A 101,772-nucleotide genomic window follows, 5' to 3' on the forward strand; every position below is an offset into this window, starting at 1 on the left:
GACTGGGACGCCTGATCGATTTCCGCAATACGATCATCATCATGACCTCGAACGTGGGATCGCGGGAGGTTATGCAACGCGGCAAAAGCGTAGGCTACAATACGACCCGCAAGCCGACGTCCGACGACCGGAACAGGGAGTCGCTCTACCGCAAGAACCTCGAACGGAACTTCGCCCCGGAATTCATCAACCGGATCGACGACATCGTAACGTTCGGAACCCTGACCGAAAAAGACGTCCTGCGGATCATCGACATCGAACTCGGCAGCCTGAACAGACGGATCGCCGACCAGGGTTACATGGTCGAAGTGAACAACGCGACCAAACGGTGTCTGGTACGCGAAGGGTACGACCCGCACTACGGAGTCCGCTCGCTGAAACGGGTGTTGCTCGACAAAGTGGAAGACCCGCTGGCCGAACTGATCATATCGGGCGAGGTGCACGAGGGCGACCGGATCACGGTCGACTGCAAAAACGGTCAGATCAAATTCACGGTGGTTCCCGGAAACGAAACGCGCACCATGGCCTCCTGAACCGGATAAACACCTTCTATCGAACTCACGAAGAGGCGGAAACCAATGGTTTCCGCCTCTTTTTTATGTCGTCCCCGGCGCTTCGGTTGCCAATCCGAAAGATTCGACCTACCTTTGCACTCCGCAAACCGCAACCGCATGAACCGTACCGCCACCCTCCGCAAGTGGATCCCGCAATACAAAGCCAACCTCGCGCTGGCCGGTCCGGTCGTGCTGTCTCAGATCGGTCAGGTCATCGTACAACTGTCGGACAACCTGATGGTCGCTCGGCTGGGCGCGCTGCCGCTGGCGGCGGTATCGTTCGGCGGAGCCGTCTTCACGATCTTCTTGTTCTGGGGCACCGGTCTGTCACTCGGCCTGACGCCGCTGACCGGCGAAGCCTATGCGCAGCGGAAAATCCGCACCACCGCAGGACTGCTGCAAAACGCGCTGGTACTCTACTCGCTGGTCGGTCTGCTGCTATTCGGCGTTCTGTGGATGCTGGGCGACCTGCTGGAATACATGGGACAATCGCCGGAGGTGGTGCGGCTGGCCGTTCCTTATTACCGTTACCTGGCATGGAGCATCATTCCCTATATGGTCTACCTCTCTTTCAAGCAGTTCCTGGAAGGAGTCGGAAATACGCGCACCGGCATGGCCGTCGTGCTGATCGCCAACGCAATCAACATCGTATTCAACTATTTGCTGATATTCGGCAAAGGCGGATTTCCGGAACTCGGAGCCGCCGGGGCGGGACTCTCCACGCTGATTTCACGGATCTGTATGCCGCTGTTCATGCTGGCCTACTTCCTGTGGAACCAGTCGGTGCGCCGCTATTTCGCCTTCTTTTCCCGTACCGTCCAAACGTGGAGAAACATCCGCCGACTGCTGTCGGTCGGACTGCCCATTTCGGTGCAGGTCGTGCTGGAAGTGATGGCTTTCGCCCTGTCGTCGATCATGATGGGCTGGATCGGCCCTTCGGAACTGGCCGCACACCAGATCGTACTGTCGGTCGGCACGATGGCCTACATGATGCAGGTCGGCATTTCGACGGCGACTACCATCCTGGTCAGTCATGCCTACGGTCGCAAAGACAGGCAAGGCATACGGCTCGCCGCCGCCGGTTCGTGTCATCTGGGGCTCGCTTTCGCGGTCGTCACGATGAGTTGCCTGATCCTGTTCCGATACCGGATCCCGATGCTGTTCACCGACGATGCGGCCGTCGTGGCCATTGCGGGCCAGCTTTTTATCTTCGCCGGGCTGTACCAACTGTCCGACAGTTTGCAGATCATCCTGGTAGGCGTATTGCGCGGTATGCAGGACGTAGCGGTACTGATGAGTTACTCGTTCGTCTCCTACCTGCTGATCAACCTGCCGGTCGGCTACCTGTGTGCCTTCACGCTCGGCATAGGGCCTTCGGGCCTGTGGATCGGGTTCATCTTCGGACTCAGTATCGCCGCATGGCTCTATTACCGCCGCTACCGCAAACTGTCCCGCCGGCAATCGCCCGGACACGGCGGCGACCGTCCGCTTACGGCTCCCGTTTAAGCGGAATCTCGTAACTCGCCCCTTCGACGGCGGCTTCCGCCGCTGCGAATATGCCGCGGGCCTCTTCTACGAGCAGGCTCTCATCCTTATACCGGGACGAAAAGTGTCCGATGAGCAACCGGCGCGCGCCGGCTTTCTCCGCGACCTGCGCAGCTTGCACCGTCGTCGAATGCCCGGTCTGTCGGGCCAACGCTTTATCCCCGGCGGCGAAAGTCGCTTCGTGATACAGCAGATCGACCCCCCCGACCAGCCCGGCCGCACGCGCCGAAGGCAGCGTATCGCTCAGGTAGGCGTAACTGCGCCCCCGGTAAGGCAAATAGGTAAGTTCACCGTTCGGAATCGTCTCGCCGCTGTCCAGCGCGACATCCTCGCCGCGTTTGGCGGCGACACACTGCGCGATCCCGAGCCCATACCGCGCGACCGCCTCTTTGCGGACATTCAGCGGCGGCGTCTTCTCCCGAAACAGGAATCCGGCGGCGGGCACCCGGTGACGCAGCGGCACCGAACGGACTTCGAGCACTTTGTTCTCGTAAATCAACTCGCTGCGGCGCGTCCGCACTTCGTTCCATCGGATTTCATACGGCAACTCCGTATCGAAATAACGCCGGTGGGCCGCCAGGATCTCGTCGAACGGCCGCGGCGCGAAAATCTGCAACGGCGTGCGGCGCCCCGTCAGCCCGAGCGTCGAAATCAGCCCGAAAAGCCCGTAAACATGATCGCCATGCAGATGCGAAATAAATACCGCATTTATTTTCAGCGGGTTGATCCCGCAGCTCATCAACCGGGCCTGGGTTCCCTCCCCGCAATCGACCAAAAAAAACTGCTCATGTACGTTCAGTACATGAGCAGAGGGATTCCGTCTCGGAGTCGGCAGAGCCGAACCGCTACCCAATATGGTAACCCGAAACGTCATAGTAATTCATATTATTCGGCCTTTTCAGCTTCTTTTTTCGGTTTGGCTTCGGCTGCGCTCTCTTCCATACGAGCTTTCAGTTCGGCCAGCGAAGAGATGTCGCCGAGAGTCGTCTTTTCGACCGACGCGTTGATCTTCTTCACGGATTCCTTCGCTGCGTCGTCGGCCTTACGGCGTTCGTTCTTTTCTGCCTGCGCCTCCTGTTTTTTCACCTCTTCGAAAATACGGGTGTGCGACAACAGAATCCGCTTGGTAGCTTTCGAGAATTCGAGCACCTTGAAATCGAGCGTTTCGCCCTCTTTGGCGGTCGTCCCGTCTTCCTTCACCAACTGCCTGGAACCGGCAAAACCTTCCACGTTGTCGCCCAGCGAAATAATGGCACCCTTTTCGGTCAGTTCGGAAACGGTTCCCTGGTGGATCGAATCGACGGCGAACTGCGCTTCGAACGCGTTCCACGGATTGTCCTCGAGCTGTTTGTGACCGAGGCTCAGACGACGGTTGTCCTTGTCGATTTCGAGAACGACCACTTCGATCTCAGCGCCGATCTGCGTAAATTCGGCCGGATGCTTGATCTTCTTCGTCCAACTCAGATCCGAAATGTGGATCAGGCCGTCGATACCTTCTTCGATCTCCACGAACACGCCGAAGTTGGTAAAGTTACGCACTTTGGCGGTATGTCTCGAACCGACGGCGTATTTCTTCTCGATATCGGCCCACGGATCGGGAGTAAGCTGCTTGATGCCGAGCGACATCTTGCGTTCTTCGCGGTCGAGCGTCAGGATAACGGCTTCCACTTCGTCGCCCACCTTCATAAATTCCTGAGCGGAACGCAGGTGTTGGCTCCACGACATTTCCGAAACGTGGATCAGACCTTCTACGCCCGGAGCAATTTCGATGAACGCGCCGTAATCGGCCATAACCACCACTTTGCCTTTTACCTTGTCGCCGACTTTCAGTTCGGTATCCAGGGCGTCCCACGGATGCGGAGAAAGCTGCTTCAGACCCAGAGCGATACGTTTTTTGGCATCGTCGAAGTCGAGGATCACGACATTGAGCTTTTCGTCCAGGTGAACGATCTCTTCGGGATGGTTCACGCGGCCCCAACTCAGATCGGTAATGTGGATCAGACCGTCTACGCCGCCCAGGTCGATGAATACGCCGTAGGAAGTGATGTTCTTGACGGTACCTTCGAGAATCTGTCCTTTTTCGAGCTTGGACATGATCTCCTTCTTCTGCGCTTCGAGCTCGGCCTCGATCAGTGCTTTATGCGAAACAACCACGTTGCGGAACTCCTGGTTGATCTTCACGACCTTGAATTCCATCGTTTTATCCACATAGATATCGTAATCGCGGATCGGTTTCACGTCGATCTGCGAACCCGGCAGGAACGCTTCGATGCCGAATACGTCGACGATCATACCGCCCTTGGTGCGGCACTTGATGTAACCCTTGATCACTTCGTCTTTTTCGAGGGCCTCGTTCACGCGATCCCACGAACGCAACTGACGCGCCTTTTTGTGCGAAAGGAGCAATTGGCCTTTCTTATCCTCGGCGCTCTCTACGTAAACTTCCACTTTCTCGCCTACGGCCAGTTCGGGATTGTATCTGAATTCGCCGATCGGAATGATGCCTTCCGATTTATAACCGATGTTCACGACCACTTCGCGCTTGTTCAGACCGATCACGGTACCTTCGACCACTTCGCCGACCTGCACTTTCGAGAGCGTTTGGTCGTATTTGGCCTCGATGTTTTCCTTAGAGTCGTTGTAAACCCCCAGATCGTGTTCGTAAGCATCCCAATCGAACGAGTCGAGATTTACGGGAGCGGCTGCCACCGGTTGAGCGGCTTTTTTCTTTTCCTGATTTTCGTTGTTAGCTGTCATTTGTGTGTTTTGCAAATTAATACGTTAGACATTATTTATAGAGCTTTGACAACAAAGCGGTGCAAAGATAATAAATTATGAAGGATTCACAATAAAGAACGCCTTTGCGGCCCTAAAAAACCTTCTTTATTTGAATATTATTCCCGAAGTCCGTATCTTTATATACTTGTTTCACGCTTTACAACGTTTTATCTTTACTCAATCAAACATGATTATGAACGACACCGTAAAAATATTTTGCGAAAACACGGGCGCCAACCTATTCGTCAACCAGGGCACCAGCCTGCTGCAGGTCGCGCAGATGCTGTCGCTGGAAAAAGGGAACGACACCCCGCTGCTGGCGGCTTACGTCGACAACCGCCTCAAAGAACTCTCTTACCGGATCTATTCGCCGCTGACCGTCCGCTTTATCGACATCACGCATTTCGAAGGTATGCGCGTTTACCAGCGGACGCTCTTCTTCATTCTGGACAAAGCGGTATGCGACCTGTTCCCGGATCGGAAGCTCCACATCAAACATGCCGTGGCGAAGGGCTTTTACTGCGAGATAGAGGGCATGGAAGATATTCCGGAAACCGAAATAGGCCGGATCAAAGAGCGTATGCAGGACATCATCGGACAGAACATTCCGATCGTGCGTCAGCGCGTGACCTGCGAAGAGGCCGTGGAGACGTACCGCCAAATGGGACTCGAGGACAAGATCGCCCTACTCGTCACGCGTCCGCACCTGTACGTCACCCTCTATAAAATGGCCGACATCGTCGGTTATTTCTACGGGGGACTCGCCATTTCGACCGGATACATCCACCTGTTCGACCTGCACAAATACTATAAAGGGTTCCGGGTGGCCGTACCGGACCGCACCGCGCCGACGCAGCTCGAAAAAGAGGTGCCGCAGAGCAAAATGTTCAAGATTTTCAAGGAATACGCGCGCTGGGTCGATATCATCGGCGTCTCGAACATCGGGGCGCTCAACTCGAAGATTCTCGAAGGCAAAGGCGGCGAGCTGATCCGCATGGGCGAGGCCCTGCACGAAAAAAGCGTGGGTTACATCGCCGACCGGGTAGCCATACAGCACCAGAAAGGCGGGGCGAAGATCGTGCTGATCTCGGGTCCTTCGTCGAGCGGCAAGACGACTTTCTCGAAACGGCTCGGCATCCAGCTCAGCATCCTCGGTATGCACCCGGTGCTGATCTCGCTCGACGACTACTTCGTCGAACGCGAAAAAACCCCGCGCGACGAAAAGGGCGATTACGATTTCGAGGCCCTCGAAGCGGTCGACGTGGAACTGTTCAACGACCATCTGAACCGGCTGCTGAAAGGCGAAACGGTACGAATCCCGCGTTACAACTTCATCACCGGGAAACGGGAGTTCCACGAACAGCCGCTGCAAATGGAAGAGCGCTCGGTGCTCGTCATCGAAGGAATCCACGGCCTGAACCCGAAACTCACGCCGCACGTCGCCGCCGACATGAAGTTCAAAATTTACGTCTCGGCGCTCACGTCGATCGCCATGGACAACCTGAACCGCATCGCCACGACCGACAGCCGGCTGATCCGCCGCATCGTGCGGGATCACCGTACCCGCGGCAACAGCGCTACCGACACGTTGCGTCGCTGGGAAAGCGTCCGCCGCGGGGAAGACAAGCATATTTTTCCGAACCAGGAACAGGCCGACCTGATGTTCAACTCGTCGCTTTTCTATGAACTCTCCGTGTTGAAAGACTACGTGCGGCCGCTGCTGCGCGAAGTTCCGGACACGGTGCCCGAATTCGGCGAAGCGCATCGGTTGCTGAAATTCCTCGATCACTTCACCTCGATGGACCGATTCGAAGCGGAGATCCCGCCGACCTCCATCCTGCGCGAATTTATCGGCGGAAGCTGTTTCGAATACTAAAGAAAGACATATTCCCGGCGCAAGCGTAACATCCTGCCGGACAGCTTTCTGCGCGAACTTATCAAAAATTGTTCAAAATTTCCGGGGACGACGGAGGGGTTCCGCGCCGTAATTCGCTGCGGATTATTACCTTTGTCTCTCGTTTTACCACTGCAACGCTGAACGCATGTCACAAGACCCATTCATCAAACGCCATATCGGAACCGACGAACGCGGAGTGTCCGAGATGCTCCGCACGATCGGAGTCCGTAGCACCGAAGAGCTGATCGAACAGGTGATTCCGGACGCGATCCGACTGAAAAAACCGCTAAACCTGTCTCCGCAAGGAATGAGCGAATACCAATTCGCCGCCCATATCCGCGCGATTGCCGGCAAAAATAAGCTCTACCGCAGTCTGATCGGCATGGGCTATTACGGAACGGCTACGCCGGCCGTGATCCAACGGAACGTTTTCGAGAATCCGGCCTGGTATACCTCGTACACGCCTTATCAGGCCGAAATTTCGCAGGGACGGCTGGAAGCGCTGCTGAATTTCCAAACGGCGGTCATTTCGCTGACCGGCATGGAAGTCGGCAACTGTTCGCTGCTGGACGAAGCGACGGCCGCCGCCGAAGCGATGCTGATGATGTACGCCCTGCGTTCGCGCGAAGCGGTCCAACAGGGGCGCAACATTCTGTTCGTCGACGAAAACATCTTTCCGCAAACGTTCGACTTGCTGCTGACGCGCAGCGAACCGTTCGGCATCGAAATCGTCTGCGACAGCTACGACGGGTACGAGTTTTCCGGCCGCGAGTTCGGGGCGATCGTCCAATACCCGGCAGCGAACGGAGCGATCTGCGATTACGACGATTTCGCCGCAGCAGCACACAGCCGGGGCGTCCTGGTCGCCGCCGTGGCGGACATCCTGGCCCTGGCCCTGCTGAAAGCCCCCGGCGAATGGGGCGCGGACATCGCCGTGGGATCGACCCAACGGTTCGGCCTTCCGATGGGATTCGGAGGCCCGCACGCCGCTTTCCTGACTACGAAGGACGCCTATAAACGGAATATGCCGGGCCGCATCATCGGCGTATCGGTCGATCGGCTCGGCAACAAGGCGCTGCGCATGGCGCTGCAAACCCGCGAACAGCATATCAAGCGCGAACGGGCGACCTCCAATATCTGCACGGCACAGGCGTTGCTGGCCAGTATGGCCGGTTTCTTCGCCGTCTACCACGGGGCGGAAGGGATCCGCCGGATCGCGCTGCATACGCACGGCCATGCGGCGGCGGCGGCGGCGGCACTCGAAAAACTGGGATACGAAACGGCGGCTCGGAACTTCTTCGACACGATCGAAGTGGCGGCCGACGCCGATAAAATACGCACGGCGGCCCTCGAAAGGCAGATGAACTTTTTCTACCCGGACAAGGAACGCGTCCGGATCTCGTTCGACGAACTGTCGACGGCAGACGAAGTGAACGCGATCGTCGCCCTGTTCGCCAAAGCGGCGGGAAAAAGAGCGCCGGTCGTAAAGAAAATCGCCGAAACGGCCGATTTTCCGAAAAACGTACTGCGATCGTCGCCCTACCTGACCGAACCGGTCTTCCAGCGCTACCGCAGCGAAACCGACATGATGCGCTACATCAAGAAACTGGAACGCCGCGACATTTCGCTGGCCGACGGCATGATCCCGCTCGGCTCGTGCACGATGAAGCTGAATCCGGCCGTAACGATGCTCCCGCTGAGCCTGGCCGGACTGGCCGACCTGCACCCGTTCGTCCCGGCCGACCAGGCGGAAGGTTACCGGGAGTTGATCGACGAACTGTCGAAAGACCTCGCGACGATCACCGGAATGGACGCCGTATCGCTTCAGCCGAATTCGGGCGCCAACGGCGAATATTCCGGCCTGATGGTAATCCGCGCCTACTACCAGAGCCGCGGACAGGGCTACCGCAACGTCGCGCTGATCCCCGCTTCGGCGCACGGCACCAACCCCGCTTCGGCCGCCATGGCCGGTATGCGAATCGTGACCGTGGCCTGCGACACGAACGGGAACATAGACATCGACGACCTGCGAGCCAAAGCAGGCCGATACGCCAGCGAACTCTGCTGCATCATGGTGACCTACCCGTCGACGCACGGAGTCTTCGAAAGCCGTATCCGCGAGATCGTGGACATCGTGCACGACAACGGCGGACAGGTCTATATGGACGGAGCGAATATGAACGCGCAGGTCGGGCTGACCAACCCCGGATACATCGGGGCCGACGTTTGCCACCTGAACCTGCACAAGACGTTCGCCATCCCGCACGGCGGCGGCGGCCCGGGCGTCGGACCGATCTGCGTCGCGCAGCATCTGGCCGAATTCCTGCCGAGCCATCCGCTGGTCGAAACGGGCGGCGAAAACGGAATCACTTCCGTTGCGGCAGCGCCGTTCGGCAGCGCCTCGATTCTGCCGATCACCTACGGCTATATCAAAATGCTTGGCGAAAGCGGCCTGCGACGCGCCACCGAAACGGCGATCGTGCAGGCGAATTACGTGGCATCCGCTTTGAAAGGAGAATACGAAGTGCTCTACACCGGAGAAACCGGACGGGTCGGGCACGAAGCGATCCTCGACCTGCGCCATTTCCGCAAAGATTACGGCACGGAATGCGCCGATATCGCACGCAGGCTGATGGACTACGGATTCCATGCGCCTACCCTTTCGTTCCCCGTCCCCGAAACGCTGATGGTGGAACCCACCGAAAGCGAACCGAAGGCCGAGTTGGATCGTTTCATGGAAGCGCTCGTACGGATCAAACGGGAGTGCGAAGAGATCCGCGACGGGAAGGCCGATGCGGACGACAACGTCGTGAAAATGGCGCCGCACACGGCAGCGGAAGGCTGTGCGGACGATTGGAGTCATCCTTACGGCCGCGAAAAGGCCTTTTATCCGCTGCGCCGGCTCCGCGAAAACAAATTTTTCCCGTATGTCAGCCGGATCGACGGCGGCTACGGGGATCGTAATCTTTGCTGTACCTGCGGCATCCTGTATGAAACCGAATAAATATTTACTTAAAAAAAGATAAAATGAAAATTGGAGAAAAAACATTCGTGGCTCTGAGCTACCAGCTGAAAGTCGACGGTCAGGTCGTTGAAACGGTCAAAGCCGAGAGCCCTTTGCAATTCGTATACGGAACCGGCTTCCTGCTGCCGGCATTCGAGGCGAACCTCGCCGGACTGGGCAAAGGCGATCCTTTCGCATTCCGCCTGGACGCCGCCAACGCTTACGGCGAAGTGATTCCGGACGCCGTGGTCGAACTGCCCAAAGAGGTCTTCATGGTCGACGGTAAAATCGAGGACGGTATGCTCGAAATCGGCAACCAGCTTCCGATGAGCGACAACCAGGGCAACCGGCTGGTCGGCGTCGTGAAAGCGGTCGGCAACGACAGCGTAACGATGGACTTCAACCACCCGATGGCCGGCAAAGCGCTGGAATTTTCGGGGACGATCGTCGAAGTGCGCGAAGCCACGCCGGAAGACATGATGACGGGGCATCCCGCCGGGGGATGCGACTGCGGATGCGGAGACGGTTGCGGAGACGGTTGCGATCACGAACAGGGGAACGGCGGCTGCGGCTGCGGTTGTCACTAAAAAAATCTTTCGAATTTACGGATACAATCCGTAACCGCATACAAAAGGCAGGCCCCTCACGGGGCCTGCCTTTTACATATTCCGACTCCGGCTAAACAGCTGTCCATTACGAGATAACCGCTCTTCAAGCAGAAGAGGAAGCGGCCTTGCGGGCACTTCCTCTTCTTTGCCCCGGCGACAGCCGGAAAACAGTCTTATTTCTTGTAAATCTTCGTATACCCGTAGATCGCCTCGTCGCCCAGTTCTTCTTCGATGCGGAGCAACTGATTGTACTTGGCCATCCGGTCGGAACGGCTCAGCGAACCGGTCTTGATCTGGCCCGAATTGGTAGCTACCGCGATATCCGCGATCGTTGCGTCCTCGGTTTCGCCCGAACGGTGAGACGTAACCGAAGTGTAACCGGCGCGGTGAGCCATTTCGATCGCATCGAGCGTTTCTGTCAGCGACCCGATCTGGTTCACTTTGATCAAAATCGAATTGCCGCAGCCCATCTCGATCCCTTTTTTCAGGAATTCCACATTCGTTACGAACAAATCGTCGCCGACCAACTGGCACTTGTCGCCGATCTTGTCGGTCAGCGCTTTCCAGCCGTCCCAGTCGTTTTCGCTCATACCGTCCTCGATCGAGTCGATCGGGTACTTCGAGATCAGCTGTTCGAGGTAAGCGACCTGTTCGGCAGAGGTGCGTTTTGCACCTTTGGCGCCTTCGAACTTGGTATAGTCGTAGATACCGTCTTTGTAAAATTCGGAAGAGGCGCAGTCCATACCGATAGCCACATCGCCGCCTTCGCACTTGCGGCCCGGCTTGTAACCGGCTTTCTTAATCGCCTCGATGATCGATTCCAGCGCGTCTTCGGTACCGTTCAGGGCCGGAGCGAAACCGCCCTCGTCGCCTACGGCCGTACTCAGTCCGCGGTCGTGCAACACTTTCTTCAGCGCGTGGAACACCTCGGCGCCCATGCGCAGCCCTTCCCGGAACGAAGCGGCTCCGACCGGACGGATCATAAATTCCTGGAACGCGATCGGAGCGTCCGAATGCGAACCGCCGTTGATGATATTCATCATCGGAACAGGTAGCGTCTTGGCGTTCGTTCCACCGATATAGCGGTACAGCGGCATACCGAGCAAATTGGCCGCGGCATGAGCGCAAGCCAGCGACACGCCGAGAATCGCATTGGCGCCGAGGTTGCTCTTGGTAGCGGTTCCGTCGAGCGCGATCATCGTTTTGTCGATGCCGACCTGATCGGTCACCTGCATACCGAGAATCTCCTTGGCGATGATTTCATTCACATTCTGAACGGCCTTCAGCACGCCTTTTCCGCCATAACGCCCCTTGTCGCCGTCGCGCAGTTCGAGCGCTTCGTTTTCGCCGGTAGAGGCTCCGGACGGAACGGCTGCACGGCCGACAGCCCCGCTTGCGGTAGTTACTTCCACTTCAATCGTCGGATTTCCTCTCGAGTCGAGGATTTCCCTTGCATGAACACTGATAATCTGTCCCATGACAATTTTCCTTAAATTAGTTTATAATCGGTTTATCTGTTTCGATCGCAACGCCGCCACCTAAGGGGCCCCTCGTATTTCCAACGCTTTTACCGGCGAATACCCGGCATCAGCAGAAATCGAAAACGCTTCAAAGATAGTGCATCGCGCCGGATTAAACAAGTTTTACAACGTGTCGTTTCCCTGAATCCGGTAAAAAATGCGTCGGAATATTGTCTGTTTTCCGGAGAATTTCGACCGGAAATCCGTACGACATCGGTTCCGACCGACCTCAATATTCCGCTTCCGGTCCAGCACAGGTACGAAACAGGCCGTGACTTAATCCCGCATCGTAAAGTCTTTTTTCGCCTCCGCCCGGTCGGCGCACGTTTCGCCGGTATCGAGCGCCAGCGGCTTTTTCCCTTCACAAACCGCGCCATAAAATCCAGGATCGCCTTCCGGAAATCGCACATCGGAATCTCGGCCATGTCGTGATCCACATTCCCGGCGGCGTAAAAACAAAAGGGCCCGCATCTTCCGGAAACCGCGCGGTCAGGTATTCGGCCCGAAGCAACCGACATCCCCGAACGTCGTCCGGCCGAACGGCACGTATCCCTCCGCATTTCGGCAGCCGTACCGGCATAAAACAAGAGCGGGGATTCTTGGAATCCCCGCTCTTCGTATGAAGCAACGTTTTATTAAGCCTTTTCTTCGGCAGGAGCCTCTTCCGCCGCTTTTTTAGCAGCGGGCTTTTTTGCGGCGGCCTTCTTTGCAGGCGCTTTCTTGACCTCTTCCGCAGGAGCCTCGGTATCGGTAGCGACCGTTTCCGCAGCGGCTTCGACCGGTTCGGCAGCTTTCTTAGCACCCGAACGGCTACGACGCGTTTTCGGTTTTTCAGCCACTTTCGCCTCCTTCGTGTAGGTTTCGTTGAAGTCTACCAGTTCGATGAAGCACATCTCGGCAGCATCCCCCAAGCGAAAACCGGTCTTCAGAATCCGGCAGTAACCGCCCGGACGGTCGGCGATCTTCGGAGCGATCTCGCGAAACAGCTCGGCAACGGCTTGCTTGTCCTTCAGGTAGCTGAAAACAACACGACGCGAATGAGTCGTATCCAGTTTGGATTTGGTAATCAACGGCTCGACGTACATTCTCAGAGCCTTTGCTTTGGCAACCGTCGTATTGATCCGTTTGTGACGGATCAGGGAGTTTGCCAAGTTGGCCAACAGCGCCTTGCGGTGCGCTGCCTGCCGGCCAAGGTGGTTAATTTTTTTGTTATGTCTCATAATTACGTGATCTTAAATTTTTGCTTCCAGGTTAAAAACCGATCCTCCTTCGCCGGGAGTCCGGATCAGACCCGTTACTGTCGCAGTTCCGGTTAATCCTTGTCCAGCTTGTAGATCGATACGTCCATACCGAAATGGAGATTCAGATTCGTCAGCAAATCGTCGAGCTCGGAGAGCGACTTTTTACCGAAGTTTCTGAATTTAAGCAAATCGTTCCGGTTGAAACGCACCAGATCTCCCACGGTTTCCACTTCGGCGGCCTTCAGGCAGTTGAGCGCACGCACCGAAAGATCCTGATCGGAAAGTTTGGTTTTCAACAGCTGACGCATGTGAAGCACATCTTCGTCAAATTCCTCCGTAGCACTGTTTTCCTCGAGGTTCAGTGTAATTTTTTCATCTGAGAAGAGCATGAAGTGATGAATCAATATTTTAGCAGCCTCTTTCAGTGCATCTTTCGGGTGAATGGAACCGTCCGTCGTAATCTCCAAGTTGAGTTTCTCGTAGTCGGTTTTCTGCTCTACACGGTAGTTTTCGACCGAATATTTTACATTCTTGATCGGTGTGTGGATCGAATCGATCGGAAGCAGACCGAACTCCGCGTCGGCGGGACGGTTCTCTTCGGCGGGCACGTATCCGCGCCCTTTGCCGATCGTCAACTCGATTTGCAGCTTTACGTCCGCATCGAGCCGGCAGATCACCAGATCGGGATTCAACACCTTAAAGTTCGTAAGAAAATTCGAAATATATCCGGCCGTGAGTTCGGTCTGGCCGGCTACGCTGACCCGCACCTTTTCACTGTCGGCACTTTCGACGGTTTTAATGAAACGTACCTGTTTGAGATTCAAAATGATCTCAAGCATTCCTTCCATAACACCGGGGATAGCAGCAAATTCATGGTCTACGCCGGCCACTTTCACCGTCGTGATCGCATACCCTTCCAGCGAAGAAAGAAGAATGCGGCGCAGTGCGTTGCCGACCGTCATCCCGAATCCCGGTTCCAGCGGACGAAATTCAAACCGTCCGAAAGAAGAGGTGGATTCGAGCATGATTACCTTTTCAGGTTTTTGAAATGCTAATATTGCCATAATTATTGCTCCTCGATTAAATTACTACTTAGAGTACAGTTCCACGATCAGTTGCTCGTTGACATTCTCCGGAATGTCGGCGCGTTCGGGCTTCGACAGAAACTTGCCCGTCATCTGAGCGCCTTCCCACTCCAGCCATGCGAAACGGCTGCGACGACCGCTGCCCAGAGCGTCCTGAATCACTTCCAACGATTTCGATTTCTCACGTACACCAACCGTATCCCCTTCTTTGAGCGAGTAGGACGGAATATTGACAACGTTGCCGTTCACCGTAATGTGGCGGTGCGACACCAACTGCCGGGCTGCGGCGCGCGTCGGGGCGATCCCCAGACGGTAAACCACATTATCCAGACGGCACTCGAGCAACTTCAGCAGGTTCTCACCGGTGATACCGCCCAGACGAGCCGCAGCTTCGTAAGTCCTGTAGAACTGTTTTTCCTGCACACCGTAAATCGCCTTAGCCTTCTGTTTTTCGAGCAACTGCGTACCGTATTCGGATACTTTCTTGCGTTTACGGGCAAGTCCGTGTTGTCCCGGGGGATAGTTCTTCTTCTCAAGCGCCTTATCCGTCCCGAAAATTGCCTCGCCGAACTTTCTGGCGATTTTTGTTTTTGGTCCTATATATCTTCCCATTGTTAGAAATTTTTCTTGTTTTTCAGAGTTTCCATCCAAAACGTTTCGATCCGTCCAGAGATCGCCGGAACACCGCTGTCGCAACAGCAAAGCCCCGGATATCCCTGAAACCGTCAATTACACGCGGCGACGGTTGGGGGGACGGCATCCGTTATGAGGCAGCGGAGTAACATCGATGATCTCGAGCACTTCGATACCAGCTCCATGGATGGTGCGAATGGCTGATTCACGACCTGCGCCGGGACCTTTCACATACACCTTCACTTTACGGAGTCCCATATCGTATGCAACTTTGGCACAATCCGTTGCCGCTGTCTGTGCTGCATAGGGGGTATTCTTTTTGGAACCTCTGAAACCCATTTTCCCGGCGGAACTCCAACTGATCACTTCGCCGGCTGCATTGGTCAGCGTAATGATTACGTTATTGAAAGTCGAGTGCACATGGGCCATACCTTGAGCGTCAACTTTGACAACCTTCTTTTTAACTGCTCCTGTTTTTTTAGCCATAACTCTCTGATATTACTTAGTTGCTTTTTTCTTGTTAGCTACGGTTTTCTTGCGTCCCTTGCGGGTGCGGGCATTGTTCTTCGTGCTCTGTCCGCGAACGGGAAGCCCCAAACGGTGACGGATCCCACGGTAGCAACCGATGTCCATCAGACGCTTGATGTTCAACTGAACCGACGAACGCAACTCTCCTTCGACTTTGTAACCTTCGCTGGCAATGACGTTACGGATGGCGGCAATATTCTCATCGCTCCAATCCTTCACCTTGAGGTCGTAACTGATCTGTGCTTTCTCAAGGATCGCGCGAGCGGTACTTCTTCCAATACCGTAGATATAGGTCAAGCCTATCTCGCCTCTTTTATTTTTGGGTAAATCTACACCGACAATACGTGCCATAAATGATAATCACTTTTAATTTTTTAACTAACCTTGGCGCATTTTCAACTTGGGATTCTTTTTGCAGATCACATAAAGGCGGCCTTTACGCTTCACGATCTTGCAATCCTCGCTTCTCTTTTTGATGGATGTTCTAACTTTCATTTTTCAGACATCTTAATGTGTGTGTTGTAAATCGCGACATTCCCTCCCGGGTCTGTCCTCTCATGTAGCCGGGCTACCTATTTGTAGCGGAACGAGATGCGCCCCTTCGTCAAATCGTAAGGAGACATCTCCACTTTCACTTTATCCCCCGGTAAGATCTTGATGTAGTGCATCCGCATCTTCCCGGAAATATGGGCGGTAATCACATGGCCGTTGTCGAGTTCCACCCGGAACATCGCATTGGACAACGCTTCGATAATGGTTCCGTCCTTTTCAATAGCAGCTTGTTTCGCCATAGAGCTTAGTTGTTAATTGCTTTTTCGATAATTCCGAAATCCGTCAGGACATCGGGCCCGTTCTCGGTAATCGCCACGGCAAACTCGAAATGAGCCGCCGGTTTGCGATCCCGCGTACGCACCGTCCAGCCGTCGCGTTCGAAAACGATATCACGTTTCCCCATGTTGATCATGGGTTCGATACAGATGACCATGCCCGCTTTCAGCAGCGGCCCCCGGCCTCTGGCTCCGTAATTGGGTACCTGAGGATCTTCGTGCATTTTGCGGCCGAGGCCGTGTCCCACCATCTCCCGTACCACGGAGTATCCGTGCTTTTCGGCATGTTCCTGCACAGCATTGCCGACATCGCCTACGCGATTGCCGGGTTTCGCCTGTGCGACCCCTTTATAAAGAGCCTCTTTGGTGACTCTGAGCAGACTCTCCGCTTCCGGAGCAATCTCCCCTACAGCAAACGTGTAGGCAGAATCACCACAAAACCCCTTCATAAATGTGCCACAATCCACCGAAAGAATATCGCCTTCTTTCAAAACGGTTTTCGAAGAGGGAATCCCGTGTACAACCTGTTCGTTGACCGACATGCAAAGCGTGTTCGGAAAACCGTTGTATCCGAGAAAACTGGGAACAGCCCCGTGGCTGCGGATAAAATCTTCGGCTATTTTATCCAACTCGAGGGTCGTCACGCCCGGCTTGATGTGCTTAGCCAGTTCAGCCAACGTAGCGCTCACGAGCAAGTTGTTCTCCCGGAGTAATTCGATCTCTTCGTGTGTCTTCAGATATATCATAAAACCAAATCCGCTTAAGCGCTTCTGCCCTTGATCCGTCCGGTCTTCATCAAACCGTCGTAGTGACGAAGGAGCAGGTAGCTTTCAATCTGCTGCAGGGTGTCGAGAATAACGCCCACCAGGATCAGCAGCGAGGTTCCGCCATAGAACAGCGCAAACTGATTGTTGATTCCGAGTTTCATCGCAAAAGCGGGCAGAATCGCCACGATCGCAAGGAAAACGGAACCCGGCAGCGTGATCCTCGTCATGATGGTATCGAGGTAATCGACCGTTTTCTTGCCGGGTTTCACGCCCGGGATAAAACCGCCGTTACGTTTCATGTCCTCCGCCATCATGTTGGGATTCACGGTAATTGCTGTATAGAAATAGGTAAATGCCACAACCAGTAATCCGAACACCAGATTGTACCAAAAACCCGAATAGTTGCTGAATGCCGTACCGATCGCACTGGTCGATTCGAACTTGCTGAACAGGGCGGGAATGAACATCAACGCCTGAGCGAAGATGATCGGCATCACGCCTGCCGCATTGATTTTCAGCGGAATGTACTGACGGACGCCACCATACTGTTTGTTGCCTACGATCCGTTTGGCATACTGCACCGGAATCTTGCGGACAGCCTGTACCAGAGCGATCGTAGCCGCGAAAACCAGGAACAACAGCGCCAGTTCGACGATCAGCATCACGAAACCACCGGTAGATTCCGTAAAACGGGTATTCAACTCGGCCATCAGCGCGTGCGGCAGCCGGGCGATGATTCCCACCATGATGATCAGCGACACGCCGTTTCCGATCCCCTTATCGGTAATCTTCTCGCCGAGCCACATCACGAACATCGTACCGGCAATCAGCACGATCGTCGCACTGACGGTGAACAATGCGCCGGAACCCAATACGAAAGCATAAGGTTGCAGCGTACCGTGCAAATTGGCCAGATAGGCCGGAGCCTGCAGCAACAGCACGATAATGGTCAGGTAGCGGGTCCACTGGTTGATTTTGCGGCGGCCGCTCTCCCCTTCTTTCTGCAGTTTCTGGAAGTAGGGAACTACGATTCCGAGCAACTGGATTACGATCGAAGCAGAGATATAGGGCATAATTCCGAGCGCGAAAATCGAGGCGTTGCTGAATGCTCCTCCGGAGAAGATATTCAGCAGCCCCAGCAATCCGTTGCCATCCACCTGACTCTGAAGGTCGTTCAGAGCAGCCGGATTGATACCCGGAATCACCACAAAACTACCGAAGCGATATACAAGAAGCAAAGAGAGCGTAAAGAGGATTCTCTTGCGCAGCTCTTCGATCTTGAATATATTCTTGATGGTCTCGATTAGTTTTTTCATTACTGAAAAGTTAGAGTTTTACAACCTTACCCTGCTGTGCTTCGATAGCAGCCGCAGCCGATTTTGAAAATGCATGCGCGGTAACTTCGAGCGCTACGGAAAGCGTTCCGTTGCCAAGGATTTTGACCCGGTCGTTTTTCGAAATGAAACCGGCTTCGATCAACGTTTCCACATCGATGCTCTTCAGGGAATTCTTGGTTGCCAGCTCTTCCAGAACACCGAGGTTAATCCCTTTGTATTCCACTCTTTTCAGGTTCGTAAAACCGTATTTGGGCAAGCGTCTCTGCAAAGGCATCTGGCCTCCTTCGAAACCTAATTTCGAAGAGTATCCCGAACGCGACTGAGCGCCGTTGCGTCCACGCGTCGCCGTTCCGCCATGTCCGGATCCCTGACCGCGGCCGATCCGTTTTTCTTTGCCGGTCGACCCTTCTGCGGGCTTTAAATTACTAAGATTCATCCGTTTTTCTGTTATTTACCGACCCGGAGCCGCCTCGTGGCCGCCCCTTCGCGGTGGATTAGAATAACTATTTTACTTCTTCAATTTTTACGAGGTGCTTCACTTTTGCGATCATGCCCAGTATGATAGCCGAATCATCGTGCTCAACGGTCTGATTGATCTTGCGAAGTCCCAGCGCATCGAGGTTCCTTTTCTGGAGTGCAGACGAACCGATGCGGCTTTTGATCTGTGTGATTTTCAATTTAGCCATTTCCTGACGAATTATCCGTTAAATACTGTGTCGAGTGATACGCCGCGCACTTGAGCCACGCTGTATGCATCGCGCAGTTCCAACAGTGCGGCAACGGTGGCTTTCACCAGGTTGTGCGGGTTCGACGAACCTTTGCTCTTCGCAAGCACGTTGCGGATACCGACGCTCTCAAGCACGGCACGCATGGCGCCTCCGGCGATTACGCCGGTACCGGGAGCGGCCGGACGGATCATCACCAGCGAACCGCTGTAACGGGCTTCCTGTTTGTGCGGGATCGTTCCGTGCAGCACGGGAATTTTAACAAGGTTTTTCTTCGCATCTTCAACCCCTTTGGCAATGGCGGAGGTCACTTCGCCGGCTTTGCCGAGGCCGTAGCCTACGACGCCGTTTTCGTTACCTACCACAACGATTGCCGAAAAGCTGAATGTGCGACCACCCTTGGTTACCTTGGTAACGCGCTGGATGCTTACGAGCCGGTCTTTCAGCTCGAGGTCGCTTGTTCTCACCTTTTTTATGTTCGTATTTGACATATCGCTTAGAATTTAAGACCACCCTCTCTGGCGGCGTCCGCTAACATTTTTACTCTACCGTGATACAGGTATCCGTTTCGGTCGAACGATACTTCGGTGATACCCTTCTGTACGCTGCGTTCGGCGGCCAATTTGCCGACCAGGGCAGCAACCTGCACCTTGTTCAGACCGGCCACTTTTTCTGCCACTTCCTTGTCCCGCGACGAGGCCGCTGCCAAAGTAACACCGTTCAGATCGTCGATAAGCTGTACCGAGATATGCCTGTTGCTTCTGAACACAGACATCCGAGGCTTCTGTGCCGTTCCGCTGACAATCTTGCGAATGCGCAGTTTGATGCGCGCTCTTCTTTCTACCTTATTCAATGACATAATTGTACGATTTTACTATTTAGCATTAGCAGATTTACCAGCCTTGCGACGGAGCTGCTCACCCACGAACTTAATACCTTTCCCTTTGTACGGTTCCGGTTTACGCAACGAGCGGATCTTCGCAGCCACCTGTCCGATGAGCTGTTTGTCGGCGCTTTTCAGCGTCACGATCGGGTTGCCTTTCTTCTCGGTAACGGCTTCCACCTTGACTTCGGGCGGGAGCATCACATAAATATCGTGCGAGTATCCGAGACTCAGTTCGAGAATCTGTCCTTTGGCTTCGGCTTTGAAACCGACGCCGACGAGTTCCTGCTTGATTTCGTATCCTTTCGAAACCCCCACAACCATGTTGTGGATCAACGCACGGTACAGACCGTGCATCGAGCGGTGACGGGGCTGATCGGTCGGACGGGTCACGTGCAACACGTTTCCTTCCACCTTCACGGTAATATCCGGATCAACCTGCTGGCTGAGTTGCCCCAGAGGTCCTTTCACACTCACCACGTTATCGGCGCCAACGGTAACCGTCACACCGGCGGGCAGGTCTACAGGTAATTTTCCAATTCTTGACATTTCTTCTTAATTCATTTGGTTTTCAAAAGTCCTTCCTCCGCGGGTTCGGGCCTCGCGGCATACGGACGACAAACTATCGCGTTTACCTCTTTTACAGATTAATAAACGTAGCACAGTACTTCACCGCCCACATTTTCCTGACGGGCTTTCTTGTCGGTCATAATGCCTTTGGAAGTCGATACGATAGCTATTCCCAGGCCGTTCAGCACACGGGGCATCTCTGCTGCGCTGGCGTAACGGCGCAAACCCGGACGGCTTACCCGCTTAAGGCCTTTGATCGCATTCACCTTGGTTTCCGGATGGTACTTCAAGGCAATTTTGATAACAGCGTGACCCTTCGCATCCTCCTCGAACTTATAGGCCAGGATATAGCCTTGTTCGAACAGGATCTTCGTGATCGCCTGTTTCATTTTTGAACCGGGAGCTTCAACCACCTTGTGGTTGGCTTTCACCGCGTTTCTGACTCGCGTCAGAAAATCCGAAATTGGATCTGTCATGTTATTAAAATTAGTTATTGTGTAAAAATTACAATTTACAGATTAAAAATCAGGCGCTAAAGGTACGAAAAAAATTCGTAATTCATCACCTAATTTTTAACCCGTAATCGTAAATATCTACCAGCTCGCTTTCTTCACGCCGGGAATCAGCCCCTGGGAAGCCATTTCGCGGAACTGGATACGGCTGATGCCGAACATTCGCATGTATCCTTTCGGGCGGCCGGTCAGTTTGCAACGGTTGTGCAGGCGGATCGGGTTCGAATTGCGCGGCAGCTTGGCCAGACCTTCGTAATCCCCGGCTTCTTTCAGCGCAGCCCGTTTGGCAGCGTAACGCTCTACCAGTTTGAGGCGTTTCACCTCGCGGGCTTTCATTGATTCTTTTGCCATATTGCTTAGTTCTTTTTAATGTTCTTAAACGGAAGACCGAACTGTTTAAGCAGCGCATAAGCCTCTTCGTCGGTAGCGGCGGACGTCACGAACGTGATCTCCATGCCCAGAATCTTCGTGATCTTGTCGATGTCGATTTCCGGGAAGATAATCTGTTCGGTGATTCCGAGCGTATAGTTGCCCTGACCATCGAATTTGTCGTTAATCCCCTTGAAGTCGCGAATACGCGGCAGCGCCACGGCAACCAGCCTTTCGAGAAATTCGTACATCTTGTTGTGACGCAGCGTCACGCGGGCGCCAATGGTCATTCCCTTACGGAGTTTGAAGTTCGAAATATCCTTTTTGGACTTAGTCGTAACCGCCTTCTGACCGGTGATTTTGCTCAGTTCGTCGAGCGCCGTTTCGATAATCTTCTTATCGGCGACAGCCTGGCCGAGGCCCTGGTTGATCACGATCTTCTCGAGCACGGGAACCTGCATTACGCTGCTGTAACCAAATTCCTTTACAAGCGCAGGCACCACCTGCTCCTTGTACATTTTTTTTAGTGTAGGAACGTAAGTCATTATTTAATCTCCTCCCCTGACTTTTTAGCGTAACGTACTAATTTACCTTCTGCGTCGGCTTTGCGCCCGACACGGGTCGCTTTGCCGCTTTTCGGGTCGATCGGCTGCAGGTTCGAAATATGGATCGGAGCCTCCTGCTTTACGATACCGCCCTGGGGATTCTTGGCGTTGGGTTTGGTGTGCTTGCTGATCATGTTCACACCTTCAACGATCGCGCGCTCGTCGTCGACAAGGATCTGAAGCACTTTTCCCTGCTGACCCTTGCTCTCGCCTGCGTTGACGATCACCGTGTCCCCTTTCTTAATATGCAATTTTACTGACATCTTGAAATCTTTTAAAAATTACAATACTTCGGGAGCAAGTGAAATGATCTTCATGTAAGAATCACGCAATTCGCGGGCAACCGGCCCGAAGATACGGGTTCCGCGCATTTCTCCCTGGTTATTCAGAAGCACCACGGCATTGTCGTCGAAACGGATGTAGGATCCGTTGGCGCGTCTGATCTCCTTCTTGGTTCTGACTACGACCGCTTTCGATACCGTACCTTTCTTCACGTCTCCGGAAGGGGTAGCGCTCTTGACGGTCACCACAATTTTATCGCCGATGGACGCGTAACGTTTTCCCGTTCCGCCCAGCACACGGATACAAAGGACTTCCTTCGCTCCGCTGTTATCAGCTACCGTTAGTCTGCTTTCCTGTTGTATCATGACTATTTAGCTCTTTCTATGATTTCTACTAATCTCCAACGCTTCGTCTTGCTGAGAGGTCTTGTTTCGGCAATCCGCACGGTGTCGCCGGGGTTGCAGGTGTTGGTTTCATCGTGAGCGACGAATTTCGACGTCTTGTTCACGAACTTACCGTAGATCGGATGTTTCTCCTTTCTCTTTATGGCAACCGTAACGGATTTATCCATCTTATTGCTGACAACCACCCCGATTCTTTCCTTTCTGAGATTTCTTTCCATGGGTAATTAACTTTTTACGTTTTGCTTTTCGGCAAGGATCGTCATCATGCGGGCAATATCCCTGCGTGCCTTTTTCAATGTGGTCGGGTTCTCTACCGGAGAAACCGAGTGGTTGAGCTTCTGGCGGAGCAGGTTCGCTTTTTCCGCATCGATTCTCTCCTCGATTTCAGCCACGGTAAGTTCTCTTATTTCAGAAGTTTTCATCTCTAAATCGAATTTTCAGTGTAATCTCTTCTTACTACAAATTTAGTGGTGATCGGAAGTTTCTGGGCGCCCAGACGGAGCGCCTCCTGCGCAACTTCCATCGGAACACCTTCCGCTTCGAACAGGATACGGCCCGGAGTAACCGGAGCGACGAATCCTTCGGGAGAACCTTTACCTTTACCCATACGTACCTCGGCAGGCTTCTTCGTGATGGGTTTATCGGGGAATATACGGATCCAGATCTGACCTTCACGTTTCATGCAGCGCACGATGGCCTGACGTGCGGCTTCTATCTGGCGACCGGTTATCCAAGTAGATTCCATAGCCTTGATGCCGAACGAGCCGAACGCAAGCTGAGCTCCGCGCTGTGCGTTGCCCTTCATGCGGCCCTTCTGCATTCTTCTGAATTTGGTTCTTTTTGGCTGTAACATGCTATTATCGCTTTAAGAAGTCCTACTTATTATTTTTTCTTTTTTTGTTATCGCGTCCGCCGCGCGGCTTGTCGCCGCGGTAACCGCCGCCCTGCTGGTTGCCGGCCGATGCCTGCGCATTGACTCCCGAGATCTGGAACAGGTCGCGCTTGTCATATACTTCACCGTTGCAGATCCACACCTTGATCCCCAGAAGACCCACTTTGGTCAGGGCTTCGGAGAGCGCGTAATCTACGTCGGCACGGAACGTGTGCAGCGGAATACGGCCTTCCTTATAGGTTTCGTTACGGGCCATTTCGGCTCCGCCCACGCGACCCGAGATCTGAATCTTGATCCCTTCGGCGCCCATACGCATCGTCGATGCGATGGCGGTTTTGATCGCCCGGCGGTACGAAATACGGCCTTCCAGTTGACGTGCGATGTTGTTACCGACGATCACGGCGTCGATTTCCGGACGTTTGACCTCGAAGATATTGATCTGGATCTCCTTGCCGGTCAACTTACGAAGTTCTTCTTTCAGCTTGTCGACCTCCTGGCCGCCCTTGCCGATAATAATGCCGGGGCGTGCCGTAGAAATCGTAACGGTTACGAGCTTCAGCGTACGTTCGATGATGATTTTCGAGATGCTTGCCTTAGCCAGACGGGCATTCAGATACTTGCGGATCTTAGCATCCTCGACGAGCTTGCTGGAAAAATCCTTCCCGCCGTACCAGTTGGAATCCCAACCGCGGATGATACCAAGTCGGTTTGCTATCGGATTAACTTTCTGTCCCATCTGCTTTAACTTTTTTATCTGCTTTAACTACCATTTTATCGACTACGACCGTAACGTGGTTCGAACGCTTCCGGATACGGTGTGCGCGGCCCTGAGGAGCCGGCTGGATCCGTTTGAGCATCTTGCCGCCGTCCACGAAAATCTCTTTCACGCACAACGTATTGTCTTCCAAACGCTGTCCTTCGTTTTTCTGTTCCCAGTTGGCGATCGCCGAACGCAACAGTTTTTCCAATCTGATCGAAGCTGCCTTCTTGCTGTAACGAAGGGTACCCAACGCTTTATTGATCTCCATGCCGCGGATCATGTCGGCGACGATGCGCATCTTCAGCGGCGAGGTCGGGCAGTCGCGGAGTACGGCAATCGCCGTCTGCTTCTTTTCGGCCTTCAATTTTTCGGCTCTTATGCTTTTTCTTGCACCCATTTTTACCTACTATTTTTTCTTATTACCTGAATGACCACGGAAGTTGCGAGTCGGAGCGAATTCGCCCAGCTTGTGTCCTACCATGTTCTCTGTTACATATACAGGAATAAACTTATTCCCGTTGTGCACGGCGATGGTCTGTCCGACGAAATCGGGCGAAATCATGCTTGCACGCGACCACGTCTTGATGACAGACTTCTTGCCTCCCTCGTTCTGAGCGATGACTCTCGCTTCCAGTTTGGGCTCGATGTATGGTCCTTTTTTTAATGATCGGCTCATTATGCTACTATTTTTAAATTATTTTTTCCTTCTGGATACGATGAACTTAGACGTAGTCTTCTTAGGATCGCGCGTCTTGTAACCCTTGGCGAGAAGACCTTTGCGTGAACGCGGGTGTCCTCCCGAAGAACGGCCTTCGCCACCACCCATCGGGTGATCGACCGGGTTCATGGATACACCGCGGTTGCGCGGACGGCGTCCGAGCCAACGTTTGCGGCCGGCTTTACCGTGCGATTCGAGGCTGTGGTCGGGATTCGACACGACGCCGATCGTTGCGCGGCAGGTTACGAGCACCATACGGGTTTCACCCGAAGGAAGCTTAATAATAGCGAATTTACCTTCACGAGCCAGAAGCTGTGCGTAGGTACCGGCACTACGAGCCATCACGGCTCCCTGTCCGGGGTAGAGTTCAATGTTGTGGATCACCGTACCCAGCGGAATATCCGCGAGGAACAGCGTGTTGCCCACTTCGGGGGCCACGCCGGCTCCGGTCGATACGGTCTGTCCCACCTGCAGTCCGTTCGGGGCGAGCATATAACGTTTTTCGCCGTCGGGATAGCAGAGCAGAGCGATGCGAGCGGAACGGTTCGGATCATATTCGATGGTCTTCACCTGGGCGCTCATGTTATCTTTGTCACGTTTGAAATCGACAATACGATACATCCGTTTGTGACCGCCTCCGATATAACGGACGGTCATTTTACCGCTGTTGTTGCGGCCGCCGGAACTTTTCAGAGGGCTGAGTAATGATTTTTCCGGTGTAGACGAAGTAATATCGTCAAAGGTACCGATCACTTTGTGGCGGGTACCCGGGGTCATGGGTTTAAACTTTCTTACTGCCATCTCTCTTAGATATTACTGTAAAAATCAATCTTGTCTCCGTCTTTCAGGGTGACGATCGCCTTCTTGAAATTGTTGGCGCGTCCGACCAAAAGTCCGTGCTTGGTGTAGCGGCTTTTGAGCTTGCCCATGTAATTCAGAGTATTTACATCCATAACAACCACATTGTACATCGCCTCGACGGCATCCTTGATCTGCAGTTTGTTAGCCCTCGGATCTACGATAAAACCGTAACGGTTCAGCTTTTCGCCCTGAGCCGCCATTCTCTCGGTTAAAATTGGCTTAATTAATATATCCATTGTGTCATGCTAATTTTTAGGACGGACGGTAGCCTATAATCCGAACATTTGATTAATTACATTCACGGAACCTTCGGCCAATACGATGTTGCCGGCGTTCATCACGTCGTACGTATTGATGTTCGACGCCAAAACCACCTTTACATTCTGCAGGTTACGGGCCGACAGCGCTACGTTCGCATTGGATTCGGGAAGAACCAGCAGAATTTTCTTGCCTTCGAGGTTCAGGTTCTTGGTAATGCCGATAAACTCTTTGGTCTTCGGAACTTCCATCGCGAAATCCTCCACGACCGTCAGGGCTTCGCCTTTGACCTTATAGGCAAGGGCACTTTTACGGGCGAGCTGTTTGAGTTTCTTGTTCAGCTTGAAGCTGTAATCGCGCGGAACCGGGCCGAATACGCGGCCGCCGCCTACGAACAGCGGAGACAGGATGCTGCCGGCGCGTGCGCCGCCGGTACCTTTCTGTTTCTTCAGTTTACGGGTCGAGCCGGCCACTTCGTTACGCTGTTTCGACTTGTGGGTTCCCTGACGCTGATTGGCCAGATACTGCTTGACATCGAGGTAGATCGCGTGGTTGTTGGGCTCAATACCGAAAATCTCATCTTTCAGGACGGCCTTTTTGCCGGTATCTTTCCCTGAAACGTTATAGATAGCTATTTCCATGTTAGTCTTCGATTAATAAGTACGAACCTTTTGCACCCGGAATCGAACCCTTCACCAGAAGCAGGTTGTTTTCGGGAAGTTTCTTAACGATACGCAGGTTGAGCACCGTAACGCGCTCTCCGCCGGTACGGCCCGGAAGGCGTTTGCCTTTGAACACGCGCGACGGATACGAAGAGGCACCCAGCGAACCCGGCTTGCGCTGACGGTTGTGCTGGCCGTGCGTCTGTCCGCCGACACCGGCGAACCCGTGACGTTTCACAACGCCCTGGAAGCCCTTGCCTTTGGAGATGCCCGTAACGTCCACCCAGTCGTTCTCTTCGAAAATATCCACGGTGATCACGTCGCCGAGGTTCAATTCGTTTTCGAAGCTGGTGAATTCGACCAGTTTCCGTTTCGGAGTGGTGTTGGCCTTTTTGAAATGGCCCAGTAAACTGTTGCTGGTGTGTTTTTCGGTCGTTTCGTCATAGGCAATCTGGACTGCCGAGTAACCATCTTTCTCGGGGGTCTTCAATTGCGTAACTACACAGGGACCAGCTTCGATTACGGTGCACGGTATGTTTTTACCGTCGGCACCGAACACGGAAGTCATTCCGATCTTTTTTCCAATTAGTCCTGACATTTTTGTCTGTTAATTAGTATTGGAGGCGAAGTCCACTTGCAAGGCCCCGGCAGCCCGTACGAAACAGGCCGCCGTCCTTACAAGCCTTCCGCCTTTTGTTAAAAACGTTTGTTATTCAACTTGGGTACTGCGATCAGACTTTGATTTCCACCTCTACGCCGCTGGGCAGCTCGAGTTTCATCAGCGCATCGATCGTCTTCGGAGTCGAACTGTAGATATCGAGGATCCGTTTGAAAGTGCACAACTGGAACTGCTCGCGCGCTTTCTTATTGACGAAAGTCGAACGGTTTACGGTGAAAATCTTCTTCTGCGTAGGCAGCGGAATCGGGCCGCTTACGACCGCCCCCGTACCTTTCACAGTCTTTACGATCTTTTCCGACGATTTATCGACGAGGTTATGATCGTATGATTTCAATTTAATTCTTATTTTCTGGCTCATAATTCTGATAAATCTACGGATTATTCCTTTTTACCATTTGTTTTTTCGATAATCTCCTTGGCAAGGTTCGCAGGAACCTCTTCGAAATGAGAGAACTCCATCGAAGAAGTAGCGCGTCCCGACGAGATCGTACGCAGCACCGTAACGTAGCCGAACATCTCCGACAACGGCACCTTGGCATCCACCACGCGAGCGTTGCCGCGCGATTCCATGCCGGCGATCTGTCCGCGGCGTTTGTTCAGGTCGCCGATAATGTCGCCCATGTTTTCTTCGGGAGTCACCACTTCGACCTTCATGATCGGTTCGAGGATTACCGGAGAAGCTTTACGGGCAGCCTCGCGGAAACCGTTGCGGGCACAAATTTCAAAAGAGAGCGCATCGGAATCGACCGGGTGGAACGAACCGTCGATCAGCGTGATCTTCATGCTGTCGAGCGCGAAGCCTGCCAACGGGCCGTTGGACATGGCCGATTCGAACCCTTTCTGGATCGACGGGATGTATTCCTTCGGAATATTACCGCCCTTCACGACATCGACGAATTCGAGTCCCATCTTGCCTTCTTCGGCAGGGCCGATTTCGAAGATGATGTCGGCGAACTTACCGCGACCGCCGGTCTGCTTCTTGAACACTTCGCGGTGCTGAACTTTCGATTTCAGCGACTCCTTGTAGTTCACCTGCGGAGCGCCCTGGCTGATTTCGACGCCAAACTCACGCTTCAAACGGTCCACGATGATCTCCAAGTGGAGTTCGCCCATCCCGCTGATGACGGTCTGTCCGCTATCTTCGTCGGTCTTCACCGTAAAGGTCGGGTCTTCCTCGGACAGTTTGCCGAGCGCGATACCGAGCTTATCGAGGTCTTTCTGCGTTTTCGGTTCGATGGCCAGACCGATCACCGGTTCGGGGAAAGTCATCGATTCGAGCACGATCGGATGCTGTTCGTCGCACAACGTATCGCCGGTGCGGATATCCTTGAAACCGACCGCGGCGCAGATATCGCCGGCTCCGATCACTTCCATCGGATTCTGCTTATTGGCATGCATCTGGTAGATACGGCTGATACGTTCCTTTTTCGAAGAACGGCTGTTGTGCACGTAAGAACCGGCTTCCATCTTTCCGGAATAAACGCGGACGAATGCCAGACGGCCCACGAACGGGTCGGTAGCGATTTTGAACGCCAGACCGCAGAACGGATCGGATTCAACCGGTTTGCGACTGGTTTCCTCTCCGGTGCGCGGATCGGTGCCGATAACGGCTTCGATATCCACCGGCGACGGCAGGAATGCCATCACGTAGTCGAGCAGCAATTGCACCCCTTTATTTTTAAAGGACGAACCGCAGAGCATCGGCACGACCGTCATCGAGATCGTAGCCTTGCGGATCGCGGCGATCAACTCGTCAGACGTGATCGAATCGGGATCCTCGAAGAACTTCTCCATCAAGGCGTCGTCTACCGACGCGACCTCTTCGATCAGCTTAGCGCGCCATTCGGCGGCTTCGGCCTTCATGTTTTCGGGAATCTCCTCGTAAGTATAGTTTACCAGATCGGCCTTTTTCGAATCGTCGTAAATAATAGCCCTATTATATATAAGGTCTATCAAACCGGCGAATTTGTCTTCGGCCCCGATCGGCAGAACGACCGGCAACGCATTGGCTCCGAGACGCTCCTTGACCTGAGCGCAAACGTTCAGGAAATCGGCGCCGGTACGGTCCATTTTATTTACGTAACCGATACGCGGCACGCGGTACTTGTCGGCCTGACGCCATACGGTTTCGGACTGGGGTTCCACGCCGCCCACGGCGCAGAACGTGGCCACCGCACCGTCCAGCACGCGCAGCGAACGTTCCACCTCGGCGGTGAAGTCCACGTGACCCGGGGTGTCGATGATATTGATCTGATAGGTCTTATCTTTGTACTGCCAAAAAGCGGTCGTCGCAGCAGAAGTGATGGTAATACCACGTTCCTGCTCCTGAACCATCCAGTCCATCGTAGCGGCACCTTCGTGCACCTCGCCGATTTTATGGGTTTTTCCCGTGTAGAAAAGGATACGTTCCGAAGTAGTCGTTTTACCGGCATCGATGTGAGCCATGATCCCGATATTTCTCGTATATGTTAAATCCCTTGCCATATAATTACCCTCGCTTCACAAATTAAAATCTGAAATGGGCAAAAGCCTTGTTGGCTTCGGCCATTCTGTGCATCTCTTCTTTCCGCTTGAAGGCAGCGCCTTCTTCGTTGTACGCAGCTTGAATTTCAGCAGCCATTTTTTCCGCCATCGATCGACCTGCGCGTTTTTTAGAGTAAAGGATAAGGTTCCGCATTGCTATTGAAACTTTACGCTCGGGTCTCACTTCCGTCGGTACCTGGAAGGTTGCTCCGCCCACGCGACGCGACTTCACCTCCACCTGGGGAGTGATGTTCTCGAGGGCTTTTTTCCAGATATCAAGGGGAGCCTTGTCCGCATCCTTCATCTTCTCACCCACGATCTCTATGGCATCATAGAAAATCGTATAGGCAATACTCTTCTTACCATCCAGCATAAGGTTGTTTACAAACCTTGTCACAAGTCCGTCTCCGAATTTGGGATCTGGAAGTAGAATTCGCTTTTTAGGCTTCGCTTTTCTCATTGTTTAAAAAGTCTTTGTGTTTGATTTAATGGTTACTTTTTCTTTGCGGGCGCTGCTGCTCCTGCTTTCGGCCTTTTGGCCCCGTACTTCGAACGGCGTTGCTTGCGACCGTCCACGCCTGCGGCGTCCATCGCTCCGCGCACCAAGTGATAACGAACACCCGGCAGGTCTTTCACACGGCCACCGCGAACGAGCACGATCGAGTGCTCCTGCAGGTTGTGACCTTCGCCCGGGATGTAGGCATTCACCTCTTTCCCGTTGGTCAATCTCACACGGGCTACTTTTCGCATAGCCGAGTTCGGCTTCTTGGGAGTGGTCGTGTAAACACGAACACATACGCCACGACGTTGCGGACATGCATCCAACGCGGGAGCTTTACTTTTAAAGCTCGGCGTCAACCTTCCCTTACGTACTAACTGTTGAATAGTTGGCATTTTACTTACTTTTTCCTTTACTTTGTTTGGTTAAAAATCTGTTCCATTCACACAAAACGGAGTGCAAAGATACCAATAATTTTCGAAACCGCAATATTTATCGATCTTTTTTCACTGATAATCCGTGTTTTTCAGGCTTTTTCATGCCGTTCAACACATTAGTGACTATCATTTATTTTTATGATTTCAACAACATAATAAACAAAATAAATACACAAACACGCAAACAACTGTTCAACAAAACATTAATACATTACAAATCACCTCTAAATATTTCTGAAACTTATTTTTTGTAATCTGCCGTTTTGTCGTAATTTTGCTCGGTATCAACCGGGAAATCATGGTGTCCGGCCGGCTCGAATCGAACCGGCCGGATACCCCGGCGGAGAAACGTTTAAATTTGAAATCCGTGGGAACAACCGCTATTTTCCGCCTGGAAGCGCGATGCGACGATCCGGCCGGCGAACGAATGAATCTGCACCTGAGCCTCGCTTCTTACGACTCCGAAGAGCGTCAAATCGCCGTCGAGCATACGGACGCGAGCCCGATCCGCAAAGAAACGACCTACAGCGTCCAAACTTCCGATCCGGCGGCGTCCGTCGCAGCATCCGTCTATGCCGTGCCGACGGCCGACCCGCCGTCCGACATCGTCGCCGACACTCCTCCGTTCAAACTATCGTTCCGCATCCTGCGCGGACAGGAGGTAATCGACGCGCAGCAAATACAGGTCAACCGCTGGGGAGGCACGCAGCGAATCGGAATGATTTACAAATAACCGTCGTCCGCCGAAACGCCGGAGAAAACCCGTCGGAATATTTTCGGAATATGGATCGCCGCCCTACCAAACGGGCGGCCCGGTATGTTTTTTCGATGATTCTGCCGCATACGGATTCAGCCGATGCCGGGCGACTTCGACTGAGAACAAGGATCGCGCGACGGGCCGGTTCTGCGCAAACGGCCCGGCCGCTAAAACGACGCGACGATTTCCAGCGTAAACTTGTCGTGCAACAATTTGTTGACGGCGAAATCGGACGGCCGCTCTTTCAGAAGGTATTTTTCGTAATTCAGCCGCACCTCGGAACGCACCAGTTTTGTCGAGAATCCAAGGTTGATCCCGGCCGTAATCCGGTTCGCATCGAAAAGCTCGCGCCGTCGGGTATCGCTATTCAGGTAATCGACCCCGTTGCCGAGATCCCAGCGCACAACCGGCAACAGGTAGCGGGCAAACGACCTTTCGGGCAGATCGAACCGATAGAACCCCTGCACGAGAGCCACGGCCATCACCTCCGACGAACTACCGGTTCCGAGATAGCGACGCGCGTACTCCCCCTCGATCCGGAACTTTCCGCGGACATAACGCAATTCGAAACCGGCCATCCGCATCTTTTGCTCGAAATTTTCCGTTACGTTTTCGCCATCGCGTTCTACAACCCGCGTATGCTGCGGAGCGTAACCGTCGTAATAAGCAACCGCCCCCTGCAGTCCCTCGCTGCCGCCGAGCTCCGCGCGACCGATCACGTTCACGTGTTTCCCCCACACGGGATTGTTGATTCCCGAACCGTTGAAAACGCCGGCGAGCAATTTCAGCGGCAGTTTCGATGCGAAACGGTATGAGAAAAACGCGCCCAGATCGCGCGAACCGAGCGTCCGGACGTAGTCGACGGTTTTCCCGCCGGATAGTTCGCTGCCGTAATAACTCGTCAAGTATTTCGACAGGAAAGAACGGTTCGCGAACAGATTCGTGGACGGCCCCCGATCCATATCGGTGCTGAAATGGTACTGCTGCTGCCCGAGTTCGGCCGTAAAACCTCCGGACTGGTAACCGGCATAAGCATCCAGCAACGATATTTTCCCTTCGTTACCGAAATCCATCTGAAGGCGGTAATTCATTTTCGGCGAAACGTTCCCCCGAACGCCCAGCCGGGCGTTGCGTACGCTGAACCGGTACTCCCCGCCGTTCAGATCGACCTCCATCTTCGCTTTGATCGTTCCGTCCAGTTTCGGCACGTACGAAACCGGCTCCGCCTTTTTCCCGGCCGCAACCGTGTCCGACTGAGCAAAGGCGACGCCTGAAGACAGCACAAAAAGCGAAATCAACACAAACTTCATTTTCATTTATCATTCTTTTTAACGGCCCGGCAGACGGTCGAATCCCGCAACGGCCACAATCCGGCACAAAAATACCATTAAATCGGAAAACGGGAACTTTCGCCCGCGCGCAATTCTGATCTTAACAAAAAATTAATTCGTCTGTTTTTAAAATATAATAATTATATTTGCAGATATTCAATTCATTCAGACCGTCATGATCACGAAAACAGCGCTCGAAAACATCGTCTCCAAACAACGTAAAATGCTCGCGAACGTTTCGCCCGGACATCCGCGCGAAATCGAGGAGTCCATTCCCTACCTAACCGACCGTATGCTGCTGATCGGGGGCGTGCGCGGATGCGGATGCAGCGCGTTGCTGCACCGGATGCTGAACAACGACTATCCCGAAGCGTGGTACACCGACTTCGACGACCCGCGGCTCGGAGGTTTCGACGCGGGCGATTTCACGAAGCTCGATCGGCTGCTGGAAGAGTCGGGCAAAGGCATCGCCCTGTTCAACCGGATCGACCTGGCGGCCGGATGGATCGAATTCTGCGACCGAAAAATCCGCCAGGGGATCAAGATTGTCTCCACCGTTTCGCTGGAAACCCTCCTGCGGCTCGCAAAAGCCGAGCGTCCGGACGGGACAGGCGCCGTCCCGGATATTTTCTCGCTCCGCCGACTCGACCTCTTTTCGTACAACGAATTTCTCAGCTTCACGCATAAACCGGCCGGCGAACAGGCCGTCAACGAATTTCTGTCGCGGGGAGCTTTTCCCGGACTCATCAAAACGGGACACACCGAAGCGCTCCATCAACTCTACACGGAAATCCTCTGCAAGGACGCCGTCATCGCGGGAGGCATCCGCGACCGGAACACCCTGCAACGGATGGCATTGCACCTAATCACCAACACCGGAGAACCCGTCACCGCCAACAAACTGCGCGAAAAACTGAAAATAAAGGCCGTGAGCACGGCCGCAGAGCACATGCAATGCATCGAAACGGCCGGACTCGTACGCTTCGTTTCGATCCTCAGCGACAACCCGGCGCGCCAGGCGGTCAATCCGCGCAAGGTCTATGCGGTCGACACGGCGCTGGCCGCAGCCGTATCGACCGCCGAAACCGTCGACCGGAACAAACTGTTCGAAACGATGCTATTCAACCACCTGTGCCGGGAGAGCCGGTCGGTATGCTATACGAACGAACAGGGCGGATGCGATTTTATCGCGTCCGATGCGGAAGGGGGTGTCCGCTGCATCCAGGCCTGCTACGACGACGACCCCGACCTGATGCAGACCAAAACCGACGGATTGCTATGGGCGCTACGGCAAACCGGGGCGAGCCGAGGCACGATCGTTACGGCCGACCGGAACGACCGCATCGATGCCGAAAATTTCGAAATCGAGGTAATCGACGCCGACACTTTCCTCGGCGGATACTGACGCCGTCAGATGCAAACGCAGCTTTCTAGTCTTTGATTTTTTTGAAACGGCCGATCACGTCGATGTCGGTCAGTTCTTTGGACAACATCAAGATCGTCTCTTCGGGCACCCGCCGCAGGTCGAGCAGCATCAGGGCGTCGAGCGAGTCGCAGAACTCGTGATCCGTATTGAATCCGAGCACACTGCTGTTCAGTTGCAAGTATTTGCGAATCAACACAGGGATCGAAAACGCATTCCGTTCGATATCGCAGATTATCTTATTGATCAGTTCGATCGGACGCACCTCCGCGATCAGCGACTCGTCGATCCGAGCCGGAACGACGATTCCCGTCCGGGGCCTGATGTAAGAGGCCTTCTTCCGATCCAAGTAGAAACGACTGACATACGCGGCGATAATCAGCTTGGACGTATGCTGGAAACCTCCCGAAACGGTCACCGGCCCCATCAGATAGCGATACTGTTCATTCTGTAGCAGAACGTGGAGAATCCCCTTCCATAACAGCATCAGCGACGCCGGTTTCCGCTGGTATTCGCGCGCGATAAACGAACGACCGAGCTCGATGGTGCGGCTCATCACCTCTCCCATCGGGGGCGACATCCGGAAAAGCGTATGGGTATAGAAACCTTTCAATCCGTAGTTCCGCATGATCTCGTCGCCCAATCCCAAACGGTAGGCTCCGACCAGCCGCAGCGCCTCGTTGTCCCAGATGAACAACTGCCGGTAATAGCGGTCGAAACGGTCGGTATCGATCTCGTTCTTGGTGCCTTCGCCGATCTCGCGGAACGTCCGTTCGCGCAACGTGGCGATCATCAGCATCATGTTCGGGATTTGCTGCGGCGGAGCGCAATAAACCTCATAACCGCCCGAAACGAATAGCCGATAATGTCCCCGCAGGCTTTCCAACTCGCTGCAAAGCAATTTTACGTCGACGTCCCCGCGAACCTCATCGGCCACCTTCCGCGCCGCACGGCGCTCGGCCCGACGGGGACGCCGTCTAACGGACGGCTTCAGGTACTCGACCGAAGCGCGCAGGTAACTGTTATAAGCCGTTTTGGAAAGATCCTCGGTTTTTTTGGGCAGGATCGGCGAAGCGATGCGCAACGGCACCGAACAGCCCGCTTTGTTGACCAACTCGCGCGGTAGCAACAGCGTCCGCAGCATCGGATGCACCTTCCCGGCCAGCCGGAACGTCCGGCTGTTGGAAGCTTCGATATAAACGGGAACGACCGGCACCTGCGCCTTCCGGATAAACTTTAGCACCGACTCGGGCCACGGCCGGTCCTTAACGTCCCGGAACCCGCGCTGCCAAGTCGCCACTTCGCCGGCCGGGAAGATCACCAGCAGTCCGCCGCCGGAGAGATGCTGCAACGACTCGCGGATTCCGGACACGTTACCGCCGGACTTCGCGTCGAACGGATCGACGTCGATAAAGAACCGTTTCAGGGGGCCGATCCGGCTCAGCAGGAAATTCCCCATGAACTTCACGTCGGGACGCGCTTTCGAAAGCAGGTCGATCAGGATCATCCCGTCCAGCGCACCGGTCGGATGGTTTGCGATCACGATCGCCGGACCCGACGCCGGAATATTCTTGAGATCGGACGGAGCGACGTCGTACGAGACGCCCAGATTATACAACAACCCTTCCGGATAAGGCCCCTCGTAGGAAAATGCGCTTTCGTACAGTCGATTGATTTTCTTCAGGGCGGCCACCTTCATAATCAGACGGGCTTGCAGGCGGGCGATCCATCCCCTCCGTCCAAAATAGAGGTCACTGGGCTGTATAAGTTCCATAATCGGGCGATAAAATAGCTCTGCCGGCTCCGGAATTTTTTCACAAAAAGTTCCGGCCGTTTTACAAATGTAGAATAAATTTTGATACTTTTAATTTTCGAAACCACAAATTAACCGCATGGCCGACTCGAAACGCATTGCCGAACTGAAAGAAAAAGTAGCCCTGCTGCCGGAATCCCCGGGCATTTATCAATTCCTCGGGGCCGACGGCCGCGTGATTTACGTAGGCAAGGCGAAAAACCTCAAACGCCGCGTCTATTCCTATTTTACGTCGAAAGCCAACGAGAGCGCCAAAGTGCGCGTGATGGTCTCGCGGATCGCCGACCTGAGGCACACGGTCGTGGCAACCGAGAACGAGGCTTTCCTGCTCGAAAACAGCATGATCAAAAGTCTTCAGCCGCGGTACAATATCCTGCTGAAGGACGACAAGACCTATCCGTGGATCGTGATCCGCAACGAACCGTTTCCGCGCGTACAGTCCACCCGGCGGCGCGAGCGCGACGGTTCTCGCTATTTCGGGCCGTACGCTTCGGTCTATATCCAGAAAACGGTGCTCGACCTGGTGCGCAGCATCCACAGCCTGCGCACGTGTTCGCTGAATCTCTCCCCGGAAGCGATCGCCAAAGGCAAATACAGCGTCTGCCTGGAATACCACATCGGCAACTGTAAGGGACCTTGCGTCGGTCTGCAAAGCGAAACCGAATACCGCGAAGGGATCGAACTGGTAACGTCGCTGCTGCGCGGCGACACCCGGGAGACGACCGAATACCTGCGCGCGAAAATGGTCGGCGCGGCAGCCGAAATGCGGTTCGAAGAGGCCGCCGTCTATAAAAAACGGATCGAAGCCCTCGCCGCCTATCAGAGCAAATCGGTAGTCGTCAGCAACACGCTGACCAACCTGGACGTCTTCTCGCTGGTCGTCGACGACGATGCGGCCTACTGCAATTTCATGCGGATCGCCGACGGAGCCGTCGTCAATTCGTTCACGGTCGAACTGAAACCGGGGCTGGAAGACCGGCCGCAGGACATCCTGACCTACGCGATCAGCCGGATCGCCGAACAACTGCCGGGCGGACGGTTGTCGCGCGAAGCGATCGTCCCGCTGCTGCCGGCGCAGGAACTATTCGAAGGAGTAACGTTCACCGTGCCGCAGCGCGGCGACAAGCTGCATCTACTGGAACTCTCGGAGCGCAACAGCCGCCTGTACCGGCTCGAAAAACTCAAGCAGATCGAAATCAAAGATCCCGAACGGCACACGAACCGCATCCTGGCCGCCCTGCAAAAAGAGCTCCACCTGAGCGTCCCGCCGCGGCACATCGAATGCTTCGACAACTCGAACCTACAGGGAACCAATCCGGTGGCTTCGTGCGTCGTATTCCGCGACGCAAAACCGGCGCGCAAGGAGTACCGCCATTTCAACATCAAGACCGTCGTTGGAGCCAACGACTTCGCCTCGATGAAAGAGGTGATCGGACGCCGTTACCGCAGGTTGCTCGACGAAGACGCCGAACTGCCGCAACTGATCGTCGTGGACGGAGGCAAGGGGCAGCTCCGCTTCGCCTACGAAACCCTGCTGCGGCTCGGGATCGCCGACCGGGTCGCCATCGTCGGACTGGCCAAACGGATCGAAGAGGTCTATTTCCCGCACGACTCCACCCCTTACTATCTCGACCGCAACAGCGAAGCGTTGAAAGTGCTGATGCACATACGCGACGAAGCGCACCGTTTCGGCATCACCTTCCACCGCAAGAAGCGTTCGCTCGCCTTTATCAAAAGCGAACTGGAAAGCATCCCGACCCTCGGCAACCGTTCGGTGGAGAAACTGCTGCAACGCTTCCGCACGCTGTCCCGAATCCGGACGGCTTCCGAAACCGAACTATCGGAACTGATCGGTCGGCAACGCGCCGCCGAAGTGATCCGCTATTTCCGGGAAGCGCCGGCGGACGGCACGAAAGAGGGGAAATAACCGGCGTACGAACGGGCCTGAAAATTTGTGAATCCGGGAAAAAAAAGACACCTTTGCAAAGTCGGTCCGAGAAAACGGCCGGAAACGGGCGCACCATGCATATCAGCGTTCCATACGCGGTTCCCGGCCCACTGTGAACGGAAAGGCACGATTTTTTCACGAAACCTCAACTGTACCTAAAACCGAATCATCCATGAAAAGCGTCATCGGAATGGGCAATGCCCTGACAGACATCCTGATCACCCTGAAAAACGACGAAATACTCGATACCTTCAAGTTACCGCGGGGCAGCATGAACCTGGTCGACAGCGCACTGCAACGACAGATCGACGCATCGGTCGCCGACGCGCCCCACACGCTTTCGCTCGGCGGATCGGCTTCGAATACGATCCGCGCACTGGCCCGGATGGGCGCTTCGACAGGCTACATCGGCAAAGTCGGACGCGACGAAACGGGCGACTTTTTCGAACGGACGCTGAACGAACTACAAATCGCCCCGACCGTTTTCCGCGGCGACGAACCGTCGGGACGCTGCGTATCGTTGGTCTCCCCCGACGGCGAACGCACGATGTGCACCTACCTCGGCGCAGCGCTCGAAATGCGCCATACCGAACTTACGCCCGAAATTTTCGACGGTTACGAATACTTCTACATCGAAGGCTACCTGGTGCAGGATCACGAATTGATCTCGAACGCCGTACGCATCGCCAAAGAGCGCGGACTGCAAGTCGCCCTCGATCTGGCGAGTTTCAACATCGTCGAAGAAAACCTCGGCTTCCTGCACGACCTGATCGACCGACACGTCGATATCCTGTTTGCGAACGAGCAGGAAGCGGCCGCTTTCACAGGAGAAAAAAACCCACTGGAAGCGCTCGACAAGATCGCCCGTAAATGCTCGATCGCAGTCGTGAAGGTCGGTACGCGCGGCGCTTACGTCAAACACCGCGGCCGGGTGGATCACATAGGGATCATGGGGAATGCCCGCCGGGTCGACAGCACCGGGGCAGGCGATTTTTACGCCGCCGGATTCCTGTTCGGATTGTGCCGGGGATTGTCGATGGAACAGTGCGGCACGATCGGCTCCATCGCCGCCGGAAAGGTGATCGAAGTCGTCGGAACCACGTTCGATGAAAAAGTATGGGAAGAAATCCGCCGGATGGTCGGCGACGTGGAAACCGGAAACTACATCCTGTAATGCACCCGAATCGTCCAATCCGTTAAACATACCGCGTGGAATGGCTGCTTAATCTGGGATACGTCGGCCTGTTCGCCGGCTCGTTCATCGCCGCGACGGTCGTTCCGTTCAGTTCCGACGTGCTGCTGCTGGGTATGCTGGCCGCAGGCGGAAACGTATGGTTGTGCGTGCTGGTCGCCACGCTCGGCAACTGGCTCGGCGGACTGACTTCGTACTGGCTCGGATGGCTCGGCAAATGGGAATGGATCGAGCGCTACATGGGCGTCAAGCACGAAACCCTCGTCAAACACAAAAGCAAAATAGACCGCTTCGGCTCGCTGCTGGCCCTGTTGACCTGGTTGCCGGTCGTAGGCGACGTATTCGCGATCGCTCTCGGATTTTACAAGGTGGATTTCAAGAAAGCGGCCGTCCTGATGCTGATCGGCAAAGGAGCCCGCTTCGTTTGCTGGGCCCTGCTGTTCATCTGGGGCAAACAATATTTCTGACCGGCCGCCGGCTATCGCTGCGACAGATCCAGCGTCAGGCTGCCGTCCGCATCCGGCATAAGCAGAAACGTATTCGCAGCCTCCTCCTCCCCGACGGTTCCGGCCGTACATTGCGCCCGGTAATCAAGATCGCCGATACGGGCCCAAACGCACTGCGGTTCGATCGCGGTAAAAGGCAACGCCTTCTCCGGGGCCGTCGTCAGCACGAAACGATACTCTTTTCCGGCGTTCTCGGTCAACCGGATACGGATCGTCCGCTCATCGAAAACCATCCGGCACGAACCTCCTGCGAGGATCGGAGTCGTCACGGTCAGTTCGCCGGGCGAGGTCTCCCCGGCCGCCGGCATCCCCACCGGAACCGGCCGCCAACTACCGTCGGCCATTTTTTCCACCAACCGCAGGCCGGCCGTCTCCGTCGTCGAACTCCAATTGAAACCGTCTACCAGAGGCAGGGTCGTATACAGGCACTGCGTCGAAGTGCCCGGCTGCGTCAGGTAAGCCGACGGCAGCCGTTCATCGAAAAGATGGATGTCGCGGAAACGCAGCGTACTATCCTCCCACACGACATTGGCCCGGTAAAAACGGCTGTCGTACCACACCGTTTTGCGGCCGGCCGGCTTGCTGTCCTTCATCGCCACGATGCAGGTCGCCGGAGTCTCCGCGAAACGCTCCTTGAACCATCGCCCCGATTCGGACAACGTCTGTACGGTCAGGGCTCCCGCCCGAGACAGCGAATCCGCCACTGCGACCTGGTATTCCAGTCCGCGCCGCATCCGAGGCCAGGTAAACGAATTCTCCTGTCCGACCTGCGCATACTGGAAAGCCAGGCACGGCCCGTCGGTCAGCATGTCGAAAAACCAATCGATCCAAACCGGGTTGCCGCCCCCTTCGGTATAGGCGGGCTCCAGCGTCTCGACTCCCTGGGCCGGAAGCCCGAGCCCGCTATCGTACTGGTTGATCGGATCGCTGCCGAGCATCCGGAACACCGGGACGCCGATCTGCTCTTGCGGAGTCTGCGCCGGCATGTAGGCATTTTTACGGCTCGGGTAATAAGCCTGGTTCCAGTAACCGCCCCACAGCGTGTAACCGTCCGTTCCCACCTGATCGCGGCAATTGCACGAAGCGACGATCCGGTAACGATCGGCCATGTACTGCAACGTATGCGCGTCGATGAACCACGATCCGACCGCCGTCGGATAGGCCCCGAAAATCTTTTTGAATTCGGCCATGTAGACGTCGACCAATTTTTCGCGCTCTTCGGGAGTATATCCCGTCGAAAAACCTACGTTCGCGTGCCAGTCCCACGGATAGGCCCCGCGCCACGTCATGCCGGCCGCTTCGACGTGAGGTTGGGTGATCTCCCACCAGCCGCCTACTTCGGAACCCTCTTTCAACGCCCTGCGCATCAGTTCCTGATAACGCGGATTGAGCAGCGCGTCGTACTGCAACAAGAAAGTCCCGCGCAAGCGGTGTTTTTCCAGCAGTTCGACCTGCCGGAGCGTTGTCAGGAAAAGATCCTCGTCCGAAATATTCACCGGACGCGGCTCGGTCTGGCGAACGAAATTAATAATATTCACGATGCGGGGCGCCGGTTCTTCCGCCCGCTCCCGACAGGCGACCAAACACTGGGTCAGACCGAGAACGGCCAGCCCTTCCACGACTCCCCAAACCAAAATCCGTTTTACATTCATATTCTTAAACAGTAACAAATTATGAGTCAGAACGATCCAGTCCGACGTTTTTTCAGCAACCCGTCGACCCGGGCCCCGAACCTGCGGATCTCCTCGGCCGAAGGCGGGCGAAAAGCAGGCCCGCAAGCAGGCAGGCCCAGTTTTTCAAGCTTCGAAATCCCGAGCCGGTGATAAGCCACGTACTCCACCTTCACACCATCCAGCCCGTCCAGCAAATCGGCCAGAGCTCCGGCATGAGCGGCGTTATCGTGCAATTCGGGAATAAAAATCGAACGCAGCAGCACGTTCCCGCCCGCCCGGTGCACCGCCCGCAGGTTATCCAGCATCGCCGCGAGCGGCAAACCGGTATATTTTTCATACAGTTCCCCGTCGAGCGACTTGACGTCCCACAACCACAAATCGGTCATCGGCTGCGCCCTGAGAAAATCGGAGAGCCGGCCTTGTCCGGAAGTCTCGATTGCCGTATGGATACCCTCCCGGCGCAATGCTTCCAGCAAAGCGGCGGTAAACCGGAACTGCGCCATCGGTTCGCCGCCGGAGAGGGTGACTCCCCCGCCCGAATGCCGGAAGTAAGAAACGTCACCGCGCACCTCTTCCATCACCTGCCCGACCGTCATATCCCGGCCGACCCGTTCGATGGCCCCGGTCGGACAGGCGTCGGCACAACGCGAACATCCCCCGCACCGCTCGCGTCGAAGCGCCGCATCCCGCAGCGTTCGGCGCGCATCGCGGTAAGGACACGCTTCGTCGCATACTCCGCACCCGATACAGCGCGTACGGTAGAACAGCAATTCGTCCGCCGCACGCTGCGATTCGGGATTGTGGCACCAGGCGCAACGCAACGGACACCCTTTCAGAAACACCGTGGTACGTACCCCCGGTCCGTCGTGGGTACAAAAACGTTGTATGTCGAAAACACGCCCCGTCATCCGACCGCCGCTATTTCCCGACCGTCAACCATCGTCCCGACAGTTCGGGCGTAACGTCCAGCATCAATTTCCCGTCGGCCGTTTCGGACGGCACCGTTTTTTTCCCGAGCCGTACGGTCGCTTTTTTCGCCGTCACCGGAACCGGCAGCGCAATCCGCCCCTGTCCCGAAACACAGATCCGGTAAACCGGAGAATCCTCGGCCTCGGGAGCAAAAACCACCTGATCGAAAGGTTTTTCTCCAAAAACATACTGCACGCCGTCGAGCGTGATCCCCCGGCAGTCGCGGCCGACGAAAGCGATCAGACGGCCATCGGCGCCGGTACGGAACGCGACCGACATCTTTCCTTCGTAAGAAACCCGATGCCCGTTCACCGCCGCATCGTTCAGTTCGATCCGGTCGGACGGCAGCGGATTCGCGGCCAGCGCTTCGGCATCCTCCTGCTGGTTGCGCGAGAATCCGCCGGGCCAGCTTTCGCGGTGAGTCCGATAATGCTTCACGATTACGGTCGTCGTATTCGGGAACGCCGTGACGAAATAGTCGCTCGTCCGCGACACGACCGACGGATTGTCATTCACCCCGCCGAATTTCCCGCTGGACGGATAAGCCCCGACCGCATACAGGATCTCGAACAGCGTCCGGGTCTCGTAACCGAGACTGGCCGACTGGTCGTCGCGCGGACGAAAACCGAAATAGCTCGCCGATCCTTTCTGCGTCTTCCGGATCGTGCCCACGATCCGCCCGTCGGCCCGAGCGACTACTTCGCACCCCGCTCCCGCTTCGACCGGATAGATCCGGTCGACCAGAAAATCAGTCAAAACGGTTTGTCGCGGCACCGCGGCGAAACTGCCGCAGAAAGCGACCTCTTTGCCGGCAGCGATCTCGCCCATATATTGGTCATGCCGGTAGGTAGCGCCGAACAATTTTTGCCACTGCGCAGCGCAGTTCTCCCCGGCCGTGTTGATCAGGGGCGGAGCGCTGAACCACACCACCCGGCCGCCGCTTTCGACGAATCGTTCCATCATCTCCAGCAGTCCCTTCTCCGGAAGGGGCTCGAAGACGGCCACCAGCGTACCGTATTTCTTGTCGCCCACCTGAATCCGCCCGTCGGGCAGTATTTTCCCCATCTCCAACAGCTTGTCGGCCGTCAGGTAATTGGCATACCCGTACTGGGCCATCCAGCTGCCGAAACGCGGCTCGACGGCCACCAGATTCATCGGATAGAGGATCAGTACGTCCACGTCGCGGTGCACATGCCCGGAGATCAGGTCGATCGGCGCCGTTGCCTGCGCGCCGAACGCGCTGTTGATAGCCATCTTCCATTCCCACACCCTGTCGGGCATTCCCCAGGCGGCGGCATAAGCGTTCGGGTACTTGTTGATCACGCCGATCGACGCGGCCATCGCCGCCCCGTAATAATTCCGGTCGCCCCAGCCGCCCTCGGCAAAGTCGTTTCCGGTCGGTTGCAGGTACTCGCTCCACTTGAAATAGTCGTAACAGGCCGCCGAAGCCTGGTGCACCGTGTTTCCCCACACGAAATTGGATGTATATTCGTACTGATTCGGATTCGAAGGCTGCTTTTCGGTATTCCACAGGTCGATGGTCGGGCTCTGCGCCCACGAAGCGTGCGCCGCTGTGCGGAGTTCCCGTCCGAACAGTCCCTCGGCATAGCTCTTCGCATCGCAGAACAGATCGACCACGCCGTTATTCAACATTCTGTAATAACGATCGCGCAGCAGGAAAGTCCGGTGGATATCCTCGGGCGACGGCCCCATCACATACTGTACGTTCACCACCGCATTCGCGGTAGGTTCGAAATAGGGCGCCCCGTAAGCGAAATAGAGCATATACCGGTCGTCGAACGGCTGCCCGAATTTTTCGGCATAGGCATCGGCCATGCTTTGCGTAAGGTAGCGTTCGGCAAACTGACCGCCCTCGTGGTGACCGAAATACCCCCAATCCTGCTGGATATGCATTTCATCGGAATAGAGCGCCGTCAGGTTGACGCCCTTATCCTTATACTTTTTCATCAGCCTTTTCAGGAAAGCGGAAGCGTCCGCGTTGAAATAATCCATCTCCTGGGTTTCGTATTCCAACACCACCATCACCCGGTTATAACCCGGCAACTGCGGCCGGTCGCAGTAAACCCGCAGCAAACGCGTATCCATCGCCGCTCCCGTAACCTCGTCGCCCAGCGTGTCGGTCGCCTCGTACTTCACCTGCTCCACCGGGACGATATCCGCCGGAACGACCGCCCGGAACGGACTGCCCCCCAGCGGCGTTTCGCGGAACGCGTAAGCCTTGACGCCGGTCAGCTTCACCGAAGACTTTCCCTTATTATTCATCCAGGCGAGCTGCTGCCAGACCGGAAGACTGAACTTTCCGGTCTGCGGATCGCGGAACCCGACTTTGTAAGCCACCCAGCGGCCGCCGTGCCCGGTCTGTTTCTTATAAGCCGACCCCAGTTCGAGCGGGCTGAGCAGACTCAGACAGATCCCCATGTCGTATTTGGCGGCAAAATCGCTGATCACTTTGATCTTATCGACATACTCGTCCATATCGGGAGTCAGTTTCCTTTCGGAACCGGTATCCTTGCGATATTGTCTGAAAAATTCGTCGAATGCCACGATCAGCTCCTTGCAGCCGCGTTTTTTCCCCTCTTCGCAGATTTCGCGCAGACTCTGCACGCGCGGATTGAACCCGAGCGAAATATCGATTTTTTTATCGGGATCCGTCAGATCGGTCAGTTGCCGGTCGCTGGTCAGAATGACCTCGGTAGATTGCGCCCCTGCCGGAAGCGGACGGAACAGCAAAGCGAGCGAGCAGATACCCAGTATGCCCAAAAAGCGTAAAACGTTTATCATAATTCGAAATTTAGGTCGGACAGGAATAAAGGTTTTATCAAAGATAAGAATTTATTCGCAATACGGGACAAATCCGACACCATTCATACAATAATAAGGTATAAAAATCGTTCGAAAAGAAATATTTTTATATTGTCGGAATTTTTCTTATTTTTCAAAATAAATCTCCGCTCGAAGCAAAACCGAAACCGACAAAACGCGACACAGCACGGTATATCCCCGTTTTTCATTCCGGACCCAGACAAAAAAATTATCGGGCTCCCGGCCGCAGACAACTGAGCGCACAATTATTTGATAAAATAATTATTATGTATTGCATAATATTAATTTTATTATATATATTTGCAGTGCAAACTTCCTTTGCAGCCGACAGAATCGCCGTCAGTACAAACCGGAATACCGGAACCGACCCCGTTCATCCGTCTGCGGAGCAACCTCGAACCGACAAACTTTTTCCGACGACATGGCAAGCCTGATTAGACTGGAGAACATCAACAAAACGTATAACAACGGCTCCCCGTTGCACGTATTGAAAGGAATCGACCTGGAGATCAAGCGTGGCGAGCTGGTTTCGATCATGGGAGCCTCCGGCTCAGGCAAGTCGACCCTGCTGAACATTCTGGGCATCCTCGACGATTACGACACGGGCAGTTACTACCTGAACGGCACGCTGATCAAAAATCCGAGCGAAACGAAAGCGGCCGAATACCGGAACCGGATGATCGGATTCATCTTCCAGTCCTTCAACCTGATCAATTACAAAAATGCAATGGAAAACGTCGCGCTGCCGCTCTATTACCAAGGGGTGTCGCGTAAAAAACGGAATGCCATAGCGCTCGACTACCTCGAATCGCTGGGGCTGCGCGACTGGGCCGACCACATGCCGAACGAAATGTCCGGCGGACAGAAACAACGCGTCGCGATCGCCCGCGCGCTGATTACCGGGCCCGAGATCATCCTCGCCGACGAACCGACCGGCGCCCTGGACAGCAAAACGTCCCAGGAAGTGATGGATCTGCTGCGCAAGGTAAACGACACCGGAATGACGATCATCCTGGTCACCCACGAACAGGGCGTCGCCGACCAAACCGATAAAATCATCCACATCAAAGACGGGCTGATCGGCTCGGTAACCGACCTGAAACGATGAGGGAGCAACTGCAGGAAATCGCCTCGACAATCAGCCGCAACAAGCTACGGACATTCCTAACGGGATTTTCGGTGGCATGGGGCATTTTCATGCTGATCGTGCTGCTCGGATCGGGCAACGGGCTGCGCAACGCCATGCAGGATTCGTTCGGCGACCTGGCCGTCAATTCGATGCAGGTCTACGGCGGACGCACCTCGATGCCCTACAAAGGTTTCCAGAGCGGGCGAAACATTACCCCGAACCTGGACGACATCCAGGTTCTGACCAACGAATTTCCGGATCAAATCGACCAGATCGCCGCCAGCGTTTACCACTGGGGAGCCAACCTGGCTTACGGCCGGGAGTACAACACGGCAAACCTGTACGGCGTCACGCCCAAATTTCCCGAAATCAAAGGCGTCCGCGTCACGGCGGGCCGATTCATCAACGAAACGGACATCAAGGAGCGGCGGAAGGTGGTCGTTCTGGACGACATGACCTCGAAAACCCTGTTCAAAGGGGCCGACCCGATCGGTAAAGTCATTCAGATCGACAAAATGGGATACACGGTCGTGGGTCTGTACAAAGGGAACAACTACTCATACACGCCGAGGATTTACAGCCCGATCAGCACGGTATTCCAAATCTACATGGCCAACAAACGGGACGTGGGGGATCTGTCGTTCACTGTCAAGGACATCCGGACGGACGAACAGAGCAAGGACTTCAAAGACCGGCTTTACGCCCGCCTGGGAGCGGCGCATACCTTTTCGCCGGACGACAAAAGCGCCATGTACATCTGGGACGTCATGGAGAACTACAAACAGGGGCAGATGATCTTCAACGGTATCGCGCTGTTCATCTGGATCATCGGGATCGGCACGCTGATCGCCGGCATCGTAGGCGTCAGCAACATCATGCTGGTGACCGTCCGCGAGCGAACGTTCGAATTCGGCATCCGCAAGGCGATGGGAGCCAAGCCCTCGTCGCTGGTCAAGCTGGTGCTGATCGAATCGGTGCTGATTACCGCCGCATTCGGCTATATCGGCATGATCGGCGGGGTCGGCATCATGGAACTGGTCAACTTTTTCATGGAACGGGCGGCGGCGAACGCCCCGCAGGACAGCTTCGAAATGTTCAAGAATCCGACCCTCGACCTGTCGGTGACTCTAAGCGCCACGCTGGTACTGATCGTCGCCGGAATGATCGCCGGCTACGTGCCGGCCCGCCGGGCGGCCCGGATCAAGACGATCGACGCGATGCGACACAATAAATAACGAAACCGAGACGAAACGATGTTTGATTTAGACCGTTGGGAAGAGATCTGGCAGACGATCAGCAGGAACCGCAAACGCAGCATCATGACGGCGTTCGGCGTCTTCTGGGGCATATTCATGCTGACGATCATGCTGGGCGCGGGACTGGGATTGAAAAACGCCCTTTTCTCACAGTTGGGCGATATGTCCGTCAACTCCTGTTTCTTCTGGGGCGGCCGTACCTCGATCCCCTACAAAGGGCTCCCTTCCGGACGTTACTGGCAGTTCGAGAACGAGGACCTCGCTGCGATCAAAAAACAGGTGCCCAACGTCCGCAGCGTCGGCTCGGTCATCTGGGGCAGCGAATACAAATTCAGCCGGAACGACAAAAAAGGCGATTACAGCCTGGTAGGATACAATCCCGATTTTCAGCAGATCAGCCCGCAGCCGATCCGGTTCGGCCGGTTTTTCAACGAAATCGACATGGAGCAGCAGCGCAAGGTATGCATCCTCACCGAGCAGGTCTGGCTGGATCTGTTTCCCGGCGGCGAGGACCCGGTCGGCAGCACGATCCGCATGAACAACATGTACCTGACCGTGATCGGCATGATCAAAGTCCCCGACCGCGGGTTCCGGTTCCACGGCGACAAATCGGTATTGATGCCCGTTTCGACGATGCAACAAATGTACAACATGGGGCACAAGCTACACTCGGTGGCGGTCGCCGCAAACGACGATGCCGACATCAAAGAGGTGGAAACGAATATCAAACAACTGGTCTTCGCACGACACACCATATCGCCGGACGATACGAAAGCGGTCTACTCGCAGAACCTCGGCGAACAGGTCAACAAGTTCAACTCGCTGTTCGGCGGAATCGGCACGCTGACCTGGATCGTCGGGATCGGCACGCTGCTGGCCGGACTGGTAGGGGTCAGCAACATCATGCTGGTCATCGTCCGCGAACGAACGCAGGAGATCGGCGTCCGCCGGGCCCTGGGAGCGCGGCCCCGGATCATCATCTCGCAGATCATGAGCGAAAGTTTCGTGCTGACGTTCGTCGCCGGAATTTTCGGATTGGCGCTTGCGGTCGCACTGCTGTCGGGCGCCGAATCGGTACTCACGGCCAGCGCCGGACGGCCGATCCGCCCGCAGATCTCGTTCGGCACCGGTATGCTCTCGATGACGGTACTGATTCTCGGAAGCCTGCTGGCCGGCATCCTTCCGGCGAGCAGGGCGCTCAGGATCAAACCGGTGGATGCGATCCGCGAAGAATAAAATTAAAACGAAACTCAATTCACAAACGATATGAAAAAAGTTCTGAAAATTTCGCTGGGCATATTGTTCCTGATCCTGCTGATCGGGACATTCGTCTTCCTGTGGAACAAGACCCGGCCGGTCAAAGAGGTCTACGCCATCGTCAAACCGCACATCGACACGCTCGAAAAACGGGCAGTCGCCACCGGCAAAGTCGAACCTCGGGACGAGGTGCTGATCAAGCCGCAGATATCGGGGATCGTCTCGGAAGTGTACAAACAGGCCGGCGAACCGGTGCGTCAGGGCGAAGTGATCGCCAAAGTGAAAGTCATCCCCGATATGGCTACGCTGAACGCAGCCGAATCGCGCGTCAACGTGGCCCGGATCAACCTGGCTCAGACCAAACAGGAATTCGAACGCGTCAAGGGGTTGTTCGACTCCGGCGTGGTCGCCAAGGAGGAGTTCGAGAAGAACGAAACGGAATACTCCAAAGCCAAAGAGGAGCTGCAGAACGCGCAGGACAACCTCGAAATCGTACAGAACGGCATTGCCAAGCGGAATGCGGAACTGAGCAATACGCAGATCCGCTCGACCATCACGGGAATGGTTCTGGACGTCCCGATCAAGGTCGGCAACTCGGTCATTCTGTCCAACAACTTCAACGACGGTACGACCATCGCGTCGGTCGCCGACATGAACAACATGATCTTCCGCGGAAAGGTGGACGAAACCGAAGTGGGACGCATCCGCGAAGGTATGCCCGTCAAGCTGACGATCGGCGCCCTGCAGGACATCTCGCTGGATGCGACGCTCGAATACATCGCGCCGAAAGGCACCGAGGAGAACGGAGTCATCATGTTCGAGATCAAGGCGGCGGCGAAAATTCCGGAAGACGTGTTCATCCGCGCCGGATACAGCGCCAACGCCGACATCCTGATCGACCGGCGCGAAGGGGTGATTTCGATCCCGGAAAGCTCCATCGAGTTCGAAGGAACCAAAACGTTCGTCAACCTGCTGACCAGCGACTCCACGGCGACCGACCAGACTTTCGAACGCAAGGAGATCCAGATCGGACTGTCGAACGGGGTCAACGTCGAAGTCACCGAAGGGCTGACCGGAGACGAACAGATCCGCGGGACGAAGACAACGCCGACCAAATAACGGATAAACCGCACATCCAGAACAGAAGTCTCATATCGAATAAAACATAGAACCATGATCCGAACCCTTGCAGCTTTCCTATTGTCGGCCGCTCTTTCGGTTTCCGCTTCCGCTCAGCCGAAAGAGGACTGGACGCTTCAGCAATGTATCGACTATGCTATTGAAAACAATATTTCGGTCAAACAGTTCCAGATAAGCAGCAACAACCAGGAACTCCGGCTGAATACGACGCGCAACAGCCGACTGCCGAACGTGGGTATCAACCTCAGCGAGAACGCCTCCTTCGGCCGCGGTCCCGGACGCGACGGAACGACGGTCGATCACACGCAGTTGTCCACCTCGCTGGGAGCCTCCGCAAGCGTTACCGTGTTCGAAGGAATGCGTATCAAACACGACATCGCAGGACAAAAATTTTCCCTACAAGCTTCGCTGAAAGATTTGGAACGAGCGCGCGAAGACGTCTCGCTCAACGTGACCTCGCTGTACCTTCAGGTGCTGTTGAACAAGGAAATGGTCAAGGTAGCCGAAAATCAAGTCGAACTGAGCCGCCAGCAAGTCGAACGCAGCGAACTGCTGGTCAAAAACGGACGCAATCCGGAATCGGATCTTTACGAAAGCAAAGCGCTGCTGGCCAACGACGAAATGAACCTGACGCAGAGTCGGAACACGCTGCTGCTGTCGCTGCTCGACCTGAGCCAGGCGCTGAACCTCGAAAACAAGGACGGCTTCGACATCCGGATGCCCGACCTGGGAAATATCACGATCGCCTCGATGAGCCGCATGGAGACTCCCGGAACAGTTTACGATTACGCGGTCGGCAACCGGCCCCGGATACTGGCCGAACAACTCCGGCTGAAAAGCAGCGAGAAAGCGTTGCTATCGGCCAAATCGGCTTTTTATCCGTCGATTTCGCTCGGAGCCGGATATAGCAACGGTTACTACTTCTCGATCTACGAAGGAGCCCGGAACGCCGCCTTTTTCAACCAGCTCAAGAACAACGGCAGCGAATACATCGGTCTGAGTATCAACATTCCGATATTCAACCGCAACGCGACGCGCAACAACGTTCGGATGGCTCAAAACAACATCCGCATCCAGGAGTTGGCCATTACCGAAGCCCAATTGGCGCTACGCAAGGAGATCGAACAGAGCTATTACAGCGCCGATGCGGCTTACCAGAAGTACCTGTCGGCCGAAAAATCGCTCGCGGCGGCTCGCGAAGCTTTCCGTTACCAGAAAGAAAAAGCGGACGCCGGACGTTCGACCATCTTCGACTACAACGATGCCAAAACCCGGATGGAAAAATCCGAATCGGACATGGTACAAGCCAAATTCAATTTCATATTCAGCCGAAAAATCCTCGATTTTTACGCCGGTCAACCGCTCGATTTCAGCATCTATTGATCCCGCGACAAATCGATCCGTTCCCTTACATCTCCTAACGGGCCTTCCTTCGCACAAGGACGGCCCGTTCTTTTTTACGCCGCGTCCGACGGAGCCCTCCGGATCTGGCACCGGCTTTGCTTGTCGTTACAGGGTAAGAATCCGTTAAAACGTCCGTTATGAAAAAAACGCTGTTCGTCCTGCTATGCCTGCTGATCTCGCTGACAGCGGCGCGAGGCGGAGACAAAATAACCACGACCAATCCGGAGAGGCTGCCCGTCCAGGCACGCAAATTCCTCTCCGAGCACTTTTCGGACACCCGAATATCGGTCATAAAGATTGAACCGAAAGGGTCGGCGACCACCTACGACGTCCTGATGGAAAACGGGGTGGCCGTAGCGTTCAACCACAAAGGAATGTGGACCGAAATGGACGCCAAAGTCGGTTCCGTTCCGCAGAGCGCCATCCCGGCCGATATCCTGCAATACGCGAGAGACCGCTTCCCGGGATGCGAAGTACAGGCTGCCAAACGAGACGGTAAAAATACCGAAATCAAACTTTCGAACCGTACCGAACTCATGTTCAATGCGAAGGGAGAGCCGATCGACCGGGAAAAAGAACCGCGCGACGATTGACGGAAGACCCGCAGCGCCCCGAATCAATACAAATCGATAAACTCATAGCTGTTCCCGCATCCGTCGAGATATCTGATGAATTCGGCTTGCGGGATCACGATCGTCCCCGTGTTGTCGTTCGGATGAAAGCTCAGGGAGTGCTGCTGCCGCAGATTCCGGTCGAGAAACAGGTGCACGTGATTTTCCGTGTCGTTGATCAGTCCGAACGGCGATACGGAACCCGGACGGAGTCCCAGATACCGTTCCATCCGCTGTTCGGAAGCGAACGAGAGCTTTCCCTGTCGCAGCCGACGTTCGAGATCGCGGATCGCCAGATTTCGGTCGCAGTCGAAAACGACGAGGTAATGCCGGTCGCCTTTATGATTGCGGAAAAAAAGATTTTTGCAGTGTTTCGAGCCGTCGTCGCGCCAATACAGCCGGGCCAGTTCGATCGTCGGGGCCGCCGGATGCTCGTAATAGTCGTACCTCAAGGCATACCGGCCCAAATAATCAAAAACGATTTGCTTACGATCCATCATTCGGGAATTTCGATACAAAGTTATAATAATACGTAAAAAATCATAACTTTGAATAAAACCGATCTTCCCGACTATGAAACGAATCCATCCGAACCGTTGCCGCCGAGCGGCGCTGACCGTCTTGTTATCCGTTTTTTCAGCCGTCACGCTACCGGCATCCGCTCCGCGTTCGCCGCAACAAACGGCGAACACGAAACCGACCTTGCATTTCCGTCCGCAGGACGCGAAGGCGGGAGACGTCATCCCGTTCTACTGGAAAGGAGACTACCATCTCTTTTACCTGAAAGGCCCGGATTGGGCGCACGTCGTCAGCCGCGACCTGCTGCGTTGGCAGGAACTTCCGAACGCGCTGATTAAAGGTTCCGACCCGCTGGGACCGGACTGGGAGAGTATCTGGACGGGAAGCGTCGTCGAACACGGCGGAACCTTCTACCTGTTCTACACCGGCAAAAACAGCAACGATCCACTCGGCGATCAGAAAGTGATGCAGGCGCGAAGCGTCGACCTGATCCACTGGACGAAACATCCGGAATATACGTTCTATGCCGACGGAAAGATTTACTGGAACAAAACGATCAACGGAGCGATCGACGACAAACAGATCTACCATCACCAGGCTTTCCGCGATCCGCACGTCGTGTGGAACGGCCGGGAGAACCGATGGTGGCTCGCCTTGCACGCCATGCTCGCCGACGGCTCGGCGCCGAACGTCGGCCTGTACACGTCCCGCGATCTGACGCACTGGACGCCGCACGCGCCGCTCGTCGTCTACCCGGCTTCCGTTTCGGGCGACTGTCCCGACCTGTTCGAGCTGAACGGCTTGTGGAACGTCAACTGCGCCGATTATCACTATATGCAGGTACGCGATACGGGGGCGATCGACCCGCCCGTACAGCCCTACGACTGCGGAGACCTCCGGGTGGCCAAAACCATGTCCGACGGGAAACGCAGGATACTGATCGGATGGATCGGCGATTATAAAAACGACTCGGATGCGGGAGAATACGAATGGGGCGGCACGCTGAGCATGCCCCGGGAACTATACGCCGATGCAGCAGGCCAACTGTATCAGCGCCCCGTGCGGGAAGTCGTCCGGCTGTTCGACCGGACGGCGTTGCGGGAAAAACGGGTCGGATTGAATACCCGGTACGACCTGCCCGAGAATTACATGCTGACGGCGACGCTGTTTCCGCAGAGCGGCTTCGGACAGGCGACGCTCCGTTTCAGGGAGTCCGCCGACCGGACGGAAGGGTACAGTCTGACCGTCGATTTTCAGACCGGCGAGATCGGAATCGGCAGCCGGTACCGCACCTTCCAAAGAAAGTGCGGCATCGATCCGTACGCCCCGTTGAAGATCCGGCTCTTCGTCGACGGCACGATCGCCGAATGCTTCGTCAACGACGCCTACTGCTTCACGATGCGCATCTACGACAGCCTCGGGACGGGAGTCTCTTTCCGGTCGACGGCCCCCGGCCTGACCGTAAAGGATCTGGTCGTCCGGGTATGCGAATAACCGTCCGCATCCAAAAAGCGAAGGCCCGGGAATGATCCCGGGCCTTCGCTTTATCGTTTTCCGTACTCGGTTACTTTCCGGAAACCATGCTGTTGTATTCGTCCTTGGCGCCCACGATAATCGTATCGAAATCGCGCTGCCCGGTACCGGCCGGAATCAAGTGACCGCAGATCACGTTCTCCTTGAGGTTCACCAACGGATCGACCTTACCCAGAATAGCCGCTTCGTTCAGCACCTTGGTCGTTTCCTGGAACGAAGCCGCCGACATGAAGCTGCTGGTCTGCAACGCCGCACGGGTAATCCCCTGCAGCACCTGATTCGACGTCGCCGGAATCACATCGCGCACCTGCACGAGCTTCAGGTCTTTCCGTTTCAGTTGCGAATTCTCGTCGCGCAACTTGCGCAACGTGATGATCATACCCGGTTTCATCGTCGCCGAATCGCCGGCGTCGGTTACGACGACCTTGTCGTACAAGTCGTCGTTGACAGCCATGAATTCCCACTTGTCGACGATCTGTTCTTCGAGGAAACGGGTATCTCCCGGATCTTCGATCTGCACCTTGTTCATCATCTGGCGAACGATCACCTCGAAATGCTTGTCGTTGATCTTCACGCCCTGCATCCGGTACACTTCCTGCACCTCGTTGACGATGTACTCCTGCACCTTGGTCGGGCCCTGGATCGCCAGAATATCCCCCGGCGTAATCGCGCCGTCCGACAGCGGCATCCCGGCGCGGACGTAATCGTTCTCCTGCACCAGGATCTGGCGCGACAGCGGAACGAGATAACGTTTCACATCGCCCACTTTCGAAGTAATGATGATCTCGCGGTTACCGCGCTTGATCTTGCCGAACGAAACCTCGCCGTCGATTTCCGAAACCACGGCCGGATTCGACGGGTTCCGCGCCTCGAACAATTCGGTCACACGCGGCAGACCGCCGGTGATATCGCCTGCCTTGCCGACGGCTCTCGGAATCTTGATCAGAATCTCTCCGGCTTTGACGGCGGCGTTCTCCTTCACGACGATATGCGCGCCTACCGGTAGGTTGTATTGTTTCTGTTCCTCGCCTTTTTTGTCCAGAATCTTGATGATCGGGTTCTTGGTCTTGTCTCTCGACTCGGTAATCACCTTCTCGCGGAAGCCGGTCTGCTCATCGAACTCGTCGCGGTACGTGACACCTTCAATCACATTTTCGAAAGCCACCTTACCGTCGTATTCCGAAATAATCACGGCGTTGTACGGATCCCACTCGCAAACCAGATCGCCCTTCTTGACCAAATCGCCGTCGTTCAAGTACAACGTAGCGCCGTAAGGCAGGTTGTGCGTATAAAGCACGATATCGGTATTGACGTCGACGATCCGCAACTCGGACAGGCGGCTGATCACCGTATTGATCTCTTTGCCTGCGTCGTTCTTGCTCTTCACCACGCGCAATTCGTCGATCTCAAGACGTCCTTCGTAGCGCGAAACGACGCTGTTGTCGGTCGCCACGCCACCGGCTACACCGCCGACGTGGAACGTACGCAGCGTCAGCTGGGTACCCGGCTCGCCGATCGACTGGGCGGCGATCACGCCGACCACTTCGCCTTTCTGAACCATGCGTCCGGTCGCCAGGTTGCGTCCGTAACACTTGGCGCATACGCCCTTGCGCGACTCGCACGTCAGCACCGAACGGATATCCACCGATTCCACATGCGCTGCGTCGATCGCCTCGGCGATCGTTTCGGTAATCTCTTCTCCGGCAGCCACGATCAACTCGCCGGTATGCGGATTGTAGACGTCGTGCACGGTCGTACGGCCCAGGATACGTTCGTACAGCGTCTGTACGACATCCTCGTTGCGCTTGATCGCCGTAGCGGTCAGGCCGCGCAGCGTACCGCAGTCCTCCTCGCAGATAATCACGTCTTGCGCCACATCGACCAGACGGCGCGTCAGATAACCGGCATCGGCCGTTTTCAACGCGGTATCGGCCAGACCCTTACGGGCGCCGTGCGTAGAGATGAAATATTCCAACACCGAAAGCCCTTCCTTGAAATTCGACAGGATCGGGTTTTCGATGACCTGACCTCCTTCGGCCCCGGATTTCTGCGGCTTGGCCATCAAACCGCGCATCCCGGAGAGCTGGCGGATCTGCTCCTTCGAACCGCGGGCCCCGGAATCCAGCATCATGTACACCGGATTGAAACCCTGCATGTCCTTGGTCAGGTGATCCAACACCGTCTTGGTCAGCTTCATATTGATATTCGTCCAGATGTCGATAATCTGGTTGTAACGTTCATTGTTGGTGATAAGCCCCATGTTGTAGCTCTCCATCACCTCTTCGACGCGCTCGTAACCTTCGTTGACCAGCGCTTCCTTTTCATCGGGAATGATCACCGCATCGAGGTTGAACGACAGTCCGCCGCGGAAGGCCATCTGGTATCCCATGTGCTTGATATCGTCGAGGAAAGCCGCCGTTTTGTCGGCTCCGGCCTTCTTCATCACCAGGCCGATGATGTCGCGCAGCGAACGTTTGGTCAGCACTTCGTTCAGGAAGCCCACCTCTTTGGGAACCACCTGGTTGAAGATGATCCGGCCGACGGTCGTATCGACCAATTTACGAACCGGCTGCCCGTTCTCGTCGAGCGTATCGACCATTACTTTCACTTTGGCGTGCAGGTCGGCGCGTTTTTCATTGTAGGCGATCAGCGCCTCCTCGGGGCCGTAGAACTGAAGCCCTTCGCCCTGCGATCCGGCGCGCTCTTTGGTAATATAGTACAACCCGAGCACCATGTCCTGCGAAGGCACCGTGATCGGCGCTCCGTTGGCCGGGTTCAGGATGTTGTGCGAACCGAGCATCAGGATCTGGGCTTCGAGGATCGCCGCATTGCCCAGCGGCAAATGCACGGCCATCTGGTCGCCGTCGAAGTCGGCGTTGAACGCCGTACAAGCCAGCGGGTGCAATTGCAACGCCTTGCCCTCGATCAGTTTCGGCTGGAACGCCTGGATACCCAGACGGTGCAAGGTCGGGGCGCGGTTCATCAGCACCGGATGTCCTTTAATCACGTTTTCCAGGATATCCCAGATCACCGGATCCTTACGGTCTATGATTTTTTTGGCCGATTTAACGGTCTTGACGATTCCTCTTTCGATCAGTTTCCGGATCACGAACGGCTTGTAAAGCTCGGCCGCCATGTCTTTCGGAATCCCCATCTCGTGCATCTTCAACTCGGGACCTACGACGATGACCGAACGGGCCGAATAGTCGACGCGCTTACCGAGCAGATTCTGACGGAAACGTCCTTGCTTTCCTTTCAGACTGTCGGACAGCGATTTGAGCGGACGGTTCGACTCGGTCTTCACGGCGTTGCTCTTGCGCGAGTTGTCGAACAGCGAGTCGACGGCCTCCTGCAACATGCGCTTTTCGTTGCGCAGGATCACTTCCGGCGCCTTGATCTCGATCAGCCGTTTCAGACGGTTGTTCCGGATGATCACCCGGCGGTACAGGTCGTTCAGGTCGGACGTAGCGAAACGGCCTCCGTCCAACGGAACGAGCGGACGCAGTTCGGGCGGAATCACCGGAATCACTTTCAGGATCATCCACTCGGGCTTGTTGATCTCGCGCGACTCGCGGAACGCTTCCACCACATGCAGGCGTTTGAGCGCCTCGGCCTTACGCTGCTGCGAAGTCTCGGTGCTCGCCTTGTGGCGCAGCGAATAGGAAAGCTCGTCCAGATCGACCCGCTGCAACAGCGTGTAGATCGCTTCGGCCCCCATCTGCGCGATGAATTTATCGGGATCGCTGTCGTCGAGTTGCTGATTTCCTTTCGGCAGCGCGTTCAGGATATCGAGGTATTCCTTTTCGGCAAGCAGATCGAGATCGGACACTCCGTTCACGGCTGCAGCGCCGGCCTGTACGACGACATAACGTTCGTAATAGACGATCGCTTCGAGCTTCTTCGACGGAATACCCAGCAGGTATCCGATCTTCGACGGCAACGAACGGAAATACCAGATATGAGCCACCGGAACCACGAGCGAGATATGTCCCATCCGTTCCCGGCGCACCTTTTTCTCGGTCACTTCCACGCCGCAACGGTCGCAGACGATCCCTTTGTAACGGATCCGCTTGTATTTTCCGCAGTGGCATTCGTAGTCTTTCACCGGGCCGAAAATCCGCTCGCAAAAAAGGCCGTCCCGTTCGGGCTTGTAGGTGCGATAGTTGATGGTTTCGGGTTTCAGCACCTCGCCGCTCGAGTTTTCGAGAATCTCCTCCGGAGATGCGAGACCAATGGAAATTTTCGAAAAACCGCTCTGTGCCTTATTGTCTTTCTTGAATGACATATTTTTAAACTTTTATTTATTCTTCAACAAGTAAACCTTCGAGCCGCGGCGAACTCGGGATCTTCCGCCGTTCGTCAGCAACGCCGCTCTCCGGCCGACGCACTTTTAGTCCAGCTTGACGCTGATGGCCAATCCCCTGAGTTCGTGCAGCAACACGTTCAGCGATTCCGGAATGCCGGGCTGCGGCATGTTGTCGCCCTTGACAATCGCTTCATAGGCCTTGGCACGTCCCATCACGTCGTCCGACTTGATCGTCAGGATCTCCTGCAAAATGTTCGATGCGCCGAACGCCTCGAGCGCCCAAACCTCCATCTCTCCGAAACGCTGACCGCCGAACTGCGCTTTACCGCCCAGCGGCTGCTGCGTAATCAGCGAGTACGGGCCGATCGAACGGGCATGCATCTTGTCGTCGACCATATGGCCGAGTTTCAGCATGTAGATCACCCCGACGGTCGCCGGCTGGTCGAACTGCTCACCGGTACCGCCGTCTCGCAGATAGGTGCGACCACTGCGCGGTACGCCGGCCTGAGCCGTATATTCGTTGATCTGCTCCAGCGAAGCCCCGTCGAAAATCGGCGTGGCGAACTTCAGACCGAGTTCGCGGCCGGCCCATCCGAGCACGGTCTCGTAAATCTGTCCGAGGTTCATACGCGAAGGCACGCCCAGCGGGTTCAGCACGATGTCGACGATCGAACCGTCTTCGAGGAACGGCATGTCCTCGTCGCGAACGATCCGCGCCACGATCCCCTTGTTACCGTGACGGCCGGCCATCTTGTCTCCCACGCGCAACTTGCGCTTCTTGGCAATGTACACTTTGGCCAGCTGGATAATTCCGGTCGGGAGTTCGTCCCCGTTGGTCAGGTTGTATTTCTCGCGCTTGAGAACCGCATCCAGTTCCTTGTACTTGATCGTATAGTTGTTGATCGTCTGTTCGATCAGCGTATCCAGACGCGCGTCGCCCGTCCATTTATCGGTGCCGATATTCAGGTAGTCGAGTTCGGCCAGCATTTTCTGCGAGAAACGCGTCCCCTGCGGGACCAGTTCCACCCCGAAATAATCGCGGATACCGATCGTCGATTTGTCTTTGAGCAACGTCCACAGTTTTTCGATCAGACGCTCTTTCAGCGCATCGGCCTGCTGCAAGAACTCGGTCTCCATCTTTTCCAACTGCGCCTTTTCGGAAGCCTTGCTCTTCTTGCCGTCCTTATTGGCGCGGCTGAACAGTTTCTTATCGACCACGACGCCGAACAGCGAAGGCTGCGCCTTCAGCGAAGCGTCTTTCACATCGCCGGCCTTGTCGCCGAAGATCGCACGCAGCAGTTTCTCTTCCGGCGAAGGATCGCTCTCCCCTTTCGGCGTGATCTTACCGATCAGGATATCGCCCGGCTGCACATTGGCGCCGATGCGGATGATACCGTTCTCGTCGAGATCTTTCGTAGCGTCTTCGCTGACGTTCGGAATGTCGGAAGTAAGCTCCTCGACACCGCGTTTGGTATCGCGCACTTCCATAATATATTCGTCGACATGCACCGAAGTGAAGATATCCTCGCGGATCACGCGTTCCGAGATCACGATGGCATCCTCGAAGTTGTAACCCTTCCACGGCATGAACGCCACTTTCAGGTTGCGCCCCAGCGCCAGCTCGCCGCCCTGCGTAGAATAACCTTCGGTCATGATCTGCCCTTTGGTCACTTTATCGCCCTTGCGAACCAGGGGTTTCAGGGTCATCGACGTGCTCTGATTGGTCTTACGATAGCGCGGCAGACGATAGGTCGTCACTTCCGGATCGAACGTAACGATCTTCTGGTCTTCGGTACGTTCGTATTTGACCTGAATCTGCGTCGCATCCGAGAAGACGACTTCTCCTTCGCCTTCGGCGACGATCTGGATCCGGCTGTCGGCGATCATGTCTTTTTCCAGACCCGTTCCGACGATCGGAGCCTCCGGCATCACCAACGGCACGGCCTGACGCATCATGTTCGATCCCATCAGCGCACGGTTGGCATCGTCGTGTTCGAGGAACGGGATCAGGCTGGCGGCGATCGACGAAATCTGGTTCGGAGCAACGTCCATCAGATCCACTTCCGTAGCCGTCACCACCGGAAAATCGCCGTTGTCGCGCGCTTTGATCTTGTCCGGCACGAGGAACTCGCCCGCATCGTTCAGCGGAGCGTTGGCCTGCGCAATGGTCAGTCCTTCCTCCTCTTCGGCGCTGAAATAATGAATCCCTTTATCCGTCAGATCGACCCGTCCGTCCGCCACTTTGCGGTACGGCGTTTCGATAAAGCCCATGTCGCTGATTTTCGCGTAAACGCACAGCGACGAAATCAATCCGATGTTCGGGCCTTCCGGCGTTTCGATCGGACACAGACGGCCGTAATGGGTATAGTGCACGTCGCGCACTTCGAATCCGGCGCGCTCACGCGACAGACCGCCGGGCCCCAAAGCCGACAGGCGGCGCTTATGGGTCATTTCGGCCAGCGGATTGGTCTGATCCATGAACTGCGACAGTTGGTTCGTTCCGAAGAACGAATTGATGACCGACGACAGCGTTTTGGCATTGATCAGGTCTACCGGTGTAAACACTTCGTTGTCGCGCACGTTCATCCGTTCGCGGATCGTACGCGCCATGCGGACGAAACCTACGCTGAACTGGTTGGCCAACTGCTCGCCCACTGTGCGTACGCGGCGGTTCGACAAGTGGTCGATATCGTCCACGTCGGTCTGCGAGTTGATTAGCAGAATCAGGTAACGGATGATGGCGATGATATCCTCCCGCGTCAGGATCCTTACGTCCGGAGAGATGTCCAGATCCAGTTTCTTGTTGATACGGAAACGCCCCACATCTCCCAGATCGTAACGCTTGTCCGAAAAGAACAGCTTTTCGATCACGTCGCGCGCAGTCGCCTCGTCGGGCGGCTCCGAGTTACGCAACTGGCGGTAGATATAGACGACGGCCTCTTTTTCGGAGTTGCACGGGTCTTTCTGCAGGGTATTGTATACGATGGAGAAATCGGTGCCGTTCTGGGCCTCCTTATGGATTAGGATGCTTTTGGCGCCCGACTCGATAATGTCTTCAATATGGCTCTCTTCGAGGACGGTCTCCCGGTCGATGATGATCTCGTTTCGTTCGATCGAAACCACCTCTCCGGTATCTTCGTCCACAAAGTCTTCAACCCATGTCTTCAGCACCCGGGCAGCCAGCCGCTGTCCGACCATCTTCTTCAGGTTGGCTTTAGTAACCTTTACATCCTCCGCAAGGTTAAATATCTCTAAGATCTGCCGGTCGCTCTCGAATCCGATCGCACGGAGCAGCGTGGTTACCGGCAATTTCTTCTTTCGGTCGATATAGGCGTACATCACGTTGTTGATGTCCGTCGCAAACTCGATCCACGACCCTTTAAACGGGATGATACGGGCCGAATAGAGTTTGGTTCCATTGGTATGGGTGCTCTGACCGAAGAACACCCCCGGGGAACGGTGCAACTGCGATACGATTACGCGTTCGGCGCCGTTGATAATGAACGTGCCGCGCGGAGTCATATAGGGAATGGTGCCGAAGTAAACGTCCTGAATCACCGTATCGAAGTCCTCGTGTTCGGGATCGGTACAGTACAGCTTCAGCTTCGCTTTCAGCGGTACGCTGTACGTCAGTCCGCGTTCGAGACACTCGTCCTGGCCGTAACGGGGCGGATCCACGTAATAATCGATGAATTCCAGCACGAAGTTGTTACGCGTATCGGTTATCGGGAAGTTCTCCATGAACACCTTGTACAGCCCTTCGTTTTTGCGGTTCTCGGCCGTGGTATCTAATTGGAAAAAGTCTTGAAATGATTTGAGTTGCACCTCCAAAAAATCGGGATAATGCAATCTGTTTTTTACGGAAGAAAAGCTAATACGCTGATTATCTGTTTTTGAAGACATTGTATCCAATAATTAAAGTTGAAGATAAGAACTGATTTGAAATGCGCTTCTGCTTTCAGTTTCAAACGCGGCAACTGACCCGGCAGTTCAAACGACCGATCGGAAAAATCCGTTCGGGATCACTGGTTTTCCACCCCTGCCATCTCTTTTTGCAAAACATAACCGCCCGTAGGGCCCGGTTACTGGCTGTTGCTTCTGTTAAATGAGAAAAGGTATAGAGTCTATCAGAATAGACTCTACACCCGATATGTTCTGAACTATAAGCAGTTACTACTTAACTTCAACTTCAGCGCCAGCTTCTTCGAGCTGAGATTTAACCTGTTCTGCTTCTTCTTTGGAAACGCCTTCTTTGATAGCTTTCGGTGCGCCATCAACCAGATCCTTAGCCTCTTTCAGACCCAGACCGGTAATGTCTTTCACTACTTTCACTACCTGCAGTTTCGCCTGACCTGCGCTCTTCAGGATCACGTCGAAAGACGTTTTCTCAGCAGCAGCGGCGCCACCGTCGGCAGCAGGAGCAGCGGCAACGGCAACAGCAGCAGCAGCGGGCTCAATTCCGTATTCTTCTTTCAGAACATTGGCAAGTTCGTTTACTTCTTTAACTGTCAAGTTAACCAACTCCTCAGCTAATTTTTTGATATCGGCCATCGTAATATAAAATTTTTAAAATGTTTGACTTTTAAACGTTTTGGTTAATTTTCGGGAACCATTCCTTCGGCAGCGGACTCAGGCGGATTTTCGATAACGCCCTCCGGCAAACCGTCCGGAAATATTATCCCCTTGCTTCGAGGGTTTTAACCAACCCTGCGATTTTTTGTCCGGCAGAACCCTGCAGTGCGGAGATAACGTTCTTCGCGGGAGACTGCAACAGTCCGATGATGTCACCAATAAGCTCTTCGCGCGACTTGATGTTAACCAGTTCCTCTACGGCGGCATCGCCCAGATAGATGCAATCTTCCACGCATGCAGCTTTCAGAACCGGTTTCGGATTCGCCTTGCGGAACTCCTTGATCAACTTGGCGGGACTCTTACCCACGTTGGCGAACATGATCGCCGTTTCGCCTTTCAGCGAAGGGAGCACCTCCTCGTTAATCTTCCCGGTCTGTTCGAGAGCCTTGATAAACAACGTATTCTTCGCAACCACCAGCTTCACTTCCTTTTCGAAACAAAGCTTTCTCAAAGCAGCGGTCTGCTCTGCGTTCAGTTCCGAAGTATCGGTAATGTAGTAGTGAGCGTATGCGGTGAGCTTCTCGGCCAGACTATCAATTACAACTTTTTTCTCTTCCCTGTTCATCGTCTTTCGGTTTATTTGTTTTCAAGGGATTTGGGATCAATCTGCAAGCCCGGGCTCATCGTAGTAGAGAGAAATATACTCTTCACGTAAGTACCTTTAGCCGTAGCCGGTTTCAATTTCATGATTACATTCATGAACTCGTTGGCATTGTCGACGATCTGTTCCGCAGAGAACGCGATCTTGCCGATCGAAGAGTGAACGATACCGAATTTGTCGACTTTGAAGTCGATCTTACCGGCTTTCACCTCTTTTACCGCCTTTCCGACTTCCATCGTAACGGTACCCGTCTTAGGGTTCGGCATCAGGCCACGGGGACCCAGAATACGTCCGAGCGCACCCACCTTCGCCATTACATTAGGAGTTGTGATGATCACGTCCACATCGGTCCAACCGCCTTTGATCTTCTCGATGTATTCGTCCAAACCTACGTAATCGGCGCCTGCCTCGGTCGCTTCGGTCTCCTTGTCGGGAGTACAAAGCACCAGCACGCGAACCGATTTCCCGGTTCCGTGAGGCAACGTAACGACACCTCTTACCATCTGGTTGGACTTACGGGGATCAACACCAAGTCGCACGTCCAAATCCACGGAAGCATCGAATTTCGTAAAGGTAATCTCCTTTAGAAGAGCTGCCGCCTCGCTGAGCTTGTACGCCTTATTCGGTTCAATCTTAGCAAGAACTAATTTTCTATTTTTGGTCAGCTTACTCATTTCAGTAATTTTTATCAATTACAAATTAGGAAATTCACCAACGACATCGATACCCATGCTACGTGCTGTACCGGCCACCATCCGCATCGCGGACTCAAGCGTAAAGCAATTCATATCCGGCATTTTATCCTGGGCGATCTCCTTGATCTGATCCCAGGTCACCTTGCCTACCTTTTTACGGTTCGGCTCGGCGGAACCCGACTGAAGCTTTGCGGCTTCCTTGAGCTGTACGGCTACCGGCGGCTGCTTAATGATAAAGTCGAACGACTTATCGCCATAAACGGTGATAATGACAGGAAGTACCTTGCCTGCCTTGTCCTGGGTCCTCGCATTGAACTGTTTACAGAAGTCCATGATGTTCACTCCTTTCGAACCCAGAGCGGGCCCTACCGGAGGCGAAGGATTGGCGGCACCACCTTTGATCTGCAGTTTAATTAACGCAGCAACCTCTTTTGCCATAATTTTCCTTGGTTAATTATTCTTTTTCTACTTGCATAAAGCTCAACTCCATAGGAGTCTTGCGCCCGAATATCTTCACGGAAACCGTGAGTTTCTTCCGCTCGTTGTCCACCGCCTCGATCGTACCCGAAAAGCTTGAGAATGGGCCATCGGTAACCTTGACGGTTTCTCCTTCGAAGAAAGGAACTTCGTTTTCCTCCTCGCTGACGCTCAGTTCGTCGACACGTCCTAAAATCCGGCTCACTTCCTGAGGGCGGAGAGGGGTTGCCACCATGGAAGAAGCCTTCGTGTCTCCGAGGAAGCCTAAGACGTTGGGAGTGTTGCGAAGCATAAACGGGATTTCGCCCACGAGAGCGGCCTCGACCAATACATAGCCCGGATAAGAGACCTTTTCCCGGCTGATCTTTTTACCGTTTTTGATCTGGTAAACTTTCTCAGTCGGAATCAGAACCTGGGAGATATAGTCTTCGAGGTGAGAATTCTGGACTTCCGTCTCGATGTATTCCTTCACCTTTTTTTCCTTACCTCCGATGGCACGGATCACGTACCACTGTTTTTGCTCTTTTTCGCTCATCTTTATCTTTTCTTTACAGAATTAATAAAGAATACTATATATGGCCTTCATGATGTTCTCGAATGCCAGGTCCATCGCAAGAATCACTACAGCGAATAACAGGGAAGCTGTCATAACAATTACCGCTGAATTGGAAAGCTGATTCCAGGACGGCCACGTCACCTTTTGAACAAGCTCGGCGTAGGCGTTTTTAACGTAATTAATAAATCTCATTGTCGTAACGTTTTTAGCACGAGTGGAGAGATTCGAACTCCCATCAACGGTTTTGGAGACCGCTATTCTACCCTTGAACTACACTCGTTTGTAAGGCGGCGCGCCGAACGCGCCGCCTTGAAAGTATTTCGAAATTACTTAATGATTTCGATGATCTGACCGGCACCTACGGTACGGCCGCCTTCGCGGATTGCGAAACGCAGACCTACGTTCAGGGCTACGGGGTAGATCAGGGTAACGGTGATCGTTACGTTATCGCCCGGCATAACCATTTCTACGCCTTCCGGAAGTTCCACTTCACCGGTTACGTCCAGCGTACGCAGGTAGAACTGCGGACGGTATTTGTGGTGGAACGGCGTGTGACGACCGCCTTCTTCCTTTTTCAGGATATAAACCTCGGCTTTGAACACCGTGTGCGGGGTGATCGAACCCGGTTTGGCAACGACCATACCGCGTTTTACGTCTTTCTTGTCGATACCGCGCATCAGCAGACCGACGTTGTCGCCGGCTTCGCCCTGATCCAGCAGCTTGCGGAACATTTCCACGCCCGTACAGGTCGAAGTCATCGACTTTTCGGCCAGACCGATGATTTCCACCGGATCGCCCACGTGAATCACGCCGGTTTCAACGCGACCGGTCAGCACGGTACCGCGACCGGTGATCGAGAATACGTCCTCGACAGGCATCAGGAACGGTTTTTCGTTTTCACGCGGAGGAATCGGAATGTACGAGTCAACGGCATCCATCAATTCCATGATCTTGTCTTCCCATTTGGCTTCGCCGTTCAGACCGCCCAGCGCAGAACCGCGGATAATCGGGGTATTGTCGCCGTCGAATTCGTATTTGCTCAGCAAGTCGCGAACTTCCAGCTCAACGAGGTCGAGCATTTCGGGATCGTCCACCATGTCGCACTTGTTCAGGAATACGACGATTTTCGGCACGTTCACCTGGCGGGCCAACAGCACGTGTTCGTTGGTCTGGGGCATCGGACCGTCGGTAGCGGCAACCACGAGGATCGCGCCGTCCATCTGAGCGGCACCGGTAACCATGTTCTTCACATAGTCGGCGTGGCCCGGGCAGTCTACGTGAGCGTAGTGACGGTTGGCCGTCTGATACTCGACGTGCGACGTGTTGATGGTGATACCGCGTTCCTTTTCCTCGGGAGCGTTGTCGATCGAGTCGAACGAGCGCAGTTCGGAAAGGCCTTTTTTTGCAAGTACGGTGGTAATTGCAGCGGTCAAGGTAGTTTTACCATGGTCAACGTGTCCGATCGTACCGATGTTCACATGCGGTTTGGATCTGTCAAATTTTTCTTTTGCCATATCTGTAATCTATTTTAGGAATAATTGTTTTACTTCAATTAAAGTTTCCAACACTTTTTGCGAGCGGAAGACGAGATTCGAACCCGCGACCCTTAGCTTGGAAGGCTAATGCTCTACCGACTGAGCTACTTCCGCAAAATCATTTCGTCGATTCTCCGGCGCGAACCGGATTCACTGTGGGCGGAGATGGATTCGAACCACCGAAGTCGAAAGACAGCAGATTTACAGTCTGCCCCATTTGGCCACTCTGGTATCCGCCCAGAATTTTCTCGAAGAACTTTTCGAAACCCGAGTCTCGCTCGTTACACCCTAATAATATAGCGCCGCACCCACTATTGTCCGCCGCATCCGCACGCTCTGTCCGTCGCACCTTCCGGAGCCGATGGAGGGATTCGAACCCCCGACCAGCTGATTACAAATCAGCTGCTCTGGCCAACTGAGCTACATCGGCAGTTTGTCACATTTTAGGGTTGGCAAAAGTACGAATAATTTCTTAATGCACAAATATTACGCACCAAAAAATTAATCCGCCCCGGCAAATCGACGGTCAACTCAAGGCCTGCGTCAAATCCCAAAAACGCAAAATCGGTGTCAAAGGTACAACGGATTTTTGGAATAACGAAATTTTTTATACCAAATACGCTATTTTTAAGCTCAAAATCGTGTCGGTTCCGAATCCCGCCGCGACGGCGCCGGCCGCGAATTTTCATTTCGGTGTCCGCCCGGCCGCAAAACGGCAGTCGGTCGGCAGATCCGTTCCGGATCGGTAAACACGGACGGATAATAAATACCGGTATATTTTTTATCTTTGCTATGTTCACAATCCCATTTTCACCGTTCTAACCCGCCCGACATGAAAAAAACTTTCCTGCTTTTCGCCGCATCGCTTTCCTGCAGCTTACCTATTTTCTCCGCCCGTGCGCAGGTCGCCGACCTGCGGGGAGGCCCGCTGGGGGTCGAACGGGTCGCAGCGAAAGCCAATTACGCGATTTACGAATCCGCACGCAAATCCTCCGCCGACGAAAGTTGCTGGATACGGATCGACCTGGGACGGCCGTATCCGATCGATTCGGTCAAACTGTACCCCGTCGTATTCGACAGTTGGGACTACTATGCGCGCCCGGGATTTCCGGTACGATTCCGGATCGAAACGTCCGGCTCCGACGACGGCTCCGACAGGCCCGTAACGATCGCCGACCACACCGGCAGCGACTACGAAGCCGCCGCAGTCGACCAGATCGACGTCTTCCGCCCGGCGCACCCTGTTTCCGGCCGGTACGTCGAGCTGAGAGTCACCCGGCTACCCGAACGCGACAACGGATACTATTTCGAACTCTGGAAAATGGAGGTATGGTCGGGCGGCGTCGACGTTTCGGAAAACCGGCTGCTCACCGACTCCGACCGGGGTTTTCTGGGTAAACACCCCTTATTGAGACCGCAACGCCCGATGGGAGAAGTCGCCGTACTGAATTGTCCCGAAAACGTCACTCCGGCGGCAAGCTGGCGGCCGGTCGAACCGACGGCGCGGGTTCCGCGCAGCGGCGTCACCGTAAACGACGGACTGTTCCGCCGAACGCTCTATGCCAACGCCCATTACCTGCTTCAGTCGTTTTCCGTAGACGATATGTTGAAAGAGTTCCGCGAGCGGGCCGGAGTACCGGCGGACGGGGCATTGCGCGACCTGCATACCGAATGGGTCGACATTCTGCCCGGTTCGAAAGCGGGTCGCTTTCTGATGGGCGCGGGCAACCAACTGCGCTGGGTCGAAAACCGCGAACTGCGCGACCGGATGAACCGGATCGTCGACGGCATCGAAGCCTGCAAACAGCCGAACGGATACCTCATGGCTTATCCCGAACGCGATATCCTGCATTTCGAGAACGGAGCTTACTGCCGTTCGTGGGTGACTCAGGGACTGATCGAAGCGGGAATCGCAGGAAATCCGAAAGCCTATCCGTTGCTGCGCGGTTTTTACGACTGGTTCAACGCCTGCCCCTATCTGCCGGAACTGGTCCGCCGCGGCGGACAGGGACGCCAGGGAATCATCGCCAGCACCCGCCTTTATTTTACGCCGGTAGGAAAACCCGAAGACCTGCAAGTCGTGCAGCGTTACTACCAGGAAAATTTCTGGATGCAACAATTGATCGACAAGGATGTCGACGCGATCTGGAAATATCCGTACGACCGTCCGCACTGTTACCTGATCCTGTCGCTGGAATCGTTCCTCGACCTCTACATGGCGACCGGCGACCGGCAGTACCTCGATGCGGCCGTCGGAGGCTGGGAACTGTTCAACGAATATTACGAACATATCGGAGGCAGTATCAGTATCAGCGAACTGTCGCCCTACCCGCCCAAATCCTATCTGCTGCGCAGCGGAACGGGCGAGCTGTGCGGCAATTCGTTCTGGGCGTTCCTGAACCAGCGGTTCCACCTGCTCTACCCCGAAGAGGAAAAATACGTGGCCGAAATCGAAAAATCGATCTACAACGTAGCCATTGCCAACCAGACTGCCGACGGCAAAATCCGCTACCACGCCCGCCTGATAGATCGTAAAGAAGACGGCACGGACGTCAACACCTGCTGCGAAGGGCAGGGGACGCGGCTTTTCGGAGCGTTGCCCGAGTTCATCTACACGCAGGCGGACGACGGCGTATACGTCGACCTATTCGCCGCCTCTTCGTTCGCCTGGGAACAGGACGGGACACCGATGAAACTAACCATGCAAACCGAATTCCCGTACAGCCGGCCCGGAGCCGGGAGCACCCTGATAAATCCGAGATTAAACGAACGACTCGAATATCCGTATCCCACCGACATCCAGATCGAAGTTTCGGCACGCAAAAAAACGCCGTGCAAAATCCGGCTTCGCATTCCATGGTGGTGTAACTGCAACGCAGTCATCTTGGTAAACGGCGAACGGGTAGCCTGGGGAAAACCGGGATCATACGTAACGCTCGACCGGAAATGGTCGGACAAGGACAAGATACAATTTTCGTTACCGATGGCTTTCCGCCTCACCCTGTACAAAGGAAGCGAACCCGATTTCAAAGGCAAAAATGCTTACGCTATCGAATACGGCCCGCTGCTGATGGCCGTTGTCGGAGATTCGGTGCAAAACGGGCGTGTTACGCTACCATTCCCGCCTGAAAAACTATTTGAAAAATTCAAACCGTCGCAAGACGCTCCGCTTCATTTTACCATCGAAGACAGCGGCTTGCGGCTGATTCCCTATTTTGAAATTTCGGACGAATCGTTCACCTGTTATCCTTTTTTGGAAGATTGCCAGATAGAAGGACGGGGCCCGAGAATCGAATCTATCGGACAAATCCTGCCGAGACTGCTCAAGGATTGAGCAACAACAAAACGGCGGCAGGATCTCCTGCCGCCGTTTTAGCACTTTATTATATCTTAATCATTTCGCAGGAGGAACCAGCGGCAGCGCGAGCCAGGCCAGGTTGATGCCGCGGCCCATGTGTCCGTAATTTTCTCCGGTCGCGCCGTCGTAGAGCATCGCCAGCCGGTCGCCCACCCGGATCACCGACGGCATCCCGATAGCGCCTTTCACCTCTTTGGAATTCTGACAATCGATCACGATCGCCTTGTCCTGCGGATCCCACCGATTCAGGTCTTTGGTCCAATACACCCAAACGGCATCCGTGTATTCGCCCCGGTCGGGGTGTATCCCGATGTGGTTCGTAAACAGGAACCAGGTACCGTTATCGGGTTCGTAATAGAGCGAGGTGTTCTCGCACTGCTCGGCGGGCGGGAAAATCGGCTGCGGATCGACCGTCCACGCGCTCCCCAGGTCGCGGGTACGGGCGATGCCGACCGTACGGCCCAGTTTACCTTCCTTGTCAAAAGCCGCGGCTCCGAAAAACATCTTGTACTCGCCGTCCTGCTCCACCACATCGCCCGGACTGGCCGTATCGCTGTAATAAGTGCCGGCCTCGTTGGTGAAAGGAATGATGTCGTAACGTTTGCGCCAAGGGCCGGCCGGATGATCGGCCTCGGCCGTCAGGGTCACATAAGGAGTGGCCGGGATGCAGTCGGGAGCGGGGGTACAAAATTGGGTGCCCACGTAGAACATATGCCATTTCGCGCCGTCGTTCACCAACCAGGGCGACGAAGCCGATTTGGAATCGGGGTGTCCCGCTTCGCCGAGGGTCAATTGCAATCCGTGCTTCTCCCAATGGCGCAGGTCGCGGCTGGTAGCCAGGCACGACAGCCACCCATCTTTGCCGGCGCCGTCGTAATGAAGGTAGTAGACTCCCTCGTGCTCGACCACTACGGCTTCGCGTGCGCCGTAGGTATCGCAACTGTCGGGCCCCGTCCCGCAAGGCATCACCATCCCTTCGTCATCGATCGTCATCCGCAGAACGGCCTGCGAACGCCCGTCCACGTAGCTCTCGGGCGCCCGATATTCCTTCTGGGCGGAAACGCCCACAACCCAGACCAACATACAGCCTGTCAAAAATCTTTTCATTTTCCGAATTTTAAAAAGCGGGCCGTACGCCCTTCATTGGGAATACGACCCGCACATTCCTAAAATTATTCCGAGCGATCGCTATTCGATCTCGACCAGTTGGCTGTCGACGGCGACGGTATCGCCTTCGGCCACGAGCACCTGCTTCACGGTTCCGGCGTAATCCGACGTGATGCTGTTCTCCATCTTCATCGCTTCGAGGATCACCACATCCTGCCCTTTTGTCACTTTATCGCCCGGTTTCACCAGCACGCTGAGGATACGTCCCGGCATCGGCGACGTAACCACGTTTCCGGTAATCGCAACGGCCGGCTTGGCTTCGGCCTTCGCTTCCGGAGCCGGCGCGGCGGCGGGCGCAGCAGCGGCCGTCTGGGCGGCTTTCGCGGCTTCGGCGGCGTGAGCGGCGGCATAACGCGCTTTCTTCACGCCCGTCAGGTAATTCTTGGCGACCAGCGGGAAGAGCTCAAGCAACAGCACCTCTTTTTCATTCTCGGCCAACTTGACTCCGCCGGCGTCTTCGAGCACCGGATTCGGTTGCATCTGATATTTCGACGTGTCGTACGGGGTTTCCTCGCGCACCCCGGCGATCTTCAGGCGGAATTCGGGATCGACCGGAACCGGCGTTTCGCCGTACTCGCCCTTGACCAGGTTCACGAACTGGTTCGACACGTTCGAATACATCGGCTTACCGTTTTTAACGTCCAGCGCGCAATTGACGGCCTGGGCGCCCACGATCTGGCTGGTCGGCGTCACCAAAGGCGGCAGACCGGCGTCCAGACGCACGCGCGGGATCAACTGCATCGCGCTCTCGAGGATCGATTCGGACTTGAGCTGCTTGAGCTGGGCCACCATGTTCGTATACATACCGCCCGGAATCTCGGCCTTCTGCACCAGTTCGTTCGGTTTCGGGAAGTTGAAATACTTTTCGATCGCATGACAGGCGTCGAGCAGTTCGGCCTCGTTTCCGTTTTTGGCTGCGGCAATCGCCCGGTCGAACTCCTTGTCGATGTTCTCAGGCAGCTTGTCGGTCAGCGGGTTGAACGCATTCGGGAAAATCTTCACCGCATCCACCGCATCGAGTTCCTTGCGGATCGTATAGAGTTCCTTGTTGATCTTGGCGACGGCCTCCATGTTGATATCGAGCTCCACGCCCATTTTCTTGCAGAAGATGTAGATCAGTTCGATCGCCGGAGCCGCCGGTCCGCCGGCGAAGTTCCAGATATTCGTATCGACGACGTCGACGCCGGCCTCGATCGCAGCCACGACGGAAGCCAGCCCGTAACCGGGCGTACAGTGCGTATGGAAGTCGATCGGAATCGACAGGTTTTTTTTGAACAGCTTGATCAGATCCGAAACGCGTTTGGGCGGGATCAGTCCGCTCATGTCCTTGATCGTGATCATATCGGCGCCCAGAGCGGCCATCTGCTGCGCCTTGTTCAAGAAATACTCGTCGGTGAAAACCGCTTTCGGAAGTTTCTTCCCTTTCAGCGCGGCCTTGATACGTTCCATCGTCGAGAAATGCGGGTCGATCGTGTAGCACACGGCGCAGTCGGCGATACCGCCGTACTTCTTGATATACTTGATCGTAGACTTCACGTTGTTCACGTCGTTCAACGCGTCGAAAATACGCATGATGCCCAGTCCCGACTCGATCGCATTGCGGCTGAATCCCTCGATGATCTCATCGGTATACGGAGCGTATCCGAACAAGTTGCGTCCGCGGGACAGCGCGGTCAGTTTCGAAACGTCGCCCACGACGGCCTTGATCTTTTCGAGGCGGTTCCACGGGTTTTCGTTCAGGTAGCGCATTACGGAGTCGGGCACGGCGCCGCCCCACACCTCCATGGCGTAAAAATTAGCGTCTTTATAGAAAGGCAGGACGCGGTCGATCTGCTCCTGCTTCATCCGGGTGGCAAAAGCGGATTGCTGTCCGTCCCGGAGGGTCAAATCCCTTATCAAAAGTTTTTGAGCCATAGTTGTTTTGATTAGTGCGATGATTTATAAAGTTAGTTTCCCACTGAGCTGGACGGCAATCGTTTACCGCCCCTCTGTTATAATATTAACAAAGATACGAAGTTTTTGCGATAAAACATAAAAAAATCGTTTTTTTATCTTACCCGGAGATTAATTTGGCAAATCCCCGGTTAATGATTACTTTTAGCGGCGCGATTACGCGCTGACAAAATACGTTCAGAATCATAAAATCAGGAGGCTATGGAAAGAAATTACAAATTGCCGAAAGAGGGAGGGCTGGAGCCGGGGGCAGATCCTGCCGACATCATCCGAAAATTCGAAAAAATCTACACGAACATTTACGAGAACGAAGCGAGCGGAGCCATGTACGTGGCTCGGGAGATCGCCGGCTGCATCCGCGAGAAACAGTCGGCCGGAGAGATGTGCGTACTGGGCATGACGACCGGGAAATCGCCGGTGGGCCTGTTCCGCGCGCTGGTCGAACTGCATAAAAAAGAGGGGCTCAGTTTTCACAACGTAGTCATATTCAGCCTCGACGAATTCTTCCCGATCTCGCCGAAGGAGTTGCAGAGCCGCAATTACTCGATGCACGAGAGTCTGCTTGATCACATCGACATCAAACCCGAGAACATCCATATCCCGGACGGGACGCTGCCGCAGGACAAAGTCGAAACGTTCTGCCGCGACTACGAAGCGCTGATCGAGCAATACGACGGCATCGACCTGATGGTGCTCGGTACCGGCGTACAGGGGCAGATCGGGTTCAACGAACCGGGCACCTACACCAATACGCGGACGCGGCTGGTCGCCCTCGGCAACGAAAGCCGCAAGGCCGCCGCATCGATCTTCTACGGCATCAACTACGTACCGCACAAGGCGATCACGATGGGACTGCGAACGATCCTCGACGCCAAACGCATCATCCTGATCGCGTGGGGCGAAGAAAAAGCGTACGTCGTCAAGGAGCTGGTCGAAGGCGAACGCCAACTGTTGGTTCCGGCCACCTGCCTGCAGGAGCACCAGAACATGGAAGTCGTGGTCGACGAAGGCGCCGCCTCGCAACTGACCCGTATCCGCACGCCGTGGCTGGTCGGACGCTGCCTGTGGCCGAAACGTTTTATCCGCACGGCCGTGCTGTGGCTGTGCGAGCAGGTCGACAAACCGATCCTGAAACTGACCTATCAGGACTATGTGGATAACCGTCTCGGCCAGTTGCTCGAAATCTCCGGCATGGCCTACGACGAGATCAATATCCAGGTATTCAACGACCTGCAACACACGATCACCGGATGGCCCGGCGGCAAGCCGAACGCCGACGATTCGACGCGTCCCGAACGCGCGCAGCCGTTCCCCAAACGCGTGCTGATTTTCAGCCCCCATCCGGACGACGACGTGATCTCGATGGGCGGCACGTTCCGCCGGCTGATCACCCAGGGACACGACGTCCACGTAGCTTACGAAACGTCCGGCAACATCGCCGTGCACGACGACGTGGTGCTGCAAACGATCGACACCGCCCGCGAATGCGGTTTCGAAGACAAATACGACGAAGTGAAAGCGATCATCGCCGGTAAGCGCAAAGGCGAACCCGAACCGTTGGAACTCCGCAAGCTGAAAGGCTCGATCCGCCGCGCCGAAGCGAAGGCGGCCTGCCGGCACATGGGGCTGAACGACCGGACAAATGTCCACTTCCTGAACCTGCCGTTCTACGAAACGGGAGGCGTCAAAAAGGGACTGCTGACCGAGAACGACATTTCGCGCGTCGTAAAATTATTGCAGGAACTCAAGCCCGACCAAATCTATGCCGCCGGCGACCTGTCCGACCCGCACGGAACGCACCGCACCTGCATCGAAGCGGTCATCGAGGCGATGTACCAGATACAGAACGAACCCTGGGTGAAAGATTGCCGGTTCTGGCTCTACCGGGGCGCATGGCAGGAATGGGATTTGGACATGGTCGACATGGCCGTGCCGCTCAGCCCGGACGAGGTGGTGCAGAAACGCCACGCCATCTACCGCCACCTGTCGCAGAAGGACGTGATGCCGTTCCCCGGCGAAGACAAGCGCGAATTTTGGCAGCGCGCCGAAGAACGTACGCAGAATACCGCCCGGATGTACGACAAGCTGGGAATGGCCGAATATCAAGCGATCGAAGTATTTGTCAGACTGGACCTTTTCAAACTATAAAAAACACAAATCCTTTAATTTATTGAAACCATGAAAAAAATCCTAATCCTGATGAGTTGCGCGGCCTTGCTGTTCTGCGGTTGCAAAGACGACGAAGACAACCAGGCTAAAGTAAGCCGCGAATACCAGACCCGTATCGGTCTCGGACAGGATGGTTATCTCGGAAGTGAAACGAACAATCTGAATCAGCTAAATACGCTGCTCGAAGAAGGTATCGCAAATATCAATAAACAATTCGGAGCCAAATTCACGATCAACGCAACGGGCGACACCGAGGAAGAAGCTTACGCACAGTGCGATGCACAGGCCAAGCAGAAATACGAGGAGCAAAGCGCGTCGATTAAGGCCGCTCTGGTCGCTCTACAAACTTCATTCAACACGAAAAAAGCAGAATTATTGCCTTCGTTTACCGAAGACGAGAAAAATAAGTATTACATCAACGACGTCGCGTACGGGATGGTGTCTTATCAAAAAAGCATCGCGATCGCTCCCGGATACGAAGACATCTACATCGTGGAAGACACTGCCAACCAAGTGACTTTCAAGGCGGGAAAGGGCGACGTCCAATAACGTTATTTACAGAATGTCCGGGTTGAGACCCCGTTTATGGCCGGTTACGGCTGCCCATAATGGTCCAGAACGTTCACAACCGAGAACAAATAAAATATTTTTAATTATGAGAGTCATCATCGAACCCAACGGCGAACAGGTATCGGCCTGGGGAGCCGCCTACATTGCCAAACGCATCAACGAACACAACAAAAAGGAGAAACGGCCTTTCGTACTGGGTCTTCCGACGGGTTCCACCCCGTTGGGCACCTATAAAAAGTTGATCGAATACTGCAAAGCGGGCAAAGTTTCGTTCGCCAACGTCGTAACGTTCAACATGGACGAGTACGTAGGCATTCCGAAAGACCATCCGGAAAGCTACCATTCGTTCATGTGGAACAACTTCTTCAGCCACATCGACATCAAACCCGAAAACGTCAACATCCTGAACGGCAATGCGCCCGACCTATGCAAGGAGTGCGCCGACTACGAAGCCCGTATCCGGGCCGCAGGCGGCATCGATTTGTTCATGGGCGGCATCGGCCCCGACGGACACCTCGCGTTCAACGAACCTTTTTCGTCGCTGAACTCGCGGACGCGCGTCAAATCGCTGACCAAGGATACGATCATCGCGAACTCGCGCTTTTTCGGCGGCAACGTCGACCTGGTTCCCAAAACGGCGTTGACCGTGGGCGTGGGCACCGTGATGGACGCCCGCGAGGTGATGATCCTGACGATGGGACACAACAAAGCGCGCGCGCTGGCCGCCGGCATCGAAGGCAGTTACAGCCACCAGTGGACGATCAGCGCGTTGCAAGTACATCCCAAAGGAATCATCGTCTGCGACGAGGACGCGACCGACGAACTGAAAGTAGGTACTTACAAATACTTCAAAGACATCGAGTCGGCGAACCTCGATCCGGCGAAACTGTTCGCATAGGTTCCCCGTTTTACGGCATATTCTCGAAAAGCCCTCGGAAACGGGGGCTTTTTTATTATATTTGCGCAAATTAACCGCACTAACACACAGACATGGCAGACGAAAAAATCATATTCTCGATGGTCGGAGTCAGCAAGACTTTCACGAACCAGAAAAAAGTGCTGAACGGCATCTACCTGTCGTTTTTCTACGGGGCTAAAATCGGGATCATCGGGCTGAACGGCTCCGGGAAATCGACGCTGATGAAGATCATCGCCGGGCTGGACAAGAATTTCCAGGGCGAAGTGGTCTTCTCTCCGGGCTATACGGTCGGCTACCTCGAACAGGAACCGCAGTTGGACGATACGAAAACCGTCCGCGAAGTGGTCGAGGAAGGGTGCGCCGACGTGGTCGCGCTGCTGAAAGAGTACGAAGAGGTCAATGCGAAGTTCATGGAGCCGATGGACGACGACCAGATGGCGAAGCTGATCGAACGGCAGGGCGAGCTGACCGAACTGATCGACCACAAGAACGGCTGGGAACTGGACGCCACGCTCGAACGCGCGATGGACGCGTTGCGGTGTCCGGACGCCGACCAATCCGTCAAACACCTGTCGGGCGGCGAACGCCGCCGCGTGGCGCTGTGCCGGCTGCTGTTGCAGCAACCGGACGTACTGCTGCTCGACGAGCCGACGAACCACCTCGACGCCGAGAGCATCGACTGGCTCGAACAGCACCTGCAACAGTACAAGGGAACGGTCATCGCCGTTACGCACGACCGCTATTTCCTCGACAACGTGGCCGGCTGGATCCTCGAACTCGACCGCGGCGAAGGCATTCCCTGGAAAGGCAATTACAGCAGTTGGCTCGAACAGAAATCGAACCGTCTCGCGCAGGAAGAGAAGCAGGAGAGCAAACGGCGCAAAACGCTGGAGCGCGAGCTGGAATGGGTTCGCATGGCCCCGTCCGCCCGCCACGCGAAGAGCAAAGCCCGTCTGTCGGCCTACGACAAGATGCTGAACGAAGATACGAAACAAAAGGAGGAAAAACTCGAAATCTACATCCCGAACGGCCCGCGCCTCGGCGACGTGGTGATCGAAGCGCAGGACGTGTCGATGGGCTACGGCGACCGGCTGCTGTACGAACATTTGAGCTTCTCGTTGCCGCCCGCCGGAATCGTCGGCGTGATCGGCCCGAACGGGGTCGGCAAGACCACGCTGTTCCGGCTGATTATGGGGATCGAAAAGCCGCTGCACGGCTCGTTCCGCGTCGGCGAGACGGTCAAGCTGGCCTACGTCGACCAGCAACACGCGTCGATCGACCCGGAAAAGACGGTTTACCAGGTCATCTCGCAGGACAGCGAGCTGATCCAGCTCGGCGGCCGCAGCGTCAACGCCCGCGCCTACGTATCGCGCTTCAACTTCAGCGGCGCCGACCAGGAGAAAAAGTGCGGCGTGCTGTCGGGCGGCGAACGCAACCGGCTGCACCTGGCCCTCGCGCTGAAGGAGGAGGGCAACGTGCTGCTGCTCGACGAGCCGACCAACGACATCGACGTGAACACGCTGCGCGCCCTCGAAGAAGGGTTGAATAACTTTGCAGGATGCGCCGTAGTGATCTCGCACGACCGCTGGTTCCTCGACCGCATCGCCACGCACATCCTCGCGTTCGAAGGCGACTCGCAGGTCGTGTTTTTCGAAGGCGGTTACAGCGAATACGAAGAGAACAAGCGCAAACGCCTCGGCGACGACACCCCGCACCGGGTGAAATACCGCAAACTGGTCGCCGACTAAACACCGACAGCGTATGAAAACCTCACTCGGACACCTACCGCAGCGCAAAGCGGAGGAACTCGAAATCCTCACAAAGTACATCCGCAGGGCCGTACCGGCCCAAATGGTTATCTTGTTCGGCAGCTATGCGCGCGGCAACTGGGTCGAACTCGACGAACGGTTCGACTACGGGGTTCATACGACTTTCCAAAGCGACTACGATATCCTGGTGCTAGTCGAGCACGGAGTGGAACCTTACGGGGCCGCACGGAAGTTGGATCGTGTAGAAGATGTTTTCGCAAGAAACACCCGTTCGGATACCCCGGTCAGTTTTATACTGGAACATATCCAAACTTTTAATAAATATCTCGCAGAAGGTCGGTATTTCTGGACGGACATCGCCGAAGAGGGGATCATGCTGTACGACAACGGGAAGTTTACGCTCGATACGCCGTGCGAACTGAATGCACAAGAGTTTAAAGGACAGGTACAGGAATATTTTGAGGAATGGAACGGTCGCGGAGAAACATTCTATAAATACGCTGCCCTAGCGCACTCCAACAAAGATCATAAATTTTCCATTTTCAATTTCCATCAAGCATGTGAATCTTTCCTCCACACGATCAGACTGATCCACACCCTTAAAAAACCGAGGATACACGACCTCGAAAAACTGGTAAAATCCTGTAAAGTGCATACGCCGGAAATCCTTGCATTTTTTCCGACCGACACAGAAGAGAGCAAACGCTTGTTCAAAATATTGAACGACGCCTATATCGCCGCACGCTACGATCCGAAATACACGATCGCCCCGGCGGACATCGACCGCATCCGGCCGCACGTCGAACTGCTGCGCCAGATCACCCGCAACGCTTACGATAAAAAGATCGCCGAACTGGACGCTTTGATCGACAGTTCGCCAACGAAATAAAATTTTAGAAAACACACCGTCATGGCACAAAAACCATCCATTCCGAAGGGCACACGCGATTTCGGCCCGGACGAGATGATTAAACGCACCTACATTTTCGACACGATAAAAAGCGTCTTCCGCACCTACGGATTCCTGCCGCTCGAAACGCCGGCGATGGAAAACCTCTCGACGCTGCTCGGAAAATACGGCGACGAGGGCGACAAGCTGCTCTTTAAAATCCTGAATTCGGGGGACTTCCTGAGCGGAGTCGCACCCGAAACGTTGCAGGATGCCGACGCCAACCGCAACGCGCTGTCGGTGAAAATGTGCGAAAAAGGATTGCGTTACGACCTCACCGTACCGTTCGCCCGCTACGTCGTACAACACCAGAACGAAATCTCGTTCCCGTTCCGGCGCTACCAGATCCAGCCGGTATGGCGCGCCGACCGGCCGCAGAAGGGACGCTACCGCGAGTTTTTCCAGTGCGACGTCGATATCATCGGCAGCCGCAGCCTGCTCAACGAAGTCGAGCTGATCGAAATCGTGGCGGCCGTGTTCAAAAAACTCGGCATCCGGATCGCGCTGAAGATGAACAACCGCAAGATCCTGTACGGCATCGCCGAGACCATCGGTCACGCCGACAAGATGACCGACATCACCGTGGCGATCGACAAACTCGAAAAGATAGGAATCGAAGCGGTCAACGAAGAGCTGCTTTCGAAAGGTATCTCCGAGCAGGCCGTGGCCGCGCTGCAACCGATCCTGTCGCTCAACGGTACGAACCGCGAGAAGCTGCGACAGTTGCGCGCGGTGATCGGCGGCAGCGAAACAGGAATCGCCGGCATCGACGAGATGGAAACGATCTTCGGATACGTCGAAGCGCTTGGCACGGAATTGGATATCGAACTGGACCTGTCGCTGGCGCGCGGGCTGAACTACTACACCGGCGCGATCTTCGAAGTAAAGGCGAAGGATTTCGCGATCGGCAGTATCTGCGGCGGCGGACGCTACGACGACCTGACCGGAATTTTCGGTATGCCGGGCATGTCGGGAGTAGGCATCTCGTTCGGAGCCGACCGGATCTACGACGTGATGTGCGGACTCTGTCTCTACCCCGAAGAAGCGGGCGTCACCACGCGGGTTTTGTTTCTGAATTTCGGGGAAACCGAACAACCGGCCGCCTTGCGCGCGATGAAACAACTGCGGGCCGCAGGCATCCCATGCGAAATGTACCCCGACGCCGCGAAGATGAAAAAGCAGATGGAATACGCCAACCGGCGCGCGATCCCGCTGGTGGTGATCATCGGCAGCGACGAACTGGCCGCCGGAAACGCCACCGTCAAAAACATGGCGACCGGCGAACAGCAGGCCGTTCCGCTGGCGGAACTGGCCGCGCGCCTGCAATAATGCGCCGGCGAGGCGCGTTATCACAAGGACATTAAAGATACTGCAATGATAAGAATGAAAATCCATATCCTGCTGGCGACGCTGCTGTTCGCGGCGCCGGCGCTTGTTTCGGCCCAGAACGACGCGAAAGACGATCCGGCCGGCAACCTGCAGAAATTCCAGCAGTTCTACCGTTACCTGAACGGCGCCTACGTCGATACGGTACACAACAATGAGCTGGTCGAAAGCGCGATCCGCGAAGTGCTGCTGCAACTCGACCCGCATTCGACTTACGTATCTCCCGAGGAGATGGTCGAAGTCAAGGAGAGCTTCGACGGCAGTTTCAGCGGCATCGGCATCGAATTCAACGTACTGCGCGATACGATCATCGTGGTCAACGTCATTTCGGGCGGTCCCGCCGAACAGGTGGGCCTGCTCCCCAACGACCGGATCGTCGCGGTGGACGGCAAAAGCTCGGTCGGCGTCAAACAGATCGACGTGCCGAAACTGCTGCGCGGGCCGAAAGGCAGCCGGGTAGAGACGCGGATCGTCCGCCACGGCGGCGGCGAACCGCTCGACTTCACGATCGTGCGCGACAACATTCCGATCAATACGGTGGACGCCGCCTACAAGGTCGATCCGAAGACCGGTTACATTCGGATCAACCGTTTCGCGAACAATACTTACAAGGAGTTCACGGACGCCGTGCAGAAACTGGGGCCGATGGACGCCCTGATCCTCGACCTGCGCAGCAACGGCGGCGGGCTGATGGGCGGAGCCGTACAACTGAGCAACTTTTTCCTACCCGAAGGTTCGGTGATCGTATCGACCGAAGGGATGCGCGTGCCGCCCGACCGAATCGTCGCGAAAGAAGACGGCCCGTTCACGAAAGGGAAGGTGATCGTGCTGATCAACGAGACTTCGGCTTCGGCCAGCGAGATCGTATCCGGAGCGATTCAGGACTGGGACCGCGGCCTGCTGATCGGCCGGCGCACGTTCGGCAAGGGACTCGTCCAACGGCAGTTCCCGTTACAGGACGGCTCGGCGGTGCGGCTGACCGTAGCGCGCTACCACACGCCGACCGGACGCATGATCCAGCGCCCGTATGAAAACGGCAATTTGGACGCCTATTATGAAGATTTCAACAAACGGTTCGAACCGGGAGCTTCCGATTCGGTCGGCGGCGACACCACGCAGCGGTTCAAAACCCTGCGTAGCGGCCGCACCGTCTACGGCGGCGGCGGAATCACGCCCGACATCGTCGTACCGCTCGATACGTCGGACTATACGAAATACTGGGGCAGCCTGGTGCGTCAGGGCGTCATCAACGAATTCGTCATCGAATACCTGGACGAGAACCGTCCGGCGCTGTCGTCGCGTTACGCGGCTCCCGAAAAGTTCGTCAGCGACTTCACCGTCTCCGACGACGTGCTCGACGCCCTGACGGCCAAGGCCACGAAAAAGGGGATCGCCTTCGACGTCGCAGAGTTCGAACGTTCGAAAAAAGCGCTGAAAACCCAATTGAAAGCGTTGATCGCGCAAAAAATGTGGGGAGTCAACGAATACTACCTCGTCGTCAACGGCGAGGACGACCCGGTCTTCGCCAAAGCACTCGAAGTGCTGCGCGACTGGGAGCGTTACGGTTCCGGCATCGCCTACTGATTCGATCAGAAACGATCCATCCGCTCCGCCGGCCGCAAATCGGTTTTTGCAGCCGGCGGAGCCGTATAGGCTTATTTTGCCCCGAATATTTGCTTATATCTCTTTTTCTTTTTAATTTTAACAACCTATAACTGCTAACAAAAACGAAAGGCATGAATCATTTTGACTACAAAAAGGAAAGCGAAAGCGACGGAGCGGAAGAGATCTACTCAAAAATAGTCAGGGCCGGACGGCGCACCTATTTCTTCGACGTGAAGGCGACGCGGAACGACGATTATTACGTGACAGTCACCGAAAGCCGGAAAAAAACCGAAAAGGACGGAAAATTCTCGTTCGAAAAACACAAGATCCACCTTTACAAGGAGGACTTCTGCAAATTCGCGGAAGGACTCGACGAAGTGGTCGGGTACATCCGGGAGCACAAGCCGGAGTGTTTCAATCCGGACGGCTCGGCGATCAGCAGCATCCCCGCGTCGCTGGACGACGAATTCGACAAACTGTAACGCACGACAACGAAAACAAAGGCGTCCGAAAAAGATCCGGACGCTTTTTTCATTCCGTATGAGAAAAAACGTATTGTTGGGCTTCAGCGGCGGCATCGACAGCACGGCGGCGGCGCGGTACCTCGCCGAACAGGGCCATGCCGTCACGCTGCTTACGCTGGATACCGTCGGGGAAGAGGGTCTCGAAACGCGCATCCGGCAGGCGGCCGGACGGCTGAACCTTCCGTTCCGGATCGAAAATGTCCGCGAAGTTTTCCGCGAAGAGATCGTCCGCTATTTTACCGGCAGCTACCTGCGCGGCGAAACGCCCGCGCCCTGCACTCGCTGCAATCCCCGGGTCAAATGGAAAACGCTGTACGACATCGCCCGGCGCGAACATTACGACCATATCGCCACCGGACACTACTTCCGTGTTCGCTGCGAAAACGGAAAATACTTCGTGCGCACGGCCGCCGACCCGGCCAAAGATCAGTCCTATTACCTGTGGGGCTTGTCGCAGGAATACCTGCGGATAGCCCTGACGCCGATGGGCGAACGAATCAAAAAAGCGGTGACCGCATCGCTCCCGTCCGCCCTCCGGTCGCGGGAGAGCATGGGCGTCTGTTTCCTGCAAGGACTCTCCTACTCCGAGTTCCTGAAAACGCAGGTTCCCGGAATCGTTCCCGGCGAAATCGTCGATGCACGGGGAAAGACGATCGGACGCCACGACGGCTGCGCGTTCTACACGATCGGACAAAAACGCGGACTGCGCACCGACTCCGGCGAACCGGTCGTCGTCACCGGGATCGACGCCGCGCGGAACCGGGTGACCGCAGGATGCGACGCCGACCTTTTTTACCGCCGGTTGACCGTCCGGGAGTTCTGCGCCGCCGATCCGCAGCGGCTGACCGACTCGCAAACCGTACGGGTCAAAATACGGGGCGTGGGCCGCAACCCGGAGGGTTACGCGCGCGTCCGAATCGACGGGCAGTCGTTGCTCGTCGAACTCCGCGAACCGGCCTGGGCCCCGGCCAAGGGACAGCCCGTCGTTTTCTACGACGGCGACCTGGTCGTCGGAGGAGGCATCCTCGCCGACTGCCGGCGGTAAAACGCTCCGTAAAAGCGTAAACCCGATCGTTCCGGTCACTTTTTACGCGCTGCGAAGCCCCGGTCTGAAAAATTTTTAGTAATTTTGGAATATAACCCTTATCCCTTTATAATAAGGACTTTGGGTAGATTACCCGATTTTGAGGTAATGAGTTGCCAACCGTTCTTGTTGCTGTATTCTGCTTTGATATGCTTTCTTGGCAACTCGTATATGCCACAAAGGTAATACATTTCTTTCAAAGGCACATAAATCTTCGATATGATTTCTTCTCTCTCTGGCTATATTCAAAATCATGTATTATACACCATTTTTATTAAGTATCAGATTAACCTTGCGGAATAATTCGAAATATTACTCCATCATGCCGAATCAAATACATAACATTCCCAATATCACTTGTAATCAAAATGTCGTCAGATGATGGATACCAAATATACTCAAAACAGTTACAAAAGTCCGTATAGTTAAAAATATCAATCGCACTTTCATTGCTCCATATAACTATGATTTCATTAGGTGGTTGAGTATCTGCAAACAATCTAATCACATGAAAGTCTTCTGATGTGGCATCTATATCTTTGACTAATTCACTTGCTGTTTGAATCTTATTAAAATCTGAAACGTCCGAGTAACAATGTGATGAAAGTTCTCTCAATACGATGTTACTATCCTCCATTGTCAATGTCTTGTATGGGGGAAATTTCCGTTGTGTTTCTTTTTCAAATATGTCAATCTTGAAACTATCCATAAGTATTCTTTCTTCTCATTGTTTCGTTACTTTGCCTGAAATATCATTCTTAATCTCTTTGTTTTTACATAATAATCGCTTGGCAATATATGAAATGACACAAGAGAGCATCGGGGCAAATATTGTCCATAACAGCATTATGATTCCTACCAGTTCATTAGCGGTGATATAACACCCTTCGTCGGGAGGAATATTCGCAGGGCGTTCGCCATTGCCATTCCAATTCCATACAAAACTGAATAGCACAGTGACAAGAATCGCCGTTGTAATCAGAAATATATACACTGCCAATTTCCACCATTGATTGCCTTTATATAGTTTCCATGCCACAACTCCGCCAACAAGCATAAGGCAACAAAATCCCAAGGATGCTAAACCCAATAACTCCAACCAATGTTCCATCCACAATGTAAATATGCAGATGATTGTACATATCAGCACTATTGCTTCAAATTCCCAAAACCGTTTATTGGTCAGTTTCATTCTATAATATAGATTTCACTCGTTATTTGAATTAAATTTCCGGCTTGCCGGGTGGTTAATCTCCGTGCGGCGGTCGCCCATGTCGTAAATGGATGTCGTCATGTTGCCCTTGACATTTTACATTGTGCGAATATCATTATTAAGTTCTTTTCTCCATATTAGTGTACCAATAATCGGAAAGACAAAAGTGAACAATAAAGCAGCTTTGGCATAACCTACAGGTAAGTAATCTCCTTCAAAAAAAAGATAATCAGTTTTTGAAGAATAGTATAATTTAGGAAAATCCCCAGACTTTATCTTGTCTAAGACTCGATCTCCCGTATGTAATACATATTGTTTTGATTTGTAGGTTATAAGAATTATATTTGAACTCTTATAGTTACTTTTTTCCTCAAATCCATTATATGTGTAATCAGTGATAGGCGCCTGTGTTTCTTCTATATAGTTACCGTACAAATAGCATAGATACAAAACAAGAGATAAAACTAATCCTGCGCAAAAAATTGTCTTAAATAAAGTTTTAATCTTCATATTTTTATGATTTTTGAGAAGCTGTAAAAGATGTTAGGATATTTCTTGCCACTCTTTAACTCATGCGATAGTTTATAGAATTTCATTGCTTACCTCCTTTCCGCCAAAGACAAATAAAAAGGGATATTATCACAATACAATCAAGCAGTGAAAGAATATAATAACCCCCAAAATGGATATTGCTCATGTAGAGGCAATCGAAGAATGACTCTTGTGTGATTTCCGCACACCATACTCTAGCCTGTTCCGCTAAATGGCAATAATTCAATAGTACAATGATATGAGCCAATATCAATATAGCTATCGAAATTATACCCAATATTCTTTGCCACTTCTTCATATGATTTTTTGTATTACTCTAACGCCTACAAAATTACAGCATTTTCCGCAGAAAACCTTGTGCTGTCATATACAAAGTGCTTAACCTGAATGAAAAGAAGTCATGTGGCTACAATTTCATTCCCCTGTCTTTCCTTGGAGGCGATACAGGTCGGTGTATCCTTTGCTGCAATTTCTCAAACTGTTCCTTAAACCAATCCCCGATAGGTCGCAAGTTTATCGTAAGGACAAGCCTACCATTGTCAGAGAACACTTTGGCTTTGACATCATTTGCCATGAATTTCCGCTTATGTTCTTCCGAATACAGTTCACCGCTATACTCAACAGGTTTGCCTGTCAGCAATGTTGCAGTCTGCTCTTGGCTGAAACCTACGGCAAGGCATAACCTTTCGAGATTGAGCATACCCTTTATTTGCGGAAACCATTTCAATGTCTTGTTCAACAAGGCGGTAAGCCTTGATGCCTCTTTCTTATGTTCGGTATCTCTTACCTGCAACTCCTTGATATGCTTCTGTTGCATATCCAACAGTTGACGTCTGTGGCCTGCCTGCATGGTCTGTAGCTGGGTTTGCAGCGTTTCGATGGTTTCCTCGTGCATGGCTACTGTTTGATGCAATGATGAGTTTTCTCTTTCCAAAGCCTTGACCTTGTTACTTCCGAAAAGAGAACCGACACTTTCGGCTATGTTGGTGGCTGCGGTTGTGGCTGCCCCTTTCAGTTTCTCGGTCTGAATTTCTTTCTTGGCTCGCCTGAGTTCCTCCTGTACCGTTTCCTTACGGTCTTGGAGTTGTCCGATGTCTGTTCGTAACTGTTCCGTCTGCTGCATCAGGTCACGGTAATACTGCCGTGTGGTGATATGCTTCGCTTCCGAGCCGTCAATGCCACGCTGTAACCCATAACCGCTCATGGCTTGGGCATAGGTGTCCTGATAGGATTTGAGCTTGGCACGTGTCATAATCTCATCGGCACACAATCGGGCTGTATCGGTCGGTTTCTTGCGGTATCGCTTCTTAACCTGTTCCTCCTTCTTCTTGCGCTTGCGCTCTCCCTTGACTATCGGGACAAGGGTGGCGTGTATGTGTGGTGTCTGCTCGTCCATGTGCAGGACTGCCGACACGATATTCTCCCTGCCGAATGTGTCGGCAAGGTATTTCAGATTGTCATCGCACCACTCATCAAGTCTGCCCTCGTTGGTGATGCGTTCCATATCCTCGTGCGTCCCCGTGAGCAGGACACGGATTGCCCTCACTTGGTTGTTGCCGATTTTGCGTGTCAGTCCTGCGGTGTCCAACCGGTGCTGTATGGATTGTGTCCTGTTCTCCACTCCGTCAGGAAATGTTATCAGTTCCCGATTGAGGTGCGTCCTGCTCTCATCGGCATTCTTCGGTTTGATGGTGCGCTCTATGTGCGCTGACATAGCGGCATCCGTTCCGCTTGTCTTCTCCATGTGCAATACTGCATAGCCCATATATAATCCTTTCTTTTTAACTTGTGAAACAATGGTTGATGATTTACTTTTGCACGGCTTTTGCCGTTGGTTGGGAGTGTCCAGAGAGGTGCAACCTCTTTGGCTTATTGGGGGATTTTCAGCGTTGCTTGCAATGCGGCTCGGACAAATTCCCTAATAAGCTACGGTATTTTCCGTTGGCAAATATCCGTGTCGCTGCAAGCATCCTCTTCTTACATCTTCAGCCCCCGCTTTTTCGGTGGCTGCATCATCCGCCTTGCGGATTGGACTTGCCTCTCCTGTTTCATCGGCTCCGCCGATTGGGACAAGGGCTTACCGCACAGGTAGTCGTTCAGGTCTTTGTGCCCGTTGTAGTTTTGGGAAAAGTCCCTGATACGTCCGGCAAACTCTCCTGCCAGTTCCCAATACGCTTTCCGCCCTGCCTCGTCATTGTCAAGCAGACAGTGTACGCGCTCATACCCGTGCAGCACGTCTATGGCTTTGCATACATTGGAAACGGAATTGAGAATAACGTAATCCTGCCCGTCAAGGTTGGGCATGGTCGGGCAGTTCTTCATCCGCAAGGTGAGGAATGAAAGATAGTCCGTCATCCCCTCGAACACGAGACATTTCTCTCTCGGCTCTCCCGATTGTCGGATATGGCTGATGTCCTTCGGTGCGATGCAACCCTTAAAGAAACGGTTGCGTACCTCATAGCCTCCTGCCACATTCGGGAACCCGATGGCGAAATAGGGTTTGTCGTTATGGACGAAGTGCAGTTCCTTACATTCAGCCCGTGCCAATGCGGTGTTTATTCCACGCTCCTGCAAGTAACGGAGCAATGCAGGGTGAGTGAGTTCTCTCACCTCCAAATGTTGGAAACTCGGTTCGGATGCCTGCTGACGAAAAGAGAAAGACACGGGACGGACGTGCGGTGCTTGTTCCGCAATCTTGCCAAGCAGGTAAGGCACATAGTCCGAACCGTAAAGCTCCTGTGTCAAAGCGATGATGTTGCCGCCATTGCCTGTTCCGAAGTCGTACCATTGGTTGAGTTCGGTGTTTATCTTGAACGAGGCTTCCGTTTCCTCCCTGAACGGGGATTTGTACCAAAGGCTTTTGCCCTGCTGCTTGACGGGGCTGTAGCCCAAACTTTGCAGATAGTCTGCCAGCTTGATTGTTTTTGCTTCTTGGATGTTCATAATGTATATTTCTACGGATTTGATGATGGTTGATAAAGTGATGATTTGATGAATGAAATAATATTCTTATTGTATATCAATACAATAGCCTCTCATCATACTTTCATCAAAACATTTACCGAAAGAGAAAGGATATTGGTGGTTTCTTTCTCTTTTCATCAGCAAAATGTCTTTGATGAAAAGTTGATGAGAAAATAACATACTGTATTCCAATGATTTTATATACTTATTCATCATTTCATCGAAATAATCATAGTGTTTCTAAAAAAGCTCTTGTCACGGTGTAATATCTTCCTGTCCTGCGAAGTGGAGAGTAACGACATTTCCGATTATAGTCCACTTGGTAGGTGGTATATGTGAGGGTGTTGTGGGCAGGCGTGAGCTTCCAACACTCCTGCAACACTTTCCTCACTTGGTACATCTCCGCCTTGACATACGAGTTTGCCAACAACGTGAGCATGTCGTTGCAGCAAAAAGAGAAAGTGTCAATTCCCGTACTTGCCATGATGTCAAGTATAAGTTCGCACATTTCTATCTCCAATCTGTTGCGGTTGCTGCGGATAATCTTCCGCAAGGCTTCGGTATGCAGCAGTGACGGGGCAAACCACATACGGCTTTCTTTCTCGGTGGATAGTTGCCTGTGCTGTAAATGGTAGAGGAAAGCAGGTATCTCCGCTTTCAGCTTTTGCAGGAAGTCGGTATCATCGGACTGCAAGCGGTCTATCTTCCGCACCCAATAGCGAGTTTCCCCTGCGTCTATGATGACGGGCAGATACTCGTTGTTGGAACACAGCACGAACTTGGCAAAGAACGCTATCTCATCACGGTCTTTGCCTTTGGCTTCCACCTTATAGGACAACGTGGTACTGAGGTTCTTCAACCGTTCGCTGTCCTCCCTGCGGCTAAGTAATACTTCATCCACCACGATAAGCAGCTTGCCGGACCAATCGGAATTGAACTGGCTGCGGAAATCCTCGTTGGTATTGAATGTCACGTTGTTCTGAAACAGGGCTTTCAGAAAGTTCAGGAACGTGCTTTTGCCTGTGTTCCGTTCTTCCGATACCAATAGCAGGATTGGCAGTTTTTGAATAGGTTGCAGGTATAGCAGTTGCAGATAGTCCATCCCCAACTCGTATTGTTCCCCGAAGATGTGCTTCACCAACGAACGGATAGAGGGAAAATCACCCTCCATCGGCTTGTGATCTATCGGTTCATAGAGGTTCAGGAACTTGTCCACTATCGGACGGTAATTCACGTGGTCGGGAACCGTGCAGAAGCCGTCATACTTCGGCACGGTGGCGAGATAGTGCTTGCCATAGTCCTGCCGCAGGGTCTCATTGTTCCACACGATTCGTTTCTTCACGTAGCTACCGTTCAGTCGGGGCTGGTTCACTAACTTGTAGAGGGTCGTACCCACTCGGATAAACTCCTCCTTGCTGATGTCTGATTTACTCATTGTTCATACGCTTAAATGGTTGATAAATAATAGTATGCAAAATTAGAGAGGGTTGCTTGAAACCTTGATACGCAAATCACCGCAGAATGGCGCAAAAAACACACGGGATGAAAAACTTTCAGCCTGTTAGGGAGTATAACAACAAAAATTCCCGAAGAAACAACCGTTATAGAGGGGTACTTCTTCGGGATTGTCGCATTCGTATGAATGAATGGCAATGCGCCTATTCAAACACTCGTGTAAATGAATTGTCGGCAATGGGAATACGCATCGGTTTCATTACTTCATGTCGTCATATCAATATACTTTATGCTTGATATTTAGATATTTCCATTCTATTGCCCAGCGAAAAGAAGATGCTTGTTTTCTCTTTTCGCAAGTACAGCCTTTCAAGTATGGCATTGCGTACTCGTTTCGCTCCGTATGAACGGATGCGGAAAGCAAGGGCGACAACCATTTCAAGGCTGTAAACATCCATACTGATTTTGTCCGATAGGTGGATATACCGTTGCGCTTCATGCACTTTCAGTATTCCGCTTTTATAGACTGCTTTGATTGCTGCACGGACGGTTGGGGCAATAACCCCGAACAGGCAGACAAGTTCCGCTTCGCTCATCCATACCGTTTCACTCGGTATAGTTATCGTACCGTGTTCTGTGATTTTGATGATATTCCTTTTCATTGTCCTGCCATTGATATATTGTTAAACGATTGGTTCAGTCTGTTGCCGAGCATGGTAAGGTCGTTATCCAATTTCTGTGTTGTGATTTTGGCGTAGATTTGGGTCGTGACTATGTTCGTATGCCCCAAAACACGGCTCACGCTTTCAATCGGCATACCCATACTCAAAGCAAGGGTTGCGAACCCATGTCTTGAGCAATGGAACGAGATGTCTTTTGTTATCCCGCACTCTTTCATCACCTTTTTCAGCGGTTTGCAGATAGACCAGTAGTTGAGATTGGGGAACACGAGATTATCTACCTGCAAGGGGCGGTAACGCTCTATTATCTGCAAGGGTATATCCAGCAGTTTCACTTGGAACGGCACTTTCGTCTTGTGCCGTTTCGATAATATCCACTTCTCACCGTTCACTTCCACGATGTTGTCATTGGTCAGTTCCTTGATGTCCACGAAAGAGAGGGCGGTGAAGCTGGCGAAGACGAAAATATCACGGATATAGGACAGCTTTGCATCCCCGAACTCGTGCGTCATCAACGCTTTCAGCTCGTCTTCCGTCAGGTATTCACGTTCCTTCACATTCGGGCTGATATGGAACTGGGCAAACGGATTTCTCGGTATCAGTCCGTTGAAGTGCGCACGCATGACAACGCCTTTCAGCCACATGCACTTTTCCCATATCGTCCCATTGTGCAGTCCTGCTTCTGTTGAGAGGTAGGCTGCGAACTCCTTGATGAAGTCGGGCGTAATCTCCAGCATGGACATATCCGTCCGTCTGTAGAAAGACTTGATGAACGCTGCCACATGGTTTCTCGCCCTCACTCGTGAGTGGTAGGTTGCCATTACCCTGTCTTTGCCGACACGCTTCTTGAACATCTCGTTTTCACGGTCGAATGCTTTGAGTAGTGTCTCGTACTCGCTACCGATACCCTGATAGGCATTACGCACCATTTCTGCCGTAACGAACGCTTCACGGTCGGACAGGCGTTGGTAGTGCTTGATGATTTGCGCCTTGATGTTGTCCAAAGCGAGGTTGATGTCCCGTGCCTCCTTGCTCTTGCCTTTGGCTCGGTTGCCCTTGATGTCCCAAAGCGCTTTCGGGACACTCTGCTTGCAACTGAACTGCGCCACAGTCCCGTTGATTGTCACTCGTCCCATGATGGGGACAATGCCGTTTCTCTCCTTGCTGCCGTTCACGTAGAACAGCACTTTGAATGTACTTCTTGCCATACTCGTTTTTTTGTTTGCAAAGTTATTACTCAACGAGTTAGACCTTGATAAGCAAATCGGTGCAGAACGGCGCAATCATTGCAGGGAGCGTTAAAAATGCATCCCGTTTCGGGTAACGATTTGAAAACCGTTCTGCTTCATAGAACTGCTTTTCTTTGCGTTTCCCGTTTTTTGCGGTTGGCTTCATTTGGCACTGTAAACGCTTTAATGATAACCATTTCAGTGACATTTCAACCTCTTTCCTCGGTTATTCCAAAGATTTTTGGTAAACTTGCACCGTTAAACCCGCACCGCGCGCGGTGCGCCACGTTCACGGCATGAATATTCTGAAAAAAACCTACAACTGGGTGCTCGGCTGGGCCGACAGCCGCTGGGGAGCGGCCGCACTGTTCGTCCTCGCATTCGCCGAATCCAGCTTTTTTCCGATTCCTCCCGACGTCCTGCTGATCGCCCTGGGACTCGGATGCGCCGCCAAAGCGTTCCGCTACGCGCTGATCTGCACAATCGGTTCGGTACTCGGCGCCATGGCCGGATACGCCATCGGACACTACCTGTGGCAGACCCCGGGCGGGGAATTCACCGCCATCGCCGATTTCTTTTTCCGGATCATTCCCGGATTCACCCATACGGAATACGACAAAATCTGCGCGATGTACAACCAGTACAACTTCTGGGTCGTATTCACCGCCGGATTCTCGCCGATCCCCTACAAACTGATCACGATCACCGCCGGAGTGTTCAAGATCGACTTTCCGGTCTTCCTCGTCGCATCGGTCGTCAGCCGGGGCCTGCGTTTTTTCTTAATTAGCTGGTTGATATGGAAATACGGGGAGCCGATCAAACGTTTTATCGACAAATATTTCAACTGGCTGGCGCTGGTATTCACCGTTCTGCTGATCGGCGGATTCTTCGCCATCAAACACGCTTTCTGACATGAAACTGTACGGACTGATCGGGTATCCGCTCGGACACTCGTTTTCACAACGCTATTTTACCGATAAATTCGCCGCCGCAGGAATCGCCGACTGCGCCTACCGGAATTTTCCGATCGAAACGATCGAAGGCGTCGAAACCGTATTGCAAACGCCCGGCCTGCGCGGATTCAATGTCACGATCCCGTATAAACAAGCGATCGTCCCGTATCTGTCCGGCCTGAGCGACGAAGCGCGGGCGATCGGCGCGGTGAACTGCGTAAAGATTACGCCCGAAGGCCTGACCGGTTACAATACCGACGCTTACGGATTCCGCCGTTCGCTGCTGAATCTGCTGGGCGACGTCCGCCCCGAAAAGGCGCTCGTACTCGGCACGGGCGGCGCTTCGAAAGCCGTGAAATACGTGCTCGAACAACTCGGCATCGCTTTCGACGCGGTATCGCGCGACGGAAAAAACGGAGCGTACACCTACGGCGACCTCTCCGAAGAGATCGTACGCGCTCACCGGCTGATCGTCAATGCCACGCCGCTGGGCACTTTCCCGAACGCGGAAGGCTGTCCCGTCCTGCCGTACGAAGCCCTCGGCGCCGGGCATTTCCTGTTCGACCTGGTATACAACCCGGCAGTCACCGAATTTCTGAAGCGCGGCGCGGCGCAGGGGGCTGCAACCCGCAACGGTTACGACATGCTGGTCGGGCAGGCCGAAAAAGCATGGGAGATCTGGAACGAATAATTGTCCGCACGATACAAAAACGAAAGAGGCTGTCGCTCAGTGCGACAGCCTCTTTCGTTTTTTACTACCGATAAATTCCTTCCTTTTATAAAATCAATCCTTTGACGCGGAATTTCCGTCTCCGGACTAAACCACATCGATCCCCTTCTCTTTCAACAAATCGAGTCCGATATCCTTCAGGCGGTATTTCTGGATCTTGCCGCTCGCCGTCATCGGATAACCTTCGACGAAAAAGATGTATTTCGGAATCTTATACCGGGCGATCTGTCCGCGGCAGTAGAGTTTAACCTCCTCTTCGGTAAGCGTACAGCCTTCCTTGATCTTTATAAAAGCGCCCACCTGTTCCCCGTATTTCGGACTCGGGATACCGGCCACTTCGATCGCCTCGATCTGCGGCATCTTGTACAGGAAATTCTCGATCTCGCGCGGATAGATGTTCTCGCCGCCGCGGATGATCATCTCCTTGATCCGCCCGGTGATCCGGAAATAGCCGTTTTCATCCATTACGCCGAGGTCGCCCGAATGCAGGAAACCGTTCTCGTCGATGATCGCAGCGGTAGCTTCCGGATTCTTGTAATACCCTTTCATGATGTTGTACCCCTTGCAGCACATCTCGCCGGGAGTCCCCGGAGGACATTCCTCGTTGGTTTGCGGATCGAGCACCTTCACCTCGACGTTCGGAAAAGCCCGCCCGACGGTCGTCGCGCGAATCTCCATCGAATCGGTCGTCGCCGAAGCCGTCATACCGGGCGAGGTTTCGGTCAGGCCGTATACGCTGATGATCTCCTTGCAGTACATTTTGTCCATCACCTGCTTCATCGTCTCGATCGGGCAGGGCGCGCCGGCCATGATCCCGGTACGCAGCGAACTCAGGTCGAACATATCGAACATCGGATGGTGCAGCTCGGCGATGAACATCGTCGGCACGCCGTGCAGCGCCGTACAGCGTTCGCGGTGCACCGACGCCAGCACTTTCAGCGGATCGAAATCCTCGACCATCACCATCGTCGAACCGTGCGTAATCACCGAACAGACCCCCAGCACGCAGCCGAAACAATGGAACAGCGGCACGCAAATCAGCAGTCGGTCGGCCGCAGTAAAATGCATCCGGTCGCCGATCGTCAGCCCGTTGTTCAAGATATTGTGACTGGTCAGCATCACCCCTTTCGGGAATCCGGTCGTCCCGGACGTATACTGCATATTGATCTCGTCGTGACAGTCCACCCGCGACTTGGCCCGTTCGAGCTCGTCGTCGCCGACCAGCGTCCCGAGCTTCATCAGTTCGGAAGTATTGTACATGCCGCGCAATTTCTCCTGTCCGATGTAAACCACGTTCCTCAACTCCGGAAACTTCTCGCTGCGCAGCTTTCCGCGCTGCGTGGTCTTCAGTTCCGGAACCAGGTCGTACAGGATCTGCACATAGTCGCTGTCGCGGTAGCCGTTCACCATACACATCGTATGGATATCGGCGTTTTTCATGATGTATTCGAGTTCGGCGTTCTTGTAGTTCGTATTGACGGTCACCAGTACGGCCCCGATCTTGGCGGTCGCAAACATGAACGTCATCCAGTCGGGCACGTTTTTCGCCCATACGCCGACTTTGCTGCCCTTGGTCACCCCGATCGACAGCAACCCTTTTGCAAAAATATTGACCCGTTCGTCGAACTCCTTGTAAGTAAACCGCAACCCGCGGTCCGGATAAATCATGAACTCATGATCCGGATCTTCCGCTACGTATTTCTCAAGAATGCCCCCGACGGTATAGTCGATCAATTCTTGTTTTTCCATTTTCTACGAAATCCAACCTTTTAAAAAGGCGTGTAAACCACCGCCAGGATTTTGGCTTTTTCACCGGGCGCCTGCACTGAAATATTGTGAGGAACGATCGAATCGAAATAGATGCTTTCCCCTTGGTTCACAACGTATTTATCACTACCGTAACGCACTTCGACGCTCCCGTCCAACACGTAAATGAACTCCTCGCCTTCGTGGTGCGACAAAGCTGACACCTCGTCGGGATCGGTATATTCCACGTTAATGATAAAGGGTTCCATGTTGCGGTCGGTCTTGTTTTCGGCCAGCGAACGGTATTTGAGGTGCTCGATATCAGAGCCGTTTCCCTTGGACAGGTGTACCGACAACTGAGGCGTCTGCTGTTCCCGGTGAGTCAACGTAGGCTCAGGGCATTCCATTCCGTCGAGAAAAGTGCCCAGACGAATGCCCAACGTCCGCGACAGTTTGATCAGCGTCGCCAGCGACGGCAGCATCTTACCGGTCTCAATCTGTTCAATTTGAGATTGTTGAACCCCAGATTGAACCGCTAAATCTTCCACGGAAAACTGATTGTCTTCGCGAAGTCGTTTCAGCTTATAACCAATATTCTCTGTCATAATTTGAAAAATTTCGTTTTGTTGTGATTCGAAGTAACCCCGAATTCCCGAAATCCGCAAATAATTATTTCCGGAAATTACGAAACCCAAAACAAACGCGCCCGATTCAGGAGCGACAAAACGTCTTCGATGGGATATTTTTTAAGATAAACCATGCATCTGTAAGTCATATTTGTCCCAAGTTTTTTCGATTCGTAAATAATGCTCGAAATCTTCCATTCATTGAAGATTAATCTTTAGAATACTTATTTACAGATTAACAGAACACAAAATGCAATGTTTTACCTATGTTGTACCTATCAAAAAAAAACAAACACTCGACTTATTATAAGTCAAGCGTTTGAAAATTATTCCTGTGGTCCCCGTGGGGCTCGAACCCACGACCCCAACATTAAGAGTGTCGTGCTCTACCAACTGAGCTAGAGAACCATCTTGTAAAATCGTTTGCAAAGATAAGCAGAAAAATCTTTTTATGCAACACTCTGGCGATAAAACCTTATCCTATTTCTCCGGGAGAGGAATCGTGAAGCGGTTTCGACAGGAAGGCGCAGCGGACTCCCAAACGGCGGGACGGGGCGTTGCTGTCCGTATGCTTCGATGATTGCGGTTGCGGATTCTTCGTCGCCGGACAAGGTAAATAAGACGGGGCCGGGATTGCAATCCCGGCCCCGGTCTTTATCTTCGGCTCCGTTTATTCGTATTCGCCGCTCTTTAGCATACTGACTTCCCGCGGGCTCAGGAACCGCCAGCCGCCGCGTTTGAGCCGTTTTTTGGTCAGGCCTGCGAAATAGACTCGATCGAGCTTTTGCACCGAATAGCCGAGCGATTCGAAAATACGCCGAACGATCCTGTTTTTGCCCGAATGGATTTCGATTCCGACCTCTTTCCGGTTTTCGCTGACATAGCTGACCTCGTCGGCGAAGATAGGCCCGTCTTCGAGGGTAATTCCCTCGGCGATTTTGGTCATGTCTTCTTCCGATAGAGGTTTGTCGAGCGTCACCTGGTAGATTTTCTGCTTGTTGTAGCTCGGATGCGTCAGTTTGCGGGTCAGGTCGCCGTCGTTGGTGAACAGCAGTACCCCGACGCTGTTTTTGTCGAGACGTCCGACCGGATACACCCGTTCGGTGCAGGCTCCTTTGATCAGATCCATCACCGTTTTGTCCGAATGCGGGTCTTCGACCGACGTTACGAAGCCTTTCGGCTTGTTCATCAGGATGTATACTTTCTTTTCCCCCTTGACGATTTCGCCGTTGAAGCGCACTTCGTCCTCCGGGTTCACTTTCGTTCCGAGTTCGGTGACGATCTTGCCGTTGACCGCCACAACGCCGGCCGTGATCAGGTCGTCCGCTTCGCGGCGCGAGCAGATGCCCGAATTGGCGATGAAACGGTTCAGGCGGATAGCGCCCTGCGGTTTGGGAGCGTCGTAGCGCGGATAATCTTCTTTCCGGTCTTTTTTGAATCGGGAGTCGTGGGTTCGCGCCCCACGGGAGCTGTCGCTTCTATCCCATTTTTTACCGAAACCGCCTTTGCGGTCGCCGTCTTTCTGGAAACGCGGACGCTCGCCGTACGGCTGCGATTCGTCGCGCCGTTGCGGTTTGTACGAACCCGAAGGCCGGTCGTCCTTGCGCCACGGCCGGTCTTCGCGTTCGGGCCGGTCGTTTTTACGGTAGCGGTCGTCTTTGTCGAACCGTTCGGGTCGGTCGTTGCGGTTGAACCGGTCATCCTTGTTGTAGCGGTTGCCGTCGCGCTGCGGTCGGTCTTCGCGTTCGAACCGGTCGTTTTTGCGGTAACGGTCGTCTTTGTCGAATCGGTCGCCGCGATTTTCGCGGTTGTAGCGGTCGTCCCGGTTGGCTCCGTATTTCGGTTTCCCGTAGGGACGGTCGTCCCGATCGCGGGAGCCGCTTTTCAGCCGGTTGTCTTTCGTGAAATTGGGGTTGAACGAGCGGCGCTGTTCGTCGCCGCGGCGGTCGTACGGATTGTCCGACGACGTCCCGTGCGGTTTGGCCGGACGGCTGATGCGCGGGCGTTTGTCTTTCGAGAACGACGACAGCGCGTCTTCCCGGTGCGAAGAACTTCTCGAATCTTCCCGATTGAAGGAGTCCCCGGAACGGTCGCGGCGGGGCGAATCCCCGTAAGCGCCTTTCCTGTTTTTCGGATCGAATGGTTTCATGCAATGAAATAATAAAAAGTAATACGTATAACGCCCCGATATTTCGGGCAAATCGAAATCATCCGGCAATTAAACGGTTCAAAGGTATAGCTATTTTTTTATAAATATGATAACTTTGCGATCTATTTAGTTGCGTATGAATTACAATTTCGATAAAATCGTTTCCCGCGAGGCGACCGACTGCGAAAAGTTCGACGCGCGGGACGAAGTGTTCGGACGTTCGGACGTGATTCCGATGTGGGTCGCCGATATGGATTTTGCAGTGCCCGAGGCCGTTACCGAAGCGATCGTCCGCCGGGCCGGGCATCCGATTTACGGATATACCTTTCGTTCGGACGGTTATTTCCGGTCGGTGATCGACTGGGTGGGGCGTCACAGCGGTTGGAAAGTGGAAAAGGAGTGGATCGACTTCGCTCCGGGCGTGGTCGCCGGAATCGTTTTCGCGCTGCGTGCTTTCACGCAGGAGGGCGACAGGGTGGTGATCCAGCCGCCGGTCTACCATCCGTTCGCGCGGCAGACGCGATTCAACAACCGGGTGGTCGTCAACAACCCGCTGTTGCAGCGTGCCGACGGCAGTTTCGGGATCGACTTCGACGACCTCGACCGCAAGCTCGTCGGGGCGAAGGTTTTCCTGATGTCGAACCCGCACAATCCGTCGGGACGCGTCTATACGGTCGAGGAGCTTACGCGCATCGGCGAACTGTGCGTGAAGCACGACGTGGTGATCCTGTCGGACGAGATTCATGGCGACCTTGTTTACAAACCGCATAAGCATATTCATATCGCAGCGCTGGACGAAGCGTTCGCGCGCCGGACGGTGACGTTCACCGCGCCGAGCAAGACGTTCAACCTGGCCGGGCTTTCGACCTCGGTGGCGATCACGCCGGACGCCGCGTTGCGCCGCCGCCTGCAACAGGAGTTTAACAAACTACATGCCGATCAGGGAAATATCTTCGGCACGGTCGCGCTCGAGGCGGCTTATACGCACGGCGACGAGTGGCTCGAACGCCTGCTGGAGTATCTCGAAGGCAATATCCGGTATGTCACGGACTTTTTGCGGCGGAAAATGCCGTCCGTAAAGTGCGTGCCGCCCGAAGGGACGTACCTGATGTGGCTCGATTTCCGCGCATGGCCGATGACGCATGAGGAGATTTACCGGTTTATGGTCGAGCGGGCCGGGATCGGCGTCAACGAAGGCGCGATGTTCGGCGAAGAGAGCCGCGGGTGGATGCGGATGAACATCGCTACGCAGCGCTCGGTGGTCGAACGGGCGATGAACCAACTGTACGAAGCCGCGCGCGCGGCGGGGCTTTGCGAGTAGCGGAGGCTTCCGGAAAGTTTGATCGAAAGCGAGCCGGCCGAAAAATCGGCCGGCTCGCTTTTGTCGTTTATCGGGACGTTTTTATTTCCGGCTCGCGCTGTCGTAAAATGCGATGCGGTCGCGGCAGACTTTTTCGGTAATGTCGCGCAGGAGTTCGATTTTGGAAATAAGGGCGTCGATGTCGGCTTTGGTTACTATGAAATTCTTTTTGTTGTAACGCGCTTCGATATAGGCCCGCTGCAATAATTTGAACAGGCGTTCTTCTTCCGGAGTATCGCGCGGGAAAACTTTGGCTAATTCCAGTGTAAAAGGCTTACATTTTTTAATTAGAAAATCGAGATCGTGCTCTTTATAACCGTAAAGGATATAGGCCAATGGAATCGTTTTGATAAAGTTTTCGGCCGCTTGATGCAACATGAAAGCCGATATCTGGAAATTATCATTTTGATAATAGAAATTAGCCCCTTTCAAAAAATCAATGCCATAAGAAAATTTATCATCAAAATATTCCTGTGCCATCTTCTTGATTTCCGAATAATCCAGATCGCGCGGCGTGGCTAACTGATATTCCCCCGAATCATAGAGCGTAATCCCCTGATTCAAAATATCGACATAAAAATAACGTCCTTCGGAGAGAGCATGATTCAGTTTGGAAATACTTTCATTGATAAACTGCGGCCAGGTCTGAAACTCGTCGGCCCGGCTTTCCAAAAAACGCTCCCGAATGCGGGTCTGGGCAGTACCTTCCCGAACTCCCAACCGCTTTTTAGTCACGACCAGAATATCGTAGTCGCTCATAAAATAGGTTTTCACGCCGAAGTCGCGGCGTTCGTCGCACTCGACGTAGGTGTTCCGGGCATAACTGCCGTAAAGAATAATCATCACGACATCTTTCACCTCGTCGCGGATCAGGCGGACGAGTTCACACAGGTCGCGCTGTTTGCGTTCGGGCAGGAAGTCGATCGAGTTCTTCATACTCACAAAATTAGCAAGAAATTTCCAGAAATACATACCCGGCGCGGTGAATTGATTTTTATTCGTATCTTTGTTTTACGGTTTCTTAAAGCGGATTCGTTGTACAGGGGGCGGCTCGTGCCGTCCGGGAACGAACCTAAAAAGCAATTACTATGCAAACTTTAAGGAACTACGACGATTCGGCATAGCCGAAGGACATACTATAAAGGCAAACAACCTTTATACCTGACAGTGAACTTGGGAGCCTTTTCGGAGGTTGTTTAATCTGGGTATAACAGTTGTCAGTCCTTGTTATGTCCTGCCCTTAACGGGTAGGGCAGACAAGGGCGCAGGACAGCTTCCAGATTAAGGTTCCCAAGACCTGCTGTTAGGGGCTGCAAATGCGCCCTCTTTTTATGCCTTTTTCCGAATAGCTTCGGATTTCATCGGGCGCAGCAACGATCCGTTTTTTTAACTATTCGCCTTATGAAAAAAATCATTCAATCCCCTACGTGGGATCGCATCGTCACGATACTTAAAAACGAAACGTTGTGCGTGAACGAGCTGGCCCGCCGCATCGGTCTGGAACGGCCGCACATGATCGAAGCCGCGAAAGACCCCGCGACGGGAATCTGTCCCGAACTGGCCGCGCGGATTCACTACGCTTTCCCGGCGTA

The 101,772-nt window shown here is 54.2% G+C and carries 98 protein-coding genes and 5 tRNA genes (1 of these 103 only partly in view); 31 read left to right on the forward strand and 72 right to left on the reverse strand.

The genetic code is table 11. The features are described from left to right. A protein-coding gene (locus C1A08_RS03850; RefSeq protein ID WP_101571491.1) for an ATP-dependent Clp protease ATP-binding subunit crosses the window boundary here: on the forward strand, positions 1-533 show its 3' portion. It extends 2,017 nt beyond the left edge of the window; only the last 533 of its 2,550 coding nucleotides appear in the window; its start codon lies beyond the left edge, outside the window; its stop codon occupies positions 531-533. A gap of 138 nt (positions 534-671) precedes the next feature. Further along, positions 672-2,060 carry an MATE family efflux transporter gene (locus tag C1A08_RS03855; RefSeq protein WP_101571653.1) on the forward strand — a complete coding sequence of 463 codons (1,389 nt, stop codon included), beginning with the start codon at positions 672-674 and terminating at the stop codon, positions 2,058-2,060. On the opposite strand, the gene C1A08_RS03860 is transcribed toward C1A08_RS03855, so the two are convergent. Together C1A08_RS03860 and rpsA are read right to left on the reverse strand one after the other, a co-directional pair. Then, positions 2,044-2,973, reverse strand: coding sequence for a ribonuclease Z (locus C1A08_RS03860; RefSeq protein ID WP_101571493.1), 930 nt, complete (start codon positions 2,971-2,973; stop codon positions 2,044-2,046). The two genes, C1A08_RS03855 and C1A08_RS03860, sit on opposite strands and share 17 nt — an antisense overlap. Positions 2,974-2,984: 11 nt before the next feature. Then, entirely contained in the window at positions 2,985-4,856 is a 1,872-nt protein-coding gene (rpsA, locus tag C1A08_RS03865) for a 30S ribosomal protein S1 (RefSeq protein ID WP_153497822.1), read from the reverse strand. A 214-nt stretch (positions 4,857-5,070) separates the two neighbouring features. On the opposite strand from rpsA, the gene C1A08_RS03870 reads away from it, so the two are divergent. From C1A08_RS03870 to C1A08_RS03880, 3 genes are all read left to right on the forward strand, one after another. Continuing rightward, a complete protein-coding gene (locus C1A08_RS03870) occupies positions 5,071-6,753 on the forward strand; it encodes a nucleoside kinase (RefSeq protein WP_055203489.1) in 1,683 nt (560 codons plus the stop codon). A gap of 166 nt (positions 6,754-6,919) precedes the next feature. Continuing rightward, positions 6,920-9,778, forward strand: a complete 2,859-nt coding sequence (gene gcvP / locus C1A08_RS03875) for an aminomethyl-transferring glycine dehydrogenase (RefSeq protein WP_101571495.1) — start codon at positions 6,920-6,922, stop codon at positions 9,776-9,778. A gap of 23 nt (positions 9,779-9,801) precedes the next feature. After that, entirely contained in the window at positions 9,802-10,365 is a 564-nt protein-coding gene (locus C1A08_RS03880) for an FKBP-type peptidyl-prolyl cis-trans isomerase (RefSeq protein ID WP_101571497.1), read from the forward strand. 194 nt (positions 10,366-10,559) lie between these two features. Here the strand turns inward: C1A08_RS03880 and eno are convergent, their stop codons facing one another. From eno to rpsL, 34 genes are all read right to left on the reverse strand, one after another. Next, positions 10,560-11,864, reverse strand: coding sequence for a phosphopyruvate hydratase (gene eno, locus C1A08_RS03885; protein WP_101571499.1), 1,305 nt, complete (start codon positions 11,862-11,864; stop codon positions 10,560-10,562). Positions 11,865-12,541: 677 nt separating this feature from the next. Then, on the reverse strand, positions 12,542-13,126 hold the full coding sequence (gene rplQ, locus C1A08_RS03890) for a 50S ribosomal protein L17 (protein WP_101571501.1): 585 nt from the start codon (positions 13,124-13,126) through the stop codon (positions 12,542-12,544). A gap of 92 nt (positions 13,127-13,218) precedes the next feature. After that, positions 13,219-14,211: a DNA-directed RNA polymerase subunit alpha gene (locus C1A08_RS03895; protein ID WP_055202285.1), complete on the reverse strand. Its 993-nt coding sequence runs from the start codon at positions 14,209-14,211 to the stop codon at positions 13,219-13,221. Between the two features lie 24 nt (positions 14,212-14,235). Beyond that, entirely contained in the window at positions 14,236-14,844 is a 609-nt protein-coding gene (gene rpsD / locus C1A08_RS03900) for a 30S ribosomal protein S4 (protein ID WP_055202288.1), read from the reverse strand. Between the two features lie 117 nt (positions 14,845-14,961). Then, positions 14,962-15,351, reverse strand: coding sequence for a 30S ribosomal protein S11 (rpsK, locus tag C1A08_RS03905; RefSeq protein WP_055202290.1), 390 nt, complete (start codon positions 15,349-15,351; stop codon positions 14,962-14,964). A 12-nt stretch (positions 15,352-15,363) separates the two neighbouring features. After that, entirely contained in the window at positions 15,364-15,744 is a 381-nt protein-coding gene (rpsM, locus tag C1A08_RS03910; protein WP_055202292.1) for a 30S ribosomal protein S13, read from the reverse strand. 27 nt (positions 15,745-15,771) lie between these two features. Beyond that, the gene (gene rpmJ, locus C1A08_RS03915; RefSeq protein WP_009132884.1) at positions 15,772-15,888 is read right to left on the reverse strand and encodes a 50S ribosomal protein L36; all 117 of its coding nucleotides are present in this window, start codon (positions 15,886-15,888) and stop codon (positions 15,772-15,774) included. A gap of 77 nt (positions 15,889-15,965) precedes the next feature. Further along, positions 15,966-16,184, reverse strand: a complete 219-nt coding sequence (gene infA / locus C1A08_RS03920) for a translation initiation factor IF-1 (RefSeq protein ID WP_055202295.1) — start codon at positions 16,182-16,184, stop codon at positions 15,966-15,968. Between the two features lie 5 nt (positions 16,185-16,189). Further along, positions 16,190-16,966, reverse strand: a complete 777-nt coding sequence (gene map / locus C1A08_RS03925) for a type I methionyl aminopeptidase (RefSeq protein ID WP_055202298.1) — start codon at positions 16,964-16,966, stop codon at positions 16,190-16,192. Positions 16,967-16,980: 14 nt separating this feature from the next. Continuing rightward, positions 16,981-18,303, reverse strand: a complete 1,323-nt coding sequence (gene secY / locus C1A08_RS03930; RefSeq protein ID WP_055202300.1) for a preprotein translocase subunit SecY — start codon at positions 18,301-18,303, stop codon at positions 16,981-16,983. Between the two features lie 10 nt (positions 18,304-18,313). Further along, complete coding sequence (rplO, locus tag C1A08_RS03935) at positions 18,314-18,760, reverse strand: 50S ribosomal protein L15 (protein WP_055202302.1); 447 nt, start codon at positions 18,758-18,760, stop codon at positions 18,314-18,316. Positions 18,761-18,827: 67 nt separating this feature from the next. Beyond that, positions 18,828-19,010 carry a 50S ribosomal protein L30 gene (gene rpmD / locus C1A08_RS03940; RefSeq protein WP_055202305.1) on the reverse strand — a complete coding sequence of 61 codons (183 nt, stop codon included), beginning with the start codon at positions 19,008-19,010 and terminating at the stop codon, positions 18,828-18,830. Between the two features lie 11 nt (positions 19,011-19,021). Further along, positions 19,022-19,540: a 30S ribosomal protein S5 gene (gene rpsE / locus C1A08_RS03945; RefSeq protein WP_055202307.1), complete on the reverse strand. Its 519-nt coding sequence runs from the start codon at positions 19,538-19,540 to the stop codon at positions 19,022-19,024. Between the two features lie 5 nt (positions 19,541-19,545). Further along, entirely contained in the window at positions 19,546-19,908 is a 363-nt protein-coding gene (rplR, locus tag C1A08_RS03950) for a 50S ribosomal protein L18 (protein WP_055202309.1), read from the reverse strand. A 15-nt stretch (positions 19,909-19,923) separates the two neighbouring features. After that, the gene (gene rplF / locus C1A08_RS03955; RefSeq protein ID WP_055202311.1) at positions 19,924-20,481 is read right to left on the reverse strand and encodes a 50S ribosomal protein L6; all 558 of its coding nucleotides are present in this window, start codon (positions 20,479-20,481) and stop codon (positions 19,924-19,926) included. 98 nt (positions 20,482-20,579) lie between these two features. Further along, complete coding sequence (gene rpsH / locus C1A08_RS03960) at positions 20,580-20,978, reverse strand: 30S ribosomal protein S8 (RefSeq protein WP_055202313.1); 399 nt, start codon at positions 20,976-20,978, stop codon at positions 20,580-20,582. A 117-nt stretch (positions 20,979-21,095) separates the two neighbouring features. Beyond that, a complete protein-coding gene (rpsN, locus tag C1A08_RS03965) occupies positions 21,096-21,365 on the reverse strand; it encodes a 30S ribosomal protein S14 (protein ID WP_055202315.1) in 270 nt (89 codons plus the stop codon). A 5-nt stretch (positions 21,366-21,370) separates the two neighbouring features. Continuing rightward, entirely contained in the window at positions 21,371-21,928 is a 558-nt protein-coding gene (gene rplE / locus C1A08_RS03970) for a 50S ribosomal protein L5 (protein ID WP_055202316.1), read from the reverse strand. Next, a complete protein-coding gene (gene rplX, locus C1A08_RS03975; protein ID WP_055202318.1) occupies positions 21,928-22,251 on the reverse strand; it encodes a 50S ribosomal protein L24 in 324 nt (107 codons plus the stop codon). Before rplX ends, rplE begins: the two co-directional genes overlap by 1 nt. Before the next feature lie 18 nt (positions 22,252-22,269). Then, on the reverse strand, positions 22,270-22,635 hold the full coding sequence (gene rplN, locus C1A08_RS03980) for a 50S ribosomal protein L14 (protein ID WP_055202320.1): 366 nt from the start codon (positions 22,633-22,635) through the stop codon (positions 22,270-22,272). Positions 22,636-22,637: 2 nt separating this feature from the next. Continuing rightward, positions 22,638-22,892: a 30S ribosomal protein S17 gene (rpsQ, locus tag C1A08_RS03985; protein WP_055202322.1), complete on the reverse strand. Its 255-nt coding sequence runs from the start codon at positions 22,890-22,892 to the stop codon at positions 22,638-22,640. Between the two features lie 6 nt (positions 22,893-22,898). Further along, on the reverse strand, positions 22,899-23,096 hold the full coding sequence (gene rpmC, locus C1A08_RS03990) for a 50S ribosomal protein L29 (protein WP_055202324.1): 198 nt from the start codon (positions 23,094-23,096) through the stop codon (positions 22,899-22,901). A 2-nt stretch (positions 23,097-23,098) separates the two neighbouring features. Further along, the gene (gene rplP / locus C1A08_RS03995; RefSeq protein ID WP_055202326.1) at positions 23,099-23,527 is read right to left on the reverse strand and encodes a 50S ribosomal protein L16; all 429 of its coding nucleotides are present in this window, start codon (positions 23,525-23,527) and stop codon (positions 23,099-23,101) included. 22 nt (positions 23,528-23,549) lie between these two features. After that, positions 23,550-24,302, reverse strand: coding sequence for a 30S ribosomal protein S3 (gene rpsC / locus C1A08_RS04000; protein WP_055202328.1), 753 nt, complete (start codon positions 24,300-24,302; stop codon positions 23,550-23,552). Further along, the gene (gene rplV / locus C1A08_RS04005) at positions 24,286-24,723 is read right to left on the reverse strand and encodes a 50S ribosomal protein L22 (protein WP_055202330.1); all 438 of its coding nucleotides are present in this window, start codon (positions 24,721-24,723) and stop codon (positions 24,286-24,288) included. Before rplV ends, rpsC begins: the two co-directional genes overlap by 17 nt. A 9-nt stretch (positions 24,724-24,732) precedes the next feature. Beyond that, entirely contained in the window at positions 24,733-25,002 is a 270-nt protein-coding gene (gene rpsS / locus C1A08_RS04010; protein WP_026089662.1) for a 30S ribosomal protein S19, read from the reverse strand. 18 nt (positions 25,003-25,020) lie between these two features. After that, on the reverse strand, positions 25,021-25,845 hold the full coding sequence (gene rplB / locus C1A08_RS04015) for a 50S ribosomal protein L2 (RefSeq protein WP_055202332.1): 825 nt from the start codon (positions 25,843-25,845) through the stop codon (positions 25,021-25,023). Positions 25,846-25,850: 5 nt separating this feature from the next. Further along, a complete protein-coding gene (gene rplW / locus C1A08_RS04020; RefSeq protein WP_055202334.1) occupies positions 25,851-26,141 on the reverse strand; it encodes a 50S ribosomal protein L23 in 291 nt (96 codons plus the stop codon). A gap of 33 nt (positions 26,142-26,174) precedes the next feature. Then, positions 26,175-26,804 carry a 50S ribosomal protein L4 gene (rplD, locus tag C1A08_RS04025; protein WP_101571503.1) on the reverse strand — a complete coding sequence of 210 codons (630 nt, stop codon included), beginning with the start codon at positions 26,802-26,804 and terminating at the stop codon, positions 26,175-26,177. Between the two features lies 1 nt (position 26,805). Next, positions 26,806-27,423, reverse strand: a complete 618-nt coding sequence (rplC, locus tag C1A08_RS04030) for a 50S ribosomal protein L3 (protein WP_101571505.1) — start codon at positions 27,421-27,423, stop codon at positions 26,806-26,808. A gap of 133 nt (positions 27,424-27,556) precedes the next feature. Beyond that, complete coding sequence (rpsJ, locus tag C1A08_RS04035; RefSeq protein WP_055202340.1) at positions 27,557-27,862, reverse strand: 30S ribosomal protein S10; 306 nt, start codon at positions 27,860-27,862, stop codon at positions 27,557-27,559. Positions 27,863-27,882: 20 nt separating this feature from the next. Next, on the reverse strand, positions 27,883-29,988 hold the full coding sequence (gene fusA / locus C1A08_RS04040) for an elongation factor G (RefSeq protein WP_101571507.1): 2,106 nt from the start codon (positions 29,986-29,988) through the stop codon (positions 27,883-27,885). Positions 29,989-30,010: 22 nt separating this feature from the next. Then, complete coding sequence (gene rpsG / locus C1A08_RS04045) at positions 30,011-30,487, reverse strand: 30S ribosomal protein S7 (RefSeq protein ID WP_055202344.1); 477 nt, start codon at positions 30,485-30,487, stop codon at positions 30,011-30,013. Between the two features lie 32 nt (positions 30,488-30,519). Continuing rightward, on the reverse strand, positions 30,520-30,921 hold the full coding sequence (gene rpsL, locus C1A08_RS04050; protein ID WP_055202346.1) for a 30S ribosomal protein S12: 402 nt from the start codon (positions 30,919-30,921) through the stop codon (positions 30,520-30,522). Positions 30,922-31,330: 409 nt separating this feature from the next. Here rpsL and C1A08_RS04055 point away from each other — a divergent pair, with 409 nt between their 5' ends. Continuing rightward, positions 31,331-31,696: a hypothetical protein gene (locus tag C1A08_RS04055; protein ID WP_145996510.1), complete on the forward strand. Its 366-nt coding sequence runs from the start codon at positions 31,331-31,333 to the stop codon at positions 31,694-31,696. A 191-nt stretch (positions 31,697-31,887) separates the two neighbouring features. Here the strand turns inward: C1A08_RS04055 and C1A08_RS04060 are convergent, their stop codons facing one another. After that, the gene (locus tag C1A08_RS04060) at positions 31,888-33,036 is read right to left on the reverse strand and encodes a porin (protein ID WP_101571511.1); all 1,149 of its coding nucleotides are present in this window, start codon (positions 33,034-33,036) and stop codon (positions 31,888-31,890) included. Between the two features lie 190 nt (positions 33,037-33,226). On the opposite strand from C1A08_RS04060, the gene C1A08_RS04065 reads away from it, so the two are divergent. Then, on the forward strand, positions 33,227-34,456 hold the full coding sequence (locus C1A08_RS04065; protein ID WP_101571513.1) for an ATP-binding protein: 1,230 nt from the start codon (positions 33,227-33,229) through the stop codon (positions 34,454-34,456). A gap of 25 nt (positions 34,457-34,481) precedes the next feature. On the opposite strand, the gene C1A08_RS04070 is transcribed toward C1A08_RS04065, so the two are convergent. Then, positions 34,482-36,248 carry a lysophospholipid acyltransferase family protein gene (locus tag C1A08_RS04070; protein ID WP_101571515.1) on the reverse strand — a complete coding sequence of 589 codons (1,767 nt, stop codon included), beginning with the start codon at positions 36,246-36,248 and terminating at the stop codon, positions 34,482-34,484. Between the two features lie 118 nt (positions 36,249-36,366). Here C1A08_RS04070 and uvrC point away from each other — a divergent pair, with 118 nt between their 5' ends. The 3 genes from uvrC (at position 36,367) to C1A08_RS04085 (ending at position 39,894) form a co-directional block, all read left to right on the forward strand. After that, positions 36,367-38,214, forward strand: coding sequence for an excinuclease ABC subunit UvrC (gene uvrC, locus C1A08_RS04075; RefSeq protein ID WP_101571517.1), 1,848 nt, complete (start codon positions 36,367-36,369; stop codon positions 38,212-38,214). A 193-nt stretch (positions 38,215-38,407) separates the two neighbouring features. Next, positions 38,408-39,409, forward strand: coding sequence for an adenosine kinase (locus tag C1A08_RS04080; RefSeq protein WP_101571519.1), 1,002 nt, complete (start codon positions 38,408-38,410; stop codon positions 39,407-39,409). Between the two features lie 35 nt (positions 39,410-39,444). Beyond that, positions 39,445-39,894: a YqaA family protein gene (locus C1A08_RS04085; RefSeq protein WP_055202359.1), complete on the forward strand. Its 450-nt coding sequence runs from the start codon at positions 39,445-39,447 to the stop codon at positions 39,892-39,894. A gap of 11 nt (positions 39,895-39,905) precedes the next feature. Here the strand turns inward: C1A08_RS04085 and C1A08_RS04090 are convergent, their stop codons facing one another. The 3 genes from C1A08_RS04090 to C1A08_RS04100 are packed head-to-tail and all read right to left on the reverse strand — an operon-like array spanning position 39,906 to position 45,377. Beyond that, on the reverse strand, positions 39,906-41,585 hold the full coding sequence (locus C1A08_RS04090) for a hypothetical protein (RefSeq protein ID WP_101571521.1): 1,680 nt from the start codon (positions 41,583-41,585) through the stop codon (positions 39,906-39,908). 26 nt (positions 41,586-41,611) lie between these two features. Beyond that, on the reverse strand, positions 41,612-42,514 hold the full coding sequence (locus C1A08_RS04095) for a glycyl-radical enzyme activating protein (protein ID WP_101571523.1): 903 nt from the start codon (positions 42,512-42,514) through the stop codon (positions 41,612-41,614). Positions 42,515-42,524: 10 nt separating this feature from the next. Beyond that, positions 42,525-45,377, reverse strand: coding sequence for a hypothetical protein (locus C1A08_RS04100; protein WP_180951516.1), 2,853 nt, complete (start codon positions 45,375-45,377; stop codon positions 42,525-42,527). 472 nt (positions 45,378-45,849) lie between these two features. On the opposite strand from C1A08_RS04100, the gene C1A08_RS04105 reads away from it, so the two are divergent. The 6 genes from C1A08_RS04105 to C1A08_RS04130 all read left to right on the forward strand — a co-directional run bounded on the left by C1A08_RS04105 (position 45,850) and on the right by C1A08_RS04130 (position 52,198). Continuing rightward, a complete protein-coding gene (locus tag C1A08_RS04105) occupies positions 45,850-46,527 on the forward strand; it encodes an ABC transporter ATP-binding protein (RefSeq protein WP_055203491.1) in 678 nt (225 codons plus the stop codon). Continuing rightward, positions 46,524-47,783 carry an ABC transporter permease gene (locus C1A08_RS04110; RefSeq protein WP_055202366.1) on the forward strand — a complete coding sequence of 420 codons (1,260 nt, stop codon included), beginning with the start codon at positions 46,524-46,526 and terminating at the stop codon, positions 47,781-47,783. The genes C1A08_RS04105 and C1A08_RS04110 overlap by 4 nt, the downstream gene beginning before the upstream one ends. An 18-nt stretch (positions 47,784-47,801) precedes the next feature. Next, entirely contained in the window at positions 47,802-49,040 is a 1,239-nt protein-coding gene (locus tag C1A08_RS04115) for an ABC transporter permease (RefSeq protein ID WP_055202368.1), read from the forward strand. A 30-nt stretch (positions 49,041-49,070) separates the two neighbouring features. Continuing rightward, positions 49,071-50,180: an efflux RND transporter periplasmic adaptor subunit gene (locus C1A08_RS04120; protein WP_055202370.1), complete on the forward strand. Its 1,110-nt coding sequence runs from the start codon at positions 49,071-49,073 to the stop codon at positions 50,178-50,180. 54 nt (positions 50,181-50,234) lie between these two features. After that, the gene (locus tag C1A08_RS04125; RefSeq protein WP_055202372.1) at positions 50,235-51,584 is read left to right on the forward strand and encodes a TolC family protein; all 1,350 of its coding nucleotides are present in this window, start codon (positions 50,235-50,237) and stop codon (positions 51,582-51,584) included. A 158-nt stretch (positions 51,585-51,742) separates the two neighbouring features. Further along, positions 51,743-52,198, forward strand: coding sequence for a PepSY-like domain-containing protein (locus C1A08_RS04130; RefSeq protein ID WP_101571525.1), 456 nt, complete (start codon positions 51,743-51,745; stop codon positions 52,196-52,198). 23 nt (positions 52,199-52,221) lie between these two features. On the opposite strand, the gene C1A08_RS04135 is transcribed toward C1A08_RS04130, so the two are convergent. Continuing rightward, positions 52,222-52,713, reverse strand: coding sequence for a prolyl-tRNA synthetase associated domain-containing protein (locus tag C1A08_RS04135; RefSeq protein ID WP_055202376.1), 492 nt, complete (start codon positions 52,711-52,713; stop codon positions 52,222-52,224). Between the two features lie 76 nt (positions 52,714-52,789). Here C1A08_RS04135 and C1A08_RS04140 point away from each other — a divergent pair, with 76 nt between their 5' ends. Beyond that, a complete protein-coding gene (locus C1A08_RS04140) occupies positions 52,790-54,229 on the forward strand; it encodes a glycoside hydrolase family 32 protein (RefSeq protein WP_101571526.1) in 1,440 nt (479 codons plus the stop codon). A 70-nt stretch (positions 54,230-54,299) separates the two neighbouring features. On the opposite strand, the gene rpoC is transcribed toward C1A08_RS04140, so the two are convergent. The 14 genes from rpoC to C1A08_RS13055 all read right to left on the reverse strand — a co-directional run bounded on the left by rpoC (position 54,300) and on the right by C1A08_RS13055 (position 67,870). After that, on the reverse strand, positions 54,300-58,553 hold the full coding sequence (rpoC, locus tag C1A08_RS04145; protein ID WP_101571528.1) for a DNA-directed RNA polymerase subunit beta': 4,254 nt from the start codon (positions 58,551-58,553) through the stop codon (positions 54,300-54,302). 105 nt (positions 58,554-58,658) lie between these two features. Continuing rightward, entirely contained in the window at positions 58,659-62,477 is a 3,819-nt protein-coding gene (gene rpoB / locus C1A08_RS04150) for a DNA-directed RNA polymerase subunit beta (RefSeq protein ID WP_101571530.1), read from the reverse strand. Positions 62,478-62,747: 270 nt separating this feature from the next. Further along, on the reverse strand, positions 62,748-63,125 hold the full coding sequence (gene rplL, locus C1A08_RS04155) for a 50S ribosomal protein L7/L12 (protein ID WP_055202384.1): 378 nt from the start codon (positions 63,123-63,125) through the stop codon (positions 62,748-62,750). A 124-nt stretch (positions 63,126-63,249) separates the two neighbouring features. Further along, entirely contained in the window at positions 63,250-63,771 is a 522-nt protein-coding gene (gene rplJ, locus C1A08_RS04160; RefSeq protein ID WP_055202386.1) for a 50S ribosomal protein L10, read from the reverse strand. An 11-nt stretch (positions 63,772-63,782) separates the two neighbouring features. Continuing rightward, the gene (gene rplA, locus C1A08_RS04165; RefSeq protein WP_101571655.1) at positions 63,783-64,481 is read right to left on the reverse strand and encodes a 50S ribosomal protein L1; all 699 of its coding nucleotides are present in this window, start codon (positions 64,479-64,481) and stop codon (positions 63,783-63,785) included. An 18-nt stretch (positions 64,482-64,499) separates the two neighbouring features. Further along, entirely contained in the window at positions 64,500-64,940 is a 441-nt protein-coding gene (gene rplK, locus C1A08_RS04170; protein ID WP_055202390.1) for a 50S ribosomal protein L11, read from the reverse strand. A 16-nt stretch (positions 64,941-64,956) separates the two neighbouring features. Next, entirely contained in the window at positions 64,957-65,514 is a 558-nt protein-coding gene (gene nusG / locus C1A08_RS04175; RefSeq protein WP_101571532.1) for a transcription termination/antitermination protein NusG, read from the reverse strand. A gap of 21 nt (positions 65,515-65,535) precedes the next feature. Continuing rightward, positions 65,536-65,727 carry a preprotein translocase subunit SecE gene (secE, locus tag C1A08_RS04180; protein WP_055202394.1) on the reverse strand — a complete coding sequence of 64 codons (192 nt, stop codon included), beginning with the start codon at positions 65,725-65,727 and terminating at the stop codon, positions 65,536-65,538. Between the two features lie 17 nt (positions 65,728-65,744). Then, positions 65,745-65,815, reverse strand: a tRNA-Trp gene (locus C1A08_RS04185). Positions 65,816-65,861: 46 nt separating this feature from the next. After that, on the reverse strand, positions 65,862-67,049 hold the full coding sequence (gene tuf, locus C1A08_RS04190; protein ID WP_101571534.1) for an elongation factor Tu: 1,188 nt from the start codon (positions 67,047-67,049) through the stop codon (positions 65,862-65,864). 62 nt (positions 67,050-67,111) lie between these two features. Continuing rightward, positions 67,112-67,184: transfer RNA gene (locus C1A08_RS04195), tRNA-Gly, on the reverse strand. A 42-nt stretch (positions 67,185-67,226) separates the two neighbouring features. Continuing rightward, positions 67,227-67,309, reverse strand: a tRNA-Tyr gene (locus tag C1A08_RS04200). Positions 67,310-67,426: 117 nt separating this feature from the next. Beyond that, positions 67,427-67,500, reverse strand: a tRNA-Thr gene (locus tag C1A08_RS04205). Between the two features lie 13 nt (positions 67,501-67,513). Further along, positions 67,514-67,870 carry a hypothetical protein gene (locus tag C1A08_RS13055; protein WP_145996512.1) on the reverse strand — a complete coding sequence of 119 codons (357 nt, stop codon included), beginning with the start codon at positions 67,868-67,870 and terminating at the stop codon, positions 67,514-67,516. A 32-nt stretch (positions 67,871-67,902) separates the two neighbouring features. On the opposite strand from C1A08_RS13055, the gene C1A08_RS04210 reads away from it, so the two are divergent. After that, on the forward strand, positions 67,903-70,404 hold the full coding sequence (locus C1A08_RS04210) for a beta-L-arabinofuranosidase domain-containing protein (RefSeq protein ID WP_101571536.1): 2,502 nt from the start codon (positions 67,903-67,905) through the stop codon (positions 70,402-70,404). A gap of 60 nt (positions 70,405-70,464) precedes the next feature. Here C1A08_RS04210 and C1A08_RS04215 read toward each other — a convergent pair whose 3' ends face one another. Next, positions 70,465-71,535: a hypothetical protein gene (locus C1A08_RS04215; RefSeq protein WP_101571538.1), complete on the reverse strand. Its 1,071-nt coding sequence runs from the start codon at positions 71,533-71,535 to the stop codon at positions 70,465-70,467. A gap of 81 nt (positions 71,536-71,616) precedes the next feature. Further along, the gene (locus C1A08_RS04220) at positions 71,617-73,509 is read right to left on the reverse strand and encodes a biotin/lipoyl-containing protein (protein ID WP_101571540.1); all 1,893 of its coding nucleotides are present in this window, start codon (positions 73,507-73,509) and stop codon (positions 71,617-71,619) included. Positions 73,510-73,749: 240 nt separating this feature from the next. Between C1A08_RS04220 and C1A08_RS04225 the strand changes: the two genes are divergently transcribed. The 9 genes from C1A08_RS04225 to C1A08_RS04265 all read left to right on the forward strand — a co-directional run bounded on the left by C1A08_RS04225 (position 73,750) and on the right by C1A08_RS04265 (position 84,484). After that, positions 73,750-75,696: a PIG-L family deacetylase gene (locus C1A08_RS04225; RefSeq protein ID WP_101571542.1), complete on the forward strand. Its 1,947-nt coding sequence runs from the start codon at positions 73,750-73,752 to the stop codon at positions 75,694-75,696. Positions 75,697-75,726: 30 nt separating this feature from the next. Continuing rightward, positions 75,727-76,266: a hypothetical protein gene (locus C1A08_RS04230; RefSeq protein WP_055202406.1), complete on the forward strand. Its 540-nt coding sequence runs from the start codon at positions 75,727-75,729 to the stop codon at positions 76,264-76,266. Between the two features lie 106 nt (positions 76,267-76,372). After that, entirely contained in the window at positions 76,373-77,185 is an 813-nt protein-coding gene (gene nagB / locus C1A08_RS04235) for a glucosamine-6-phosphate deaminase (protein WP_101571544.1), read from the forward strand. A gap of 92 nt (positions 77,186-77,277) precedes the next feature. Continuing rightward, entirely contained in the window at positions 77,278-78,954 is a 1,677-nt protein-coding gene (gene ettA, locus C1A08_RS04240) for an energy-dependent translational throttle protein EttA (protein WP_055202410.1), read from the forward strand. A gap of 13 nt (positions 78,955-78,967) precedes the next feature. Further along, positions 78,968-79,864, forward strand: coding sequence for a HEPN domain-containing protein (locus tag C1A08_RS04245; RefSeq protein WP_055202411.1), 897 nt, complete (start codon positions 78,968-78,970; stop codon positions 79,862-79,864). A 21-nt stretch (positions 79,865-79,885) separates the two neighbouring features. Further along, positions 79,886-81,253: a histidine--tRNA ligase gene (gene hisS, locus C1A08_RS04250; protein ID WP_101571546.1), complete on the forward strand. Its 1,368-nt coding sequence runs from the start codon at positions 79,886-79,888 to the stop codon at positions 81,251-81,253. 45 nt (positions 81,254-81,298) lie between these two features. Continuing rightward, positions 81,299-82,894, forward strand: coding sequence for a S41 family peptidase (locus tag C1A08_RS04255; RefSeq protein ID WP_257937041.1), 1,596 nt, complete (start codon positions 81,299-81,301; stop codon positions 82,892-82,894). A gap of 152 nt (positions 82,895-83,046) precedes the next feature. After that, complete coding sequence (locus tag C1A08_RS04260; RefSeq protein WP_055202417.1) at positions 83,047-83,397, forward strand: DUF3276 family protein; 351 nt, start codon at positions 83,047-83,049, stop codon at positions 83,395-83,397. Positions 83,398-83,455: 58 nt separating this feature from the next. Then, the gene (locus tag C1A08_RS04265; RefSeq protein ID WP_101571549.1) at positions 83,456-84,484 is read left to right on the forward strand and encodes an MnmA/TRMU family protein; all 1,029 of its coding nucleotides are present in this window, start codon (positions 83,456-83,458) and stop codon (positions 84,482-84,484) included. A gap of 325 nt (positions 84,485-84,809) precedes the next feature. On the opposite strand, the gene C1A08_RS04270 is transcribed toward C1A08_RS04265, so the two are convergent. The 9 genes from C1A08_RS04270 to C1A08_RS13065 form a co-directional block, all read right to left on the reverse strand. Then, positions 84,810-85,232, reverse strand: coding sequence for a hypothetical protein (locus C1A08_RS04270; protein ID WP_101571551.1), 423 nt, complete (start codon positions 85,230-85,232; stop codon positions 84,810-84,812). A gap of 15 nt (positions 85,233-85,247) precedes the next feature. Further along, the gene (locus tag C1A08_RS04275) at positions 85,248-85,715 is read right to left on the reverse strand and encodes a hypothetical protein (RefSeq protein WP_101571553.1); all 468 of its coding nucleotides are present in this window, start codon (positions 85,713-85,715) and stop codon (positions 85,248-85,250) included. A 117-nt stretch (positions 85,716-85,832) separates the two neighbouring features. Continuing rightward, positions 85,833-86,246, reverse strand: a complete 414-nt coding sequence (locus C1A08_RS13060) for a hypothetical protein (RefSeq protein WP_145996513.1) — start codon at positions 86,244-86,246, stop codon at positions 85,833-85,835. Positions 86,247-86,694: 448 nt separating this feature from the next. Next, positions 86,695-88,053: a MobV family relaxase gene (mobV, locus tag C1A08_RS04280; RefSeq protein WP_101571555.1), complete on the reverse strand. Its 1,359-nt coding sequence runs from the start codon at positions 88,051-88,053 to the stop codon at positions 86,695-86,697. Positions 88,054-88,265: 212 nt separating this feature from the next. Next, positions 88,266-89,231 carry a toprim domain-containing protein gene (locus C1A08_RS04285; protein ID WP_101571557.1) on the reverse strand — a complete coding sequence of 322 codons (966 nt, stop codon included), beginning with the start codon at positions 89,229-89,231 and terminating at the stop codon, positions 88,266-88,268. 250 nt (positions 89,232-89,481) lie between these two features. Then, positions 89,482-90,687, reverse strand: coding sequence for a primase-helicase family protein (locus tag C1A08_RS04295; RefSeq protein ID WP_101571559.1), 1,206 nt, complete (start codon positions 90,685-90,687; stop codon positions 89,482-89,484). A 307-nt stretch (positions 90,688-90,994) separates the two neighbouring features. Further along, complete coding sequence (locus C1A08_RS04300) at positions 90,995-91,369, reverse strand: hypothetical protein (RefSeq protein WP_101571561.1); 375 nt, start codon at positions 91,367-91,369, stop codon at positions 90,995-90,997. Continuing rightward, positions 91,366-92,595, reverse strand: coding sequence for a site-specific integrase (locus C1A08_RS04305; protein ID WP_101571657.1), 1,230 nt, complete (start codon positions 92,593-92,595; stop codon positions 91,366-91,368). The genes C1A08_RS04300 and C1A08_RS04305 overlap by 4 nt, the downstream gene beginning before the upstream one ends. Positions 92,596-92,632: 37 nt before the next feature. Beyond that, positions 92,633-92,824, reverse strand: coding sequence for a hypothetical protein (locus C1A08_RS13065; protein WP_145996514.1), 192 nt, complete (start codon positions 92,822-92,824; stop codon positions 92,633-92,635). Positions 92,825-92,894: 70 nt separating this feature from the next. Here C1A08_RS13065 and C1A08_RS04310 point away from each other — a divergent pair, with 70 nt between their 5' ends. Next, positions 92,895-93,527, forward strand: a complete 633-nt coding sequence (locus tag C1A08_RS04310) for a YqaA family protein (RefSeq protein ID WP_228385752.1) — start codon at positions 92,895-92,897, stop codon at positions 93,525-93,527. A gap of 1 nt (position 93,528) precedes the next feature. Further along, entirely contained in the window at positions 93,529-94,260 is a 732-nt protein-coding gene (locus C1A08_RS04315) for a shikimate dehydrogenase family protein (RefSeq protein ID WP_055202423.1), read from the forward strand. Positions 94,261-94,386: 126 nt separating this feature from the next. On the opposite strand, the gene C1A08_RS04320 is transcribed toward C1A08_RS04315, so the two are convergent. From C1A08_RS04320 to C1A08_RS04335, 4 genes are all read right to left on the reverse strand, one after another. Further along, positions 94,387-96,048 (reverse strand): AMP-binding protein, encoded by a 1,662-nt coding sequence (locus C1A08_RS04320; RefSeq protein WP_216645965.1) that lies wholly within the window; start codon positions 96,046-96,048, stop codon positions 94,387-94,389. Between the two features lie 20 nt (positions 96,049-96,068). Then, the gene (locus C1A08_RS04325) at positions 96,069-96,650 is read right to left on the reverse strand and encodes a helix-turn-helix domain-containing protein (protein WP_101571661.1); all 582 of its coding nucleotides are present in this window, start codon (positions 96,648-96,650) and stop codon (positions 96,069-96,071) included. A 356-nt stretch (positions 96,651-97,006) separates the two neighbouring features. Continuing rightward, positions 97,007-97,079, reverse strand: a tRNA-Lys gene (locus tag C1A08_RS04330). A 262-nt stretch (positions 97,080-97,341) separates the two neighbouring features. Further along, positions 97,342-98,820, reverse strand: a complete 1,479-nt coding sequence (locus C1A08_RS04335) for a pseudouridine synthase (protein WP_101571563.1) — start codon at positions 98,818-98,820, stop codon at positions 97,342-97,344. Between the two features lie 136 nt (positions 98,821-98,956). Here C1A08_RS04335 and C1A08_RS04340 point away from each other — a divergent pair, with 136 nt between their 5' ends. Beyond that, positions 98,957-100,141 carry a MalY/PatB family protein gene (locus tag C1A08_RS04340; protein ID WP_101571565.1) on the forward strand — a complete coding sequence of 395 codons (1,185 nt, stop codon included), beginning with the start codon at positions 98,957-98,959 and terminating at the stop codon, positions 100,139-100,141. A gap of 81 nt (positions 100,142-100,222) precedes the next feature. Here C1A08_RS04340 and C1A08_RS04345 read toward each other — a convergent pair whose 3' ends face one another. Next, the gene (locus C1A08_RS04345) at positions 100,223-101,116 is read right to left on the reverse strand and encodes a HEPN domain-containing protein (protein ID WP_101571663.1); all 894 of its coding nucleotides are present in this window, start codon (positions 101,114-101,116) and stop codon (positions 100,223-100,225) included. Between the two features lie 465 nt (positions 101,117-101,581). Here C1A08_RS04345 and C1A08_RS04350 point away from each other — a divergent pair. Further along, positions 101,582-101,772 (forward strand): hypothetical protein (locus C1A08_RS04350; protein ID WP_145996515.1); only part of this gene is annotated, 191 nt, incomplete at its 3' end.

This window comes from Alistipes sp. cv1 (genome assembly GCF_900240235.1).
GTDB classification, from domain to species: Bacteria; Bacteroidota; Bacteroidia; order Bacteroidales; family Rikenellaceae; genus Alistipes_A; species Alistipes_A hominis.

Coding starts and splice junctions, on each gene's coding strand:
- C1A08_RS03895 (WP_055202285.1), bottom strand. CDS start 14,211: ATGGCAATATTAGCATTTCAAAAACCTGAAAAGGTAATCATGCTCGAA.
- rplE (WP_055202316.1), bottom strand. CDS start 21,928: ATGACTTACGTTCCTACACTAAAAAAAATGTACAAGGAGCAGGTGGTG.
- fusA (WP_101571507.1), bottom strand. CDS start 29,988: ATGGCAAGGGATTTAACATATACGAGAAATATCGGGATCATGGCTCAC.
- C1A08_RS13060 (WP_145996513.1), bottom strand. CDS start 86,246: ATGAAGATTAAAACTTTATTTAAGACAATTTTTTGCGCAGGATTAGTT.
- rplR (WP_055202309.1), bottom strand. CDS start 19,908: ATGTCATTGAATAAGGTAGAAAGAAGAGCGCGCATCAAACTGCGCATT.
- C1A08_RS04255 (WP_257937041.1), top strand. CDS start 81,299: ATGATAAGAATGAAAATCCATATCCTGCTGGCGACGCTGCTGTTCGCG.
- C1A08_RS04285 (WP_101571557.1), bottom strand. CDS start 89,231: ATGAACATCCAAGAAGCAAAAACAATCAAGCTGGCAGACTATCTGCAA.
- C1A08_RS04070 (WP_101571515.1), bottom strand. CDS start 36,248: ATGGAACTTATACAGCCCAGTGACCTCTATTTTGGACGGAGGGGATGG.
- C1A08_RS04140 (WP_101571526.1), top strand. CDS start 52,790: ATGAAACGAATCCATCCGAACCGTTGCCGCCGAGCGGCGCTGACCGTC.
- rpsN (WP_055202315.1), bottom strand. CDS start 21,365: ATGGCAAAAGAATCAATGAAAGCCCGCGAGGTGAAACGCCTCAAACTG.
- hisS (WP_101571546.1), top strand. CDS start 79,886: ATGGCACAAAAACCATCCATTCCGAAGGGCACACGCGATTTCGGCCCG.
- C1A08_RS04245 (WP_055202411.1), top strand. CDS start 78,968: ATGAAAACCTCACTCGGACACCTACCGCAGCGCAAAGCGGAGGAACTC.
- C1A08_RS03870 (WP_055203489.1), top strand. CDS start 5,071: ATGAACGACACCGTAAAAATATTTTGCGAAAACACGGGCGCCAACCTA.
- C1A08_RS04100 (WP_180951516.1), bottom strand. CDS start 45,377: ATGATAAACGTTTTACGCTTTTTGGGCATACTGGGTATCTGCTCGCTC.
- C1A08_RS04315 (WP_055202423.1), top strand. CDS start 93,529: ATGAAACTGTACGGACTGATCGGGTATCCGCTCGGACACTCGTTTTCA.
- C1A08_RS04260 (WP_055202417.1), top strand. CDS start 83,047: ATGAATCATTTTGACTACAAAAAGGAAAGCGAAAGCGACGGAGCGGAA.
- C1A08_RS04220 (WP_101571540.1), bottom strand. CDS start 73,509: ATGGCTCAAAAACTTTTGATAAGGGATTTGACCCTCCGGGACGGACAG.
- rpsC (WP_055202328.1), bottom strand. CDS start 24,302: ATGGGACAGAAAGTTAATCCGATAGCAAACCGACTTGGTATCATCCGC.
- gcvP (WP_101571495.1), top strand. CDS start 6,920: ATGTCACAAGACCCATTCATCAAACGCCATATCGGAACCGACGAACGC.
- C1A08_RS04345 (WP_101571663.1), bottom strand. CDS start 101,116: ATGAAGAACTCGATCGACTTCCTGCCCGAACGCAAACAGCGCGACCTG.
- infA (WP_055202295.1), bottom strand. CDS start 16,184: ATGGCGAAACAAGCTGCTATTGAAAAGGACGGAACCATTATCGAAGCG.
- C1A08_RS04080 (WP_101571519.1), top strand. CDS start 38,408: ATGAAAAGCGTCATCGGAATGGGCAATGCCCTGACAGACATCCTGATC.
- rpsK (WP_055202290.1), bottom strand. CDS start 15,351: ATGGCTAAAAAAACAGGAGCAGTTAAAAAGAAGGTTGTCAAAGTTGAC.
- rpsG (WP_055202344.1), bottom strand. CDS start 30,487: ATGAGAAAAGCGAAGCCTAAAAAGCGAATTCTACTTCCAGATCCCAAA.
- C1A08_RS04305 (WP_101571657.1), bottom strand. CDS start 92,595: ATGGCAAGAAGTACATTCAAAGTGCTGTTCTACGTGAACGGCAGCAAG.
- C1A08_RS13065 (WP_145996514.1), bottom strand. CDS start 92,824: ATGTCACTGAAATGGTTATCATTAAAGCGTTTACAGTGCCAAATGAAG.
- rpoB (WP_101571530.1), bottom strand. CDS start 62,477: ATGTCTTCAAAAACAGATAATCAGCGTATTAGCTTTTCTTCCGTAAAA.
- rplW (WP_055202334.1), bottom strand. CDS start 26,141: ATGGATATATTAATTAAGCCAATTTTAACCGAGAGAATGGCGGCTCAG.
- rpsL (WP_055202346.1), bottom strand. CDS start 30,921: ATGCCAACTATTCAACAGTTAGTACGTAAGGGAAGGTTGACGCCGAGC.
- uvrC (WP_101571517.1), top strand. CDS start 36,367: ATGGCCGACTCGAAACGCATTGCCGAACTGAAAGAAAAAGTAGCCCTG.
- mobV (WP_101571555.1), bottom strand. CDS start 88,053: ATGGGCTATGCAGTATTGCACATGGAGAAGACAAGCGGAACGGATGCC.
- rplX (WP_055202318.1), bottom strand. CDS start 22,251: ATGTCAGTAAAATTGCATATTAAGAAAGGGGACACGGTGATCGTCAAC.
- rplL (WP_055202384.1), bottom strand. CDS start 63,125: ATGGCCGATATCAAAAAATTAGCTGAGGAGTTGGTTAACTTGACAGTT.
- rpmJ (WP_009132884.1), bottom strand. CDS start 15,888: ATGAAAGTTAGAACATCCATCAAAAAGAGAAGCGAGGATTGCAAGATC.
- rpsD (WP_055202288.1), bottom strand. CDS start 14,844: ATGGGAAGATATATAGGACCAAAAACAAAAATCGCCAGAAAGTTCGGC.
- C1A08_RS03880 (WP_101571497.1), top strand. CDS start 9,802: ATGAAAATTGGAGAAAAAACATTCGTGGCTCTGAGCTACCAGCTGAAA.
- C1A08_RS04225 (WP_101571542.1), top strand. CDS start 73,750: ATGGAAAGAAATTACAAATTGCCGAAAGAGGGAGGGCTGGAGCCGGGG.
- tuf (WP_101571534.1), bottom strand. CDS start 67,049: ATGGCAAAAGAAAAATTTGACAGATCCAAACCGCATGTGAACATCGGT.
- C1A08_RS04295 (WP_101571559.1), bottom strand. CDS start 90,687: ATGAGTAAATCAGACATCAGCAAGGAGGAGTTTATCCGAGTGGGTACG.
- C1A08_RS04095 (WP_101571523.1), bottom strand. CDS start 42,514: ATGACGGGGCGTGTTTTCGACATACAACGTTTTTGTACCCACGACGGA.
- C1A08_RS04135 (WP_055202376.1), bottom strand. CDS start 52,713: ATGGATCGTAAGCAAATCGTTTTTGATTATTTGGGCCGGTATGCCTTG.
- C1A08_RS04265 (WP_101571549.1), top strand. CDS start 83,456: ATGAGAAAAAACGTATTGTTGGGCTTCAGCGGCGGCATCGACAGCACG.
- eno (WP_101571499.1), bottom strand. CDS start 11,864: ATGGGACAGATTATCAGTGTTCATGCAAGGGAAATCCTCGACTCGAGA.
- rplP (WP_055202326.1), bottom strand. CDS start 23,527: ATGTTACAGCCAAAAAGAACCAAATTCAGAAGAATGCAGAAGGGCCGC.
- C1A08_RS04065 (WP_101571513.1), top strand. CDS start 33,227: ATGATCACGAAAACAGCGCTCGAAAACATCGTCTCCAAACAACGTAAA.
- C1A08_RS04300 (WP_101571561.1), bottom strand. CDS start 91,369: ATGAAAAGGAATATCATCAAAATCACAGAACACGGTACGATAACTATA.
- secE (WP_055202394.1), bottom strand. CDS start 65,727: ATGAGATTTATTAATTACGTTAAAAACGCCTACGCCGAGCTTGTTCAA.
- ettA (WP_055202410.1), top strand. CDS start 77,278: ATGGCAGACGAAAAAATCATATTCTCGATGGTCGGAGTCAGCAAGACT.
- rpmD (WP_055202305.1), bottom strand. CDS start 19,010: ATGGCTAAATTGAAAATCACACAGATCAAAAGCCGCATCGGTTCGTCT.
- nagB (WP_101571544.1), top strand. CDS start 76,373: ATGAGAGTCATCATCGAACCCAACGGCGAACAGGTATCGGCCTGGGGA.
- rpsM (WP_055202292.1), bottom strand. CDS start 15,744: ATGGCACGTATTGTCGGTGTAGATTTACCCAAAAATAAAAGAGGCGAG.
- rplC (WP_101571505.1), bottom strand. CDS start 27,423: ATGTCAGGACTAATTGGAAAAAAGATCGGAATGACTTCCGTGTTCGGT.
- C1A08_RS04115 (WP_055202368.1), top strand. CDS start 47,802: ATGTTTGATTTAGACCGTTGGGAAGAGATCTGGCAGACGATCAGCAGG.
- C1A08_RS03860 (WP_101571493.1), bottom strand. CDS start 2,973: ATGACGTTTCGGGTTACCATATTGGGTAGCGGTTCGGCTCTGCCGACT.
- C1A08_RS04110 (WP_055202366.1), top strand. CDS start 46,524: ATGAGGGAGCAACTGCAGGAAATCGCCTCGACAATCAGCCGCAACAAG.
- rpsA (WP_153497822.1), bottom strand. CDS start 4,856: ATGACAGCTAACAACGAAAATCAGGAAAAGAAAAAAGCCGCTCAACCG.
- C1A08_RS04275 (WP_101571553.1), bottom strand. CDS start 85,715: ATGAAACTGACCAATAAACGGTTTTGGGAATTTGAAGCAATAGTGCTG.
- rplJ (WP_055202386.1), bottom strand. CDS start 63,771: ATGAACAGGGAAGAGAAAAAAGTTGTAATTGATAGTCTGGCCGAGAAG.
- rplQ (WP_101571501.1), bottom strand. CDS start 13,126: ATGAGACATAACAAAAAAATTAACCACCTTGGCCGGCAGGCAGCGCAC.
- C1A08_RS04215 (WP_101571538.1), bottom strand. CDS start 71,535: ATGAAAAGATTTTTGACAGGCTGTATGTTGGTCTGGGTTGTGGGCGTT.
- rplB (WP_055202332.1), bottom strand. CDS start 25,845: ATGGCAGTAAGAAAGTTTAAACCCATGACCCCGGGTACCCGCCACAAA.
- rplK (WP_055202390.1), bottom strand. CDS start 64,940: ATGGCAAAAGAGGTTGCTGCGTTAATTAAACTGCAGATCAAAGGTGGT.
- C1A08_RS04060 (WP_101571511.1), bottom strand. CDS start 33,036: ATGAAAATGAAGTTTGTGTTGATTTCGCTTTTTGTGCTGTCTTCAGGC.
- rpoC (WP_101571528.1), bottom strand. CDS start 58,553: ATGTCATTCAAGAAAGACAATAAGGCACAGAGCGGTTTTTCGAAAATT.
- rplN (WP_055202320.1), bottom strand. CDS start 22,635: ATGATACAACAGGAAAGCAGACTAACGGTAGCTGATAACAGCGGAGCG.
- rpsJ (WP_055202340.1), bottom strand. CDS start 27,862: ATGAGCCAGAAAATAAGAATTAAATTGAAATCATACGATCATAACCTC.
- C1A08_RS04335 (WP_101571563.1), bottom strand. CDS start 98,820: ATGAAACCATTCGATCCGAAAAACAGGAAAGGCGCTTACGGGGATTCG.
- rpsQ (WP_055202322.1), bottom strand. CDS start 22,892: ATGGAAAGAAATCTCAGAAAGGAAAGAATCGGGGTGGTTGTCAGCAAT.
- C1A08_RS04270 (WP_101571551.1), bottom strand. CDS start 85,232: ATGGATAGTTTCAAGATTGACATATTTGAAAAAGAAACACAACGGAAA.
- C1A08_RS04230 (WP_055202406.1), top strand. CDS start 75,727: ATGAAAAAAATCCTAATCCTGATGAGTTGCGCGGCCTTGCTGTTCTGC.
- rplO (WP_055202302.1), bottom strand. CDS start 18,760: ATGAATCTTAGTAATTTAAAGCCCGCAGAAGGGTCGACCGGCAAAGAA.
- C1A08_RS04090 (WP_101571521.1), bottom strand. CDS start 41,585: ATGAATGTAAAACGGATTTTGGTTTGGGGAGTCGTGGAAGGGCTGGCC.
- C1A08_RS04320 (WP_216645965.1), bottom strand. CDS start 96,048: ATGGAAAAACAAGAATTGATCGACTATACCGTCGGGGGCATTCTTGAG.
- rplV (WP_055202330.1), bottom strand. CDS start 24,723: ATGGGTGCAAGAAAAAGCATAAGAGCCGAAAAATTGAAGGCCGAAAAG.
- C1A08_RS04120 (WP_055202370.1), top strand. CDS start 49,071: ATGAAAAAAGTTCTGAAAATTTCGCTGGGCATATTGTTCCTGATCCTG.
- rplD (WP_101571503.1), bottom strand. CDS start 26,804: ATGGAAATAGCTATCTATAACGTTTCAGGGAAAGATACCGGCAAAAAG.
- C1A08_RS04130 (WP_101571525.1), top strand. CDS start 51,743: ATGAAAAAAACGCTGTTCGTCCTGCTATGCCTGCTGATCTCGCTGACA.
- C1A08_RS04325 (WP_101571661.1), bottom strand. CDS start 96,650: ATGACAGAGAATATTGGTTATAAGCTGAAACGACTTCGCGAAGACAAT.
- nusG (WP_101571532.1), bottom strand. CDS start 65,514: ATGAGCGAAAAAGAGCAAAAACAGTGGTACGTGATCCGTGCCATCGGA.
- C1A08_RS03855 (WP_101571653.1), top strand. CDS start 672: ATGAACCGTACCGCCACCCTCCGCAAGTGGATCCCGCAATACAAAGCC.
- C1A08_RS04210 (WP_101571536.1), top strand. CDS start 67,903: ATGAAAAAAACTTTCCTGCTTTTCGCCGCATCGCTTTCCTGCAGCTTA.
- C1A08_RS04125 (WP_055202372.1), top strand. CDS start 50,235: ATGATCCGAACCCTTGCAGCTTTCCTATTGTCGGCCGCTCTTTCGGTT.
- map (WP_055202298.1), bottom strand. CDS start 16,966: ATGATATATCTGAAGACACACGAAGAGATCGAATTACTCCGGGAGAAC.
- rplF (WP_055202311.1), bottom strand. CDS start 20,481: ATGTCAAGAATTGGAAAATTACCTGTAGACCTGCCCGCCGGTGTGACG.
- rpsE (WP_055202307.1), bottom strand. CDS start 19,540: ATGTCAAATACGAACATAAAAAAGGTGAGAACAAGCGACCTCGAGCTG.
- rpsH (WP_055202313.1), bottom strand. CDS start 20,978: ATGACAGATCCAATTTCGGATTTTCTGACGCGAGTCAGAAACGCGGTG.
- rpsS (WP_026089662.1), bottom strand. CDS start 25,002: ATGAGCCGATCATTAAAAAAAGGACCATACATCGAGCCCAAACTGGAA.
- rplA (WP_101571655.1), bottom strand. CDS start 64,481: ATGAGTAAGCTGACCAAAAATAGAAAATTAGTTCTTGCTAAGATTGAA.
- C1A08_RS04340 (WP_101571565.1), top strand. CDS start 98,957: ATGAATTACAATTTCGATAAAATCGTTTCCCGCGAGGCGACCGACTGC.
- rpmC (WP_055202324.1), bottom strand. CDS start 23,096: ATGAAAACTTCTGAAATAAGAGAACTTACCGTGGCTGAAATCGAGGAG.
- secY (WP_055202300.1), bottom strand. CDS start 18,303: ATGAAAAAACTAATCGAGACCATCAAGAATATATTCAAGATCGAAGAG.